This is a genomic window from Enterobacter cloacae complex sp. P47BA (assembly GCF_014930485.1).
Taxonomy (GTDB): Bacteria; Pseudomonadota; Gammaproteobacteria; order Enterobacterales; family Enterobacteriaceae; genus Enterobacter; species Enterobacter bugandensis.
In genome coordinates this window covers 1-113,149 of sequence record NZ_JADBRF010000016.1, presented here as the reverse complement: position 1 = coordinate 113,149, position 113,149 = coordinate 1, and the positions used below count along the sequence as shown (strand labels likewise).

Genomic DNA, 113,149 nt, shown 5'->3' with positions numbered 1-113,149 from the left:
GACTTCACCAAAGGGGTTTACGTGTCGATTCCGCTGGATCTCTTCTCATCCGGTCCGACCCGCAGCCGTGCGGCAGTGGGCTGGACACCGCTGACGCGTGACGGTGGTCAGCAGCTTGGGCGTAAGTTCCAGCTGTACGACATGACCAGCGATAAGAACATTAACTTCCGCTGATGCTTCACGCCGGGCGGCACTGCGTTTGCCCGGCCTACGGTTTTTGTAGGCCCGGTAAGCGCAGCGCCAGCGGGCGAATGCGCCAAACATAAACAAAAAATATAGATCCCCGTCACATTTTTGCGTTATACAGGAACCTCGCCCTGGAGAATGAGGTGCTGTATGACATCCCTGACTCGCCCGCGCGTTGAGTTCATCTCAACGATACTCCAGACCGTGCTGAACCTCGGTCTGCTGAGCCTTGGCCTGATCCTGGTCGTCTTTCTCGGCAAAGAGACGGTGCATCTGGCGGATGTGCTGTTCGCCCCTGAGCAAACCAGCAAATATGCGCTGGTGGAAGGTCTGGTGGTCTACTTTCTCTACTTTGAATTTATCGCCCTGATTGTGAAGTACTTCCAGTCCGGCTTTCACTTCCCGCTACGCTATTTTGTTTACATTGGCATCACCGCCATTGTGCGGCTGATCATCGTCGATCATAAATCCCCGCTCGACGTGCTGATCTACTCGGCGGCGATCCTGCTGCTGGTGATCACCCTCTGGCTGTGTAACTCGAAGCGGCTGAAACGGGAATAAAAAAATGGCGGCCCGGAGGCCGCCTAACAACAGTCACAAGTTGGGTCAATACAATACGTCTAAAGTTGAGGGTTGCAGTGGCATAACAAATGAAACTTAACCTTTCACGCCGCCCGCCGTCAGGCCATTCACCAGCCAGCGCTGGGCCAGCAGGAACACCACGGTAATCGGGATGGCGGACAGTACGGCCGCCGCGGCAAAGTCGCCCCACAGGTAGTTTTGCGGGTTGAGGTATTGCTGCATACCTACGGCCAGGGTGTAGCTGTTCACATCGCGCAGTAACAGTGAGGCGACCGGTACTTCGGTGATCGCCGCGATAAACGACAGGATAAACACCACCGCCAGAATCGGCACTGACAGCGGCAGCAGCACCAGACGGAACGCCTGCCACGGGGTAGCGCCATCCAGCGACGCCGCCTCTTCCAGCGAGCCGTCGATGGTTTCGAAATAGCCTTTAATGGTCCACACGTGCAGGGCAATACCGCCGAGATAGGCAAAGATCACGCCGCCGTGGGTATTCAGACCGATAAACGGCACGTACTGGCCCAGACGGTCAAACAGGGCATACAGCGCCACCAGCGACAGCACCGCCGGGAACATCTGGAAAATCAGCATGCCTTTCAGCAGCGTTGCTTTGCCCGGGAAACGCATGCGGGCGAAGGCATAAGCACAGGTGGTGGAGAGCGTCACGATGCCGATCGCGGTGATGGTTGCTACCTTCACCGAGTTCCACAGCCACAGCAGCACCGGGAACGGCGGCGGGGTGACGCGTCCATCGGCGTGCTCCACGCTGAAGCCCAGCGCGAGCTTCCAGTGCTCCCAGGAGATTTCATCCGGGATCAGGCTCCCGGTCGCAAAGTTACCCGAGCGCAGGGAGATGGCGATAACCATCAGCAGCGGGAACATGATGGCCGCGATGAAAATCAGCAGGCCTAAGTGCGTCGCGAGGAGGCGCAGCTTCTGAGATTTGGGTTGTACCATTGCCATGTTCAGTGCCCTCCTTAATCAAATTTCATACGTGTGGCTTTCAGGTTCACAATCGCCAGAGCGCCAACCAGCAGGAAGATCAGGGTGGCAATCGCCGCCGCCAGACCAAAGTCCTGGCCGCCGCCGCCTTCAAAGGCGATACGGTAGGTGTAGCTCACGAGCAGGTCGGTATAGCCTGCCGGCGTGGTGGTGCCGAGACGGTCCGGGCCGCCGTTGGTCAACAGTTGAATCAGCACGAAGTTGTTAAAGTTAAAGGCGAAGCTGGCAATCATCAGCGGCGTCAGCGGCTTAATAAGCAGCGGCAGCGTAATTTTAAAGAAGTTCTGGAACGGACCCGCGCCGTCCATCGCCGAGGCTTCATACAGATCGTCCGGAATCGCCTTCAGCAGCCCCATGCACAGGATCATCATGTACGGATAGCCCAGCCAGGTGTTGACGATGATAATCATCGAGCGGGCGGTGGTCGGGTCGCTGAACCATGCCGGTTTGATACCGAACAGCGCGCTCAGCATCATGTTGATTTCACCGAAGCTCTGGTTAAACAGCCCTTTGAAAATCAGAATCGAGATAAACGACGGTACGGCGTAAGGCAGAATCAGCAGCACGCGGTAAATCGCTTTGCCTTTCAGGGACTCCCACTGCACGAGGCAGGCCAGTACCATGCCTACGGCAACGGTCAGGATCACCGTCAGCACCGAGAAGACCACCGTCCAGACGAAGATGGCGAAGAACGGTTTCTGGATACCTTCGTCGGTAAACACGCGGGTAAAGTTGTCCCAGCCGATGGTGACGGTATAGCCAGGGCTGAGCTTGTCATCACCCCATTTGCCATCGGCCGTTATGGACTGATAGAAACCAATGTCGTTATTCGGACGGTACTTCACGCCGCTCTGGTTGTTGGTCAGCGTGCCGTCGTCCGCCAGGGTATATAGCGGCTGCGTGCCGGAAAACTGGCGCAGCGAGCTCATGGTCACTTTGCTTTCATCGGGCAGCACGGCGGTGAGCTGGGTCAGCGCCTGGCGATTCTGGGTAATGATACGCAGGTTCGCACGTTCACCCTCCGGCAGGGCCGCGGCCTCTTTTAAGACCAGCTTCTGCTCGCCGCCAAATTTGAACGCGTCGGAAAGATAGTTTTTGCCGCTCTCACCGTCAGTGAGCGCTAACTTCCACTCGTCACCTGCAGGATACAGACCGAAGTTGAAGGTTTTACCCGCCTGATAAGAGCGATCCAGAAGCACCTGAGTGGCGCGCTCCTGCGCGAGCTGGTTGGTGCTGCTGTAGTTGGTGAACGCAATGGCGATGGTGCAGATCAGCGGGAACAGGACAAACAGCCCCATCCCGGCCACGCCCGGGTAGACATAGCGCCAGGCATAGGCTTTACGGTTGGCGAAAATATACAGGCCAGCAGAGCTTAAGATCAGCGTCATGATGGCGAACAGATATTCCCCTTGTACGTACATTAAAACAACAAGGTAACCCACCAGCAGACACAGCAGACCGATCGCTGACCACTTCAGCGCGTCGCTTTGCCACCAGTGCTTCTTTTTAATGACATCCATGGGGTTCTTCCTCTACAACGGTGGAAACTTTTCGTCAGGTGACGCTGCGCTTACCTGACCTACGGATCGTGCCGTAGTCGTAGGGCGGGTAAGCGCACGCGCCACCCGCCGTTTTTCTTCTTACTTAGTAATACGACCCTGAGCATCCTTCAGCGCGGCATCGACAGTCTGGCGACCGCTTGCAGCGTTGATGACGGCGGTACGGGTGGCGTACCAGAACGCGGCCATCTGTGGGATGTTCGGCATGATTTCGCCTTTCTGAGCGTTATCCATGGTTGCCGCGATGCGTGGATCTTTTGCCAGCTGATCCTGGAAGGATTTCAGCGCCACGGCGCCCAGCGGTTTGTCCTTGTTCACTTCACCCAGACCCTGATCGGTCAGCAGGTAGTTTTCAAGGAACTCTTTCGCCAGCTCTTTGTTCGGGCTGGCGGCGTTGATGCCCGCGCTCAGCACGCCCACGAACGGTTTAGACGGCTTGCCGTTGAAGGTTGGCAGCAGGGTCACGCCGTAGTTGATTTTGCTCTTGTCGATATTGGTCCAGGCCCACGGACCGTTGATGGTCATCGCGGTTTCGCCTTTGTTGAACGCCGCTTCCGCGATGGAGTAGTCGGTATCCGCGTTCATGTGTTTGTTCTTAATCAGGTCAACCAGGAAGGTCAGGCCTTTTTTCGCGCCCGCGTTGTCCACGCCCACGTCTTTCACGTCATATTTGCCGTTTTCAAACTTGAACGCGTAGCCGCCGTCGGCAGCAATCAACGGCCAGGTGAAGTACGGCTCTTGCAGGTTGAACATCAGGGCGGATTTACCTTTCGCCTTCAGCTCTTTATCCAGTTTCGGGATCTCTTCCCAGGTTTTTGGTGGGTTTGGCACCAGGTCTTTGTTGTAAATCAGTGACAGGGCTTCAACCGCGATTGGGTAGGCGATCAGCTTGCCGTTATAGCGAACGGCGTCCCAGGTGAACGGGAACAGTTTGTCCTGGAAAGCTTTGTCTGGCGTGACTTCAGCCAGCAGGCCAGACTGCGCGTAACCGCCGAAACGGTCGTGTGCCCAGAAGATGATGTCCGGGCCGTCGCCGGTTGCTGCAACCTGCGGGAATTTCTCTTCCAGTTTGTCCGGGTGCTCTACGGTGACTTTGATACCGGTGTCTTTCTCGAATTTTTTGCCCACTTCGGCCAGGCCGTTATAGCCCTTGTCGCCGTTAATCCAGATAACCAGCTTGCCTTCTTCAATTTTGGCGAGCGCTGGGGCGGAAACCATCATTGCTGCAAGGGCGGACAATGCGAAAACGCGTGCGCCAGTCTTGATATTCATATCTGCCATCCTTTTTGGTGATGTGCTCGTGGATACATAAGGTGGTTCAACGTGACTCAGTCTCCTTATTTGACATCCTCTTTCCATCCTCCCAACCCCTACGCCCCACCCCCCGTTTGTGTGATCTCCGTTGCATAAATTTAAGTTATGAGTGCTGGCGCACATAAAAACCCACCGAATTTTGCAGGCGGCTTCACGAATTTCGCCTCAGCCCCCCGGCTGCGGTCGCAGAGCCTGTTCTCTCATCCTCCCGCCTCCTCCCCCATAAAAAAGGCGGGGGGTGGAGGATTCACGAAAGTAATGGATACCCCATAGTGAACTTATCTTGAATGTTTCTGTCGGTGACAGGTTGTAACGAAGGGAGAAGGGCATGGCGAGCGTACAGCTGCGTAATGTAACGAAAGCCTGGGGCGACGTAGTGGTGTCGAAAGACATCAATCTGGACATCACTGAAGGCGAGTTTGTGGTGTTTGTCGGCCCATCAGGCTGTGGTAAATCAACTCTGCTGCGTATGATTGCCGGTCTTGAAACTATCACCAGCGGCGACCTGTTGATCGGTGATACCCGAATGAACGACATCCCGCCAGCCGAACGCGGCGTAGGCATGGTGTTCCAGTCTTATGCGCTTTATCCCCATCTTTCCGTTGCCGAGAACATGTCCTTTGGCCTGAAGCTGGCCGGGGCGAAAAAAGAGGTCATTAACCAGCGCGTCACGCAGGTGGCTGAAGTGTTGCAGCTGGCGCACCTGCTGGAGCGTAAACCGAAAGCGCTTTCCGGCGGTCAGCGTCAGCGCGTGGCGATTGGCCGTACGCTGGTGGCCGAGCCGCGCGTGTTCCTGCTTGATGAACCTCTCTCTAACCTGGATGCCGCCCTGCGCGTCCAGATGCGTATTGAAATCTCCCGTCTGCATAAGCGCCTTGGCCGCACGATGATTTACGTCACCCACGATCAGGTCGAAGCGATGACCCTCGCCGACAAAATCGTGGTGCTGGACGCCGGTCGCGTGGCGCAGGTGGGCAAACCGCTGGAGCTGTATCACTACCCGGCAGACCGCTTTGTTGCGGGCTTCATTGGCTCGCCAAAGATGAACTTCCTGCCCGTCAAAGTGACGGCGACAGCCATTGAACAGGTACAGGTGGAGCTGCCAAACCGCCAGCAGGTCTGGCTGCCGGTCGACAGCGCCAACGTACAGGTCGGGGCAAATATGTCCCTCGGTATCCGTCCTGAGCATCTACTGCCAAGCCACATTGCGGATGTGACGCTGGAAGGTGAAGTTCAGGTCGTCGAACAGCTTGGTCACGAAACACAGATTCATATCCAGATCCCCGCCATCCGTCAGAACCTGGTCTACCGCCAGAATGACGTGGTGTTGGTAGAAGAGGGTGCCACATTCGCTATCGGCTTGCCGCCAGAGCGTTGCCATCTGTTCCGTGAGGATGGCACCGCATGTCGTCGGTTGCATAAAGAGCCAGGCGTTTAAGCAATCCCAAAAGAAGACACGAAACCGACAGGTGAAGTGTTCAAAGAAAAGCAATGATCTCAGGAGATAGAATGATGATTACTCTGCGCAAACTTCCTCTGGCAGTTGCCGTCGCAGCGGGCGTAATGTCTGCTCAGGCGCTGGCCGTGGATTTCCATGGTTATGCTCGTTCCGGTATCGGCTGGACGGGTAGTGGCGGCGAACAACAGTGCTTCCAGGCAACCGGTGCCCAAAGTAAATACCGTCTTGGTAACGAATGTGAAACCTATGCGGAACTGAAGCTGGGCCAGGAAGTGTGGAAAGAAGGCGACAAGAGCTTCTACTTCGACACCAACGTAGCGTACTCCGTGGCGCAGCAGAATGACTGGGAAGGTACTGACCCGGCGTTCCGCGAAGCTAACGTGCAGGGTAAAAACCTGATTGAATGGCTGCCAGGCTCTACCATCTGGGCCGGTAAGCGCTTCTATCAACGCCATGACGTACACATGATCGACTTCTACTACTGGGATATCTCTGGTCCTGGTGCGGGTCTGGAAAACATCGATGTCGGTTTTGGTAAGCTCTCTCTGGCAGCAACCCGTTCTTCCGAAGCAGGCGGTTCATCCTCTTTCGCCAGCAATAGTATTTATGATTACACCACTCGTACAGCGAACGATGTCTTTGACGTGCGCCTGGCACAGATGGAAATCAACCCAGGTGGCACTCTGGAACTGGGTGTTGATTACGGTCGTGCTAACCCGCGTGATGATTATCGCCTGGTTGATGGTGCTTCAAAAGATGGTTGGATGTTCACCGCTGAGCACACCCAGAGCATGCTGAAGGGCTATAACAAGTTTGTGGTTCAGTATGCCACTGACTCAATGACGTCTCAGGGTAAAGGCTTGTCTCAAGGTTCTGGTGTAGGCATCGATTCTAACTCGGGTTATGCCTACGACATTAACAACAACGGTAGCCTGCTGCGTATTCTCGACCACGGTGCAATCTCTCTGGGCGATCGCTGGGACCTGATGTATGTCGGTATGTACCAGGACATCGACTGGGATAACAACAACGGGACCAAGTGGTGGACCGTGGGTGTACGTCCGATGTTCAAATGGACGCCTATCATGAGCACCTTACTGGAAGTGGGTTACGACAACGTGAAATCACAAAGCGCTGACGAAACCAACAACCAGTACAAAATCACCCTGGCACAACAGTGGCAGGCAGGCGACAGCATTTGGTCTCGCCCGGCAATCCGTGTATTCGCAACCTACGCCAAGTGGGATGAGAAGTGGGGTTATGACTACAACGGTAACCCATCTAACAACGCTAACTACGGTAAAGCGTTCAAAGATGGTTTCAATGGAAGCTCCTTCGGTCGTGGCGACAACGACGAGTGGTCCTTCGGCGCCCAGATGGAAATCTGGTGGTAATCCCGTCTTAATCTGACGTAATGACCAAACTGAGGGGCGCAAGCCCCTCAATCCTTGGGACGGCGCGCTATTGCCTGGCTACCGCTGAACCTGTGCATTTTGAGGTGATAACAATGAAAATGAACAAAACTCTCCTTGCCCTTTGTTTATCCGCAGGGCTGCTGGCAAGCGCGCCTGCCGTGACGCTCGCTAACGTCAATTTCGTTCCGCAAAACACAACATCTGCACCAGCTATTCCGACAGCGGCACTGCAACAGCTTGTCTGGACGCCTGTCGATCAGTCTAAAACCCAGACCACCCAGCTCTCAACGGGCGGCCAGTCGCTTAATGTTCCGGGTATTACCGGCCCGGTCGCTGCGTATAGCGTACCCGCCAATATCGGTGAACTGGCCATTACCCTGACCAGTGAAGTCAACAAGCAGACGAGCGTATTTGCGCCTAACGTGCTGATTCTCGATCAGAACATGACGCCATCAGCCTTTTTCCCAAGCGAATACTTTACCTACCAGGAGCCTGGCGTGATGAGCGCCGATCGTCTGGAAGGCGTCATGCGCCTGACCCCTGCGCTGGGCCAGCAAAAACTCTACGTGCTGGTCTTTACCACCGAGCAGGATCTCCAGAAGACCACCACGCTGCTCGATCCGGCTAAAGCCTACGCAAAAGGCACCGGTAACGCGATTCCTGATATTCCGGACCCTATTGCTCGTCACGTCACCGACGGAACGTTAAAGCTGAAGGTGAAAACGAACAGCGGTTCCAGCGTGCTGGTCGGCCCGCTGTTTGGCTCCTCCGGTAACGGCCCTGTGACCGTGGGCAATACCGCAGCACCTGCTTACACCGCGCCTGCTGCCACGGCAGCCGCACCGGTCGCCGCAGCAGCGCCAGCCCCGGCGAAGAAAGCCGAGCCCGTACTGAACGACACCGAAGAGTACTTCAACAACGCCATTAAGCAGGCGGTGAAGCGCGGCGATGTCGATAAAGCGCTGAAACTGCTTGATGAAGCCGAACGTTTAGGTTCAACCACTGCCCGTTCCACCTTTATCAGCAGTGTAAAAGGCAAGGGGTAACTGTTCCCCACAGTGCTGATTTGTTAGTAGTTTAGTGCGCCTGAGTGGGCGCACTTTTTTTCGTATTCGCCAGGCTGTTGCGCCCATGTTGCGATAGTGATCGTTAAATAACGTTTGGCCCCCCCTCATTGCCCGTTTCTGCGATACAATGCCATTACGTTATGTATCGGAGAGTCTGGCATGTCACACCCCGCGCTAACGCAACTGCGTGCGCTGCGCTATTTCGACCAAATACCTGCGCTTGATCCGCAGCAGCTGGACTGGTTGCTGCTGGAAGATTCCATGACAAAACGTTTTGAGCAACAGGGTAAAACGGTCACGGTAACCCTGATACAGGAAGGGTTTGTCTCCGGCGATGAGATCGCCAGCGAGCTGCCGCTGTTGCCGCAAGAGGAACGCTACTGGCTGCGTGAAATTTTGCTCTGTGCCGATGGCGAACCCTGGCTTGCCGGGCGGACGGTGGTGCCTGAATCTACCCTATCCGGGCCTGAGCTGGCGCTGCAGCGGCTGGGGAAAACGCCGCTGGGACGTTATCTTTTCACCTCATCTGAGCTGACCAGGGATTTCATTGAAATTGGGCGTGATGCCGAACTGTGGGGGCGCCGTTCCCGCCTTCGCCTGAGCGGTAAGCCGTTAATCCTGACGGAGCTATTTTTACCGGCATCACCGTTGTACTAAGAGGAAGAAAAAATGGAGTGGACCCTGACGCAGAATAAGCTGTTGGCGTATCACCGCTTAATGCGTACCGATAAACCCATTGGCGCGTTGCTGCTGCTGTGGCCGACCTTATGGGCGCTGTGGGTGGCCACGCCGGGCATGCCGCCACTGTGGATCCTGGGCGTATTCGTTGCCGGCGTCTGGCTGATGCGCGCGGCGGGCTGCGTGGTGAATGACTATGCCGATCGTAAATTTGACGGCCACGTAAAGCGCACAGCCAACCGCCCGCTACCCAGCGGCCAGGTGACCGGGAAAGAAGCGCGCGTACTGTTCATCGTTCTGGTGCTGCTCTCTTTCCTGCTGGTATTAACCCTTAACACCATGACGATTCTGCTGTCCGTCGCGGCGCTCGCACTGGCCTGGGTTTATCCCTTTATGAAGCGCTACACCCATCTGCCTCAGGTGGTGCTGGGGGCGGCGTTTGGCTGGTCGATTCCGATGGCGTTTGCGGCGGTTAGTGAGTCCTTACCGCTTAGCTGCTGGCTGATGTTCCTGGCGAACATCCTCTGGGCCGTAGCGTATGACACGCAATATGCGATGGTTGACCGCGACGATGACCTGAAAATTGGCATTAAATCCACCGCCATTCTCTTTGGACGCCAGGACAAACTTATCATTGGCATTCTGCAGGTTGCGGTACTGGCGCTGATGGTCGCGATTGCGCGCCTGAACGGACTGAACTGGGAATTTTACTGGTCGATACTGGTAGCAGGGCTGCTGTTTGCCTACCAGCAGAAGCTGATTGCAAAACGCGAACGCGAAGCCTGCTTTAAAGCGTTTATGAACAATAACTATGTCGGTCTGGTGCTGTTTTTAGGCTTGGTCATGAGCTATTTTTCCTGATTGACGCGCGGTCATGCCCCGCAGGGTATGGCCGCATCGTTACCCGGCATTACCGCCCTCACAAATTTAAACCATCGTTTCATAAATTCGCGCTTTTGTGAGGCGCTTCACCTACGCTTCTCCCGGGCTAGTCTATTTTCTAAGCGTAAAAAAATAAAACACTGTTTTAACGCTGACATCGCTACCCTGGAGCTGACTCAATGAATACGACCCTCAAGCCGTTACTGGCCGCACTGTGCCTGTCTGCTTTTGCCTGCACCGTTTCTGCCCAAACCATCAAAGCCGCCGATGTGCATCCTGAAGGCTACCCGAACGTGGTCGCGGTACAGCACATGGGTGAAAAACTCAAACAACAAACCGACGGCAAGCTGGAGATTAAGGTCTTCCCCGGCGGCGTGCTGGGGGATGAAAAGCAGATGATTGAGCAGGCGCAGATGGGGGCGATTGACATGATCCGCGTCTCCATGGCGCCGGTTGCCGCCATCCTGCCGGATATCGAAGTCTTCACCCTGCCGTACGTTTTCCGCGATGAGGATCATATGCATAAAGTGATCGACGGGGATATCGGCAAGCAGATCGGCGACAAGCTGACCGCGAACCCGAAATCCCGCCTGGTGTTCCTCGGCTGGATGGATTCCGGCACCCGCAACCTGATCACCAAAGAGCCGATCGTCAAACCTGAAGATCTGAAAGGGAAGAAAATCCGCGTGCAGGGCAGCCCGGTGGCACTCGCCACGCTGAAGGACATGGGGGCGAACTCGGTGGCGATGGGCGTTAGCGAGGTTTACAGCGGCATGCAGACCGGCGTGATCGACGGCGCGGAGAATAACCCGCCCACCTTTATCGCCCACAACTACATGCCGGTTGCTAAAAACTACACCCTCAGCGGCCACTTTATCACCCCGGAAATGCTGCTCTATTCAAAAGTGAAATGGGACAAGCTGAGCGCTGATGAACAGCAAAAAATCCTGACCCTGGCCCGTGAAGCGCAGTTCGAACAGCGCAAGCTGTGGAATGCGTATAACGACCAGGCGCTGGCGAAAATGAAGGCGGGCGGCGTGCAGTTCCACGATATCGATAAGACGGTATTCATCAAGGCCACAGAGCCGGTGCGCGCCCAGTATGGCGACAAGCATCAGGATCTGATGAAAGCCATCGCTGACGTCCAGTAATACGGAGCACGTATGTCCGAACTCTACCTGAAGTGGATGGACCGTCTGTACCTGCTCGCCATGGCGGTGGCGGGTGTCTCGCTGCTGGTGATGACGATTGTCATCCCCATCGGCATCTTTTCACGCTACGTGCTCAACCGCGGTGAATCCTGGCCGGAGCCCGTCGCCATTATCTGCATGGTGACGTTCACCTTCATCGGCGCGGCGGTGAGCTACCGCGCCGGGTCGCACATTGCGGTCAATATGCTCACCGACCGTCTGCCCGCGTCGCTGCAAAAGCTGTGTGCACGTGTGGTTGATCTGCTGATGCTGCTGATTTCCGGTCTGATGTTCTGGTACAGCTACTGGCTGTGCGTCGAGCTCTGGGAGCAGCCGGTGGCGGAGTTCCCGATCCTGACTTCCGGCGAAAGCTACCTGCCGCTGCCGATCGGGTCGGCGATTTTGATTCTGTTCGTGCTTGAACGCCTGCTGTTTGGCGCGCAGGAAAACCGTCCGGTCGTGCTGATCGGCAATCACAGTTAAGGGGTGAACAATGGATGCTTTTGTTTTGTTATTCACCCTCGCCATTTTGCTGGCGCTGGGGATGCCGGTGGCCTTCGCCGTGGGGCTGAGCGCCGTGGCAGGTGCGCTGTGGATTGATTTACCGCTGGAGGCGCTGATGATCCAGATCACCAGTGGGGTGAACAAATTTACCCTGCTAGCGATCCCGTTCTTCATCCTCGCCGGAGCGATTATGGCGGAAGGGGGCATTGCCCGACGGCTGGTTAACTTCGCCTATGTGTTTGTCGGCTTTATCCGCGGCGGGCTGTCGCTGGTGAACATCGTCGCCTCGACGTTCTTCGGCGCGATTTCTGGCTCGTCGGTGGCGGATACAGCGTCCATCGGCAGCGTGATGATCCCGGAGATGGAGAAGAAGGGCTACCCGCGCGAATACGCGGCGGCGGTCACGGCGAGCGGGTCGGTGCAGGCGATTCTGATCCCGCCCAGCCACAACTCGGTGATTTATTCCCTGGCGGCGGGGGGAACGGTCTCCATCGCCACGCTGTTTATCGCGGGCGTTTTGCCGGGCCTGCTGCTGGGCGTGAGCCTGATGGTGCTCTGCCTGTGCTTCGCCCGCAAACGCGGCTACCCGAAGGGGGATAAAATCCCGTTCAGACAGGCGCTGAAAATCATGCTCGATGCCCTGTGGGGGCTGATGACGGTGGTGATTATCCTCGGCGGGATCTTGTCCGGGATTTTTACCGCCACCGAATCTGCCGCCGTGGCCTGCCTGTGGGCGTTTTTCGTCACCATGTTTATCTACCGCGACTACAAATGGAGCGAACTGCCGAAGCTGATGTGCCGCACGGTGAAAACCGTCACCATCGTGATGATTTTAATCGGCTTTGCCGCGGCGTTTGGCGCGGTGATGACTTACATGCAGCTGCCGATGCGCATCACCGAGTTCTTCACGTCGCTCTCTGATAATAAGTACGTGATCCTGATGTATCTCAACATCATGCTGCTGCTGATCGGCACGCTGATGGACATGGCGCCGATCATCCTGATCCTGACGCCGGTGCTGCTGCCGGTGACCAACGCGCTGGGGATCGACCCGGTGCACTTCGGGATGATCATGATGGTTAACCTGGGGATCGGGCTGATCACCCCGCCGGTCGGATCGGTGCTGTTTGTGGCGAGCGCGGTGAGTAAGCAGAAGATTGAAACCGTGGTGCGCGCGATGCTGCCATTTTACGGCATCCTGCTGGTGGTGCTGGGAATGGTGACGTATATCCCGGCGATATCATTGTGGCTGCCGAGGATGTTAGGTATGCAGTAACGCCGTTTTTTGCCGGGTGGCGGCTGCGCCTTACCCGGCCTACGGTTCAGAGTTGTTATCGGCCCGGTAAGGCGCAGCCGCTACCGGGCGTTTTTATTTCCGCCGTAATAATCTCAACGCGTTCGCCGTGACCAGCACTGTCGCCCCGGTGTCCGCCAGCACCGCCAGCCACAGTCCGGTCATGCCGAGCAGCGTGGTGACGAGAAATATCCCCTTCAGCCCCAGCGCAATGCCGATGTTCTGGCGAATATTGGCGCGCGTCGCCCGCGCCAGGCTAATCATCTGCGCCAGTCCGGTCAGACGGTTATGCGTCAGCGCCGCATCCGCCGTCTCCAGCGCTACGTCGGTGCCGCTGCCCATCGCAATGCCGAGGGTGGCGGCCTTCATCGCCGGGGCATCGTTAATTCCGTCACCGACCATCGCCAGCGGCGCGCGGCTGTTCAGTTCGGTTACCGCGCTGACCTTGTCCGCAGGCAGTAATCCGGCCTTAAACGCCAGCCCAAGCTCGCCAGCAATCGCGGCCGCCGCGCGCGGGTTATCGCCGGTGAGGATCACGCCCTGTACGCCCAACTGATGCAGCGCCGCCACGGCGTCTTTGGCGTCATCGCGCAGAGTGTCGCGTAGTGCCAGCATGCCCTTCGACACGCCGTCCTGCATCACGGCAACGACCGTCTGCCCGGCCTGCTCTAACGCCTCAACCTGTGGATGAGAGAACGCGCCCGCCGCAACAATCAGCACTTTTTTGCCGTCGACGACGGCCTCAATCCCTGACCCGACCAGCGCCCGTTGGGCGGTTGCCGAAGGGATAGCCAGCCCGCGTCTCTGCGCTTCACGCACTATCGCCTGCGCCAGCGGGTGAGTGGAGCCCTGCTCAACGGCGGCGGCTATTATCAGCAGTTCGTCTTCACTGATGCCCTGCGGATAGATGCCGGTGACCTGCGGCTTGCCAACCGTCAGCGTGCCGGTTTTATCGAAGGCGATGTGCTGAACCTGGCTCAGCTGTTCCAGCGCCGCGCCGCCCTTAATCAGCGCCCCGCGACGTGCCGCCGCCGCCAGCCCCGAGGTAATCGCCGCGGGCGTAGAGATCACCAGCGCGCACGGGCAGCCGATCAGCAGCAGGGTCAGCCCTTTATAAATCCAGCCCTCCCACGGCGCGCCGAAGAACAGCGGTGGAACGACGGTGACTAGCAGCGCCACCAGCATGATGGCGGGTGTGTAAATCCGGCTGAAGCGGTCAATAAAGCGTTCGACCGGCGCGCGGCGCTCCTCGGCTTCTTCAATCAGCTTCAGGATACGGTCGATGGCGCTGTCGCCCGGCTCGGACAGGACTTTGAGCTGCACCAGGCGGTCGACGCTGGTGGCACCGGCAGGGACTTTTTCTCCTGCCGCACGCTCCACCGGAATGGATTCCCCGGTCAGGGCGCTTTCGTCAAAACTCGCGGTGGCGGTAACGAGAGCCCCATCGGCAGGCAGACGCCCGCCCGCGGCGACTTCAATCACGTCGCCCGGGCGCAGCGTGTTGATGGCGACCGTTTCACGTTTGCCTTCATTAACCCGCGTGGCGGTTTCTGGCTTCAGCGCCATCAGCGCGCTCACCCCTTTGCGCGCCCGGCTCGCTGCCCAGCCCTCAAGCCGTTCGCCGATTAAGAACAGCAGCAGCACCATCGCCGCTTCCGCCGTCGCGCCAATGAACAGCGCGCCAATGGCCGCCACGCTCATCAACGTTTCAATGGCAAACCAGCTGCCGCTTCTCATCAGGCGCAGTGCCTGACGGGCAATCGGGAACAGCCCGACCAGGGTAGTGGCAATAAACGCCAGATTACCGAACGGGTGGTTAATCTGCTCCAGACCCCAGCTCAGGGCCATCATGATGATGAGGGTAATAAGCGGCAGGTTTTCTTTTAGCGGAGAGGTTTTTTCGGCAGGTGCCGTTTCGCTGCGCAGGGTATAGCCCGCCTTGCTGACGGCGGCTTCAACCTGCTTGCTGACGTCTTTTTCGGCGCTGATCAGCAGCTTTTCGGTGGCGAACAGGACCTGAACGTGGTTCACGCCCGGTACCTGCCTCACCGCGTTTTCCACTTTGCGGGCGCAGGCCGCGCAGTCCATGCCGTTGATGACCCAGCTGTAGCGGTTGCCGCTTTCAGGCAGCGCGTCGACCTGCGTTTCGCACGCGCCCTCGCAGCAGCAGTCGTCTTTCGGCGGAACCGGGCTGAGCTTAAGCGCCGAGAATTGTGGGACTTTTTTTGGAATTTCTGGAGTCGACATGGCAGTCTCCGGTAATGATAATTTTCTCATTAACCGCAGCATACACTCTGGAGTCGACTCCAGAGTCAAGCGTTATTTAGATATACAATGAACGCACGATCAGGAAATGCCCGGCAAAGTAACAGGCGGACGAAATCGCATTATCCGCGCGGAAGCGGCGGCGATAGTGGCTGCCCAGCCAGACGATATTGCCGATTAACAGCAGCGCCGCGCCGAAGAACGCGGACATCGCCTGAGATGTCGGGCGGAAGAACCACAGTTCACCGGCCAGCCACACCATCACCAGCGTCATGGCGATAAACGTGCATACCGGCAGACGCATCTCTTCCAGACGCGACCAGATCACCGCAATCAGCAGCGCGCCAATCACCAGCAGCACCAGCGGCAGCGGCCAGAAGAAGGAGAGCGTCATCTGGCTGGCAAAGTAGATGGTATACAGCAGATGGGAGAGGAAAAATGCCCCCACGGCATACAGCAGGCGCTGACGCGGCAGCAGGGTTAAGGCATCACCAATCAGGGAGGCACACAGCCCGGCGAGGACCAGATAGCTGATGGCGTTAAACATCGGAGCCTGCCAGGCGAGCAGCAGAAGCAACAGCAACGTGACGGGTTTAAACAACCAGCGCTGCCAGGCTGGACCGCGATAGGACGCATCGACATAAAGCCATGCGGAAAAACAGACAGCGATAAATGACCAAAGCATATTAACTCCCTGTAACTGTTGAGGCTGAATAATCAGTTTCTGATCCAGTGTAGTGACGCGAGCGGGCGTTTGGCAATGCCGGGGCAGGCGAGGTATCCTGAATTCCGCATAATCTGATGGGATTTTTCAATGAGCAAGATGCCGCTGTTTTTCATTATCGTGGTGGCGATTATCGTCATTGCCGCCTCGTTTCGCTTCGTGCAGCAGCGCCGCGAAAAGGCGGACAACGACGCCGCGCCGCTGATGCAAAAGCGCGTAGTGGTGGCGAACAAACGCGAGAAACCGCTTAACGACCGCCGCTCTCGCCAGCAGCAGGTGACGCCTGCGGGCACCGGCATGCGCTATGAAGCCAGCTTTAAACCGGAAACCGGCGGTCTGGAGATGACCTTCCGCCTGGAGGCGCAGCAATACCATCAGCTGACGGTGGGAGAGAAAGGCACGCTGAGCTATAAAGGGTCGCGGTTTGTAGGTTTTAGGGCTGAATAATGCGCGATCGGTCCCCTCTCCCAGTGGGAGAGGGTTAGGGTGAGGGCATCACACCGCACCTTACTTCTTCACCTGCGCCTTAAACTTCTTCATCCACACCAGCAGTTCAAACACGCCGAAAATAAACACCCGCAGCTGCTGCCAGCCGGTCATCGGCGGGCCATCTTTCGGCAGGCCGTTTTTCAGCATCACCATCTGCAGGGCGTGCATGAACGAGGTGAAAATCAGCGCCACGTTAACAAAGATGTTCAACGGGCGCGGGAACGGGTGCACCAGATTCAAAATCAAAAATGCCCAGACGCCCAGCATCAGCAAGCGTCCCAGGTTAATCAGTACCGGCATCGGATCCTCCTTGTGCCTGACGGTGATACAGACGATAAACCACCTGGCCTGCGACCTTTTCGCGGTGCAGATCCCAGTGAACGGGAACGGGTGGCAGGCCGTTTTCCACTTCGCTTTCTACATAAATCAGCGCGTCATCCGCCAGCCAGCCATTGTGCTCCAGCAGGGATAACGTCTCTTCCAGCAACCCCTTGCGGAACGGCGGGTCGACAAAGACCACGTTATGCGGCGTACCCTGCTGCGCGAGGAAGCTCAGCGTATTGGTGTTGACCACTTTCGCGTTCGTCGCCTTCAGCGTCGCCAGATTTTGCTGCAGCGTCTGCGCAACGCCGCGCTCCATCTCCAGCAGCGTGGCGCTGGCGGCGTAGCGCGACAGCGCCTCCAGCCCTAAGGCACCGCTTCCGGCGAAGCAGTCCAGGCAGTGGGCGTCTACCATTGATGGGGCAAGCCAGTTAAACAGCGTCTCGCGAACGCGGTCGGTTGTAGGGCGTAAACCGGGGCTGTCCGGCACCGGTAATTTCCGGCCTCGCCACTGACCGCCGATAATGCGAATTTGACCGGCCGGGGCGCGGGTGGGTTTCTTCATCTCTGGAAAGCTCTGTTAACCATAGCCCTGCGATTGCGGGCGGTGATGTCAATTAAGTAAAGTGTTAGACTATTTCATCATTTTTTTAGCTTCCCTGTATATAGCGCCGCGAGGAGTGTAGTCGCAGATGGCAAAACAAAAAAAACGTGGCTTCTTTTCCTGGTTGGGTTTCGGTGAAAAAGAGCAAGAAACAGAACAGAAAACCGAAGAGCAACAGGTTGTAGAAGAGCAGTCACAGCCTGAAACGCCTGTCGAAACCGCTGCGGTTGTCGAAGCGGAAGAACCAGCGCACAGCAAAGAAGAGATTGGATCCTTTGCTGAAGAGGTGGTTGAGGTCACTGAGCAGGTTCAGGAGAGCGAGAAGCCAGAGCCGGTTATCGTAGAAACCCTTACCGAAGCGCCGCAGGCCGCTATCGAACACGAAGCGCTGCCGCTGCCCGAAGAGGTTAAAGCTGAAGAGGTTTCTGCCGAAGAGTGGCAGGCTGAAGCGGAAACCGTTGAAATCGTTGAGGCGGTGGAAGAAGAGGCGGCACTTGAGCCAGAGCTGACCGACGAAGAGCTGGAAGCTCAGGCGCTGGCGGCGGAAGCGGCTGAAGAAGCGGTAATCGTCGTGCCGGTGGAAGAGCAGGCCGAAGAAGAGATCGTTCAGGAGCAGGAAAAACCGACCAAAGAAGGTTTCTTCGCGCGCCTGAAGCGCAGCCTGCTCAAAACCAAAGAAAACTTAGGTTCCGGATTTATCAGTCTTTTCCGCGGCAAGAAGATCGACGACGATCTGTTTGAAGAGCTGGAAGAGCAACTGCTGATTGCGGACGTGGGCGTGGAAACTACCCGTAAGATCATCGCCAACCTGACCGAAGGGGCGAGCCGCAAACAGCTGCGCGACGCCGAGGCGCTGTACGGCCTGCTGAAAGACGAGATGGGTGAAATTCTCGCAAAAGTTGACGAACCGCTTAATATTGAAGGCAAAACGCCATTTGTTATTCTGATGGTTGGCGTTAACGGCGTGGGTAAAACCACCACCATCGGCAAGCTGGCGCGCCAGTTTGAGCAGCAGGGCAAATCGGTGATGCTGGCGGCTGGCGATACCTTCCGTGCGGCAGCGGTTGAGCAGCTCCAGGTGTGGGGCCAGCGCAACAACATTCCGGTGATTGCCCAGCACACCGGCGCGGATTCCGCATCCGTGATTTTCGACGCCATCCAGGCGGCGAAGTCGCGCAACGTGGACGTGCTGATTGCTGACACCGCAGGGCGTTTGCAAAACAAATCGCACCTGATGGAAGAGCTGAAGAAAATCGTTCGCGTCATGAAGAAGCTGGACGAAGATGCACCGCATGAAATTATGCTGACTATCGACGCCAGCACCGGGCAGAACGCCATTAGCCAGGCGAAGCTGTTCCATGAAGCGGTAGGGCTGACGGGGATCACGCTGACCAAACTGGACGGCACCGCGAAAGGCGGGGTGATCTTCTCCGTGGCCGACCAGTTCGGCATTCCTATCCGCTACATCGGTGTGGGCGAGCGTATTGAGGATTTGCGTCCGTTTAAGGCGGACGACTTTATTGAGGCATTATTTGCCCGAGAGGACTAACAATGATTCGCTTTGAACACGTCAGCAAGGCCTATCTCGGTGGGAGACAAGCGCTGCAGGGGGTGACGTTCCACCTGCAGCCAGGCGAGATGGCATTCCTGACCGGCCATTCCGGCGCGGGGAAAAGTACCCTGCTCAAGCTTATCTGTGGGATCGAACGGCCAAGCGCCGGGAAAATCTGGTTCAGCGGCCACGAAATTAGCCGTCTGAAAAACCGTGAAGTGCCGTTTCTGCGTCGTCAGATCGGCATGATTTTCCAGGATCACCACCTGCTGATGGATCGCACCGTTTTCGATAACGTGGCGATCCCGCTGATTATTGCCGGCGCCAGCTATGACGATATCCGCCGTCGCGTCTCTGCGGCGCTGGACAAGGTCGGGCTGCTGGACAAAGCGAAGAACTTCCCGATCCAGCTTTCCGGCGGTGAACAGCAGCGCGTGGGCATCGCCCGCGCGGTGGTGAACAAGCCTGCCGTACTGCTGGCGGATGAACCGACCGGTAATCTGGACGATGCCCTGTCCGAAGGGATTTTGCGTCTGTTTGAGGAATTCAACCGCGTAGGGGTAACGGTACTGATGGCGACGCACGACATGGGGCTGATTTCCCGTCGTTCGTACCGCATGCTGACCCTGAGCGACGGGCATTTGCACGGAGGCCACGGTGAACAAGCGTGATGCAATGAACCAGATTCGGCAGTTCGGGAACCGGTTCGACCGTTTCCGTAAGCCGCAGGGCGGCGGTGACGGCAATCGTAATGCGCCTAAGCGCCAGAAAGCGGCGCCGAAACCGGCCTCCCGCAAGACCAACGTGTTTAACGAACAGGTGCGCTACGCCTTCCACGGCGCGCTGCAGGATCTGAAAAGCAAACCGCTGGCGACGTTCCTGACGGTGATGGTGATTGCCATCTCCCTGACGCTGCCAAGCGTCTGCTACATGGTCTATAAGAACGTCAACCAGGCGGCGTCGCAGTATTACCCGTCACCGCAGATCACCGTTTATCTGGATAAAGCGCTCGACGATAACGCGGCGGCGCAGGTGGTCGGGCAAATCCAGGCCGAGCAGGGCGTGGAGAAGGTGAATTATCTCTCCCGTGAAGAAGCATTGGGCGAGTTCCGTAACTGGTCAGGCTTTGGCGGCGCGCTGGACATGCTGGAAGAGAACCCGCTGCCCGCCGTGGCGGTGGTGATCCCGAAGCTGGATTTCCAGGGTACCGATTCGCTCAACACCCTGCGCGACCGCATCACACGCATCAACGGGATTGATGAAGTGCGCATGGACGACAGCTGGTTTGCCCGTCTTGCGGCGCTGACCGGGCTGGTGGGGCGCGTGTCGGCGATGATCGGCGTGCTGATGGTGGCGGCGGTGTTCCTCGTCATCGGTAACAGCGTGCGTCTGAGCATCTTTGCGCGTCGCGATACCATCAACGTGCAAAAACTGATTGGCGCAACGGATGGTTTCATCCTGCGTCCGTTCCTCTACGGTGGCGCACTGCTCGGTTTCTCCGGCGCATTTCTTTCACTGATATTGTCAGAAATTTTGGTGATGCGGCTTTCGTCTGCCGTCACAGAAGTGGCGCAGGTTTTCGGAACTAAGTTTGATATCAGTGGCTTAGGCTTCGATGAATGCCTTCTGTTGCTGCTGGTGTGCTCCATGATCGGCTGGATTGCCGCATGGCTGGCAACGGTTCAACATTTACGCCACTTTACTCCCGACTAATAAAAGCGTGATATAATCTTTCCCTGCACCGAGATGTTCGCTCTGCAGGGAAAGCGTCCCTGTTGTCTCTTCCCCTGTTATCATCTCCATGTCACATTTTGTGCGTAATTTATTCACCGTTGCACCTGGAACTTGTGGATAAAATCACTGTCTGATAAAAGAGTGAATGCTAATCTCGTTGCTCAAACGCTTTGGCATGGTTGTTGCCTGACGGGGACAGCCTGGACCAGAAGAAACATTGAGAGGAATGAATGACCAAAGAAATGCAAACTTTAGCTTTAGCCCCTGTTGGTAACCTGGAATCTTACATCCGGGCTGCGAACACCTGGCCGATGTTAACGGCCGAGGAAGAAAAGGAGCTTGCTGAAAAGCTGCATTACCAGGGCGATCTGGAAGCAGCGAAAAAGCTGATCCTGTCTCACCTGCGCTTTGTTGTTCACATTGCTCGTAACTATGCGGGCTATGGCCTGCCGCAGGCGGACTTGATTCAGGAAGGTAACATCGGCCTGATGAAGGCTGTACGTCGCTTTAACCCGGAAGTGGGCGTGCGACTGGTCTCCTTCGCCGTACACTGGATCAAAGCAGAAATTCATGAATACGTGCTGCGCAACTGGCGTATCGTGAAAGTCGCCACGACAAAAGCGCAACGTAAGCTGTTCTTCAACCTGCGTAAAACCAAGCAGCGTCTGGGCTGGTTCAATCAGGATGAAGTGGAAATGGTGGCGCGCGAGCTGGGTGTATCCAGCAAAGACGTCCGTGAGATGGAATCCCGTATGGCCGCGCAGGACATGACCTTTGATATGTCCTCCGACGACGACGCATCTGACAGCCAGCCGATGGCACCGGTTCTGTATCTGCAGGATAAAACCTCTAACTTTGCCGACGGCATTGAAGAGGACAACTGGGAAGATCAGGCCGCGAACAAGCTGACCCATGCGATGGAAGGCCTCGACGAGCGTAGCCAGGACATTATCCGCGCCCGCTGGCTGGACGAAGACAACAAGTCCACGCTGCAGGAGCTGGCCGACCGCTACGGCGTTTCTGCTGAACGTGTCCGTCAGCTTGAAAAGAACGCCATGAAAAAACTTCGCGCTGCTATCGAAGCGTAATTACCGCGAAGTACACCGAGAGCCCTCGAATGCAAATTCGGGGGTTTTGTTTTTTTAGCGCCCGCTCTGGCGAATTTCTCCCCCCTGGCAAACACTTACTGATGCGCTAAGCAGGCGATTTTCTCAGGGGGTCAGGGTGAAAAATAACGAACTGAACGACCGGCGTTTACAGGCAACGCCGCGCGGCATCGGCGTGATGTGTAACTTCTATGCTGATAAAGCCGAAAACGCCACGGTGTGGGACGTGGAAGGCAATGAGTACATCGATTTCGCCGCCGGGATCGCGGTGCTGAATACTGGCCATCGCCATCCCAAAGTTATCTCCGCTATCGAAAAACAACTCCACGCTTTTACCCACACGGCCTACCAGATTGTGCCGTATGAGGGCTATGTGGCGCTTGCCGAGCGCATAAACCAGCGCGTGCCGATTAACGGCCCGGCCAAAACCGCCTTCTTCTCGACGGGTGCTGAAGCGGTCGAAAACGCGGTCAAAATTGCCCGCGCGTATACCAGACGCCCCGGCCTTATCACCTTCGGCGGCGCGTTCCACGGGCGCACCTTTATGACCATGGCGCTGACCGGTAAGGTCGCGCCGTACAAGCTGGGTTTCGGCCCGTTCCCCGGTTCGGTATACCACGCTCAATTCCCTGACGATCTGCACGGCATCAGCACGGCGGAAGCATTAAAAAGCCTGGAGCGCATCTTTAAGGCGGATATCGCCCCAGACCAGGTGGCGGCCATTATTCTCGAACCGGTTCAGGGAGAGGGCGGGTTCAACATTGCGCCCGCTGATTTTATGCAGGCGCTGCGCGCCCTGTGCGATACCCACGGAATTTTGCTGATTGCCGACGAGGTGCAAAGCGGCTTCGCCCGCACCGGCAAGCTGTTCTCGATGGAACACCACTGCGTGAAGCCGGACCTGATCACCATGGCAAAAAGCCTCGCGGGCGGGATGCCGCTCTCAGCGGTATCGGGCCGCGCCGAGGTGATGGACGCGCCTGCACCTGGCGGTCTGGGCGGTACCTACGCAGGTAACCCGCTGGCGATTGCCGCGGCGCACGCGGTGCTGGACGTGATTGATGAGGAAGATCTCTGCACGCGCTCGGCGCACCTCGGCCATCATCTGGTAGAAGTGCTCAACAAAGCGAAGGAAAACTGTCCGTTCATCGCCGACATCCGTGCCCAGGGCTCGATGGTCGCGGTGGAGTTTAACGATCCGCAATCCGGGCAACCGTCGCCGGAATTCACCCGTCAGGTGCAGGAGCGCGCGTTGAACGAAGGGCTGCTGCTCCTGAGCTGCGGCGTTTACGGCAACGTGATCCGCTTCCTTTATCCGCTTACCATCCCCGAAGCGCAGTTCCGCAAAGCGCTGGACATTATCTCCGCGTCGCTGACACGTTAAAGCCACCAGCCCGGCGGTAAATCCTGTCGGGCTTATCATATATTCATTTCAAATTAGCTATTCCAAAATCATAAAAATGGGGTATGTTTTAGCAGAGTATGCTGAAAAAGCGCGAACAGCATACCAATAACTGAAATAAAGCGCTGCACAACAACATCACAACAATCGTAATAACCATAATAATGGGGAATCTCAGGATGAACATGAAGGGTAAAGCGTTACTGGCAGGATGTATCGCGTTGGCATTCAGCACCATGGCGCAGGCAGATATTAAAGTGGCCGTGGTGGGCGCAATGTCCGGTCCGGTAGCACAGTACGGCGACCAGGAATTTACGGGCGCAGAACAGGCAGTTGCAGACATTAATGCTAAGGGCGGCATCAAGGGCGAAAAACTGCAGATCGTAAAATACGACGATGCCTGTGACCCGAAGCAAGCGGTCGCGGTGGCGAACAAAGTGGTCAACGACGGCATCAAATACGTTATCGGTCACCTGTGTTCCTCTTCTACTCAGCCCGCGTCTGACATCTATGAAGACGAAGGTATCCTGATGATCACCCCGGCTGCGACCGCACCGGAGCTGACCGCGCGCGGCTACAAGCTGACCCTGCGTACCACCGGTCTGGACTCCGATCAGGGCCCAACGGCGGCTAAGTACATTCTGGAAAAAGTGAAGCCGCAGCGTATCGCGATTGTTCACGATAAACAGCAGTATGGTGAAGGTCTGGCCCGTGCGGTGCAGGACGGTCTGAAAAAAGGCAATGCCAACGTGGTCTTCTTTGACGGGATCACCGCTGGCGAGAAAGACTTCTCCACCCTGGTGGCGCGTCTGAAGAAAGAGAATATCGACTTCGTTTACTACGGCGGCTACCACCCGGAAATGGGCCAGATCCTGCGCCAGGCGCGCGCGGCGGGTCTGAAAACCCAGTTCATGGGCCCGGAAGGCGTGGCGAACGTTTCCCTGTCTAACATCGCGGGTGAATCTGCCGAAGGTCTGCTGGTGACCAAGCCTAAGAACTACGACCAGGTGCCAGCGAACAAACCTATCGTAGATGCCATCAAGGCGAAGAAGCAGGATCCAAGCGGCGCGTTCGTCTGGACCACCTATGCAGCGCTGCAGTCTCTGCAGGCAGGTCTGAATCATTCAGCCGATCCGGCTGAGATTGCCACCTGGCTGAAAGCCAACACGGTGGAAACCGTGATGGGGCCGCTCTCCTGGGACGCGAAGGGCGATCTGAAAGGCTTCGAGTTCGGCGTGTTTGACTGGCATGCCAATGGCACGGCGACAGACGCCAAATAATTTTCCCGTCGCCTTTCGCGCCGCAGGTGCGTTGGCTGCGTTATTCAACCCCGGTCACTTACTTATGTAAGCTCCCGGGGATTTCATAACTTGCCGCCTTCCTGCAACACGAAATGCTTGGGAAAATGCGGCAGATAATGAATGTAGGCCGGGTAAGGCGCAGCCGCCACCCGGCTTTCTTTTAGCGCTTCTCCCACCCGCTCTCCTGCGCCGTAAACCCTAACGCCTGCATAAACGCTGCCATCACGCCGCGGTCTTCCACGCCCACGTCGGCCATCCACCATGAGTTTACGTTCGGGTTTTCGCGGATCACTTCTTCAATTAAATACTGTCCCACACCGCGACGACGGGTCACGTCACGCACGCGCAGCGAGTCCAGCGCTCCCTCCGTGCCGCTCAGGGTCACGCGAACCGCGGCCAGCAGGCGCTCGTTGAAGCGCGCGGCATAAATGCGATGGTTCTCGTCGACATGCAGCGACGAAGGGGAATATTCCGGCCAGATCTTGCCCAGGTCGATATGATCCTGGTCGCTAAAGGTCACCAGACGCACGATAGTCAGTTTCATTAGCAGCTTGTCCAAAGCAAATTGAGTAGAGGCAGTGTACTCAATTTATTCACTCAGCGGCTTCCTCTTTTTATTCTCATTAACCAGGTGATTAGTTTTTTAGCAATGCAATGGGCAGTGTGAAAACACATGGATCGAAAAATAAGCAGAATTTTAACCTGAATGGCAGCGATTTATTCGGCGCTTTGTACCGTTATTTTATGCTGCAAACTGCACTTTTATTTGTTTATCTCTGCCTGATTTCAGAATATTATCTTTCCTTAATCGCCTGAAAAATAGAGATTTTAGTCTGGTTTTTGACAAAAAACTGCGCTAAACCATTAAAGGCACTGGTAAAAATAGCGTTGTTCATTAAAAGTACAGAATGCTTTTTAACCATAATAAAACAAAATATAAACACGACATCACGAATGGGGATTCTGAGATGAAAAGGAACGCGAAGACATTTATCGCGGGAATGGTTGCACTGGCGATCTCGCATGCGGCCATGGCGGAAGAGATTAAAGTTGCGGTAGTCGGTGCGATGTCCGGCCCTGTAGCCCAGTGGGGTGACATGGAGTTTAACGGCGCGCGTCAGGCCATCAAAGACATCAACGCCAAAGGCGGCATCAAGGGCGACAAGCTGGTAGGCGTGGAGTATGACGACGCCTGCGATCCGAAACAGGCCGTTGCAGTCGCCAACAAAATCGTCAACGACGGGATTCAGTACGTCATCGGCCACCTGTGCTCATCCTCCACCCAGCCCGCGTCCGACATCTACGAGGACGAAGGTATTCTGATGATCACTCCGGGCGCCACCAACCCTGAGCTGACGCAGCGCGGCTACCAGCACATCATGCGTACCGCCGGGCTGGACTCCTCCCAGGGGCCAACCGCGGCCAAATACATCCTCGAGACCGTTAAGCCACAGCGTATCGCCATCATTCATGACAAGCAGCAGTACGGCGAAGGTCTGGCGCGCTCCGTGCAGGACGGCCTGAAAAAAGGCGGCGCGAACATCGTCTTCTTCGACGGCATTACCGCAGGCGAAAAAGACTTCTCCGCGCTGATCGCCCGTCTGCAAAAAGAGAACATCGACTTCGTCTACTACGGTGGCTACTACCCGGAAATGGGCCAGATGCTGCGCCAGGCGCGCGCCACCGGTCTGAAAACCCAGTTTATGGGGCCAGAGGGCGTGGGCAACGCCTCTCTGTCAAACATCGCAGGGGATTCTGCCGAAGGCATGCTGGTGACGATGCCAAAACGCTATGACCAGGATCCGGCCAACAAGGCTATCGTGGATGCGCTCAAGGCGCAGAAGAAAGATCCGAGTGGTCCATACGTCTGGATCACTTACGCGGCTGTGCAGTCTCTGGCAACCGCGCTGGAGCGTACCGGCAGCAAAGAGCCGCTGGATCTGGTGAAAGATTTAAAAGCACACGGGGCGAACACCGTGATTGGGCCGCTGAACTGGGATGAGAAAGGCGATCTGAAGGGATTTGAGTTTGGTGTCTTTAAGTGGCACGCCGACGGTTCGTCCTCGGTCGCCAAATAATTATCCCACCGCCCGGCTCACCGGGCGGGTATAAAAAGGTTTGCATATGTCCGAGCAGTTTCTCTACTTTTTGCAGCAGATGTTTAACGGCGTCACGCTGGGAAGCACCTACGCGCTGATCGCCATCGGCTATACGATGGTTTACGGCATTATCGGCATGATCAACTTCGCCCACGGCGAGGTGTACATGATCGGTAGCTACGTCTCCTTTATGATTATCGCCGCGCTGATGATGATGGGCATCGACAGCAGCTGGCTGCTGGTCGCCGCCGGGTTTGTTGGCGCGATCGTGATCGCCAGCGCCTACGGCTGGAGCATTGAGCGCGTGGCCTACCGGCCGGTGCGCAGCTCCAAGCGTCTTATTGCGCTGATTTCCGCGATTGGGATGTCGATCTTCCTGCAAAACTACGTCAGCCTGACCGAAGGTTCGCGCGACGTGGCGCTGCCAAGCCTGTTTAACGGCCAGTGGATTGTGGGGGCCAGCGAAAACTTCTCAGCCTCTATTACCACGATGCAGCTGGTGATCTGGGTCGTGACCTTTGTCGCCATGCTCGCCCTGACCCTGTTCATCCGCTACTCCCGCATGGGACGCGCCTGCCGCGCGTGCGCGGAAGACCTGAAGATGGCGAGCCTGCTCGGCATCAACACCGACCGCGTGATCGCCCTGACCTTCGTGATTGGCGCGGCGATGGCGGCGGTGGCTGGCGTGCTGCTCGGCCAGTTCTACGGCGTAATTAACCCGTACATCGGCTTTATGGCCGGGATGAAAGCCTTCACCGCGGCGGTACTGGGCGGCATCGGCAGTATTCCTGGCGCGATGATTGGCGGCCTGATCCTGGGCGTGGCGGAAGCGCTCTCCTCGGCGTACCTGAGCACCGAATATAAAGACGTGGTGTCGTTTGCCCTGCTGATTCTGGTTCTGCTGGTGATGCCTACCGGTATTCTGGGCCGTCCGGAGGTAGAGAAAGTATGAAACCGATGCATTTTGCAATGGCGCTGCTCTCTGCCGCCATGTTCTTCGTGCTGGCCAGCGTCTTTATGGGCGTCCAGCTTGAGCTGAATGGCACCAAACTCGTTGTCGATACTGCAGCTGATATTCGCTGGCAGTGGGTCTTTATCGGCACCGCCGTGGTGTTCCTGTTCCAGCTGCTGCGCCCGCTGTTCCAGAAAACGCTGAAAAATGTCTCCGGACCGAAATTCGTCCTGCCGGCGATCGACGGTACAACGGTAAAACAGAAGCTGTTCCTCGTGGCGCTGCTGGTGGCTGCCGTGGCGTGGCCGTTTATGGTGTCGCGCGGCACGGTGGACATCGCCACCCTGACCATGATTTATGTGATCCTCGGCCTCGGTCTGAACGTGGTGGTCGGTCTCTCTGGTCTGCTGGTGCTGGGCTACGGCGGTTTCTACGCTATCGGCGCGTACACCTTTGCGCTGCTGAACCACTATTACGGCCTGGGCTTCTGGACCTGCCTGCCGCTGGCGGGGCTGGTCTCTGCCGCCGCAGGCTTCCTGCTCGGCTTCCCGGTGCTGCGCCTGCGCGGTGACTACCTGGCGATTGTGACCTTAGGCTTCGGTGAAATCGTCCGTATCCTGCTGCTCAACAACACCGAAGTGACCGGCGGCCCGAACGGCATCAGCCAGATCCCGAAGCCGACCTTCTTCGGCCTGGAGTTCAGCCGTACCGCCCGCGAAGGCGGCTGGGATACCTTCAGCAATTTCTTTGGCATCAAATATGACCCGTCCGACCGCGTGATCTGGCTCTATCTGGTGGCGCTGCTGCTGGTGGTCATCACCCTGTTCGTGATCAACCGCCTGCTGCGCATGCCGCTGGGCCGAGCGTGGGAAGCGCTGCGCGAAGATGAGATCGCCTGCCGCTCTCTGGGCCTGAACCCGACCCGCATCAAGCTGACCGCGTTCACCATCAGCGCCGCGTTTGCCGGTTTCGCCGGCACGCTGTTCGCCGCGCGCCAGGGCTTCGTCAGCCCCGAGTCGTTCACCTTTGCCGAATCGGCCTTTGTGCTGGCGATTGTGGTACTCGGCGGGATGGGCTCGCAGTTCGCCGTTATCCTCGCGGCCATCCTGCTGGTGGTCTCGCGCGAGCTGATGCGCGACTTTAACGAATACAGCATGCTGATGCTGGGTGGTTTGATGGTGCTGATGATGATCTGGCGTCCGCAGGGTCTGCTGCCGATGACGCGTCCACAGCTGAAGCTTAAGAATGTGGAAGCGAAAGGAGAGCAGGCATGAATCAGCCATTATTATCCGTAAACGGTCTGATGATGCGTTTTGGCGGCCTGCTGGCGGTCAACAACGTGAACCTGGACCTGCATAAAAAAGAGATCGTCTCCCTGATTGGCCCGAACGGCGCGGGGAAAACCACGGTCTTTAACTGCCTGACCGGTTTCTACAAGCCGACGGGCGGCACCATCATGCTGCGCGACCAGCACCTGGAAGGGCTGCCGGGCCAGCAGATTGCCCGCATGGGCGTGGTGCGTACCTTCCAGCACGTGCGCCTGTTCCGCGAGATGACGGTGATTGAGAACCTGCTGGTGGCACAGCATCAGCAGCTGAAAACCGGCCTGTTCTCCGGCCTGCTGAAAACCCCGGCCTTCCGCCGCGCGCAGGAGGAGGCGCTCGATCGTGCCGCCACCTGGCTCGACCGCATCGGCCTGCTGCAGCACGCCAACCGTCAGGCGAGCAACCTGGCCTACGGCGACCAGCGTCGACTGGAGATTGTGCGCTGCATGGTGACCCAGCCGGAGATCCTGATGCTCGACGAACCGGCGGCGGGCCTCAACCCGAAAGAGACCAAAGAGCTGGACGAGCTGATTGCCGAGCTGCGCGATCATCACGACACCACCATCCTGCTGATTGAGCACGACATGAAGCTGGTGATGGGCATTTCGGACCGTATCTACGTGGTAAACCAGGGCACGCCGCTGGCAAACGGCACGCCGGAAGAGATCCGCAACAACCCGGACGTGATCCGCGCATACCTTGGTGAGGCATAAGATGGAAAAAGCGATGTTAACGTTCGACAAGGTCAATGCGCACTACGGCAAGATCCAGGCGCTGCACGACGTCAGCCTGCACATCAATCAGGGTGAAATCGTCACCCTGATTGGCGCCAACGGCGCGGGCAAAACCACGCTGCTCGGCACCCTGTGCGGCGACCCGCGCGCCACCAGCGGGCGGATTGTGTTCGATGGTAAAGACATTACCGACTGGCAGACCGCCAGAATCATGCGTGAGGCGGTGGCGATTGTCCCGGAAGGGCGCCGCGTCTTCTCCCGCATGACGGTGGAAGAGAACCTGGCGATGGGCGGGTTCTTCGCTCACCGCGATGAATACCAGACCCGCATCAAGTGGGTGTACGAACTCTTCCCGCGTCTGTGGGAGCGCCGCATTCAGCGTGCGGGCACCATGTCCGGCGGTGAACAGCAGATGCTGGCGATTGGCCGCGCGCTGATGAGCCAGCCGCGCCTGCTGCTTCTGGACGAGCCGTCGCTCGGTCTGGCACCGATCATCATCCAGCAGATCTTCGACACCATTGAGCAACTGCGTAAAGAGGGGATGACCATCTTCCTCGTCGAGCAGAACGCCAACCAGGCGCTGAAGCTCGCTGACCGTGGCTACGTGCTGGAGAACGGCCGCGTGGTGCTGGAAGACACCGGCGACGCGCTGCTGGCGAACGAAGCGGTGCGGAGCGCGTATCTGGGCGGCTGAGCCGTCTGTATTGCCCGGTGGCGCTACGCTTACCGGGCCTACGGATACCATGTAGGCCGGGTAAGGCGCAGCCGCCACCCGGCTTTTTTTGCATTAACCCCTTCACACAACCATCATCCCCCTGTCCCTTTACTGTCACTTATCTGTAAACAAACAGTTATTTTTCTGTCATTCGAGCATGTCATGTTACCTCGCGAGCATAAAACGCGTGATATCGCGCATCCGGCACAATAAGAGAGATGACAATGACATCGTTACGACACACAGCTTTGGGGCTGGCACTGGGTCTGGCTTTTGCGACGAACGCAATGGCTGTGACCACCATTCCGTTCTGGCATTCCATGGAAGGGGAGTTGGGTAAAGAGGTTGACTCCCTGGCGCAGCGTTTCAACGACACCCACCCGGATTACAAAATTGTGCCGGTGTACAAAGGTAACTACGAGCAGAGCCTGAGCGCGGGCATTGCCGCCTTCCGTACCGGCAACGCGCCTGCACTGTTACAGGTTTATGAAGTGGGCACCGCGACCATGATGGCCTCGAAAGCCATCAAGCCGGTCTACGAAGTGTTCAAAGAGGCGGGTATCAACTTCGATGAATCCCGGTTCGTGCCGACCGTAGCGGGTTACTACACCGATTCTAAAACCGGTCACCTGCTGTCCCAGCCGTTTAACAGCTCCACGCCGGTGCTGTACTACAACAAAGACGCCTTCAAAAAAGCCGGTTTAGATCCGGAGCAGCCGCCAAAAACCTGGCAGGACCTGGCCGAATACACCGCGAAGCTGAAAGCAGCGGGGATGAAGTGCGGCTACGCCAGCGGCTGGCAGGGCTGGATCCAGATTGAAAACTTCAGCGCCTGGCACGGCCTGCCGGTGGCGACCAAAAATAACGGCTTCGACGGCACTGACGCGGTACTCGAGTTCAACAAGCCGGAGCAGGTGAAGCACATTGCGCTGCTTGCCGATCTGAACAAGAAGGGCGACTTCAGCTACTTCGGGCGTAAAGACGAATCCACCGAGAAGTTCTACAACGGCGACTGCGCCATTACCACCGCCTCGTCCGGCTCGCTGGCGGATATTCGTCACTACGCCAAATTTAACTACGGCGTGGGCATGATGCCGTACGACGCTGACGTGAAGGGTGCGCCGCAGAACGCCATCATCGGCGGGGCGAGCCTGTGGGTGATGCAGGGTAAAGATAAGGGCACCTATAAAGGCGTCGCCGAGTTCCTCGACTTCCTGGCCAAGCCGGAAAACGCCGCCGAGTGGCACCAGAAGACCGGCTACCTGCCGATCACCAAAGCCGCGTACGATCTGACCCGCGAGCAGGGCTTCTACAGCAAAAACCCGGGCGCGGACATCGCGACACGTCAGATGCTGAACAAGCCGCCGTTGCCGTTCACCAAAGGCCTGCGTCTGGGCAACATGCCGCAGATCCGCACCATCGTGGATGAAGAGCTGGAAAGCGTGTGGACCGGGAAGAAGACCCCGCAGCAGGCGCTGGATTCCGCAGTAGAGCGCGGGAATCAGCTGCTGCGCCGCTTTGAGCAGTCGACGAAATCGTAATTTGTGATTCGCCCGGTGGCGCTGCGCTTACCGGGCCTACGATGTGCCCCATCCAGGCCGGGTAAGGCGCAGCCGCCACCCGGCATTGTTCAGGAACCCAATCTCCATGTCCTCATCCCGTCCGGTGTTTCGCTCCCGCTGGCTGCCGTACCTGCTGGTCGCGCCGCAGCTGGTCATCACCGTTATTTTCTTTATCTGGCCTGCGGGCGAAGCGCTGTGGTACTCGGTACAAAGCGTCGATCCGTTCGGGCTCTCCAGCCAGTTCGTCGGGCTGGACAACTTTACCGCGCTATTCCATGACAGCTACTACCTGGACTCCTTCTGGACGACGATGAAATTCAGCGCGCTGGTCACCGTCAGCGGTCTTGTTGCCTCGCTGTTTTTCGCCGCGCTGGTGGACTACGTGGTGCGTGGCAGCCGCCTGTATCAGACCCTGATGCTGCTGCCTTACGCCGTGGCCCCCGCCGTCGCCGCTGTGCTGTGGATCTTCCTGTTTAACCCCGGACGCGGGCTGATTACTCACTTCCTGGCAGAGTTCGGCTACGACTGGAACCACGCCCAGAACAGCGGTCAGGCGATGTTCCTGGTGGTGTTCGCCTCGGTGTGGAAGCAGATCAGCTATAACTTCCTGTTTTTCTTTGCCGCGCTGCAGTCCATTCCGCGCTCGCTGGTGGAGGCCGCGGCAATTGACGGCGCAGGGCCGATTCGTCGCTTCTTCAGGCTTTCGCTGCCGCTGATCGCCCCGGTGAGCTTTTTCCTGCTGGTGGTTAACCTCGTGTACGCCTTCTTCGACACCTTCCCGGTGATCGACGCGGCCACCGCAGGCGGCCCGGTGCAGGCGACAACGACGCTTATTTATAAGATCTACCGCGAAGGGTTTGCCGGACTCGATCTCTCTGCTTCTGCCGCCCAGTCCGTCGTGCTGATGTTCCTCGTCATCATCCTCACGGTGGTGCAGTTCCGCTATGTTGAAAGTAAGGTGCGCTACCAATGATTGAGAACCGTCGCGGGCTGACGATTTTCAGCCATACCATGCTGATTTTAGGGATTATCGTCATCCTGTTCCCGCTGTACGTGGCCTTTGTCGCCGCCACGCTGGACACCAAAGCGGTGTTCGACACGCCGATGACGCTGATCCCGGGCGGGCATCTTTTCGAGAACATGAAAACCATCTGGACCCAGGGCGTGGGCGCCAACAGCGCGCCGTTCTGGCTGATGATGCTCAACAGCTTCATCATGGCGTTCGGCATTACGGTGGGCAAAATCACGGTGTCGATGCTCTCGGCCTTCGCCATCGTCTGGTTTCGCTTTCCGCTGCGTAACCTGTTCTTCTGGATGATTTTCATCACCCTGATGCTGCCGGTGGAGGTGCGTATCTTCCCGACGGTGGAGGTGAGTGCCAACCTGAAGATGCTGGACAGCTACGCGGGCTTAACCCTGCCGCTGATGGCCTCGGCGACAGCCACTTTCCTGTTCCGCCAGTTCTTTATGACCCTGCCGGACGAACTGATTGAGGCCGCGCGCATCGACGGCGCCTCGCCGATGCGCTTCTTCCGCGACATCGTGCTGCCGCTGTCGAAAACCAACCTTGCGGCGCTGTTTGTGATCACCTTTATCTACGGCTGGAACCAGTACCTGTGGCCGCTGCTGATTATTCAGGACGTCAGCCTCGGCACCGCCGTGGCGGGCATCAAAGGCATGATTGCCACCGGCGAAGGCACCACCCTCTGGAACCAGGTGATGGCGGCGATGCTGCTCACCCTAATCCCACCCGTAGTCATTGTTTTAGCCATGCAGCGCGCGTTTGTCCGCGGCCTGGTCGATAGCGAGAAATAAGATGGCAGGTTTAAAACTTCAGGCAGTTACCAAAAGCTGGGACGGTAAAACCCAGGTCATTCAGCCGCTGACGCTTGACGTGGCGGACGGCGAATTTATCGTGATGGTCGGCCCGTCCGGCTGCGGGAAGTCCACGCTGCTGCGCATGGTGGCGGGGCTGGAGCGCGTCACGTCCGGGGATATCTGGATTGACCGCCAGCGCGTCACCGAGATGGAGCCGAAAGACAGGGGCATCGCGATGGTGTTCCAGAACTACGCCCTCTATCCGCACATGAGCGTGGAAGAGAACATGGCCTGGGGGCTGAAAATCCGCGGCATGGGCAAAGGCCATATCGAGGAGCGCGTGAAAGAAGCCGCCCGCATTCTGGAACTCGACGGCCTGCTCAAGCGCCGCCCGCGCGAGCTCTCCGGCGGCCAGCGCCAGCGCGTGGCGATGGGGCGCGCCATCGTGCGTGACCCGGCGGTATTCCTGTTCGACGAGCCGCTTTCTAACCTCGACGCCAAGCTGCGCGTGCAGATGCGCCTCGAATTGCAGCAGCTGCACCGTCGTCTGAAAACCACGTCACTGTACGTGACCCACGATCAGGTCGAAGCCATGACTCTCGCCCAGCGCGTAATGGTGATGAACAAAGGCGTTGCCGAGCAGATTGGCACCCCGGTGGAAGTGTACGAAAAACCGGCCACCCGCTTTGTGGCGAGCTTTATCGGCAGCCCGGCGATGAACCTGCTGGAAGGGCGCATCAGCAGCGCGGGCACCCACTTTGAACTGGAAAGCGGGATGGCGCTGCCGATCAACTGGTACTATCGTGGCTACGCCGGGCGTAAGATGACGCTCGGTATCCGCCCCGAGCATATTGGTTTAACCTCTCAGGCGGACGGCGGCGTGCCGCTGGTGATGGACACGCTGGAGATGTTGGGTGCAGATAACCTGGCGCACGGGCGCTGGGGCGAGCAAAAAATGGTGGTGCGCCTGGCGCATCAGGAGCGCCCGAAAGCGGGCAGCACGCTGTGGCTCCACCTGCCGGAAAACCATCTGCACCTTTTTGACGGTGAAACAGGACAACGAGTATGAGCAACTGGCCTTACCCCCACATCGTCGCCCACCGTGGCGGCGGTAAGCTGGCCCCGGAAAACACCCTGGCGGCGATCGATGTCGGCGCGCGCTACGGCCACACGATGATCGAGTTCGACGCCAAGCTGTCGAAGGACGGCGAAATTTTCCTGCTGCATGACGACAATCTTGAACGCACCAGCAACGGCTGGGGCGTGGCGGGTGAACTGCCGTGGCGCGATCTGCTGAAGGTGGACGCCGGAAGCTGGTTCAGCGGGGAGTTCAAAGGCGAACCGCTGCCGCTGCTGGCGGAGGTGGCAGACCGGTGTCGTCAACATGGCATGATGGCGAACATCGAAATCAAACCGACCACCGGCACCGGGCCGCTGACGGGCAAAGTGATTGCCCTTGCCGCGCGCGAGCTGTGGGAAGGCATGACTGCGCCGCTGCTGTCGTCGTTTGACATCGACGCGCTGGAGGCCGCACAGGCAGCTGTACCTGAGCTGCCGCGCGGGCTGCTGCTGGACGAGTGGCGTGAGGACTGGCGTGAACTGACGGACCGCTTAGGCTGCGTCTCTATCCATCTGAACCACAAGCTGCTGGATGAGGCGCGGGTGAAAATGCTGAAAGACGCGGGTCTGCATATTCTGGTCTACACCGTTAACAAACCCCAGCGCGCAGCCGAGCTGCTGCGCTGGGGCGTGGACAGTATCTGTACCGATGCGATTGACCAGATCGGCCCGAAATTTATTTATTGAGCATACTGCCGTTCTGCTGGGTCGGCAGCATATGCTGCTGACCGCTGCTTTGCGACATCCCGCCCCCTAACATCCCGCCGTTTTTATTTGGCAGCGGCTGCTCGCGCACCTGTCCCTGCTGCACGCGCTGGGTGTTGGCGTTCATCTGGTTTTGCAGGCTCTGCTGCTGCATCTGGGTCTGCGTTCTCAGCTGCTGATTGAGCATCCCTTTCTGCTGCTGTTGCTGGCTCATCATCTCGGTCTGCATGCGCTGCTGGCTCGGGATAACGTAACCCTGCTGGTTTGGGTTGTTTAGGGTGTTGAGTGGCTGTGCGAGCGCGGCAAACGGGATCAGCGCCGCAATAATCATCAAGCGTTTCATTGTCATTTCCTCCTCTTGAGGCCTCTCTTAAGTTTACCCTGATTTCACCATGACGATGATTTTTTAGGAGTTGTGAACCAGGCTTAAGCGGGGAATATGGATCCCTTCACCTGGAGAACAATAATGATGAAACCAACCTTCTTGCGCTGGGTCGCCATCGCCGCGCTGATGGCAGGCGGCACATTTACCGTGGCGGCCAACCCGCCCGCCGCTCCTCCCGTCTCTTATGGCGTGGAGGAGGATGTTTTTCACCCCGTGCGGGCCACGCACGGCATGGTGGCCTCGGTTGACGCGCTGGCGACCCAAGTGGGCGTCGATATTCTTAAGCAGGGCGGTAACGCGGTGGATGCGGCGGTCGCCGTCGGCTATGCGCTGGCGGTAACGCATCCGCAGGCGGGGAATCTGGGCGGCGGCGGCTTTATGATGCTGCGCACCAAAGACGGCAAAACCACGGCCATCGACTTCCGCGAAATGGCGCCTTCTCAGGCGTCCCGCGATATGTTCCTCGACGACCAGGGCAACCCGGACAGCAAAAAATCCCTGACCTCGCACCTCGCCTCCGGTACGCCGGGCACCGTTGCGGGCTTCTCGCTGGCGCTGGAAAAATACGGCACGATGCCGCTGAACAAGGTGGTGCAGCCTGCCATCAGGCTGGCGCGGGAGGGCTTTGTGGTCAATGACGCCCTGGCGGACGACCTCAAGACCTACGGCAGTGAAGTCATTCCCAATCACGAAAACAGCAAGGCGATCTTCTGGAAAGACGGTGAACCGCTGAAGAAGGGCGATAAGCTGGTGCAGAAGAACCTCGCCAAAAGCCTGGAGCTGATTGCGGAGCACGGCCCGGACGCGTTCTACAAAGGGGCGATTGCCGATCAGATTGCCGATGAGATGCAGAAGAACGGCGGGCTTATCACCAAAGCGGACCTGGCGGAATACAGGGCGGTGGAGCGCGAGCCGATTAGCGGCACCTACCGCGGCTACGAGGTGTTCTCCATGCCGCCGCCGTCTTCCGGGGGCATTCACATCGTGCAGATCCTCAATATTCTTGAAAACTTTGATATGCACAAGTTCGGCTTCGGCAGCGCGGATGCCATGCAGGTGATGGCGGAGGCGGAAAAACGCGCCTACGCCGACCGCTCGGAATACCTCGGCGATCCGGACTTCGTGAAGGTGCCGTGGCAGGCGCTGACCAACAAGGCGTATGCAAAATCCATTGCCGATCAGATCGACATCAACAAGGCTAAGCCGTCGAGCGAGATCCGCCCCGGCAAGCTGGCGCCGTATGAAAGCAACCAGACCACGCACTTCTCGGTGGTGGATAAAGACGGCAATGCGGTGGCGGTAACCTATACGCTCAACACTACCTTTGGTACCGGGATTGTAGCGGGTAACAGCGGTATTCTGCTGAACAATGAGATGGATGACTTCTCCGCCAAGCCGGGCGTGCCAAACGTCTACGGGCTGGTCGGCGGCGATGCGAATGCGGTGGGGCCGAAGAAGCGTCCGCTGTCGTCCATGTCGCCAACCATCGTGGTGAAAGACGGGAAAACCTGGCTGGTGACCGGCAGCCCTGGCGGGAGCCGCATCATAACTACCGTGCTGCAGATGGTGGTGAACAGCATCGACTTTGGGATGAACGTCGCCGAAGCGACCAATGCGCCGCGTTTCCATCATCAGTGGCTGCCGGATGAACTGCGCGTGGAGAAGGGCTTTAGCCCGGACACCATCAAGCTTCTGGAGCAGCGCGGACAGAAGGTTGCGGTGAAAGAGGCGATGGGCAGCACCCAGAGCATTATGGTGGGGCCGGACGGCGCGCTGTTTGGCGCGTCGGATCCGCGTTCGGTGGATGATTTGACGGCGGGGTATTGATTATTCCCCTCACTCTAACCCTCTCCCCATAGGGGAGAGGGGAGTGTGTCACTTCATTCTCGCCATGAAGTACGCGTCCACATATTCGCCGTTGCGCAGGGCGTAGCGCTTGCCGGTGCCTTCAATTTCGAACCCGTGCTTTTTGTACACCGCGATTGCCGGTTCGTTATCAACAAATACCGTTAACTCAATGCGATCGACGCGCAGCCAGTTGTCGCACATATCAATCATGGTTCGCATCAGCGCGCTGGCAACGCCCCGATTTTGCCATTGCGCACCCACACAAATGCCGAAATCGGCAACGTGGCTGCGGCGCGGGCGTTGTGCGACGGCAATGCACAGGTGCCCGGCGACGGTCCCGTCGATACAAGCCACCAGCTGTTTAATGCCGGGCTGATCGGTTAGCCGGTCATGCCACATCTGCTCTGAGGGATGAGGAACCTGTAGCGTGTTGTGGTACACCTCCGGCTGGGCGTGGATCTGACGAATGGCATCGTAATCTCTCGGTTCAGCGTGGCGTATCACTATCTCACTCATTCCTTGTTCCTCAGTCGGTTAAAAGACCCCTCCAACATCAATGACTTTAAAATTTGAGTCAACCGCTATTTTTTGCAAAAAGTATTGGACAAGTGCGAATGAGAATGATTATTATTGCTTTGCATTCAGGAGGACCCCTACGGGAACCTGAAAGCACGACATTGCTCACATTGCTTCCAGTATTACTTTAGCCAGCTTCTCGCTGGCTTTTTTTTGTTATGGTTAGATTCAGTAACCTTCCAAAAGGACTGAGCCATGACACTACATTGCGCATTTATTGGATTTGGCAAAAGCACCACGCGTTACCACCTTCCGTATGTCCTCCACCGTAAAGACACCTGGCATGTGGCCCATATCTACCGCCGCCGCGCGAAGCCGGAAGAGCAATCCCCGCAGTACTCCCACATTCACTTCACCAACGATCTCGATGAAGTATTGAATGACCCGCAGGTAAAGCTGGTGGTTGTCTGCACCCATGCCGACAGCCATTTTGACTATGCGAAACGCGCGCTCGAAGCGGGCAAGAACGTGCTGGTGGAAAAGCCGTTCACCCCGACCATTGCCGAAGCAAAAGCGCTGTTTACGCTGGCGAAGAGCAAAGGGCTGACCGTCACACCGTATCAGAACCGTCGCTTTGACAGCTGTTTTCTGACGGCGAAAAAGGCGATTGAGAGCGGCAAGCTTGGCGACATTGTGGAAATCGAAAGCCACTTCGATTACTACCGCCCGGTGGCGGAAACCCAGCCCGGCCTGCCGCAGGACGGCTCGTTCTATGGTCTGGGCGTACACACCATGGACCAGATCATCTCCCTGTTTGGCCGCCCGGACCACGTGGCTTACGACATTCGCAGCCTGCGCAATAAAGCCAACCCGGACGATACCTTCGAGGCGCAGCTGTTCTACGGCGACCTTAAGGCTATCGTTAAAACCAGTCACCTGGTGAAAATCGACTACCCGAAATTTATCGTTCACGGTACCAAAGGTTCGTTCATTAAGTACGGCATTGACCAGCAGGAGACCAGCCTGAAGGCCAACATCATGCCAGGCGAACCGGGCTTTGCGGCGGACGATTCCGTGGGCGTGCTGGAGTATGTGAACGATGAGGGCGTAACGGTCAAAGAAGAGCTGAAACCGGAAACCGGCGACTATGGCCGCGTCTACGATGCACTGTATGAAACCCTCACCAGCGGCGCGCCGAATTACGTCAAGGAATCTGACGTTCTGACCAACCTTGAAATCCTTGAACGGGCCTTCGAGCAGGCTTCTCCTGCCACGGTAACCCTCGCGAAATAAGCAAAAACGGCTCCTCTGGGCTTGTTCATAATTTTTGAACAGAGGAGTCAATTTTCACCCTCTATGATCCCCGACCGTTTGAGTCCACACTTACTCCATCGAAACGAACTGAGGGTGAAAACAATGATCTACTTACGCAAAGCAAACGAACGCGGTCACGCAAATCATGGCTGGCTGGACTCATGGCATTCATTCTCGTTTGCCGACTACTACGACCCGAACTTCATGGGCTTCTCCGCGCTGCGCGTGATTAACGACGACGTGATTGATGCAGGCCAGGGCTTCGGTACCCACCCGCACAAAGACATGGAAATCCTGACTTATGTGCTGGAAGGGGCGGTTGAGCACCAGGACAGCATGGGCAACAAAGAGCAGGTGCCGGCGGGCGAGTTTCAGATTATGAGCGCGGGTACCGGGGTGCGTCACTCAGAGTACAACCCGAGCAAAACGGAAAAACTGCACCTGTATCAAATCTGGATCATTCCAGAAGAGACCGACATCACGCCACGCTACGAGCAGCGCCGCTTCGACGCGAAACAGGGCAAACAGCTGGTGCTGTCCCCGGACGCGCGTGAAGGTTCCCTGAAAGTGCATCAGGATATGGAGCTGTACCGCTGGGCGCTGGCGAAAGACGAGCAGTCCGTGCACCAGATTGCCGCCAACCGCCGCGTCTGGATCCAGGTGGTGAAAGGGGAAGTGTCTATCAACGGCACCAAAGCCACCACCGCCGATGGTCTGGCCGTCTGGGATGAGCAGGCGCTCTCCGTGCACGCCGACAGCGAAAGCGAAATCCTGCTGTTTGACCTGCCTCCGGTCTAAATAATTTCTCAACCTTCCCTTTAAACGGGGAAGGTTGAGCTTTGTCCGTGATAAACTGAGCAAATCTCTCACTTCAAGATTTCTCAGGACGATGAAAAAGAAACGCCCCGTACTTCAGGATGTCGCCGATCGCGTCGGTGTGACCAAAATGACGGTCAGTCGTTTTTTACGTAACCCGGAACAGGTTTCCGTGGCGTTGCGTGGCAAGATTGCCGCCGCCCTTGATGAACTGGGTTATATTCCCAACCGCGCACCCGATATTCTCTCCAATGCGACCAGCCGTGCGGTGGGCGTTCTGCTTCCTTCCCTGACCAACCAGGTTTTCGCTGAAGTTCTGCGCGGCATTGAAAGCGTTACCGATGCTTTTGGTTACCAGACCATGCTTGCTCACTATGGGTACAAGCCGGAACTGGAAGAGGAACGTCTTGAATCAATGCTTTCCTGGAACATTGACGGCCTGATTTTAACCGAACGTACCCACACGCCGCGCACGCTCAAAATGATTGAAGTCGCCGGTATTCCAGTGGTGGAGCTCATGGACAGCCAGTCGCCATGCCTCGACATCGCCGTTGGGTTCGATAACTTTGAAGCGGCTCGTCAGATGACAGCGGCGATCATCGCCCGCGGCCATCGTCATATTGCCTATCTGGGTGCGCGTCTTGATGAACGTACTATCATCAAACAGAAGGGATACGAGCAGGCGATGCTCGACGCAAATTTAACCCCGTACAGCGTGATGGTGGAGCAGTCCTCATCTTACACCTCGGGTATTGAGCTGATGCGTCAGGCACGACGCGAGTATCCGCAACTGGACGGTATTTTCTGTACCAACGATGACCTTGCGGTCGGTGCAGCGTTCGAATGCCAGCGTCTGGGGTTGAAGATCCCTGAGGATATGGCGATTGCCGGCTTCCACGGCCACGATATTGGTCAGGTGATGGAGCCGCGTCTGGCGAGCGTTCTGACACCGCGTGAACGCATGGGTCGCATTGGTGCAGAACGCCTGCTGGCGCGCATTCGTGGAGAGACGGTTACCCCTAAAATGTTAGATTTAGGTTTCACCTTGTCACCGGGTGGATCTATTTGAACTGACAAATTTGAAGTAGCTCACACTTATTCACTTCGCGCACGTTTGGATATTGCTTCTCTTTTGCCCCAGCAGGACAATGTTACCGATAACTGTTACCCGTAACAATTGACTGAGGGACACCCTTTGAGCACGACTAATCACGATCACCACGTTTACGTCCTGATGGGCGTGTCCGGTAGCGGTAAATCTGCCGTGGCGAGCGAAGTGGCACATCAACTTCAGGCTGCGTTTCTTGATGGTGACTTCCTCCATCCGCGCAGCAACATCATGAAAATGGCCTCCGGCGAACCGCTGAACGATGACGACCGCAAACCGTGGTTGCAGGCGCTGAATGACGCCGCGTTCGCGATGCAGCGCACCAACAAAGTTTCCCTGATCGTCTGCTCCGCGCTGAAAAAAAACTACCGCGACCTGCTGCGCGACGGCAATCCGAACCTCTCGTTCATCTACCTGAAAGGCGATTTCGGGGTGATTGAAAGCCGTCTGAAAGCGCGTAAAGGCCACTTCTTTAAAACCCAGATGCTGGTGACGCAGTTCGAAGCGCTTCAGGAGCCGGGTGAAGATGAAAAAGACGTCTTAGTGGTTGATATCGATCAGCCGCTGGAAGGTGTTGTAGCCAGCACCATCGAGGTCATTAACAAAAGGCAGTAAGTTTTGAGTACATTAACGCTAGTTTTGACAGCAGTGGGTTCCGTATTGCTGCTGCTGTTTTTAGTGATGAAGGCGCGTATGCACGCCTTCGTTGCTTTGATGGTGGTTTCTATTGGTGCAGGTCTCTTTTCCGGTATGCCGCTCGACAAGATCGCCGCGACGATGGAAAAAGGGATGGGAGGCACGCTGGGCTTCCTGGCGATTGTGGTCGCGCTGGGCGCGATGTTTGGCAAGATTCTGCATGAGACGGGCGCGGTCGACCAGATTGCCGTCAAAATGCTCAAATCCTTCGGGCACAGCCGCGCGCACTACGCGATTGGCCTGGCCGGTCTGATTTGCGCACTGCCGCTGTTCTTCGAAGTGGCGGTGGTGCTGCTCATCAGCGTCGCCTTCTCCATGGCGCGCCATACCGGCACTAACCTCGTGAAGCTGGTCATTCCGCTGTTTGCGGGCGTGGCGGCGGCTGCGGCGTTTCTGCTGCCAGGGCCGGCGCCGATGCTGCTGGCCTCCCAGATGCACGCCGATTTTGGCTGGATGATCCTGATTGGCCTGTGCGCGGCCATCCCGGGGATGATTATCGCCGGTCCGCTGTGGGGCAACTTCATCAGCCGTTACGTTGAGCTGCACATTCCGGACGACATTACCGAGCCGCACCTGGGCGAGGGCAACATGCCATCCTTTGGCTTCAGCCTGTCGCTGATCCTGCTGCCGCTGGTGCTGGTGGGCCTGAAAACCATCGCCGCGCGCTTTGTGCCGGTCGGTTCTACCGCGTACGAATGGTTTGAGTTCATCGGTCACCCGTTCACGGCGATTCTGGTGGCGTGTCTGGTGGCGATTTACGGCCTGGCGATGCGCCAGGGAATGCCAAAAGACCGCGTGATGGAGATCTGTGGTGCGGCGCTGCAGCCTGCGGGTATTATCCTGCTGGTGATCGGTGCCGGCGGCGTGTTCAAACAGGTGCTGGTGGATTCCGGCGTGGGCCCGGCTCTGGGTGAAGCACTGACCGGAATGGGCCTGCCGATTGCGGTAACCTGCTTCGTGCTGGCTGCGGCGGTGCGCATCATTCAGGGTTCCGCTACCGTGGCGTGTTTAACCGCCGTGGGTCTGGTGATGCCGGTAATTGAACAGCTGAACTACTCCGGTGCGCAGATGGCCGCGCTGTCTATCTGCATCGCGGGCGGGTCAATTGTGGTCTCGCACGTTAACGACGCCGGCTTCTGGCTGTTCGGCAAGTTTACTGGCGCCACCGAAGCGCAAACGCTGAAAACCTGGACGCTGATGGAAACCATCCTCGGCACCACCGGGGCCATTGTCGGGATGATTGCCTTTACGCTGCTGAGCTGAATGCGGTGATTTAACAAGGCTCAAAACTAAGGCCCGGTAGCGTTAGCGCTTACCGGGCCTTTTTTATTATCCAGGGCGTCAGGCCGGGCCATAACCCGGCATTGTGTTACTCGCCCTGCGTCGCGCTCTCAATCGTCAAGCGCACATCCGACGTAATCAGTTCAGCCAGCATCTGGTAAACCTTCAGCGTCTCTTCCGGCTCGGCATCGCCCGTATCGCTGATGAAGCCTTCGTCACGCAGCGTCAGCACCAGCGAGCTGAATACCGCCTTGTCGAAGAATTCCGGGGCGTTAATGCCGTGCAGAACGGACAGGCGCTGCGCCAGCGTCCGGCTCTCTTTCTCCAGCGTGCCGCGGTTGATGGACGGGTTCGCGCTCAGCAGCCAGAACGTAATGGCGTAGCGCTGCAGCGTTTCGCGCGCACCGGCCGCCAGCAGTTGCAGGGTACGGGAGCGTGACGGATTGATGTGCAGCTCGTCGTTCGCAACGGTGATCAGCCCCTGACGGCGCAGCTCTTCCGTCAGTTTATCCAGCTCAACGGCCAGCTCTTCCTTGCTCCAGCGCAGGAATAGCTCCGCTTTAAGCATCGGGTAGAGCGTCTCAACGTGGCGCAACAGCTCCTGACGTGAAATACGGCGATGCTGGGTGATAATGGCCGCCATGAGCGACGGCAGCATCAGCATATGAGCGATGTTGTTGCGGTAGTACGTCATCAGTACGGCCTGCTCGCGCGGCAGAATGATGATATCGCCGATCGTATCTTTCTCGACTTCGAACTTATTCATCTGCAGCGCGTGATCGATAAGCTCGCTGGCGGTAGCAGAAGGGGCTGTCGAATCAACCGAGTATGGCACGTTGCGCATCATGTCCAGATAACAGTCCAGCTGCTCCGTGAGCTGTTCACGGGTCAGGGAACGCTGACGTGAAGCCAGCAGCGCCGTACAGCACAGGTTCATCGCATTGGCCGCACCGGCGTTGTTAATGCGCACCATCAGCTCGGACGCGATACCGTTCACCGTTGGCGTCAGCCAGGCCGGACGCACCGCTTCGATAGGATCGATAGACTCGCGCCAATCCGGAACATGATGGTTCAGATACGTCATCAGCGGCATCGGCTCGCCAAAGTTTACGTAGCCCTGACCCAGGTTGCGTAACTTGCTCAGGCCGCGCAGCATCTGCGGCAGGCTCTCTTTCTCTTTGGTCGCGCCGCGCAGCTCTTTGGCGTACGTGCCCACTTCCATTACGTGCTCATAGCCAATGTAAATTGGCACGAGCGTGATTGGACGCGTACCGCCGCGCAGCATCGCCTGAATGGTCATTGACAGCGTGCCGGTCTTCGGATCGAGCAGACGACCGGTACGGGAGCGCCCGCCCTCCACGAAGTACTCTACGGAGTAGCCGCGGCTGAACAGCTCGCCCAGATACTCGCGGAACACGGTGGAGTAGAGCTTGTTGCCCTTGAAGGTACGACGAATAAAGAACGCACCCAGGCGGCGGAAAATCGGGCCTGCTGGCCAGAAGTTCAGGTTAATACCGGCGGCAATGTGCGGCGGTACCAGTCCCTGGTGATAGAGCACGTAGGAGAGAAGCAGGTAGTCCATGTGGCTGCGGTGGCAGGGGACATAGACAATCTCATGGCCATCGTGCGCCAGCTGACGTACACGCTCAGCGTTATGCACGTTGATGCCCTGATACAGGCGGTTCCAGGTAAAGCCGAGAATACGATCGGACAGGCGAATCATCTCGTAGGAGAAGTTCGCGGCAATCTCTTCCATCAGCGCAATGGCGTTCTGCTGGGCTTTCTCATGGGAAATTTTCTTGCTGCGCGCTTCGTCTTCAACGGCGCGGGCGATCGCTTTGGAGGCCAGCAGCTTGTTGAACAGGTCCTGACGCGCCGGAAGACGTGGCCCTACGGCCGCCAGGCGCTGACGGGCGAAGTGCATACGCGCCACGCGCGCCAGTTTTTGCGCGATGATCTTGTCAGTGCCGTGCTCGTCCGCCATTCGGCGAAGGGAGACGGAAGGGGAGAAGCGCACAAAGCTGTCGCGTCCCAGCCAGGAGACCGCGAAGAACTTCTGAATGCCGTTAAGCATGCGCAGCGGCGGGTTCTCTTCGCCTTTTTCGCGGCCCGGACGGCGACCAAACATCACCGATACCGGCACCATCTGCACATCCAGGTCAGGATTGCTGCGGTGCAGGTCGAGATAGTCGTGGAACAGCTTGATGGACTCTTCTTTCGGTGTGTAATAGGTAAACACGCGCGGCCCGCCGTGAATGAACACGTAGCGCGGCAGCAAAGTGCCGTCAACTTCCAGTGGTTCAAGCGGATCGGGTAAATCATGCGCCAGACACTGGGCACGGAGCGTTAGCAGGTCTGCCTTAGAGTTATAAGGCAAAACGTACATAATAGGGCGCGACGTATCGAGCCCCAGTTCCAGCGCGGGTTCTGCTGGGATAGACTTGCTTTTTACCAGTATGCTTAATGGTAAATTAAGTAATTTGTAGTAAATTCGTGGCCAGCCGGACATAAACGATGTAAAGCCTCTGGTTAATAATGCAATTGCGGCGCAAGGATAACAGAAAGCGCGCAAAATTTCTGTTGTTACCCGTCATACTTCAGGCGGCAGCGAAACGCGCTGCAGCTCCTGTTACTGACGCTCTTTTTTAAAAAAGGTTCTTTTAATGGCCAATAATACCACTGGGTTGACGCGTATCATCAAAGCCGCCGGCTATTCATGGAAAGGTTTCCGTGCCGCGTGGGTTAATGAAGCTGCTTTTCGCCAGGAAGGTGTCGCCGCTATCGTCGCGGTTATCATCGCCTGTTTCCTTGATGTAGATGCCATTACCCGCGTGCTTCTCATCGGTTCCGTACTTCTGGTGATGATAGTGGAAATTCTCAATAGCGCTATTGAGGCCGTGGTCGACAGGATCGGCTCTGATTTTCACGAGCTCTCTGGCCGCGCGAAAGATATGGGCTCCGCCGCTGTCCTGCTGGCGATTATCACCGCAGCCATTACCTGGGTCACGCTGCTTTGGTCACATTTCCGATGATGCTCGAGGAATAATTAAGTCCCTGGTTTTTTGTGCAGTTTTTGGTTCCAAAATCGCCTTTGACTGTATATACTCACAGCATAACTGTATATACACCCAGGGGGCGGAATGAAAGCATTAACGACCAGGCAGCAAGAGGTGTTTGATCTCATTCGGGATCATATCGGCCAGACGGGTATGCCACCCACGCGTGCGGAAATCGCGCAGCGTCTGGGTTTCCGTTCTCCGAATGCTGCCGAGGAACACCTGAAAGCGCTGGCGCGTAAGGGTGTGATTGAGATTGTGTCAGGCGCGTCGCGTGGTATCCGCCTGCTGGTGGAAGAAGAGACGGGCATTCCGCTGATAGGCCGCGTTGCAGCAGGTGAACCGCTGCTGGCACAACAGCATATTGAAGGTCACTACCAGGTCGATCCTGGTATGTTCAAGCCGAGCGCTGATTTTCTGCTGCGCGTTAGCGGGATGTCGATGAAAGACATCGGCATTCTTGATGGCGACCTTCTGGCCGTTCACAAAACGCAGGATGTGCGAAACGGCCAGGTGGTGGTTGCGCGCATTGATGACGAAGTGACCGTTAAGCGCCTGAAAAAACAGGGTAACACCGTTCAGCTGTTGCCCGAAAACAACGAGTTCACCCCGATTGTGGTCGACCTCCGCGAACAGAGTTTCTCTATTGAAGGTCTGGCTGTTGGCGTGATTCGTAACGGCGAATGGCTGTAATCTCTTCCTGACAGGCTACGCTTCCGCTGTAGCCTGTCTCATTTACCCTTCCCGGTATCTCTCATGTCACTGCTGACGGCATCTGATAAGGCATTATGGCGTCTTGCCCTGCCGATGATTTTCTCCAATATCACCGTGCCCTTGCTGGGTCTGGTCGATACGGCCGTTATTGGTCATCTCGATTCCCCTGTTTATCTTGGCGGCGTGGCGATTGGCGCGACGGCAACCAGCTTTCTGTTTATGCTGCTGCTCTTTTTGCGTATGAGCACCACCGGGCTCACCGCACAGGCGTATGGTGCGAAAGATCCGTTACGTCTGGCGCGTGCGCTGGTGCAGCCGCTGATCCTGGCGCTTGGCGCGGGGGTACTCATTGTTTTACTGCGCACGCCCCTGATAGACCTTGCGCTCCATGTTGTTGGTGGCAGCGAGGCGGTACTGGAGCAGGCGCGTCGCTTCCTGGAAATCCGCTGGCTCAGCGCGCCCGCTTCGCTGGCAAACCTGGTTCTGCTGGGTTGGTTACTGGGTGTGCAATACGCCCGTGCGCCAGTGATTTTGCTGGTCGTGGGAAACCTTCTCAACATTGTGCTCGATCTCTGGCTGGTGATGGGCCTGCATATGGACGTGCGCGGGGCGGCACTGGCGACGGCGATTGCCGAATACGGAACCTTACTCATTGGGCTGTGGATGGTCTGGCGCGTGCTGGCCTTGCGCGGAATATCCCTCGTAATGCTGAAAACCGCATGGCGCGGCAATATCCGTAAACTGCTGGCGCTCAACCGTGACATCATGCTGCGCTCGCTTCTGCTACAACTCTGTTTTGGCGCATTGACGGTTTTTGGTGCCCGTCTTGGGCCTGAGATCGTCGCGGTGAATGCGGTCCTGATGACATTGCTGACGTTTACCGCCTACGCGCTGGACGGCTTCGCCTACGCCGTTGAGGCGCATTCCGGGCAGGCGTACGGCGCACGGGAAAGTGGGCAGCTTAGGGATGTCTGGCGGGCAGCCTGTCGACAAGCGGGACTGGTCGCGCTGGCGTTTGCACTGATTTATGCCTGTTTTGGCCGTAACATTATTGCATTACTCACTTCGATCCCGGCTTTACGCGAACTGGCGGACCACTACATCGTCTGGCAGGTGATCTTGCCGGTGGTGGGAGTGTGGTGTTATCTGCTGGACGGCATGTTTATCGGTGCGACGCGCGGAGCGGAAATGCGCAACAGTATGGCGGTTGCGGCGGCGGGGTTTGGTTTGACGCTGCTGACGCTTCCGTGGCTGGGTAATCACGGTTTGTGGCTGGCGCTTGCGGTCTTTCTCTCCCTGCGCGGCCTCTCGCTTGCCTTTATCTGGCATCGCCACTGGCAAAATAATACCTGGCTTCCTTCCCGTCACGATATATCGTGACGGTTAAAGATTCCGAATATGAAATCAACTGCCGAATCCTCAACTACAATTTTTATCACGCCCAGCAGAAAAGAACGTAACGGACGTTACGACCCGACGCTTAACTAAGAGGACACGATGATGAATAAAGACGAAATCGGCGGCAACTGGAAGCAGTTCAAAGGTAAAGCGAAAGAACAGTGGGGTAAGCTGACTGATGACGATATGACCGTCATTGAAGGCAAGCGCGATCAGCTTGTCGGTAAAATTCAGGAACGTTACGGCTACGAGAAAGACCAGGCGGAAAATGAAGTTAAAGACTGGGAAACCCGTAACGACTACCGCTGGTAGCGCTGAATGACCCACAGAGGCGGCTTAAGAGCCGCCTTTCTTTTGCTGCTAACGCGGCTTTTTCTTTATCAGAATTGAGTGGTCGTGCTGACACGCATCCTGATGTCGACAGGCTTCCACCTCAACGCATGCAGAACACAGCCCGTGCGCTTCAATCACGTTATGACGCAGGGCAAAACCCATTTTTGCCGCCAGCGTGTGCATAATGTCCTCTACGCCTTCCGCTCCCTCTTCTTTCACTACGCCGCAACGATCGCAGATAAACATGGCCGATGTATGCGTTGGCTGATCGAAAAGATGGCACAGGACATAACTGTTTGTGGATTCGACTTTATGCACAAACCCTTGTTCCAGCAGGAAATCCAGCGCGCGATACACCGTGGGCGGTTTAGCCTGCGGCTCGCTTTCGCGGAGCAGGTCGAGTAGATCGTAGGCGCTGATCGCCCCCTGTTGCAGGCTCATCAGGCGCAAGACTTCAAGGCGCTGCGGGGTCAGGCGCACATTGCGTTGCGCGCACAGCTTTTCGGCCTGCGCTAACAGCTCTTTTGTGGACTTATCCATTTAGCACCTCGGATGTTCTGGGAGATAAAACCCTCACTTTATCATGTTCTGGCAAAAACACCGATATCCGCCAGGCTGTGCTATACCTGACGCATCGCAAACCGGGAATGTAACAATGAAAAAACCAGACTGTATCAAGCACTGGCGCGACGTAGAAGGGCCAGATGACGCCACCTACCCCGACAGTAACGAGCTTTTTTCCATCGGATCGCCGCTGGCGCGCAGCCTGGGCCTCAGGCGTATAGGCATTCATCATGAACGTTTACCGCCGGGGCGTCGGACGTCCTATCCCCATGCGGAAAGTGACGAAGAAGAGTTTATCTACGTGCTTGAGGGCTATCCTGAAGCCTGGATTAATGGCTATTTGTGGAAACTCGAACCCGGAGACAGCGTGGGCTTTCCCGCCGGAACGGGGGTGTGCCACACCTTTATCAACAACACAGAGGAAGAGGTTCGGCTACTGGTGGTGGGGGAGGCCAACAAGAAGCACAACCGCATCTACTATCCGTTCAATCCGGTTTATGCCGCCACGCGGGAAGATCGCTGGGTAGACCATCCGCCACAGTTTTTTGGGCCGCACGATGGAAAACCTGGGAAAAAATAATTTCCTCTTCTATAAATATTGAGGGCCGTCACAAATTACAACAGGCCGTAAGGAAGTTTTACTTAGGGAATGAATTAGCGGGTCTTTTTATCTTTATTCACAGCAATAGTTCGCGCCTGTTTGGGGGATAACAGACAGGGGTTATTTCATAACAGACTATAAGACGGGCATACTGTGAAAAAACATTTTAAATTTTCGGTGGTTAGCATCGCTGTCTCCTTGTTTATGGCAAATCAGGCGGGAGCAGCCAATACCTGGACAGAATCACGTAGCGACGCGATGGGGGGCACCGGCGTTGCTTCGGGCAATTATGGTAGCGGGGCGTTAATTAACCCTGCGCTGCTGGCAAAGGCAAAACCGGACGATGACGTGACGGTCATTTTGCCGTCCGTTGGGGTGCAGGTAACGGATGAGGACAATCTTCAGGATGAGATTGATACCATCAACGACAAAATCAATCACTATAAGGATGTGGTTGATAACCTTACGCCAATCGAGGTTATTACTAATCCGTTAGGCTCCATCAACCAGTTCCAGGGCGCGGCCAAAGATCTGGCCGATGAGCTGGACTATCTCAAGGGCAAAACCGCTCGCGCGACGGCAGGAGCAGGCCTTGCCGTGAGTATCCCTAACGATGTGCTTTCCGTGGCCTTTATGGCGAAAGGGTACGCCCATGGCCGGGTAAGTTCGTCTATCGACCAGCAGGATATTGATTATCTGCGCGGTATTCAAAGAAGCAATCTGGTGGCTGCCGGCGTTGCCCTGGACGCTGCGCTGAACGGTACGGACCAGATCACTAAAAACCTCAACTCAACGGCGTCCGGTCGGGCGGCGATTATCTCCGACTACGGTATTGCCGTTGCCCGCCAGTTTGACCTTGGCGGCGTTCCGGTTTCCGTGGGCGTGACGCCAAAACTGCAAAAAAGCTGGATCTATAACTACACCACCTCGATCTACGATTACGACAGTAATAAGTGGAACGATAGCCGCTACCGTACAGACGATACCGGCTTTAACGTCGATGCCGGTATTGCCGCTGATTTTGGCGAAAACTGGACGGTCGGCGTGAGCGGGCAAAACCTGATGTCGCGCGATATCGACACCAAAGATATCCGCATCCGCAACGGGAGTACGGGGGAAGTGGTGAGCTATAAAGACACCTACCAGATCCGTCCGCTGGTGACCGCGGGCGCTGCCTGGCACAACGATCTGGTGACCCTGACCGCCGATGGCGATCTGACCGAAACCAAAGGATTTAAGAGCGAAGATACGTCGCAGTATGTTGGGGTCGGTGCTGAAGTGACTCCGCTGAGCTGGCTGGCGGTGCGTGCCGGTTATCGTGCGGATATGAAAGGGAACGACAGCAACGTCTTTACCGGCGGTGTCGGTTTCGCGCCGTTCAATACCGTTCATGTTGACCTGATGGGTCTGTATGGCGAGGACGAAACCTGGGGCGCAGGGGCTCAGCTGAGCATGACGTTCTAAAGTACACCGGGGGCGCTGCGCCTCCGGCTTTTCTTTGTGCTATAGTAGCGCCCCTTTTCCACCAGATGCTTAAAACTTCGCCATGTCGTCAGAACACCAGACTGCTTTTCCTGCACACCGTTTCTCTATTGCGCCAATGCTCGACTGGACGGACAGACACTGCCGCTATTTCCTGCGCCAGCTCTCCCGCCATACGCTGCTGTACACCGAAATGGTGACCACGGGCGCAATTATTCACGGTAAGGGCGACTACCTGGCATACAGTGAAGAAGAGCATCCGGTTGCGCTGCAGTTGGGGGGCAGCGATCCGGTCGCGCTGGCCCAGTGTGCAAAGCTGGCGGAAGAACGCGGCTACGACGAGATCAACCTGAACGTCGGCTGCCCTTCCGACCGCGTGCAAAACGGCATGTTCGGCGCCTGTCTGATGGGCAACGCACAGCTGGTGGCTGACTGCATCAAAGCGATGCGCGATGTGGTCTCCATTCCGGTGACGGTCAAAACCCGTATCGGCATCGACGACCAGGACAGCTACGAATTCCTGTGTGATTTCATCAATACGGTGTCAGGGAAAGGCGAGTGTGAGATGTTTATCATCCACGCCCGCAAAGCCTGGCTTTCAGGCCTTAGCCCGAAAGAGAACCGTGAGATCCCGCCGCTGGACTACCCGCGCGTGTACCAGCTGAAACGTGATTTCCCGCACCTGACGATGTCAATCAACGGCGGTATTACGTCGCTGGAAGAGGCGAAAGCGCACCTTGAGCATATGGATGGCGTGATGGTCGGGCGCGAGGCGTATCAAAATCCGGGCATTCTGGCGACCGTCGACCGCGAAATCTTTGACGTTGCAGGCGCAGACACCGATCCGGTTACCGTCGTGCGTGCCATGTACCCTTACATTGAGCGCGAGTTGAGCAATGGCACCTATCTTGGCCACATCACCCGCCATATGCTTGGCCTGTTCCAGGGTATTCCGGGCGCGCGCCAGTGGCGTCGCTACCTCAGTGAGAACGCGCATAAAGCCGGTGCCGATATTGAGGTGCTTGAACATGCGCTGCGGCTGGTGGCGGATAAGCGATAATTTCGCTAAAAGATCGTCAAATTCACTACGCCCTGCGGATCCTCGCGGGGCGTTTTGCTTTAAGAACAATAGGTTAGCTTTGGCATGATTCTTGTAATGATTGCAGTATCATTCGGGAACTCGTGGGAGAGCACCATGCTTGAACTACTTTTTGTGATTGGCTTTTTTGTCATGCTGATGGTCACGGGCGTGTCGCTGCTCGGCATTCTGGCCGCGCTCGTTGTGGCCACGGTAGTTATGTTTATCGGCGGATTATTTGCCCTGACGATCAAACTGCTGCCGTGGCTGCTGCTGGCTATCGCCGTGGTGTGGGTAATACGGGCGATTAAAGCGCCAAAACTGCCGACTTATCAGCGCAATAACCGCTTCCGTTACTAAGGTATTGAGGGGTTCGTCACATACTTGTAACTTTCCCGGCAGCATGGCTTAGAACAGAATAGGATTTACTTATCGAATCTGTCACTATGGCTGCCGCTACAGAATTCATCGAGCTGTACCCTACATACAGCCGAACTAAAAAAAGAAAGGGCTTCCCACGGGAAGCCCAATTTCTTTTTGGGGGTCAGGGAATTAGCAAACTTGAACCCTGCGTCGCCCGGCTTTCCAGCACCTCATGCGCGCGCTGCGCATCGGTTAGCGGGTATTTCTGCGCATCCGCCACATCCACCTTAATCACGCCGCTGGCTATTAGCGAGAACAGCTCGTTGCTGGCTTCCTCCAGTTCTTCCCGGTTGGTGATGTAACCCTGCAAAGAAGGGCGCGTCACGTACAGCGACCCTTTCTGATTCAGAATGCCGAGATTGACGCCGGTGACAGCGCCTGAGGCGTTACCAAAGCTCACCATCAGCCCGCGACGCTGCAGGCAGTCCAGCGACGCTTCCCAGGTGTCTTTCCCCACCGAGTCATACACGACGCGTACTTTTTTGCCGCCGGTGATCTCTTTTAGCCGCTCGACGATGCTCTCTTCACGGTAGTTAATCACCTGCCAGGCGCCCGCCTGCAGCGCGCGCTGCGCTTTTTGGGCATTGCCCACGGTGCCGATCAGCTTTGCGCCCAGGGCTTTTGCCCACTGGCAGGCAATCAGCCCCACGCCACCGGCGGCAGCATGAAACAGGAACTGCTCGTCGGGTTTAATCTCGTAGGTTTTACGCAGCAGGTAGTAAACGGTTAAGCCTTTCAGGAAGGAGGCCGCCGCCTGCTCAAAGGAGATGGCGTTAGGCAGCAGGGCGGCTTTATCCGCCGGGACGTTGTGGACGGAGCTGTAAGCGCCCAGGGCAGACTGTGCATATACCACACGATCGCCTTCTTTAATGTGCTTAACCGCACTGCCCACTTTGCTGACGATGCCGGCCGCCTCAGTGCCCAGGCCGCTCGGCATTGACGGAGGTGGGTAGAGACCGCCTCGAATATAGGTATCAATGTAGTTAATGCCGATAGCTCTGTTTTCCACCTGAATTTCGTTCTCGCGAGGCGCAGCGGGGGTAAACTCCACCGCTTTCAGCACTTCAGGACCGCCGTGTTTCTGGAACTCAATGCGCGTTGCCATGCTCCCTCCGTAAGAAAAATATGGTAATCTTTCGACCCACTCTTTATCTCGGTAACTCCATTCACTATGGCAGGAAACAAACCCTTCAACAAACAGACTGAACCTCGCGAGCGTGATTTCCAGGTCGCAGGGTTAAAAGTCCCGCCGCACTCGATTGAAGCGGAACAGTCGGTGTTGGGCGGTTTAATGCTGGATAACGAACGCTGGGACGACGTCGCCGAGCGCGTAGTGTCTGAAGATTTCTACACCCGTCCGCACCGCCATATCTTTACCGAAATGGCGCGCCTGCAGGAGTCGGGTAGCCCGATTGACCTGATCACACTCGCGGAATCGCTGGAGCGTCAGGGGCAGCTGGACAGCGTTGGCGGCTTTGCCTACCTGGCAGAACTGTCAAAAAACACGCCAAGTGCGGCGAACATCAGCGCTTACGCCGACATCGTGCGCGAACGTGCCGTCGTCCGCGAGATGATCTCGGTAGCGAACGAAATCGCCGAAGCCGGATTCGACCCGCAGGGCCGCACCAGCGAAGACCTGCTCGACCTTGCCGAGTCCCGCGTCTTTAAAATCGCCGAAAGCCGTGCCAACAAAGATGAAGGCCCGAAAAACATCGCCGACGTGCTCGACGCCACCGTTGCGCGTATAGAGCAGCTTTTCCAGCAGCCGCACGACGGTGTGACCGGGGTAAACACCGGCTATGACGATCTGAACAAAAAAACTGCCGGTTTACAGCCGTCGGATTTAATTATCGTCGCGGCGCGTCCGTCGATGGGTAAAACGACATTTGCGATGAACCTCGTCGAAAACGCGGCGATGTTGCAGGATAAGCCGGTGCTTATTTTCAGTCTCGAGATGCCCTCGGAGCAGATTATGATGCGTTCTCTGGCATCCCTGTCGCGCGTGGATCAGACCCGCATCCGTACCGGCCAGCTCGACGACGAGGACTGGGCGCGCATCTCCGGCACCATGGGCATTCTGCTGGAAAAACGGAACATCTACATCGATGACTCCTCCGGCCTGACGCCGACGGAAGTGCGCTCCCGCGCGCGCCGCATCGCCCGTGAACACGGCGGCATCGGCCTTATCATGATCGACTACCTTCAGCTGATGCGCGTCCCGTCGCTCTCCGACAACCGTACGCTGGAAATTGCAGAGATTTCCCGCTCGCTCAAGGCGTTAGCTAAAGAGCTGCACGTGCCGGTAGTGGCGCTGTCGCAGCTTAACCGCTCCCTGGAACAGCGTGCAGACAAACGCCCGGTCAACTCCGACCTGCGTGAATCCGGCTCCATTGAGCAGGATGCCGACTTAATCATGTTCATCTACCGTGATGAGGTCTATCACGAGAACAGCGACCTGAAAGGGATCGCCGAAATTATTATTGGTAAGCAACGTAACGGCCCCATCGGTACGGTACGTCTGACCTTTAACGGACAGTGGTCGCGTTTCGACAACTATGCCGGTCCTCAATATGATGATGAGTAATTTCTAAGGAATTCAAATGCAAGCGGCAACTGTTGTGATTAACCGCCGCGCTCTGCGACACAACCTGCAACGTCTGCGTGAACTGGCGCCCGCCAGCAGGCTCGTTGCAGTCGTGAAAGCGAACGCTTACGGACACGGTCTTCTTGAGACCGCGCGAACGCTCCCCGATGCCGACGCCTTTGGCGTCGCCCGTCTCGAAGAAGCTCTCCGCCTGCGCGCAGGCGGCATTACGCAACCGATTCTGCTCCTTGAAGGCTTTTTTGAAGCGTCGGATCTGCCGACCATTGCAGACCAGCAGCTGCACACGGCGGTACACAACGAAGAACAACTGGCCGCGCTGGAAACGGCTGAACTGAGCGAGCAGGTCACCGTCTGGATGAAGCTCGACACGGGCATGCACAGGCTGGGCGTGCGTCCGGAAAACGCGGAGGCGTTTTATCAGCGTTTGTGCCAGTGCAAAAATGTGCGTCAGCCGGTCAATATCGTCAGCCACTTTGCCCGTGCCGATGAGCCCGAATGTGGCGCAACCGAGCAGCAGCTTGATATCTTCAACACCTTCTGCGAAGGCAAGCCGGGAATGCGCTCCATTGCGGCATCCGGCGGCATTCTGCTGTGGCCGCAGTCCCACTTCGACTGGGCGCGTCCGGGGATTATTCTGTATGGCGTTTCCCCACTAGAGAATAAACCCTGGGGGCCGGACTTAGGCTTTAAGCCGGTGATGTCGCTGGTATCAAAGCTGATTGCCGTGCGGGAGCACAAAGCGGGCGAGCCGGTGGGTTACGGCGGTACCTGGACCAGCGAGCGCGACACGCGGCTTGGCGTGGTGGCGATGGGCTACGGCGACGGCTATCCGCGCGCGGCACCAACGGGCACGCCGGTGCTGGTCAATGGTCGTGAAGTGAAAATTGTCGGCCGCGTGGCGATGGACATGATTTGCGTGGATCTTGGGCCCGGCGCGCAGGATAAAGCGGGCGACGATGCGGTGATGTGGGGTGAAGGTCTGCCCGTTGAACGCATTGCTGAGATTACAAAAGTAAGTGCTTACGAACTTATTACGCGTCTGACGTCGCGGGTGGCGATGAAATACATCGACTAAGCTTTAACGGGATGCGATGCATCCCGCTTCTGTTAACATCCCCTCGATCTTATTCCGCTTCCGGTTTATTGTTGAAAACCCTGCCTCATAATAATCCGGAGAACATCGCGTGTTTCAGAAAGTAGACGCCTACGCCGGCGACCCTATTCTCTCCTTGATGGAGCGTTTCAAAGAAGATCCTCGCAGCGATAAAGTGAATCTCAGCATTGGTCTTTATTACAACGAGGACGGCATCATTCCTCAACTGAAAGCCGTTGCCGAAGCCGAAGCACGTCTTAACGCAACCCCGCACGGTGCTTCGCTTTATTTGCCGATGGAAGGGTTAAACACCTACCGTAATACGATTGCGCCGCTGCTGTTTGGTGCGGACCACGCGGTGCTCGCACAAAAGCGCGTGGCGACTATCCAGACGCTGGGCGGCTCGGGTGCGCTGAAGGTAGGCGCAGATTTCCTGAAAAAATATTTCCCGGATTCCGGCGTGTGGGTCAGCGACCCGACGTGGGAAAACCACGTGGCCATCTTTGAAGGTGCGGGCTTTAAGGTCGAGACCTATCCGTGGTTCGACAGCGAAACCAACGGCGTGCGCGTCGAAGCGCTGCTGGAAAAACTGAACACCCTGCCGGCGCGCAGCATCGTGCTGCTGCACCCATGCTGCCATAACCCGACCGGGGCGGACCTCACCAATGCCCAGTGGGATGCGGTGATCGAGGTGCTGAAGGCACGTAATTTGATCCCGTTCCTCGACATCGCCTATCAGGGCTTTGGCGCGGGCATGGAAGAAGATGCTTACGCCATCCGCGCCGTTGCCAGCGCCGGGCTGCCAGCGCTGGTCAGCAACTCCTTCTCAAAAATCTTCTCTCTCTACGGTGAGCGTGTTGGCGGTCTGTCCGTGGTGTGTGAAGACGCCGAAGCCGCGGGGCGCGTTCTCGGCCAACTGAAAGCGACGGTCCGCCGTATTTACTCCAGCCCGCCGAACTTTGGTGCGCAGGTGGTGGCGACCGTTCTGGGCGACGAACAGCTGAAAGCCACCTGGCTTGCGGAAGTGGAAGCGATGCGCAAGCGCATTCTGTCGATGCGTCAGGAACTTGTTAACGTGCTGAAAGAGGCGGTGCCGGGGCATAACTTCGACTATCTGCTCAAGCAGCGCGGGATGTTCAGCTATACCGGACTGAGCGCGGCACAGGTCGATCGCCTGCGTGACGAGTTCGGCGTCTACCTGATCGCCAGCGGCCGTATGTGCGTGGCGGGCCTGAATGCCGGCAACGTCCAGCGCGTGGCGCAGGCGTTTGCTGCTGTAATGTAAATGCTCACTAACCCAGCCCTCTCCCCGTGGGAGAGGGCTGGGGTGAGGGCATCAGACCGCATAAACACGTCCCCCGGCACTTTGTGATCGTCTTCTTTTTATTCATCTTTATAAGTAAAAACTCCTTTCCTTCCCCTCCCGCCGGGGTTATGGTCGGATAGATTTTTGACCATCCACTCAAAATATAAAGATAACAAACTGAATATTCAGGGGAAAATATGCGCAAGATCACACTGGCGCTCAGCGCCGCCTGCTTATTGTTCTCGCTTAATAGCGCCGTCGTCGCGCGAGCTTCCGCACCGACGCCGCTTTACACCGGCACCACCGCCGCCATCCTTGCCGAGCAGGCACCCATTCACTGGGTTTCCGTGGCCCAAATCGAAAACAGCCTGATGGGCCGCCCGCCAATGGCCGTGGGCTTCGACATTGACGATACCGTGCTGTTTTCAAGCCCTGGCTTCTGGCGTGGCAAGAAAACGTATTCTCCGGACAGCGAAGCGTATCTGAAGAACCCGGAGTTCTGGGAAAAAATGAATAACGGCTGGGATGAGTTCAGCATTCCGAAAGAGGTGGCCCGCGCGCTGATCGCCATGCACGTTAAGCGCGGCGACAGCATTTACTTTGTCACCGGCCGTAGCCAGACCAAAACGGAGACCGTCTCCAAAACCCTGCAGGACGATTTTCAGATCCCGGCAGCCAGCATGAATCCGGTCATTTTTGCCGGTGATAAAGAGGGACAAAACACCAAAACCCAGTGGCTGGAGCAGAAAAACATCAAAGTGTTCTACGGTGATTCGGATAACGACATTACCGCGGCGCAGGATGTGGGAGCCAGAGCGATCCGGGTGCTGCGTGCCTCTAACTCGACCTATCGACCGCTGCCGATGGCAGGCAAGTTTGGCGAGGAGGTGATTGTTAACTCCGAGTATTAGTTCTTGAGCGGCGGGTTTGATTCTTTTTTGAACAAATCCGCCGCTGCGGGTTTTACCTTTCGCCTTCTTGCTGCACACTTAGAAAGATTCATCTTTCAGAACGGAGCAGCTCATGTGGTATCAACAGACCCTGACCTTAAGCGCTAAACCCCGCGGGTTTCACCTTGTGACGGACGAAGTCATCGGGCAACTCCGCGACCTGTCGCGCGTCAAAACGGGTTTACTGCATCTGCTGCTTCAGCACACGTCAGCCTCCCTCACGCTTAATGAAAATTGCGACCCTACCGTCCGGTCTGATATGGAACACCATTTCCTGAAGACGGTTCCGGACAACGCCCCCTACGAGCACGATTATGAAGGCGCAGATGACATGCCTTCGCATATCAAATCTTCTCTGCTGGGCGTATCGCTGATGCTGCCGGTTCATAACGGGCGGCTAATGCTGGGAACGTGGCAAGGGATCTGGCTGGGAGAACATCGCATTCACGGTGGTTCGCGTAAAATTATCGCAACGCTACAAGGGGAATAAAGATGACAATTTCGGAGATACTTCAGTATTGCATGAACAAGCCTGGCGCGGAACAAAGCGTTCACAGCGACTGGAAAGCCACGCAGATCAAAGTGGGAGACGTGCTGTTTGCGATGGTGAAAGAGGTTGAAGGGCGCCCGGCGGCGTCGCTGAAAACCAGCCCGGAACTGGCGGATCTATTACGTCAGCAGCATGATGATGTGAGGCCGAGCCAGCACCTCAATAAGGCGCACTGGAGTACCGTTTATCTGGACGGCTCGCTGCCCGGCTCGCAAATTTACTATCTGGTGGATGCGTCCTACAAGCAGGCGGTTGAACTGCTGCCGGAAGCGACCCGACAGCAGCTCTCCGTGTAACAATTACAGCAACGGTTTAAGGAAGCGCGCGGTGTGCGAGGCCTCGCACTCTGCAACGGTCTCTGGCGTACCGGAGACGAGGATTTCACCCCCGCCGCTGCCGCCTTCCGGGCCGAGATCGACAATCCAGTCCGCAGTTTTAATCACGTCCAGATTATGTTCGATGACCACAATCGTGTTGCCCTGATCGCGCAGCTGATGCAGCACCTCAAGCAACTGCTGGATATCCGCAAAGTGCAGGCCGGTGGTCGGCTCATCCAGAATGTAGAGCGTCTGGCCGGTACCACGCTTGGACAGCTCGCGCGCCAGCTTCACGCGCTGCGCCTCACCGCCGGACAGGGTTGTTGCTGACTGCCCCAGGCGAATGTAGGTCAGGCCTACGTCCATCAGCGTCTGCAGCTTACGCGCCAGCGCAGGGACGGCGTCAAAGAACTCGCGCGCCTCTTCGATGGTCATGTCCAGCACTTCGTGGATGGTCTTGCCTTTGTACTTAATCTCCAGCGTTTCGCGGTTATAGCGCTTGCCTTTGCACTGGTCGCACGGCACGTAGATATCCGGCAGGAAGTGCATCTCAACCTTGATCACGCCGTCGCCCTGACACGCTTCACAGCGGCCGCCGCGCACGTTAAAGCTGAAACGTCCTGGCGTATACCCTCGCGAACGCGCTTCCGGCACGCCGGCGAAGAGTTCACGTACGGGCGTGAAAACGCCGGTATAGGTCGCCGGGTTGGAACGCGGCGTACGGCCAATCGGGCTCTGGTCGATGTCGATAACCTTGTCGAAATGCTCCAGCCCCTGAATATCGCGGTACGGTGCAGGCTCGGCCAGCGTCGCGCCGTTCAGCGCCGTCTGCGCAATCGGGAACAGCGTATCGTTGATCAGCGTCGATTTACCGGAACCGGACACGCCGGTAATGCAGGTAAACAGGCCAACCGGCAGCGTCAGGGTGACGTCCTTCAGGTTGTTGCCGCGCGCTCCTGTGAGCTTCAGCACTTTTTCCGGGTTCGCCGCGACGCGCTGTTTTGGCACTTCAATTTTGCGCTTGCCGCTCATGTACTGGCCGGTCAGCGACTCGGGCACCGCCATAATGTCCTTCAGCGTACCTTCCGCCACCACCTGGCCGCCGTGCACGCCCGCGCCCGGGCCGATGTCGATCACGTGGTCTGCGGCGCGAATTGCGTCTTCGTCGTGCTCCACCACGATTACCGTGTTGCCGAGATTGCGCAGGTGGATCAGTGTGCCGAGCAGACGCTCGTTGTCGCGCTGGTGCAGGCCGATGGACGGTTCATCCAGCACGTACATCACGCCGACTAAGCCCGCGCCAATCTGGCTCGCCAGACGGATACGCTGGGCTTCACCGCCGGAGAGCGTTTCCGCCGAGCGGGAAAGCGTCAGGTAGTTCAGGCCAACGTTCACGAGGAACTTGAGGCGATCGCCGATCTCTTTCAGCACTTTTTCGGCGATTTTCGCACGCTGGCCGGAAAGCTTCAGGTTGTTGAAGAAGTCCATTGCGTGGCCGATGCTCATGTCTGAGATGGTCGGCAGCGCCGTGTTTTCCACAAACACGTGGCGCGCTTCGCGACGCAGACGCGTGCCCTCGCAGGTGGCGCAGGAGCGGTTGCTGATGAACTTCGCCAGCTCCTCGCGCACCGCGCTGGATTCGGTCTCTTTGTAGCGGCGCTCCATATTGTGCAGCACCCCTTCGAACGGGTGGCGACGCACAGAGGTATCGCCGCGATCGTTCATATATTTGAACTCGATGTTCTCTTTGCCGGAACCGAACAGGATCACTTTGTGCACGTTCGGGCTCAGGCTCGCCCACGGCGCTTCAACGTCGAATTTGTAGTGCTCCGCCAGGGACTTCAGCATCTGGAAGTAGTAGAAGTTACGCTTATCCCAGCCGCGAATCGCACCGCCCGCGAGCGACAGCTCGGGGTTCTGGATCACGCGATCCGGATCGAAATACTGCTGCACGCCCAGACCGTCACAGGTCGGGCACGCGCCCGCCGGGTTGTTGAACGAGAACAGGCGCGGTTCCAGCTCGCGCATGCTGTAGCCGCAAATCGGGCAGGCGAAGTTGGCGGAGAAGAGCAGCTCTTCCGCTTTCGGGTCGTCCATGTCGGAGACCACGGCCGTGCCGCCAGAGAGTTCCAGCGCGGTTTCAAAGGATTCAGCCAGACGCGTGGCGAGATCGTCACGCACCTTAAAGCGGTCAATCACCACTTCGATGGTGTGCTTCTTTTGCAGCTCAAGCTTTGGCGGATCGGACAGGTCACACACTTCGCCGTCGATACGGGCGCGGATATAGCCCTGGCTTGCCAGGTTCTCCAGCGTTTTGGTGTGCTCGCCTTTACGCTCTTTGATGATCGGTGCCAGCAGCATCAGGCGTTTGCCTTCCGGCTGCGACAGCACGTTATCCACCATCTGGCTCACGGTCTGTGCCGCCAGCGGGACATCGTGGTCCGGGCAGCGCGGCTCACCCACGCGGGCATACAGCAGACGCAGGTAGTCATGGATTTCGGTAATGGTACCGACCGTTGAACGCGGGTTATGCGAGGTAGACTTCTGCTCAATAGAGATAGCAGGCGATAACCCTTCAATATGATCGACATCCGGTTTTTCCATCAGCGACAGGAACTGACGCGCGTACGCAGAAAGTGATTCGACGTAACGACGCTGTCCTTCGGCATACAAAGTGTCGAAAGCCAGTGAGGATTTGCCAGACCCCGAAAGCCCGGTCACGACGATGAGTTTGTCGCGAGGGATTATGAGGTTGATATTCTTGAGATTATGGGTGCGGGCGCCCCGAACTTCGATCTTATCCATTCACCTTTCCCGGTTGGAACACGGATTGCCTGGTTTGTTTGAAGGACAAACGGCTGTCAGAAACGGCTAATTATGACACAATTTGACCTGTTTGAATATACAGTATTGGAATGCATTTTCTGATTCGCTGTGTAACAATGTCGAGTTCGCGGGATATTTCTGAACCGACCACGCAACTATGCAAATTGCCGCGTGGAAATGGTACACTCGCGCGTTTACACTATTAAGAAACGTATTCAGGAGACACGAACATGGCCAGCAGAGGCGTAAACAAGGTGATTCTCGTCGGTAATCTGGGCCAGGACCCGGAAGTACGCTACATGCCGAGTGGTGGCGCAGTTGCCAACATTACGCTGGCTACTTCCGAATCCTGGCGTGATAAAGCGACCGGTGAAATGAAAGAGCAGACCGAATGGCACCGCGTTGTGCTGTTTGGCAAACTGGCAGAAGTAGCCGGTGAGTATCTGCGTAAAGGTTCTCAGGTCTATATCGAAGGCCAGTTGCGTACCCGCAAATGGACCGATCAGTCCGGCGCTGAGAAGTACACCACGGAAGTGGTGGTGAACGTTGGCGGCACCATGCAGATGCTGGGTGGCCGTCAGGGCGGCGGCGCACCAGCCGGTGGCAGCCAGCAGCAGGGCGGTTGGGGTCAGCCTCAGCAGCCACAGGGCGGCAACCAGTTCAGCGGCGGCGCGCAGTCTCGTCCGCAGCAGCAGTCTGCTCCTGCCCCGTCTAACGAACCGCCAATGGACTTCGACGACGACATCCCGTTCTGATCAACGGATGCTAAAACAAAAAACCCAGACATCGTCTGGGTTTTTTGTTGCTGAAGGGATCAGGTAATGACCATCGGCCAGTCTGGTGGCGTGTGGCTCATCGCCTCAACCATCACTACTTTAATATTTTCCCAGACGGCGGCCATATCCAGCAGGGTGATGCCCAGCAGGCCCGTTGCGAACCAGCAAGCCGCGCCAAGCCCTAGCAGGGTACTGATGACGGCAAGACCCGCGTAGTCGGATTTACGAAACTGAATGTTCAGCGTGCTGGCTAAAAACATCAAAAACGCACTCAACAAGGGCCAGCGCAGGAGAACCATGCTGGTAGTAATGGTTGCCATAAAACCCATCCTCTACAAAACAGACGAACTGAATGAAACAGTGTTTCTCGTTACACAATATGTGTGAAATATATCACATTTGTTGATTTATTCGCCAGTGTCTGCGTAGCCAAAAAAGGGGATTTTATTACCCGAAAAAAAGAGCATGCGGTTCGGGACCGCCTTCGCACAGGGGGAGGCGGATCCACAACGCGCTGAGGTAATCCCGTCGGGTAAGTGGGGAAGAGCATCTGGAGGCAGAGAGACGGCCAGCCGTGCCGTTTTTAGGGGGCGCATTATTTTCTGATAATATTGTGGTGATGTCTGATTATTTATAAAACAACGAACAAAATATACCCGCAGAAATAGGATGAAACCTCACGTTGGTGTTGTACTTTTTTCATGCCGCCAGAAGTTTTGCTTAATCAGCGATCCTCTGTTGTGTTCTCTTCAAACCTCCCGTACGCGATGGATAATTATTTTCCTTAATTAAAACGGAACGAATACTTACAGTTTAGCTTACGGGAAAATATTATCGTCATAACGAAATTTAAGATTTTTAATACTAAAAGTCAGTTGCTAACTTCGCATGATTCATGCAACGTAATCACCTGTTTAACAAAGCATCCGGCCTTCATTACTACAGGCGTACAACATGCAGGGATATAGGGCGGGAAATGAATCGTAGCGCGCGGCGCAAAATGCTCAGAGTGGTAGGGATCATCATGGTAGTTATGCTGCCGGTGATGCTTGCTCTATGGTTTGCCCAGCTACGAGCCGAGTCGGAAACGAGCGCTCAGCTACGGACATTTGCTGAACTGGCTTTAGACAAAACAGAACTGGTAATTCAACAAGTTGAACTGGCCAGGGGCGAGGCAGAAAAATATCAGGGTGAACGTTGTACGCCGGAACATCGTCAATATATGTTGAACGTTGTTCGTGGCCGCCTGTTTGTCGCCGATTTAATTTATGCTGAAGGTCAGAATTTTCTTTGTTCGACCGTTTTTACACCGGATCAACCCTACGTCATTCCGGTCGCTAATTACACGCGTAAACCTGACGTTGCTATCTATTATTTTCGCGATACGCCATTTTATACTGGCTATAAAATGACATATATGCAGCGCGGAAATTATGTCGTGGTTGTCAATCCGCTTTCTTACAGTGAAGTGATGTCTACCGATCATTCCCTCGCATGGGGGGTATACGACACGGTAACTAATGCCTTCTTTTCCGTCAGCCAGAAAGCCAATGCGACTTTATTAAATTCGATGATTCGGGATAAGGAATCGGTATTTCAAAAAGATAACCGTTTCTATACCGTCGTGAAATCGACAAATCGGCCTATTGCCGCCATCGTGTCGACGTCAGATAAACGTTTTTATGAAACGCTCTATCACCAGGCGACGTTGACGCTACCGCTGGGAATGATCTGCAGCATTATTATTTTGCTGGTGTGGTCCCGCACCCATCGTGAGCTTAATTCGCCGGGGCGCTTACTGCACCGGGCGCTGAACAAGCGCCAGCTTTGTGTGCACTATCAGCCGATTATTGATATCAAGAACAACCAGTGTGTGGGGGCAGAGGCGCTGTTGCGCTGGCCTGGTTTCAATGGGCAGGTAATGAGCCCGGCTGACTTTATTCCGCTTGCGGAAAAAGAGGGAATGAGCGAGCGGATCACGGATTATGTCGTTGAGGAGGTGTTCAGCGATCTGGGCCATTTCCTGGCGGCGCATCCGCATCTCTATATTTCGATCAACCTGTCGGCCACGGACTTCCACTCCTCGCGGCTGATCGCCATGATTTCTGACAAGGCCCGGCACTACGCCGTACGCGCCCAGCAAATTAAAATTGAAGTGACGGAACGCGGCTTTATCGATGTGCCAAAAACCACGCCGGTGATTCAGGCCTTCCGTCAGGCGGGCTATGAAGTGGCGATCGATGATTTCGGGACCGGTTATTCCAACCTGCACAACCTCTACTCGTTGAACGTGGATATTCTGAAAATCGATAAATCGTTTATCGACACCTTAACCACCAACAGTACCAGCCACCTGATCGCCGAGCATATTATCGAGATGGCGCAAAGCCTGCGGCTTAAAACCATTGCGGAAGGGGTTGAGACGGCTGAGCAGGTGAGCTGGCTGTTGAAGCGCGGCGTTGAGTTCTGTCAGGGATGGCACTTCGCGAAAGCGATGCCGCCCCAGGAGTTTATGACCTGGCAGCAGCAACCTTTGCACTGATATGCATTAATTCAACTGGTGGCGATAATCGCTCGGCGTACGGTCAAACTCGCGGCGAAACACGCGGGAAAAGGTTTGTTGCGAAACATAGCCAAGATCCATCGCGATATCAAAAATCGGCCGCTGCGTTGAGCGTAACGCCTGCGCCGCCAGCAGGAGCCTGCGCTGGCGAATGTATTCCCCCAGCGTCTGGTGCATGACCGTGCGGAACATTCTCTGTAAATACCATTTCGAATAGCCCGATTTTTTTGCGACCACATCAATGTTCAACGGTTGGTCGATATGATCGTCAATCCATTCAATAAGTGTCTGAATAATTTGCTGATGCGACATAAGGTTGCCCCTCTGTAGATACAACTTTCTCGGTTGATTCGTCGTTTTCTCTGCGGGGGAGTATAATTCCTCAAGTTAACTTGAGGTAAAGAGGTTTTATGGAAAAGAGATTGCCGCGCATTAAAGCGCTGTTAACCCCCGGCGAAGTGGCAAAGCGAAGCGGTGTTGCGGTATCGGCGCTCCACTTTTATGAAAGCAAAGGGTTAATTAAAAGCATCCGTAACGGTGGAAACCAGCGCCGCTATACCCGCGACGTGCTCCGCTACGTGGCGATTATCAAAATTGCGCAACGCATCGGTATTCCCCTGGCGACGATCGGTGAGGCATTCGGCGTGTTGCCGGAAGGGCACACGCTTAGCCCGAAAGAGTGGAAAGAGCTTTCGTCCCAGTGGCGTGAAGAGCTGGACAGGCGTATCCACACGCTGGTGGCGCTGCGTGACGAGCTGGACGGCTGTATCGGCTGCGGCTGCCTGTCCCGTAGCGACTGCCCGCTACGTAACCCTGGCGACAGGCTGGGCGAGCAGGGGACCGGGGCGCGGCTGCTGGAGGAGGATTAAGTTCTTGCGGCAAAAAGCATAATAAAGAACTAAAGCGCCACTAAGGGCGCTTTAGTTTTTCCCGGTCTTTGTCTTTCTCTCTATCCCGCTGGTTCACGGGAGGGTTTCCCCCGACATCAGCACCCCTCGTGTCGAGCTGGTTGGGGAGGTTCCGGATTGTGCTGACACTTTAATTCTATGCAAGACCCGTATTTTCGCCAGCCGCGCTAGCCGTTTTTTAGACGAAATTTTTTCGCGGTGTTGTTCGATTTTCTATAGTTAAAAAGTATGAATAACAGGAGAAAAATCATGCTCACGGTACATCACCTTAACCAGTCGCGCTCGCACCGCGTGATCTGGGCGCTGGAAGAGCTCGCCCTGCCTTATGAGATTGTTCACTACCAGCGCGAAAAGAACATGCTGGCACCCGAGTCCCTCAAAAAGGTGCATCCGTTGGGCAAATCGCCGGTCATTGAAGATAACGGGCTGATCCTTGCGGAGTCAGGCGCCATTCTGGAGTATCTGCAGGAAACCTATGATGCCGAATCGCGGCTGAAGCCTTTAGACCCCGCGCATAAGGTGCAATACCGCTTCTGGCTGCATTACGCAGAAGGGTCGCTGATGCCGCTGCTGCTCATGAAGCTGGTCTTCAGCAGCCTGGGAAAGCCGCCCGTGCCGTTTGGCATCCGAACGCTGGGCAAGGCGCTGGGGCAGGGGGTACAGAAAGCGTATCTCAACCCCCAGTTGGAGACCCATGCGCGCTTTATTGACTCACATCTTGCTAAAAACAGCTGGTTTGCCGGAGAGACGTTAAGCATGGCCGACATTCAGATGAGCTTCCCCCTCTTTGCCCTTCTGGCGCGCGGCGGCATTGCTAATCTGCCGCATATTCAGGCATGGAAGCAAAAAGTGGAAACTAGTCCTGGCTGGCAAAGAACCCTGCAACAAGGTGGCCCGTTAACGATCCCGGGCGAGGATTGAAATGTAAACAAATTGCGCATAGACGATAACGTTTGCGCATCCTCTGTTTATTTCTTCATCGTCATAAGTGAATTTTAGCGAAAAACGACAAAGTTCAGTTGAAAAGGGCGGGTATTAGGCTGGATAATCGTTTGCCTTAATTTGACCACCCGTTTTATAAGCGCGGAGCTAAACGTTTGCTTTTTTTGTGACGCCCTTTCGTCGCAAACGCAACACACGGATTTGACGTTTTAGCTGGCAGCGGTGTCTCCACCACGCTTATGGACGTTCTATAAAAACTCTCAGGGGATGTTTTCTATGTCTACGCCATCTGCGCGTACCGGCGGTTCACTTGACGCCATGTTTAAAATTTCGGCTCGTGGCAGCACCGTGCGCCAGGAAGTCGTTGCCGGTCTGACCACGTTTCTGGCGATGGTGTACTCCGTCATCGTGGTGCCGGGCATGCTGGGCAAGGCGGGCTTCCCGCCTGCGGCTGTCTTTGTCGCCACCTGCCTGGTGGCCGGCGTGGGCTCCATCGTAATGGGCCTGTGGGCGAACCTGCCGCTGGCGATTGGTTGCGCCATCTCTTTGACCGCCTTTACCGCGTTCAGTCTGGTGCTGGGCCAGCAGATCAGCGTACCGGTTGCCCTCGGCGCCGTGTTCCTGATGGGCGTACTGTTTACCGTTATTTCTGCCACCGGCATCCGTAGCTGGATTTTGCGCAACCTGCCGCAGGGCGTGGCGCACGGCACCGGTATCGGTATCGGCCTGTTCCTGCTGCTGATCGCTGCCAACGGCGTGGGTCTGGTCATCAAGAACCCGCTGGACGGCCTGCCGGTAGCGCTCGGTCATTTCGCGAGCTTCCCGGTCATTATGTCGCTCATCGGTCTGGCGGTGATTATCGGCCTGGAAAAACTGAAGGTGCCGGGCGGCATTTTGCTGACCATTATTGGCATTTCCATCGTCGGCCTGATTTTCGATCCGACCGTTCACTTCTCCGGTATTTTCGCCATGCCGTCGCTGAGCGATGACAAAGGCAACTCCCTGATCGGCAGCCTGGATATCGTCGGCGCGCTGAACCCGGTGATCCTGCCAAGCGTGCTGGCGCTGGTGATGACCGCGGTATTTGACGCCACCGGTACCATTCGCGCGGTGGCCGGTCAGGCCAACCTGCTGGATAAAGACGGTCAGATTATTGATGGCGGCAAAGCGCTGACCACCGACTCCCTGAGCAGCGTCTTCTCTGGTCTGGTGGGTGCGGCGCCTGCGGCGGTGTATATCGAATCTGCAGCGGGTACGGCGGCAGGCGGTAAAACCGGCCTGACGGCCATCACCGTTGGCGTGCTGTTCCTGCTGATCCTGTTCCTCTCTCCGCTCTCTTACCTGGTGCCTGCGTATGCGACCGCGCCAGCGCTGATGTACGTCGGCCTGCTGATGCTGAGCAACGTGGCGAAAATCGATTTTGCGGACTTCGTGGATGCGATGTCCGGCCTGATTACCGCAGTGTTTATCGTCCTGACCTGTAACATCGTGACTGGCATCATGATCGGCTTTGCCTCGCTGGTGATTGGCCGCCTGGTCTCCGGTGAGTGGCGCAAGCTGAACATCGGCACCGTGGTGATCGCCGTTGCGTTGGTCGCCTTCTACGCGGGCGGCTGGGCAATCTAAATTATCCATTGATGCGAAAACGGGTGGCTCAGGCCGCCCGTTTTTATTTTCAGGACTCATCCCGTTGCCTTTTGCGTTACTCTGGAGAGGATAGAATAAGAGGCACGACGCCTCAGGTTTGGCTTAAAAAGAAACACAGCAAACAGGGAACGCATGGAAATTTTCTTCACAATACTCATCATGACCCTTGTGGTCTCGTTATCCGGGGTGGTTACACGCGTACTGCCCTTCCAGGTCCCCCTGCCTTTAATGCAAATAGCCATCGGCGCGCTGCTGGCGTGGCCGACGTTCGGTCTGCACGTGGAGTTCGATCCGGAACTGTTCCTCGTGCTGTTTATCCCGCCGCTGCTGTTTGCCGATGGGTGGAAAACGCCGACGCGCGAATTTCTTGAGCATGGGCGAGAGATCTTCGGCCTGGCGCTGGCGCTGGTGGTCGTTACCGTGGTCGGGATTGGTTTCCTGATCTACTGGGCCGTACCGGGTATCCCGTTAATTCCCGCCTTTGCGCTGGCCGCCGTGCTGTCGCCGACCGACGCCGTGGCCCTTTCCGGCATTGTGGGTGAAGGGCGCATTCCGAAGAAAATAATGGGCATTTTGCAGGGCGAGGCGTTGATGAACGACGCTTCCGGCCTGGTGGCCCTGAAGTTTGCCGTGGCGGTAGCCATGGGCACCATGGTCTTTACCATTGGTGGCGCGACCCTGGAATTCTTCAAAGTGGCGATTGGCGGTATTCTCGCGGGCTTCGTGGTGAGCTGGCTGTACGGTCGTTCGCTGCGCTTCCTCAGCCGCTGGGGCGGCGATGAACCGGCGACGCAAATCGTTCTGCTGTTCCTGCTGCCGTTTGCCTCTTACCTTATCGCTGAACATATCGGCGTCTCGGGCATTCTGGCGGCGGTAGCGGCGGGGATGACCATCACCCGCTCCGGCGTGATGCGCCGCGCGCCGCTGGCGATGCGCCTGCGCGCCAACAGCACCTGGGCGATGCTGGAGTTTGTCTTTAACGGCATGGTCTTCCTGCTGCTGGGCCTGCAGCTGCCGGGCATCATGGAATCCTCGCTGATCGCGGCGGAGGCGGATCCAAACGTTGAAGTCTGGATGCTGTTTACCGATATCGTGCTGATCTACATGGCATTAATGCTGGTGCGTTTCGGCTGGCTGTGGACGATGAAAAAGTTCAGCGTCCGCTTCCTGACCAAAAAGCCGATGGAGTTCGGCTCCTGGACCACGCGCGAGCTGCTGATTGCCTCTTTCGCCGGCGTACGCGGGGCGATAACCCTCGCCGGTGTGCTCTCTATTCCGCTGCTGCTACCGACGGGCGACGTCTTCCCGGCGCGCTACGAGCTGGTGTTCCTGGCGGCGGGCGTGATTCTCTTCTCGCTGTTTGTCGGCGTGATTATGCTGCCGATTTTACTCCAGCACATTGATGCCGGTGACTCGACCCAACAGCACAAAGAGGAGCGGATAGCCCGTGCGGCGACGGCGGAAGTCGCGATTGTCGCCATTGAGAAGATGGAGGAGCGTCTGGCTGCCGATGCCGAAGAGAACATTGATAACCAGCTGCTGAAGGAAGTCAGTTCACGCGTGATTGGTAATTTGCGACGTCGTGCTGACGGACGTAACGACGTGGAAAGCTCGCTGCAGGAAGAGAACCTGGAGCGTCGTTTCCGCCTGGCGGCGCTGCGCTCCGAGCGTGCCGAGCTGTATCACCTGCGCGCCACGCGCCAGATCAGCAACGAGACGCTGCAAAAGCTGCTGCACGATCTGGACCTGTTAGAAGCGCTGTTAATAGAGAATCAGTAGCGCTTTGTTGCCCGGTGGCGCTACGCTTACCGGGCCTACATTTGAACCGTAGGCCGGGTAAGGCGAAGCCGCCACCCGGCACTATTCAGACCGCACCCAAAACCCCTCACAACATTGCAGCCACGCCTGTGCGCTGTGCGACAGATACACCCCTTCACGCCAAATCATCCCCAACTGCCAGTGCAGGTCACTCTCCAGCGGGATCCAGCGCAGCGTGTTTTTATCAAGCCGCTCGCAGATCGGTTGCGGCAGAATGGCAATTCCCACGCCCGCCTGCACCATTGCCGCCAGGAAATCCCACTGGCCGCTGCGCACCGCAATGCGCGGCTTCACGTTATGGTGGTTAAACAGGGTCATCAGCTGGCGGCTTAAGGCGAAGTCTTCGTTGTAGATTAGCAGCGGGTGTTCGCCGAGCAGATCGGGCTTCACTGAGTCTATCTTCAGCCAGTCGCCGGAGCGGGGTACCAGCACGCACAGCGGATGGCTGAACAGCGGCAGCGTTGCCAGCCCGCTCTCTTCCTCCACGGGAAGGGCCGTCATCGCCACGTCCAGCTCGCCGTTGATCACCGCCTGCTGCACGGTCAGGCCGCCAAATTCAGAAATTTTGAGCTCAACGCCGGGGTAGCGCTGGCGGAACAGGCTTATCGGCCCGGCCATCATCATGCCAACCATCGGCGGAATGCCGAGCCGCAGCAGACCTTTCGTCAGGTGGTTGATGTCCGCAAGCTCGGCCTCAAGCTGGCGGAACTCCGCCAGGATCGCCAGCCCGCGCTCGAACACCACGCGTCCGGTATCGGTCAGCAGCAGCTTGCGTCCGTCGCGGATCAGCAGGGTACAGTTCAGCTCGTCTTCGAGGTTTTTCAGCATTTTGCTGATGGTTGGCTGGGTAACGAACAACTTCTCCGCTGCGCGGGTAAAACTTTGCTGGCGAACCACCTCGACAAAATAGCGCAGCGTTCTTATGTCCATGATTATTCCTCGAAACTATACCTTCGATGATTTTAATTCATTTCAGTCGATGACGTACGCTCACTATACTGGCGCCTCGTCTCATTTCTGAGGAAAACCCCCATGGCCGTGGCGTTAAACCGTGTTACGCCTGCCGTTGTGCAACGACTCCAGGTCCCGGTTCAGGTACTGCTCTACGCGGGACTGTTTATTTTTGCGGAATACCTTGTCGACTGGCTGCATCTGCCTTTACCCGCCAACCTGGTGGGGATGGTGCTGATGCTGGTGCTGATCCTCTGCCGCGCGTTGCCCCTCAGCTGGGTGCGCGCCGGCGCGCGCTGGCTGCTGGCGGAGATGCTGCTGTTCTTCGTTCCGGCCGTGGTGGCGGTGGTGAACTATGCGCAGCTGCTGATGGTCGACGGCTGGCGCATCTTCGCGGTTATTGCCCTGAGCACGCTGATGGTGCTGGGTGCCACCGCCTGGGTGGTGGATAAGGTGTACCGGTTCGAAATCAGCAGGCAAAAGCATGACTAACTTTCAGATAAGCGTGCTGTGCCTGATCGTGACGGTCGCCATCTACTTTGCCAACAAGCGCCTGTATCGCCGCTTTCGCACGCTGCCGCTGATGCCGCTGGTCTTTACGCCGATTCTGCTGGTGCTGATGCTGGTCTTCGGCCATATCTCCTGGCAGAACTACATTGGTGAATCCCACTGGCTGCTGTGGCTGCTCGGCCCGGCAACCATCGCTTTTGCCGTACCCGTTTATGACAACCTCGCCATTATCAAACGCCACTGGATGTCGCTCAGCGCGGGCGTCGTCACCGCCACGGTGGTGGCGGTCTGTAGCTCCGTCTGGCTGGCGCGGCTGTTTACCCTCTCCGATGAAATTCAGCGCAGCCTTGCCGTACGCTCGGTGACCACGCCGTTTGCGCTGGCAGCGGCTAAACCGCTCGGCGGGCAGCCGGATCTGGTGGCGCTGTTTGTGGTCGTCACCGGCGTATTCGGCATGGCGGTGGGGGATGTGCTGTTTCTGCGGCTGTCCATTCGGGAAGGGATGGCGAAAGGAGCAGGGTTTGGCGCGGCATCTCACGGGGCAGGCACGGCGCGTTCGTATGAGCTGGGTCAGCAGGAAGGGGTCGTTGCAAGCCTGGTGATGATGCTCTCGGGCGTGACGATGGTGTTAATCGCGCCGCTGGTGGCGTGGGTGATGTTTTAAGCTCCCCGGCCAGAGCAACCGGGGAGAAAGGCTTAGTGTGCGCGGCCCTGCTCAACGCCGAGGCCGGTTTGTGAGCGGATAAACTGGGCGCGGAATTTCTCACGCTCCAGGTTACCCTCCGGCGAGTTGTCGGTAGCCGAGAAGACCCAGATACCGATAAACGCCACGGCAATGGAGAACAGCGCCGGGTACTCGTACGGGAAGATAGCGCTTTCGTGACCGAGGATCTGCACCCAGATGGTCGGGCCGAGGATCATCAGAATTACCGCCGTCAGCAGGCCGAGCCAGCCGCCTATCATCGCCCCACGGGTGGTCAGTTTGGACCAGTACATGGAGAGCAGAATGATTGGGAAGTTACAGCTTGCCGCAATTGAGAAGGCCAGTCCCACCATAAAGGCGATGTTCTGCTTCTCAAACAGGATCCCCAGCAGAATAGCGACTACGCCCAGCACCAGCACGGTGATTTTGGAAACCTTCAGCTCGTCGCGCTCGCTCGCGCCTTTACGGAAGACGTTGGCGTAGAGGTCGTGCGATACCGCAGACGCGCCCGCCAGCGTCAGCCCGGCGACCACCGCAAGGATGGTGGCGAAGGCCACGGCGGAGATAAAGCCGAGGAACAGGTTGCCGCCCACCGCATCGGCCAGGTGCACCGCCGCCATGTTGTTACCGCCAATCAGCGCGCCCGCCGCGTCTTTAAACGCCGGGTTCGCGCCCACCAGCATGATCGCGCCGAAGCCGATGATAAAGGTCAGGATGTAGAAGTAACCCATAAAGCCGGTGGCGTAGAAGACGCTCTTACGCGCTTCACGCGCGTCTGACACCGTGAAGAAACGCATCAGAATGTGCGGCAGGCCAGCGGTACCAAACATCAGGCCGAGACCGAGAGAGAGCGCGGAGATCGGATCTTTCACCAGCCCGCCTGGGCTCATGATCGCTTCTCCTTTCGGGTGGACAGCCATCGCTTCGGTGAACAGGTTATTGAAGCTGAAGCCGACGTGTTTCATCACCATAAAGGCCATAAAGCTCGCGCCGAACAGCAGCAGTACGGCTTTGATGATCTGCACCCAGGTGGTGGCCAGCATGCCGCCGAACAGAACGTACATCACCATCAGCACGCCCACCAGCACCACCGCGACGTGGTAGTTCAGGCCAAACAGCAGTTCGATAAGCTTGCCCGCGCCCACCATCTGGGCGATCAGATACAGCGCCACCACCACCAGCGAGCCGCAGGCGGAGAGGGTACGAATCGGCCCCTGCTTCAGGCGATAGGATGCCACGTCAGCGAAGGTGTAACGTCCCAGGTTGCGCAAGCGTTCGGCAATCAGGAACAGAATGATCGGCCAGCCGACGAGGAAGCCGAGGGAGTAGATCAGGCCGTCATAGCCGGAGGTGTACACCAGCGCGGAGATCCCGAGGAACGAGGCGGCGGACATAAAGTCACCCGCAATCGCCAGGCCGTTCTGGAAGCCGGTAATGTTGCCGCCCGCAGTGTAGTAATCGTTACGGGAGCGAACGCGTTTCGATGCCCAGTACGTAATGTACAGCGTCAGCACCACGAAAATCAGGAACATGATAATCGCCTGCCAGTTGGTTGGCTGGCGCTGTACCTCGCCGGTAATGGCATCCGCCGCGTGGGTGGCAAAGGGAAGTGTGGCGGCTAGCGCCGTCAGGACTCGCTTCATGATGCTTTTACCTCTTGCAGTACCGCTTTATTAAGGCGATCGAACTCACCGTTCGCGCGCCAGACGTAGACGCCGGTCAGCACAAACGAAATCACGATCACGCCAATGCCAATGGGGATACCGCGCGTCACGCTGGTGCCCTCATGTAACGGGGTGCCCAGCCAGTGCGGCGCAAAGGCGATCAGCAGAATAAAGCCGACATAGATAATCAGCATGATGATGGAAAGGGTGAAGGCAAACCGTTGCCGCTTATCGACGAGCTCCCTGTAGTGCGCACTATTCTCTATCTGCTGACAAATATCGTTATTCATCACAGAAATCTCCAGAGGTAAGGTTGGTTTGTTTTATCCCCTCTCCCCTATGGGGAGAGGGTTAGGGTGAGGGGAGGAAGGTGCGGTCTGATGCCCTCACCCCGGCCCTCTCCCACGGGGAGAGGGAGAAAACATTACGATGGCATCGCGATGGCCTGCTTCTCTTCGAGCAGTTTGTCCACCACGCCAGGATCGGCAAGCGTTGAGGTATCGCCGAGGTTGCTGGTATCGCCTGCCGCGATTTTGCGCAGGATACGGCGCATAATCTTGCCGGAACGGGTTTTCGGCAGCGAGTCTGTCCAGTGCAGTACGTCCGGCGTGGCAAGCGGGCCAATCTCTTTACGTACCCAGTTGCGCACCTCGGTATACAGCTCCGGCGACGGCTCTTCACCGTGGTTCAGGGTGACGTAGGCGTAGATCGCCTGGCCCTTGATGTTGTGAGGAATGCCGACCACCGCCGCTTCGGCAATCTTCGGATGCGACACCAGCGCAGATTCAATCTCCGCGGTGCCCAGACGGTGGCCGGAGACGTTCAGCACGTCGTCCACGCGTCCGGTGATCCAGTAATAACCGTCTTCATCACGACGCGCGCCGTCACCGCTGAAGTACATGTTTTTAAAGGTCGAGAAGTAGGTCTGCTCGAAGCGCTCGTGGTCGCCAAACAGGGTGCGTGCCTGACCCGGCCAGGAGTCGACGATCACCAGGTTGCCTTCGGTGGCCCCTTCCTGCGGATTGCCTTCGTTATCCACCAGCGCAGGCTGCACGCCAAAGAACGGACGGGTTGCAGAACCCGCCTTCAGCTGCGTGGCGCCCGGCATAGGGGTGATCATAAAGCCGCCGGTTTCGGTCTGCCACCAGGTGTCCATCACCGGGCACTTCTCGTTACCGATTTTCTTCCAGTACCACTCCCAGGCTTCCGGGTTGATGGGCTCGCCCACGGAGCCGAGGATGCGCAATGAGGAGCGGTCGGTGCCCTCGATGGCCTTATCACCTTCCGCCATTAACGCGCGGATCGCCGTTGGCGCGGTGTAAAGAATGTTGACCTGGTGCTTATCGACCACCTGACACATGCGCGCCGGGGTCGGCCAGTTCGGTACGCCCTCAAACATCAGCGTCGTTGCGCCGCAGGCCAGCGGGCCGTACAGCAGGTAGCTGTGTCCGGTGACCCAGCCCACGTCGGCGGTACACCAGTAGATGTCGCCCGGATGGTAGTCGAAGACGTATTTAAAGGTGGTGGCCGCATAGACCAGATAGCCGCCGGTGGTGTGCAGTACGCCTTTCGGTTTACCGGTTGAGCCGGAGGTGTAAAGAATAAACAGCGGATCTTCCGCGTTCATCTCTTCCGGCTGATGCTGGTCGCTCGCTTTTTCAATCAGGTCGCTCCACCACAGGTCACGCCCCTCGTGCCAGTCGATCTTGCCGCCGGTACGCTTGAGGACAATGACGTTATTGATGGATTTGACGTTCGGGTTTTTCAGCGCTTCATCGACGTTTTTCTTCAGCGGAATACCGCGCCCGGCGCGTACGCCCTCGTCGGCGGTGATCACCAGCTTCGAGTTCGAGTCAACGATGCGCCCGGCAACCGCTTCAGGGGAGAAGCCGCCGAAGATGACGGAGTGGATCGCGCCGATACGCGCGCAGGCGAGCATAGCTACCGCCGCTTCCGGTACCATCGGCATGTAGATCGCCACCACGTCGCCTTTTTTAATCCCCTGGCCCAGCAGCACGTTAGCGAAGCGGCAGACGTCGCGGTGCAGCTCTTTATAAGAGATGTGTTTGCTCTGAGAGGCATCGTCGCCTTCCCAGATAATGGCCGTTTCGTTGCCGCGTTCGGCAAGATGGCGGTCCAGGCAGTTCGCCGCCAGGTTCAGCGTGCCGTCTTCATACCATTTGATGGAGACGTTGCCTGGCGCGAAAGAGGTATTCTTCACCTTCTGATAAGGTTTGATCCAGTCAAGGATGTGACCCTGCTCGCCCCAGAAGGCGTCCGGGTTGGTAACAGATTGCTGATATTTCTCGTGGTACTGCTCCGGGGTGATCAGGCAACGGTCCGCAATGTTTGCGGGAATGTCGTGTTTGTGTATTTGGCTCATGGCTTTTTTTCTCCTTGTAAGATGTTAATAATATGTCGCAAAAACGTTAATAGTAGGGGCTTTACAAGCTTTGTTTAGTATTTGGGCGACAGATCACGCATTGTTTGAACAGGTTGAAAATTGAGCGAATGAAACTTTGAAGGGAAATAATTCACGATGCCGATTATTCACAATTCTTTATAAAAAAGCGTTTTTATAACAAAAGGTTATTTATCAGAATTATGACAAACTCGCGTCATAACCGCTTTTGATAGTGAAATGCGTCGTTCTTTAAGGCTTGCGCAACAGGTCGTGCAAATGATACTCATACGCCGCGTTAAAAAATCCCATAAACCAACGCAACACAATTCATACCCTTTCAGTATGTCTCCATATTCATGCAGTTTTGCTGGTGCGGAGATTTCATTGAGGAAGTCAGTTTCTATGAAAAATTTGAAAGTCAGCCTGGCCTGGCAGATCCTGCTGGCCCTTGTGCTGGGCATCTTGCTGGGCAGTTATCTTCATTATCATAGCGACAGCCGCGAGTGGCTGATTGCGAACCTGCTCTCTCCGGCAGGCGATATTTTTATTCATCTGATTAAGATGATTGTGGTGCCCATTGTGATCTCGACGCTGGTTGTCGGTATCGCGGGCGTCGGCGATGCGAAGCAGTTAGGTCGCATTGGCGCGAAAACTATTCTCTATTTCGAAGTGATCACCACGGTTGCGATTATCCTCGGCATAACGCTGGCGAACGTATTCCAGCCAGGCTCCGGGATCGATATGTCGCAGCTGGCGACGGTGGATATTTCGAAATACCAAAGCACCACCGCTGACGTGCAGAGCCATTCCCACGGTCTGATGGGGACTATCCTGTCGCTGGTGCCGACCAACATCATTGCTTCCATGGCGAAAGGCGAGATGCTGCCGATCATCTTCTTCTCGGTGCTGTTTGGTCTGGGGCTCTCCTCGTTGCCAGCGACGCACCGCGAGCCGCTGGTGACCGTGTTCCGCTCTATCTCCGAAACCATGTTCAAAGTGACCCACATGGTGATGCGCTACGCGCCGGTTGGGGTGTTCGCGCTTATCGCAGTGACCGTGGCGAACTTTGGTTTTGCCTCCCTGTGGCCGCTGGCGAAGCTGGTGATCCTGGTGCACTTCGCCATTCTGTTCTTCGCGCTGGTGGTGCTGGGGATTGTGGCGCGCCTGTGCGGGCTGAGTATCTGGATCCTGATCCGTATCCTGAAGGATGAACTGATTCTGGCGTACTCCACCGCAAGCTCTGAGAGCGTGCTGCCGCGCATTATTGAGAAGATGGAAGCGTACGGTGCGCCAGCGTCGATAACGAGCTTCGTGGTGCCGACCGGCTACTCCTTTAACCTGGATGGCTCGACGCTGTACCAGAGTATTGCGGCGATCTTTATCGCGCAGCTGTACGGCATTGACCTGTCGCTGTGGCAGGAGATCGTACTGGTTCTGACGCTGATGGTGACCTCAAAGGGCATCGCAGGCGTGCCGGGCGTCTCCTTCGTGGTGCTGCTGGCGACGCTGGGCAGCGTCGGTATTCCGCTGGAAGGCCTGGCGTTTATCGCCGGTGTGGACCGTATCCTCGATATGGCGCGTACGGCGCTGAACGTGGTGGGTAACGCGCTGGCGGTGCTGGTTATCGCCAAGTGGGAACACAAATTCGACCGTAAAAAAGCGCTGGCGTATGAACGCGAAGTGCTGGGTCGTTTTGATAAGACGGCTGACCAGTAACATCCTAAGCCCGGTGGCGCTGCGCTTACCGGGCCTACGGGTTTTGTAGGCCCGGTAAGGCGAAGCCGCCACCCGGCACGTTATTCTCCGCTCAACGCATCAAACTCCTCACACCCCGTATCAAACCCTTCGGTACAGCTCAGGTTTAGCCAGTAGAGCGCTTTCTGCTTATTCGGCGTGATAAAGCCTTTCTCACCCTGCTGGAACAGCATCCCTGCCCAGTACTCCGCATAGCCCGTACGTGACAGGGACGAGCTGCGCTTAAACCATGACGCCGCCTGTACGTCATCCTGCGGCACCTCTACACCGTTGGCATAAATCAGCCCCAGCAGCAGTTGCGCATCGACCGCCGAGTCGTTGTCGATATCTTCGGCCGCCGTTTGCAGGAGCTTGATGGCCTGAGGATAGTCGGTTTTACCCGCCTGCGTGTTCACCATAATACGCGCCAGCATAATCGTGCCGCGCTTGCTGCCGGCGATGGTGGCCTGCTGCGCCAGCGCTTTAGCCTGAGCGTAATCCCCCTGCGTAAAGAGGATCTGCGAGAGTAACCCCATGGCGTCGACATCACCGCCTTTCGCGGCTTTCTCGGCCCACAACGCTGCCTGCTTTCTGTCACCGGAGCTGAACCAGGTATCGGCGAGATAATACTGGGCGCGGGCATCGCCGGCTTCCGCCTGCTTCTGATACTGGCTGCCTATCTCATCCGCGCGGGCGAACGACGTAAAAAATAACAACAACAGAAAAATGGCTTTCATGGATTCTTATCATCTGGGTACACGCCGCGCAGTATAATCGCGGTAGCAAAAGAAAAAAATGGGTGCATTAAGACCTCAGCATCCCACAAGCCGGGCGAAACCGTGGTTTCGCCCGTAGAGGTTAGCCTGCCACGCAGGCTAATTTCGCCGCCACCTCCTGATGTTCACTCTTTATTGAAAACTCGCACAGTCTACCGCGAGTAATAAAGGTAAATATCACTATCGTCAGGCAGATAATAAAGACGATGCCTAACGCAGTTTTTAATGGCGTCATGCCTTTTACTCCTTGTCAAAAAAAGAATAAGAGGCTACTCTCAACCTGTTGGTAGTTGAGGGGTAGCCTCGGGTGAATGAAAATTTCCCGGGGCTTTCCACTTTCTGTCCCTCAACAATGCTCAAGACAGAAAGTCTTAAGCACCCGCCACACATCTTATCCTTCTGAATTAAAATGCAAAGATGTAATTCTGTTCTGCGCGAATTACATTATTTTGCGAGCCGCTTTCCAGAATAATAATTTATATTTTTAATGTTTTAAGCGGAAATAAAAAGGGAGTGAATAACTCACTCCCTTTATTCAACGATTAATTAACGGCTTCAACCTATTGCGCTTTCACGCAGCCGTGCTTTCAGCTTGTTATATTCGTCGATCACATACTGTTCCGCCGCGTGCTGATCCGCAATTGGCTCCACGTTGACGGCGCAGTATTTGTACTCCGGCGTTTTGGTTATCGGGCTGAGGTTCTCCGTCACCAGCTCGTTACAGGCACCAATCCACCACTGGTAGGTCATATAGACCGCCCCTTTGTTGGGACGGTCGCTGACCTGCGCGCGGGTAATGATGCGGCCTTTGCGCGAATTCACCCACACCAGCGCTTCATCCTCAATGCCGAGGCGCTCCGCATCGGCGGTGTTGATCTGCGCGTAGCCCGGTTCGTCCGCCAGCGCCGCCAGCGCGGCGCAGTTGCCGGTCATTGAACGACAGGAGTAGTGGCCTACTTCACGCACGGTAGAGAGCACCATCGGGTACTCCTCTGTGAGTTTATCGATCGGCGCAACCCAGTCGCAGGTGAAGAACTGCGCCAGCCCGTTCGGGGTGTCAAATTTCTCTTTAAAGAGATACGACGTCCCCTGGTCGGCCTCCGACTCGTCCCGGCACGGCCACTGGATGTAGCCCAGCTCACCCATTTTTTCATAGGTTGCCCCATAAAAGTCCGGGCACAGATGCCGCAGCTCGTCCCAGATCTCCTGGGTGTTGTTGTAGTGCATCGGGTAGCCCATGCGGGTGGCGATTTCGCTGATGATCTGCCAGTCCGTTTTCAAATCCCACTTCGGCTCGACCGCCTTAAAGAAGCGCTGGAAGCCGCGGTCCGCCGCCGTATAGACGCCTTCATGCTCGCCCCAGGAGGTCGACGGGAGAATCACATCCGCCGCCGCCGCGGTTTTGGTCATGAAGATATCCTGGACAATCACCAGCTCCAGATCCTCAAAGCCTTTGCGCACCGCAGACAGCTCGGCGTCGGTCTGGAGCGGATCTTCACCCATGATGTAGGCCGCACGCACTTCGCCGTGCGCGGCGCGGTGCGGCAGCTCGCTGATGCGATATCCGGTGTGTGCCGGCAGGCTCTCCACGCCCCAGGCCTTCGCGAACTTCTCGCGGTTTTCCGGGAATTTGACGTACTGGTACCCTGGATACGTGTCCGGCAGCGCGCCCATGTCGCAGGCACCCTGGACGTTATTCTGGCCGCGAACCGGGTTAACGCCGACGTGCGCTTTGCCCAGATTCCCGGTCAGCATCGCGAGGCTGGTCAGGGAGCGCACGGTTTCCACGCCCTGGTAGAACTGGGTCACGCCCATGCCCCACAGGATGGCGGCGGTTTTCGCTCCGGCATACATCCGTGCCGCCTGGCGGATCTCCTGCGCGCTTACGCCGGTTATCGCCTCTACCGACTCCGGCGTGTAGCCTTCGACAATTTTCCGGTATTCTTCAAACCCTTCCGTACGCGTGGCGACAAACGCCTGGTCGTACAGGTTTTCCTCAATAATGACGTGCCCCATCGCATTCAACAGCGCGATATTCGAGCCGTTTTTCAGCGCAATGTGCATATCCGCAATGCGCGCGGTTTCGATTTTGCGCGGATCGCAGACGATAATTTTTGCCCCGTTCTGTTTAGCGCGAATCACGTGGTTCGCGACGATAGGGTGAGAATCCGCCGGGTTATAACCGAAGATAAACACCAGATCGGTGTTATCTATCTCGTTGATAGCATTACTCATTGCGCCGTTACCGACCGACTGGTGCAGACCTGCAACCGATGGGCCGTGTCAGACGCGAGCGCAGCAGTCGACGTTATTGGTACCAATAACGGCGCGCGCGAATTTTTGCATCACGTAGTTGGTTTCATTCCCGGTCCCGCGTGAGGAGCCGGTGGTCTGAATGGCATCCGGGCCATACTTGGCCTTAATGGCACTCAGGCGCGTGGCGACGTAATCCAGCGCCTCGTTCCAGGAGACGGCTTCCAGCTTGCCGCCGCGCTCGCGGCGGATCATAGGGTTTTTCAGGCGCGGGGTGAGGATTTGTGTATCGTTAATAAAATCCCAGCCGTAATACCCCTTCAGGCACAGCGTGCCCTGGTTGGTTTTCCCCTGAGCGGCCTCCGCCCGGACGATTTTGCCGTTATCGACCACCAGGTGGATCTTGCAACCTGAGGCACAATAAGGGCAAACCGTGACGACTTTTTTCATCAGTCTGCTCCAGTTAATCAAATCTTTCGCACCGACTAATGCAGCTTCTATGCCATGTTTTTAGTGGGGTTACTCACCGGCTTTACGGTGCATTCCCGGCGAAATCCCTGACGAAAAGCAGACAATCGTCAAAATTGACGTGTCGAATGAGCGGCGGATGTGACATGGGTTGAATTTCCGTCACGGAAAAATTCATTTCACTGGAGCCGACGGCAGAATGGTTCAGACTTAACATAATCCCCTGACGGAAGCATATGATGAAACCGGCGATTCTGGTGGTTGATGACGATATGGCAGTGTGTGAACTGCTGCAGGATGTGCTGAGCGAGCATGTCTTTAGCGTACTTGTCTGCCACAACGGCCAGGATGCGCTGCGGCAGGTCCAACAGGAGCCGGCTATCGCCCTTGTTCTGCTGGATATGATGCTGCCGGACATCAACGGCCTGCAGGTTTTGCTGCAGCTGCAAAAGCAGCGCCCGGCGCTACCGGTGATCATGTTAACCGGGCTGGGCAGTGAATCAGACGTGGTGGTGGGGCTGGAGATGGGGGCTGACGATTATATTGGCAAACCGTTTAATCCACGCGTGGTGGTGGCCCGCGTTAAGGCCGTGCTGCGTCGTACCGGAGCGCTGGCAGCCGAAGCGCCGATGCCACGTGCGGCGGGGATAACCTTCAACGACTGGACGCTGGACACCGCCCGCTGTGAACTGATTGATCCGCAGCGTAACGCCGTGCCACTGACTCAGGGTGAATATGGCCTGCTGCTGGCGCTAACGCAAAATGCCCGCCGGGTACTGAGCCGCGAGCAGCTGCTTGAGCTCACCCACAGCGAAAGTACTGAGGTATACGACCGCACGATTGACGTGTTGATCATGCGCCTGCGGCGAAAAATCGAGGTCAACCCGCATCAGCCTAAGCTCATCAAAACCATGCGCGGTCTGGGCTACGTTTTTGCCGCCGATGTGTCTCATAGCGAGAAAGCGGCCTAAGTATTCTCTTTAATAAACAGCTGCAGCTCGGCCAGCGTTTTCGCGCCGTCAATCGCATTGGCCGCCAGCAGGCTTGCCCGCGCGCAGGCGTGCGCCAGATAAATACTTTCTGTCAGCGGCAGCGATTCATGGCAGCCGTATAAAAAGCCCGCGCAAAACGCGTCGCCCGCGCCGACGCTGCCGATAATCTCGTTCTGCTCCAGCTTCCAGGACGGAACCCATCGGCCTGCCTCTCCCGGTGTTTCACCCCATGCCCCTTCCGGGCAGTGGATTACCACCCGCTGACGAACGCCTGCCGCCAGCAGCTGCGCCGCGGCATCGGCGATATGGGCGACGTTCAGCGCATCGTCGGCGTCGCGCATCTCCAGCCCGCTAAACTCACCGGCCTCGAGCTCGTTAATCACCAGATAATCCAGATGGCGCAGGGCAGGGAGTACCAGCGGCTGATAGCGCGGGTCGCCCTTGCGGGACACCAGGTCAAGGGAGGTTTCATACCCCTGCTCGCGCATCTGCGCCAGCAGCCGCGCGCTGCGGGTGCCAAATTCGTCATCCGGCATATCCAGGCTGTCGAGCAGCAGCAGGTAGCCGAGATGGAAGATCTTCATCGATCCATCGAGACGATCGAAGGCGGGAAGATCCAGCAGACGGTTGGCGCCCGGCGAGTGGAAAAAGGTGCGCTGCCCGCTGGGATCGGTCATCACCTGCGACATGGAGGTTGGCGCAAAGGTGGTGCGCTGTACGCGCTGGCGGTTGACGTGGTACTGGTCGAGCATTGCCAGAATGTAGTCCCCGTCGCCGTCTTCGCCAATCAGCCCCACCGCCTGCAGCGGCAGGCCAACGTGCATTTTTGCCAGCGTCAGCAGGACGTTGAGCGGCGCGCCGCCGGTTGAGCGTTCGCTGTGGGTGATTTCCGCCAGCCAGCCGCGCTCCGGCCACTGCACGATCTGGTGGACGTGGTCCACCAGCATATTGCCTGCGGCGATGATACCTTTGCGTTCCATCATGCCTGCCCCGCGCTGCCGAAGATGCGCATCTGTTCGGCGACCGTATCGGTTATCGCCTCTTCTATCCCCAGCAGCAGTTCGGCAAACTCATCGTACAGCGGCTGGCGGTTCGCCATACGCTGCTCAACGGCGGCGAGCGCGGCCTGCGACATGCCGGTGTAGAAGTTGATTTTATGAATGCCCAGCTCGATGGCGCGGCGGAAGTCGGCATCGCTAATCCCGGAGCCGCCGTGCAGCACCAGCGGCAGCCCCGTCTGCTGACGAATGGCGTCCAGGCGCGGGAAATCGAGCTTCGGCTCGCCTTTGTATTTGCCGTGCGCGTTGCCGATGGCGACCGCCAGCGCGTCGATGCCGGTCTTATCGACAAACTCCCGCGCCAGCTGCGGGTCGGTAAAGAACGCTTCATCCGCATGTCCGTACAGCGCGCCGCCTTCATCCCCGCCGACCGCGCCCAGCTCCGCCTCCACCGAGACGCCCACCGCGTGGCACATCTTCACCACTTCCCGGGTCTGACGAATGTTCTCCTCGTAGCTCAGCGTCGAGCCGTCGAACATCACCGAGCTAAACCCCAGGCGCAGGGCGCGCACGACGGCCTCGAAATGCAGACCGTGGTCGAGATTCAGCACCACGGGAATATCGTGGCGGGCGGCTTCGAACTTAACCGCTTCGACCAGCGAATCCAGGGACACATACTTAAAGTGCACTTCGGCGATGTTGATGATAAACGGCGAGCGTTCCTGCTTTGCGGCGGCAAACAGCGCGCGCAGGAAATGGGAGTCGAGCACGTTGAACGCGCCCAGCGCGTAGCGGTGTTTCCTGGCGTGCTCAAGACCGTCGGCAAGAGAAATCAGTGGCATCATTCACTCCTTATCTCCGAAACAGGTTGTACTCGTTGCACAGCACCAGCACCGCCGGTTCGTCTTCTTCGATGTTGTTATAGCGGGCAACGGGCTGCAAAAAGTGGTTGTCGTGCTCGTCGTCATTCACCGACGACACTTCGCCCACCAGCACGTCGCCAAAGCCGCGTTCGCCCCAGAAGCTGTGATACAGACCGGGCGTGAGACAGATGCTTTCCCCTGGTGTGAGGCGCAGCTGGCTGCCGGGAGCATGGGTTTGCCGACAGCCGTCAATCGTGACGGTCACGTCGGTGTTTTCTGTCTCTTCATGCGCCCCGGCATTCCATAACTCAATAATCAGGTTCCCGCCGCCCCGGTTAATGATGTCTTCCCGCTTGCGCCAGTGAAAATGCATCGGCGTCACCTGGCCGTCGCGCACGTGCATGATTTTTTCGGCGTAGCATTTCTTATACGGCACGCCGTTGGGGGAGCCGTTGCGCAGGGTAAACAGCGTCAGACCCTGTGCGGCAAAGCTGTTGCCGCCGAAAGCGGTCACGTCCCAGCCGAGCTTGAGGTCAAACACTTCCTGCCACGCGGCCCGATCAAGCTGCTGCCATTTTGTGGGTGGAAAGCTGGCAAACGGCGGGAGATGCACGTCGTGCATGGAAAAAAATTGCCGCGTGTGGCCGAGGATTTCGTTAATGTCGGAGCGTTTCATGGGGACTCCTTGAAAACAGTTCCCTCTCCCTGTGGGAGAGGGAAAAGGATCATTTAACCGTCCACCCCTTATACGTGCCGACGTTCTTTTTATCGATCATCGTCACCGGGATCAGCACAGGCTCTTTCGGCGCAGGTTTGCCCTGCAGAATGTCATAGCCGATCTCCACCGCCTTCGCCGCCATCACCTGCGGATCCTGCGCCGGGGTCGCCACAAACAGGGAGTTTTCGCGCTTCAGCGCCTCTTCACCGTCCGGGGAACCGTCCACGCCGACGATAAAGAACTCGTTGCGCTGGGCCTGTTTCGCCGCCAGATCGGCGCCGATCGCGGTCGGATCGTTAATCGCGAATACGCCGTCGATCTTCGGATTGGCCGCCAGCAGAGAGGTCATCACTTCCAGCCCGCCTTCACGACTGCCTTTGGCATTCTGGTTGTCCGAGAGCACCTTGATATCCGGATGTTTTTTGAATTCCGTCTGGCAGCCTTCCACGCGGTTCTGCACCGCGGAGACCGGCGGTCCATTGATGATCACCACGTTGCCTTTGCCTTTCAGGCGGTCGGTAATGTACTTACAGGCCATTTCCCCCGCCTGGGTATTATCGGAGGTGATGGTCGCATCGGCCCCTTCCGCCGCCACGTCCACCGCCACGACCACGATCCCCGCTTCTTTGGCTCGCTTCACCGCCGGGCCGATCCCTTTGGAGTCCGCAGCGTTGAGGATGATCATGTCCACCTTCGCGGCGATGAAGTTATCGATCTGCGACACCTGCTGGCCCAGATCGTACCCGCTGGAAACCAGCGTCACCTTGACGTTATCGCCAGCCAGCTTGCGTGCTTCCAGCTCGGCACCTTTGGTGATCTGCACGAAGAACGGGTTAGCCAGGTCGCCCACCGTCACGCCGATGGACTTCAGATCTTTTGCCTGCGCAAACGGCGTTGCGGCCAGCAGGGCACCAGCACAGAGCGCGGTCACTAAGGGTTTCAAACGCATCTTGTCTTCCTCGCTTGTAGGGTATTGTTGTTATGCACTTTGATGATGTCGGGTACGGTATTTGTCGATCAGCACCGCTATGATGATCACCGCCCCTTTGATCACCAGCTGCCAGAAGTAGGAGACACCCATCAGCGTCATGCCGTTGTTGAGGGTGGCGATGATCAGCGCCCCCACCAGCGTGCCGGTGATCGTGCCGATCCCGCCGACGAAGCTGGTGCCGCCGAGGATCACCGCCGCAATCGCATCCAACTCGTAACCCGTGCCGAGGTTGCCGTTGGCGCTGTAGAGGCGCGAGGCGCTCATCACCCCGCCGAGGCCGGAGAGCAGGCCGCTCATGCCGTAGACAAAAAGCAGCACCAGCCAGACTTTGATGCCGGTTAAGCGCGCCGCCTGCATGTTGCCGCCGACCGCGTAGATATGAACGCCGAGCGTGGTGCGGCGCAGGATGAACCAGCAGATAGCGATGACCGCCAGGGCAATGACTACGAGCCACGGAATCGGGCCGAGGTAGTTATTGCCGATCCACTCGAAGCTGATGTTGGAGTTAATCACCGTGGTGCCGTCCGCCAGCAGATACGCCGCGCCTCGCAGCGCCGTATAGGTGCCGAGCGTGACGATAAACGGCGGCAGCCCGGCGAAGGCCACCAGCGCGCCGTTGAACAGCCCCAGCACCATGCCGAGCATCAGCGCCGCCGGAATGGAGAGCATCGCGAATTCAGGAATAAGCGAGACCACCATCGCCGCCACCGCCGTGGTGCCGAGAATCGAGCCCACGGAGAGGTCAATCCCGCCTGTCAGGATGATGAAGGTCATCCCCGCCGCCAGCACGATGTTGATCGACGCCTGACGGGTAATGTTGAGCAGGTTACTTTCGGTAAAGAAGTTCGGGGCGATAAACCCAAACACCGCCACAATCAGGATTAAAATCGGCAAAATGCCGACCGTTTGCATCAGATCGCTCATCAGCATTTTTTTGGCGGAGGCGGATTTCGCCACCTGCTGCGGATGGGTTGGAGTTGTCATGATTGCACCGCCTGATGATGTGTGTCGTTCACGCCGGTTGCCAGCGTCATAATATTTTCCTGAGAGATGTCGCGCCCGTGCAGTTCACCCGCAATGCTGCCTTCCCGCATTACGTACACCCGGTCGCTCATGCCTACCACTTCCGGCAGCTCGCTGGAGATCATCAGAATCGCCACCCCCTTGCGCGCCATCTGGTTCATGATGCGGTAGATCTCGCTTTTGGCACCGACGTCCACCCCGCGCGTGGGTTCGTCGAGAATCAGAATGCGCGGGCCAATCGCCACCCAGCGGGAGATCAGCAGCTTTTGCTGGTTGCCGCCGGAGAGCCCGCCCGCGCGCACCTGAGAATGGGGCACGCGGATGTTAAGCAGGGCGATAGCGTCATCGGAAATGGACTGGGCTTTTTTGCGGTTAAGCATGCCGAAGGTGGCGTCGCGCTCCAGCGTCGCCATGGTGATGTTCTCCTGCGCCGCCAGCTCCAGAAACAGCCCCTGCTCCTTGCGGTTCTCGGTGAGAAAACCAATCCCGTTTTCAATGGCCGCGCGCGGGGAGTGGATCACCACCGGCTCGCCGTCCACCTCAATCATCCCGCCGGTGGCCTTGCGCACGCCGAAAATCAACTGCGCCAGCTCGGAGCGTCCGGCCCCGACCAGCCCCGCCAGCCCGACGATTTCACCGGAGCGCACCTGCAGGCTGCATGGCTGCACTTTTTTACCGTCGGTGAGGTGGTGCACGTTGAGACGCGGGCTGCCGAGAGGGATATCGCGCTCTTTGTTGAACAGATCGCTGAGCGGGCGGCCCACCATCATTTTTACCAGCTCGGAGGCGTTGAGCTTGTCGCGCGTCAGGCTGCCGACGTACTGCCCGTCGCGCAGAACGCTCACGCGGTCAGAGAGTTCATACACTTCCGCCATGCGGTGGCTGATATAGATAATCGCCATGCCTTCATCGCGCAGGCGCAAAATCAGTTCAAACAGGCGGTGGGTTTCGCGGGAGGAGAGGGCGGCGGTGGGTTCGTCCATCACCAGGATGCGGCTGTTGCGGTGCAGCGCGCGGGCGATTTCCACCTGCTGCTGCTCGGCGATGGTCAGCTTCATCACCAGGTCGGTGGCGCTGAACTGCGCGCCGAGACGGTCAATCACCGCCTGCGCCTGGGCGGCCATCTCCTTGCGCTGCACCAGCCCGCCGCGCGACAACTCGCTGCCGAGGAAGATATTTTCCGCGACGGTCAGATTGGGGGCGAGCTGCATCTCCTGGTAAATCAGGGTAATGCCAGCGGCCAGCGCGTCCTTCGGCCCTTTGATGTGAAACGGCTGGCCGTCGATCAGGATCTCGCCGCCGGTGGCGGTATAGGCCCCCGCGAGGATCTTCATCAGCGTGCTTTTTCCCGCGCCGTTTTCCCCCATCAGCGCGTGGATCTCACCGGGGAAGACCGTCAAATCTACGCCCTTGAGCGCGTGGAAATTGCCAAAGGTTTTGGCAATGTGGCGCATCTCTAAAACCGGGGTTCTGCTCATGGCGGATCTCCTGTGAATGTCGATATCTGCACTTCATCACAGGTGCGTAAATGCAAAATGTCAGAAGCTGTTCATATTTGTCATAGTTATGAATAGCGAATGTGGATCACAGTTACGGAGTCAACATGTCTTCACGCCCCCCGTTCTTCTCCAGCGCCCGCGGTCGCCTGCTGATATTTAACCTGCTGGTGGTTGCCGTCACGCTGATGGTGAGCGGCGTGGCGGTGCTCGGCTTTCGTCATGCCAGCCAGATCCAGGAGCAGGTCCAACAGCAAACGCTGGACGACATGACCGGGAGCATGAACCTCGCGCGCGACACGGCCAACGTGGCAACGGCGGCGGTGCGGCTTTCGCAGGTAGTGGGGGCGCTGGAGTACAAAGGCGAGGCCGAGCGGCTGAAGCAGATGCAAACGGCGCTGCGCCGCTCGCTGGAACAGCTGGCGGATGCCCCGCTGGCGCAGCAGGAGCCGGCGCTGGTGGCGCGGATTATTCGCAGAAGCAATGAATTACAGCAAAGCGTAACGGGGATGCTGGAGCGTGGGCAAAAGCGGCATCTTGAGCGTAACGCGCTGCTGAGCTCGCTCTATCAAAGCCAGAGCTATTTACGCCATCTTCAGGACATCAATCGCCGCTTCGGCAGCAACGTGCCGGACGCGCGGCAGCTGATGGAGATGGATCGGCTGATCGCGGCCGCGATTGATACACCTTCGCCGCGTGCTACCGTTCAGCAGCTGGACGCCGTGACCGCCACGCTGCCCCGAAGCGCCATACAGCCGGTCGTGGAGGGCGTTCTGCCCGATTTTAACGCCGAGCTGCGCAAGCTTGCCCCGCTGTCGAAGCAGCTGGAGGAGAGCGATCTGTCCATCAGCTGGTATATGTTCCACATTAAGGCGCTGGTGGCGATCCTTAATAGCGATATTAATCAGTACGTTGAGCAGGTGGCGCAGGCTTCCCGGCTTCGCACGGCCCAGAGCCATCACGAGTTGCAATCCATCAGCGTGTTTATCAGCATCTTCGCCGTGCTGGCGCTGATCATCACCGGCTGCGCCTGCTGGTATATCTACCGCAATCTGGGCTCCAACCTGACGGCCATCTCCCGGGCGATGTCGCGACTTGCCCACGGTGAACAGGATGTTTCTGTTCCTGCGCTGCAGCGGCGCGACGAGCTGGGCGAGCTGGCGCGCGCGTTTAACGTTTTTGCCCGCAACACCGCCTCGCTTGAGCACACCACGCGTCTGCTGAAAGAGAAAACCACGCAGATGGAGATCGACCGCGTCGAGCGTCAGGGGCTGGAAGAGGCGCTGCTGCATAGCCAGAAGATGAAGGCGGTTGGGCAGCTGACCGGCGGGCTGGCGCATGATTTTAATAACCTGCTGGCGGTGATCATCGGCAGCCTTGAGCTCACCGACACCGAATCAAAAGACGCGCCGCGCATTACCCGGGCGCTAAAGGCCGCCGAACGCGGCGCGCTGCTGACCCAGCGCCTGCTGGCGTTTTCCCGCAAGCAATCCCTGACGCCGCATGCGGTAGAGATGCTGCCGCTGCTGGAGAACCTCCGGGAACTGATGCGCCACTCTCTGCCTGCCACCCTGACCCTGGAGATTGAAGCGCAGTCCCCGGCGTGGCCCGCGTGGATAGACGTCAGCCAGCTGGAAAACGCCATTATCAACCTGGTGATGAACGCGCGTGATGCGATGGAGGGGCAAAGCGGAGTGATCAAAATTCGCACCTGGAACCAGCGCGTGACCCGCAGCGACGGGCGCAGGCAGGATATGGTGGCGCTGGAGGTCATTGACCACGGCAGCGGCATGTCGCAGGAGGTTAAATCCCGGGTCTTTGAACCGTTCTTCACCACCAAGCAGACAGGAAGCGGGAGCGGGTTAGGCCTGTCGATGGTATACGGTTTTGTGCGTCAGTCCGGTGGTCGCGTGGAGATTGAAAGCGCACCGGGACAGGGCACCACCGTGCGGCTTCACCTCCCGCGCTCGATGCTGCCCGTCGCTGCAGTTGATGAAGCGCTGTCTGCCACCGCCTCCGTCGATAGCGAGCGCCTGGTGCTGGTGCTGGAGGACGAAGCGGATGTCCGTCAGACCCTGTGCGAACAGCTGCATCAGCTTGGCTACCTGACGCTCGAAGCGGACAGCGGCGAACAGGCCCTGAACATGCTGGCGGCGTCGCCGGATATTGGCATGTTTATCAGCGATCTGATGCTGCCCGGAAGCCTGAGCGGAGCCGAGGTGATTAACCATGTGCGCAGCCATTATCCGCAGCTTCCGGTGCTGCTGATCAGCGGGCAGGATTTGCGCCCGGCGCATAACCCGCAACTGCCGGACGTTCCGTTACTGCGTAAGCCGTTTACCCGCCAGCAGCTGGCGCAGGCGCTGCGGAAGGTGATGGTAATTTGAGAATCCTCCGCTACCCCGGTTCCCAGCCATTCATTACCGTAAGGCCAGTTCCCCTGCGAGTCTGGCCTTATGAAACGTTACTCTACCGTCCTGTTATTTGGTCTGCTGACTTTAACCAGCCAACTGGCGCATGCCGATGTGATTGATGACGCCATTGGCAACATTCAGCAGGCGATCAACGATGCCTACAACCCCAGCAGCAGCCGTAATGACGATGACGACGATCGTTACGACCGCAGCCGTCAAATCGACAGCCGACAGTACGACGATCGTCGTCGGCAGCTCGAAGACAGACGCCGCCGCTTAGACGAGCGTCAGCGCCAGCTGGACGACGACAGGCGTCGGTTAGAAGAAGATGAGCGCAGGTTGGAAGACGATTACGATCGCGGCTAAGTGCGGCCTGTTGCCCTCATCCCAACCCTCTCCCACGGGAGAGGGAGAAAACCTAATCCAGCACCAGTACCATCCCGTCATATCCCGCTTCAATGCCGTCCGGCAGCGGGTTATCCATCATCCATGCGTCAAACTGGTGGCTAATGTGCGTCAGGATCACCTGCGGACAGCCAATCACCTCGTTCAGGGCAATCACCGTATTTAAATCACTGTGATTGCGCGGCGTCTCCGGACGCGGTTCATGGCTGCAGTCGATGATTATCGCCTGTGGCTGATTGTTGAGCAGAAACGTCACCGTTTTATCCGGCAGCCCGGAGGTATCAGAAAGCCACGCCACGCGGCTATGGGCCGATTCCAGCAGATACCCGAAGGTCAGTTTTGAATGGTTGAGCGGCAGCGGCGTGACCCGCAGCCCCTGCAGCTCAAACATCACGAACGGCTCGACCGTGTGGCTGAAATCCAGAATGCCGGGATGTTTAAACAGGTCGTCACAGCCCGCTTCATCCGGCGGGCCGTAGACCGGGATGGTTGCGCCCACGCCCCAGCGCAGGGGGAACAGCCCCTGGACGTGATCCATATGATAGTGCGTGAGCAAAAACTGCTGGAAGCTTCCCGCCGGCCAGTCGTCCATCAGGTGCGGAATACCCGCATCCAGCAGGGTGACTGCATCGTTGAATTTGACCACCGCGCTACAGGGGCGACGGCGATAGTTGTCCTGCAAACGCGCCCTGCGACACGCCGCGCAGTCGCAGCCAAAGACCGGGACCAGCTGTGCGCTTCCGGTTCCCGTTAACGTGATGGTCAGACTCATAACGCACCTCTACAGCGGTTTGGTGAAGCGAAAATGGCTCTGAGTATATCCCTCACGAACGTAAAAGCGGTGGGCGTCCGTGCGCTTCACGCTGGTGGAGAGCTCCGTTAGCTCGGCACCGGCCTGCCTCGCAACGTCTTCTGCCCAGGCGAGCAGCTGGCTGCCAATCTTTAACCCGCGCGCCTGCGGCATCACCACCAGCTCTTGGATCTCGCCGATCCAGCGGGCGTGATGCAGGTGAAACTGCATGTGCAGGCCGATCATGCCGACGACATGTCCGTCCAGCTCGGCAAGCTGGTAGCGCATGTTGTGATCCTGAAGGTTGGCCAGAAATCCGGCGTGAAACGCCTGGTGATCGAACTCTGCCTGCTTCAGTTCACAGATCAGGGCGTAAACAATTTGCGCATCGTCGGCGATGGCGGGGCGAAGCTGGCAGTCAGGCATGCTGTCTCTCCTTCTGGCGAATAAGCGATAAAAAGGTCTCGACTGACTGTAGCAAACTTCCGTCGTTATTGAGGACGTGACAGCCCGACGGGGTGTAGCGCGCCGCACGTTCCAGCCGCTGGTCGATCTCACGCGCATTTTCGCGTCCCCGGCTTTGCAGGCGGCTGCGCAGAATATCCGGAGAAACCTGCAAACAGACCGGCAGCAGCGCCGCTTCGTACCGGGCTTTGGCCTGCGGCAGATGCGCGCGCGAGCCGTTAACCAGCACGTCGAAGCCCGCGTGCAGCCAGAGGTCGATCTCGATGCCGACGCCGTAATAAAAGCCGTTCGCGTGCCAGCTCAGCGCCAGCAGATTTTGCCCGGCACGGGTAAAAAACTCCTGCTCGCTCAGGGCGATATGGTTTTCACTGCCAGCGTTCGCCGCGCGGGTAATGTAGCGGTGCGCCACCAGCAGCTGTGAATGTTCACGCTGCCGTAACGCCGACAGCAGGCTGTCTTTTCCCGAGCCGGACGGGCCCATTAACCAGATGAGTCTTCCCATCAGAACACCCTTTTTCCCTGACGCCAGACGTGGTCGATATGAACGTGCTCGCCCTTGCGGTGCGCCAGCACCAGGTCTGCCCGTTTGCCTTCGGCAATCTCACCGCGGTCGTGAAGGTTGAGCGCGCTGGCTGGGTTTTTCGTCACCAGTCGAATCGCCTGCGGCAGCGTAAAGCGGTTGTCCTCGTCGTCTGCAACGCGGAAGGCCGCGTCCAGCAGGCTGGCGGGGTAGTAGTCAGACGAGAGGATATCCAGCAGGCCGAGGGAAGCGAGTTTGCTTGCCGCCACGTTTCCGGAGTGCGATCCGCCGCGCACGATGTTCGGCGCGCCCATCAGCACGTTCATGCCGTGTTTGCGGGAGGCTTCAGCCGCTTCGAACGTGGTGGGAAATTCGGCGATCACGCTGCCAAGCTGGTGGGATTCGCGCACGTGATCGTGCGTGGCGTCGTCATGGCTGGCCAGCGCAATGTTGCGGTCGCGGCACATCGCGGCAATGGAGAGGCGGTTCGGCTGCGACCATTGTGCCGCAAGCGCCAGTTGCTCTTCTTCATAGCGCGCCATCTCCGCATCGCTGAGTGAATACTTGCCCTGATAGTATTCACGGTACTTTTCAATGTTGGCGAACTGGCGCTGTCCCGGGGAGTGATCCATCAGGGAGACCAGCGAGACCGGCTCGCGCCCAACCAGCTTTTCAAACAGCGGCAGGGTGGTGTGATGCGGCAGCTCGCAGCGCAGGTGCAGGCGGTGCTCGGCGCGGTTGAGGCCGCGCTTTTGCGTCTCCTCCACGGCGTTGATCATCTTTTCCAGATTTTCCAGACGATCGCCGCCGTCGCGCACGTCGCCGATCGCCACCGCGTCCAGCACCGTGGTGATGCCGCTGGCGACCATCAGCGCGTCGTGGCTGCTCATCGCCGAATGGGCGGGCCAGTCCACCTTCGGGCGCGGGGTGAAGAATTTATCCAGATTATCGGTATGCAGCTCAATCAGCCCCGGCAGCAGCCAGCCGCCTTCGCCGTCCATCGCCTCCGGGGAGCGGCTTTGGGTTTCGGCAAAGGCGCGGATGACGCCGTCCTGGATTTCAACCGAACCCTTCACGACCTCATTTTCCAGCACCAGCCTGACATTATTGATAATCATGCGTTTGTCCCCATCGGGTGCAGCCTGTCCGCCACGCGGGTGCGGACGGCGTCGTCGTGGAAGATCCCGACGATCGCCGCCCCGCGCGCTTTGGCCTGTTCGATCAGCGCTATCACCGCTGCGCTGTTTTTAGCGTCGAGCGAGGCGGTGGGTTCATCCAGCAGTAAAATCGGATAGTCGACGATAAACCCGCGCGCGATATTCACACGCTGCTGCTCGCCGCCGGAAAAGGTCGACGGGGCGAGGTGCCACAGGCGCTCCGGCACGTTGAGGCGCGTCAGCAGGCTGGCGGCCCTGGCGGCGCAGGTTTCGCGCGGTACGCCGAGATCCAGCAGGGGCTGCATCACCACGTCCAGGGCGGAGATCCGCGGGATCACCCGCAGGAACTGGCTGACCCAGCCGATCGTTGAGCGGCGCACTTCCAGCACCTTGCGCGCCGGGGCCTGAACCAGATCGATCCACTCTTCGTTATGGCGAATATGGATGTGGCCTTCGTCCGGTAAATAGTTGGCGTACAGGGAGCGCAGCAGGGTCGATTTACCGCTGCCGGAGTGGCCGTGCAGCACCACGCATTCACCCTGACTCACCTCTAGCGAGGCGTTTTGCAGCACCGGCAGGCGCACGCCATTTTGCTGGTGGAGCACAAAGGTCTTACTGACACTTTCAACGTGGATCATGTTGGCCTCTTAATTCTGTAATACCGACGACACCAGCAGCTGGGTGTACGGATGATGTGGATCGTCAAGCACGCGGTCGGTCAGCCCACTTTCCACCACCTGACCCTGCTTCATCACCAGCAGGCGATCCGCCAGCAGGCGCGCAACGCCCAGATCGTGGGTGACAATCACCACCGCCAGGTTCAGCTCTACCACCAGGCTGCGCAGCAGGTCGAGCAGGCGGGCCTGCACGGAGACGTCCAGCCCGCCGGTGGGTTCATCCATAAACACCAGCTTTGGATGGGTGACCAGATTGCGGGCAATTTGCAAACGCTGCTGCATACCGCCGGAAAAGGTGGTTGGCAGGTCGTCAATGCGCGAGGCGGGGATCTCCACCTCCTCCAGCCAGTGCTGTGCGGTGGCGCGGATGTTGCCGTAGTGGCGCGCGCCGGTGGCCATCAGCCGTTCGCCGATATTGCCTCCCGCCGACACCTGACGGCGCAGGCCGTCCATCGGGTGCTGATGCACCACGCCCCATTCGGTGCGCAGCAGGCGACGGCGCTCGGCCTCGCTTATGTCGTAGAGGGAGCGTCCCTGATACAGGATCTCGCCGTGTTGCGGCGTCAGGCGCGCGGAGATGGACTTCAGCAGGGTGGTTTTGCCGGAGCCGGACTCGCCGACAATGCCCAGCACTTCGCCCGGCCACAGCTCGAACGACACGTCGCTGAAGCCTTTTCCCGGCGCATAAAGGTGGGTCAGGTTATTAACCGAAAGCAGCGGTTTCATTGGCCGTTCGCCTCGCTCTGTTGGCGGCAGTAATCGGTGTCGGAGCAGACAAACATCCGTTTGCCCGTATCGTCCAGCACCACTTCATCGAGATAGCTGTGTTTGGATCCGCAGATGGCGCACGGCTCGTCCCACTCCTGCACCGTAAACGGGTGATCGTCGAAATCCAGGCTTTCGACACGCGTATACGGCGGTACCGCGTAGATGCGTTTTTCACGTCCGGCACCAAAGAGCTGCAGGGCAGGCATCATGTCCATCTTCGGGTTATCGAATTTTGGGATCGGCGACGGGTCCATGACGTAGCGCCCGTTGACCTTCACCGGGTAGGCGTAGGTGGTAGCGATATGGCCGAAGCGGGCGATGTCTTCATACAGTTTGACCTGCATGATCCCGTACTCTTCCAGCGCGTGCATGGTGCGGGTCTCGGTTTCGCGCGGCTCGATAAAGCGCAGCGGCTCCGGGATCGGCACCTGGAAAATCAGAATCTGATCTTCCGTCAGCGGAGTCTCCGGAATGCGGTGGCGGGTCTGGATCAGCGTCGCGTCTTCGGTTTTTTCGGTGGTGTTGACGCCCGTCACGCGCTTAAAGAAGTTGCGGATCGACACGGCGTTGGTGGTATCGTCCGCGCCCTGGTCGATAACCTTCAGCACGTCCGCTTCGCCAATCACGCTGGCGGTGATCTGAATGCCGCCCGTGCCCCAGCCGTACGGCATCGGCATTTCACGGCCACCAAACGGCACCTGATAGCCCGGAATAGCCACCGCTTTTAAAATGGCGCGGCGGATCATGCGTTTAGTTTGCTCATCCAGATAGGCAAAGTTGTAGCCGCTTAAGTTAGCCATTGGCGCGCTCCCGTTGCAGGCGTTTCAGCAGTTCCAGTTCGGCCTGGAAATCGACGTAGTGCGGCAGCTTGAGGTGCGAGACAAAGCCTGCGGCCTCGACGTTGTCCGCGTGGGCCAGCACGAACTCTTCGTCCTGCGCCGGGCCGGCAATGTGCTCGCCGTAGTCCGGCGCCTGCAGGGCGCGGTCAACCAGCGCCATCGCCATCGCTTTGCGCTCGCCGAGGCCAAACACCAGCCCGTAGCCGCGGGTAAAATGCGGGTCTTCATTCTCTGGCGCGACGAAACCGTTGACCATTTCGCACTCGGTCATCAGCAGTTCGCCGACGTTCACCGCAAAACCCAGCTCTTCCGGCACGATTTCGACGTCGAGATAGCCGCTGCGGATCTCTGCCGCGAACGGGTGGTTGCGCCCGTAGCCGCGCTGTGTGGAGTAGGCCAGCGCCAGCAGATACCCTTCGTCGCCGCGCATCAGCTGTTGCAGGCGGGACGAGCGTGAGCACGGGTAGACCGGCGGCGTGCGGGTGACGTCGTCCGGCGTGGCGCCAGTGTCTTCTTCCGCTTTCGCCAGCCCCTGGTTTGCCAGCAGGCTGAAGACGTGCGGAGACGGTTCCTGTTCGACGTCTGAAGTGCTGAGCGTGGGGGCTTCGCCGTTCGCCAGCAGCGTGAAGTCCAACAGACGATGGGTGTAGTCGTAAGTCGGGCCAAGCAGCTGGCCGCCGGGAATGTCTTTGTACACCGCTGAAATACGGCGCTCTAAACGCATTTCCGCCGTGTTCACCGGCTCGCTGACTGCCAGACGGGGAACGGTGGTGCGCCAGGCGCGCAGCAGGAAGATGGCTTCCACGTTATCGCCGCTGGCCTGCTTCAGCGCCAGCGCTGCAAGCTCGCGGTCAGCAACGCCGCCCTCGGTCATCACACGGTCAACCGCGAGGTTAAGCTGTTGCTCAATCTGGGCGACGCTCAGCTCGGGAAGCTGTTCATCGCCCCGGCGTCTGTGCTCCTGTAAGGCATGAGCGGCGGCGATCGCCTTTTCGCCTCCTTTGACGGCAACGTACATCAGCATACCTCCACGTGGGTAGTCCGCGGGATTGCCAGCAGGCGCTCGCCGCAGGTCAGGATCAGGTCAATGCCGAGCGGGAACGGGTGCGGGCGCTCGGTCAGCTCATGGATGATGCACTCCGGTAGCTGGGGCGCGACCATCCGCTCGTCGGCGATGCCTGCGCCCGTCAGGCGAAGCATGCGGCCACCGCTCAGGCTGGAGACCTGCAAAATCAGCGTGGCGCTGGTTTCCGGTGCGACGGCGCTGCCTTCGCTCAGGGCGTTAAGCTGTTCATGGCTGATCTGTTCGTCGGCCACGGCAAAGACCGCCTGCTGGGGCTGATCGACCAGCGGCGCGCTGGTGTGAAAGCGCAGGTTCTGGCTGGCGATATCGTTCAGCAATGCGCCTGACAGCCATACCGGGGTGTCGTTGTCCGCCAGCGTCAGCAGCACGCTGGTGGAGGCGAGGTTCAGCGGCAGCCAGCCCTGCGAGAGCTGGTGCAAGGAGACAATCACCCCCGGCTCGCTCATGGCCTTCAGCAGGCGACGGAAACTCTGTTGGGCATCCTGGACGGCCAGGGTAAAAGCAGGTTGAAGCGTCATGCGTTGTCTCCGCGAACGAGCGTAAAGAAGTCGACCCGGCTGGTGTTCACTTCGGCCTGACGCGCGGCAAGGCGTGCGGCGCGGTCGGCTTCCAGCGGGGCAATAAGGGTTTCCATTAACGTCTGGAAATGCGGGTGTTCCTGTAAAAGCGCGTCGATCACCGCGCAGCGCTCGGCGTGCGTTTTGTCTCGCCCAAGTACGTAGCTATAACCCAGCGTGCCGCTGTTAAGGCGGATAGCCGCGCGGGTGAGGGTGGCATCGCCGGCGAAGAAGCGCTCGCCGGTGCCGCCCATGCGTGCCTGGATCTGCACCAGGCCGATCTCCGGCGCGCGGATCGTGTCGTAGTCCGGCGTCAGGCCGAGTGCGTTCATGCGGGCGGCCAGCGCAGCAGGCTGGCTATGGGCCAGCACGCGCATCCAGCGCTGTCGGGTGGAGGTGTCGAAGTGCATTCAGTGCTCCATGGTGAATTCAATCATGTCGGCGCGGGTCAGGCTGACGGAGTATTCCGTCGCGTTGATCTCGCCGTCACGGTGGTTGAGGGTGCGCACGCAGAGCAGCGGGGCCATGTTGGGGATCTCCAGCACCTTGCTCTCTTTCGCCTGCGCGCGGCGGGCGCTGATGCGCGTCTGGGTGCGTTTGAGCGCGATACCCGTCGCGTCCTGAAGGAAATCATGCAGGGAACCGCTGGCGAAATTTTGCAGCACTGGCCAGAGGGTGAGGTCCGCGAAGTAGTGGTCGATCTGGCAGACCGCCACGCCGTTGACCCGGCGCAACGTACGCAGATGTACGACGTTGTCACCCTCCTGAATCCCGAGCGCGTCCGCCACGTGGTGGGAGGCCGGGCGCAGAACCGAGAGCAGCTTTTCGCTGGTTGGATGGCTACCCTGATCCAGCAGGTTCTGGCTAAAACGCGCCTGGGCGTTGAGCGGGTAGTCAAACGGGCGCATCAGCACCAGCACGCCGACGCCCTGACGGCGCTGCACCCAGCCGCGCTCCACCAGCTGGTCAATGGCGCGGCGCAGGGTGTGGCGGTTCACTTCGTAGCGGTCGGCAAGCTGCTGCTCGGCGGGCAGGTAGTCACCGCAGCGGTAATGCGTGCGCAGCTCCACTTCGAGCCTGGCCGCAATTTCTTGCCAGCGGGTAGGGTAACTGGTCGGATGTCTGGATAAGTGCATACCAATCAAAGCCTCGCTAATCAGATGAAGTGCTTACGCAAGCGTTGAGAGAGGAAATCCAGCAGGCTGACGGTGACGATGATGAGCACCATCAGGGCGCAGGTTTGCTGGAACTGGAAACCGCGAATCGCTTCCCACAGGGTGACGCCAATCCCGCCTGCGCCCACCATACCGACCACGGTGGCGGAACGAACGTTGGACTCGAAGCGGTACAGCGAGTAGGAGATCAGCAGCGGCATCACCTGCGGCAGGACGCCGTAGAGGATCTCTTCGATTTTGTTGGCGCCGGTTGCGCGAATACCTTCCACCGGGCCGGGCTCGATGGCTTCAACCGCTTCCGAGAGCAGCTTGGAGAGCACGCCGGTGGTGTGGATGAACAGCGCCATCACGCCGGCGAACGGACCCAGGCCAACGGCGACCACGAACAGCATCGCAAAGACCATTTCGTTGATGGCGCGACAGGCGTCCATCAGGCGACGCATCGGCTGGTAAACCCACCACGGTACGATGTTTTCGGCGCTCATCAGGCCGAACGGAATGGAGAGAACGACGGCGAGGGCGGTGCCCCAGACGGCGATTTGCAGGGTGATGGCCATTTCGCTGAGGTAGTCCTGCCACTGGCTGAAATCCGGCGGGAAGAAGTCGGCGGCGAAGGTCGCCATGTTGCCGGAATCTTTGAAGAGCAGCAGCGGATCCATCTCCGCGCCCTTCCAGGAGATAACGAGTACCGCCAGCAGGATGGCCCAGCTTATGAGCGAGAACCAGCTGCGCTTCGGCGGCGGGAGGGTGATGGTTTGCATGTTTGACTCCGTGGGTTTAGTCCCCTCTCCCTTGAGGGAGAGGGTTAGGGTGAGGGGGAAATGTGCGCGCTGATGCCCTCACCCCGGCCCTCTCCCACAGGGAGAGGGAGAAAAGATCTACTGCACCGCTTTATTCACGCTCGTCATCGCACCCAGCGCGGCGGTCAGGCGGTCGAGGTCTTCCAGCTGGGCCTGGATTTCAGAGACTTTGCTGGTCTTCTCCTCTTCCTTCAGCCCTTTGTTGTCCTTCACGGCCTGCATCTGCTTAAACAGCGCCAGCTGGCGAATCGGGACCAGCTGCAGATCGCTGGACGCGCGGAACGGTGCCCAGCCCAGACGTTCCAGAACCGCTTTCTCTTCCGGCGTTTTGCCGTAGTTCATAAAGAAGTCGTAGACCTTGTCCTTGGTGCTTTCGGAGAGGTTTTTGCGCCAGACGATCGGGTCGCCGGGGATCAGCGGGGATTTCCAGATGACCTTTAGCTCTTTCAGCTTGTCCGGCGCGGAGGTTTTCAGCTTGTCGAGGTTTTCGGTGTTGTTGGTGGCAACGTCCACCTGCTTGTTCGCCACGGCCAGCGCGTTGGTTTCGTGGCTGGCGTTGACGGTGCGCTTAAAGTCGCTGGCGGAGATGTTGTTTTTCGCGAAGACGTAGTAGCCAGGGACGAGGAAGCCGGAAGTGGAGTTCGGATCGCCGTTACCAAAGGTCAGATCTTTGCGTTTGGCGATCATGTCGTTGAGGTTGTTGATCGGGCTGTCTTTGTTGACGATCAGCACGCTCCAGTATCCTGGAGAACCATCTGCCGCAACGGTCTGGGCAAAGACCTGACCGTTGGCGCGGTCCACCGCTTCCATGGCGGAAAGGTTGCCGTACCAGGCGATGTCCACTTTGTTAAAGCGCATCCCCTGGATGATGCCCGCGTAGTCCGGGGCGAAGAAGGCGTTCACTTTGATCCCCAGTTTGGTTTCCATATCTTTCAGGAACGGTTCCCACTGCGGCTTCAGGTTTTGCTGTGATTCCGTTGAAATGATGCCAAAGTTCAACGCTTTTTCCTGCTCTTCGGCGTACGCCGGGCTTAACAGGGTGCTGATGCTGAACATGCTGGTGAAGGCCAGCGCGGCAACGGCTTTGTAGTTCATTTCCATTCCTCGTTATCGGGGCGTTAAGCAGCCTGCGCGCGTTCTTCGACGCGGTTTACGCTGCGGTAGAGATGGTCAAAACGTTCGTTATCAAACTGGTGGCTGGCGCCATCGAAGAACACGTGTCCCTGACGCAGGGCGTAATCCACCTGATGCAGCGTCACCACCACGGTGATGCCGTCGTTCTGGTTGATGTCGCGCAGGGTTTCCATCACGATGCGGGCCGACTCCGGATCCAACGAGGCGATGGGCTCATCGGCCAGAATGATTTTGGCTTTCTGCATCAGGGCGCGGGCGATAGCGACGCGCTGCTGCTGCCCGCCGGACAGCGTGGACACGCGCTGGTGGGCGAAGTGCGCCATGCCGACGCGGGTCAGCGCCTGTAAGGCTTCCTGCTTCTGTGATGGGGAGAACCAGCGCAGGCAGGTGCGCCAGAACGGGGTGCTGCCGAGCGCGCCAATCAGCACGTTCTCCAGCACCGACAGGCGGTTCACCAGGTTGAACTGCTGAAAGATGTAGCCCGTCCGGGCGCGGCTTTTGCGAATATCGCTCGCCAGACGGCCCGCATGCTGCACGGTGTTACCCAGCAGCTCGACGCGGCTTTCCGGCGTTTTATCGCAGGTAATAAGGCCGCTTAAGTGACGCAGAAGGGTGGATTTTCCTGAACCGGACGGCCCCAGCAGCGCCACCATTTCGCCCTGCTGGACGGTCAGATCAACGGCATGCAGCGCCTTGTTGTGATTGAAGGTCTTGCTCAGTTTCTCGACGCGGATGACAGTGTGCATGTGCTGGGCCTCACGATAAATGTGGCCTCATGCTGGCGCATCAATATGACATTTGGGTTAAGTGCAGGTTGCGGGAGTTTGAAGAGTTGAGGGGAGTTTGATGACAGGCGGAGGCAGACCGCCCACCGCCCGAAAATTAGTGCTGCTGCTTAACGACGTTAATCATCCACGGCACGCCGTATTTGTCGGTGACCTTACCGAAGCCGTGCGCCCAGAAGGTTTCCTGCCAGGCCATGTCGATATTCCCGCCATCGGCAAGGTTGTCGAACCAGCGCTTGCCTTCTGACACATCCTGCGTGTCGAGCACCAGCGTGAAGCCCGCGTACTGTGCGCTGCTGCCCGGCGGCAGCCCGTCGCTCATCATGATATCGCTGCCCGCAATGCGAACGTTGGAGTGAGCGATAGCCGAATCCGGAAACTGCATGCCGGACGGACAGCCTTCTTCGCTGTTATCGCTTTTTGGCATTTCGCCGAAGGTGATTTTATAGAGGAGTTCTGCGCCGACGGCCTGCTGATAGAAGGCGGTAGCCTCTGCACAGTTGCCGGCAAAAGAGATGTAGGGACTTAACGGCATAATCTTTACCTCACGTAAGAAAAGCCCGTTAAGTGTAGTTCCCGAAAGCCCGGTAAGCGAAGCGCTACCGGGCGGGTAAATCAGTTCTTTTTCACGAACTCGGATTTCAGTTTCATCGGACCGAAGCCGTCAATTTTACAATCGATATTATGATCGCCTTCCACCAGACGGATATTCTTCACTTTGGTGCCGATCTTCAGCATGGAAGAGCTGCCTTTCACCTTAAGATCTTTCACCACGGTGACGCTGTCGCCATCCGCCAGCAGATTACCGTTGGCATCTTTGACGATCAGTGCATCAGCGTCCTGCGCTGGCTCGGCATCATTCCATTCGTGTGCACATTCCGGGCAGATGAACATGCCATTATCTTCGTATGTGTATTCAGAATTGCATTTTGGGCAGTGTGGGAGTTGCATGTCGGTATCCTCAAAAGTGTTAACGCGCTGGAAAGTGCCAGCTAAATGACGGCAGAGTGCCGAAAAAGGCGGCAAGTATAACGCAAATCCACACTTTTGTCGGTGCTATTGTGAATTTAAAAAACGCAGAAAATGTGTTGCGAGTGACACTTACTGTCAGTCAGCTAAGCGATGCTAACGTCATTAACACGGTGGAAAGAGAAGTCGCTAAATATATCGAATATTTTATTGCGGCAAATTGCTACGCACCTTCATTTCGGATAAGGTGAAGCAACGCATTGTTATTTATCTTCGAACTTTACTGCCATGCATTTCTTATGTTGGCGGCCTATCCCTCTCTTTTTAGGTGGGTAAATAATGATGATATATCCTGAAGCTTCTTAAAATGGGCCAGGCTTTTTATCTTTTGGCTTTCAGGCCTTGAGGAGAGCTTTACACGCCATGCAGGGATAGCCATTTATTTCTGATTATCTTCAATTAGTTATATTTTGGTGAACATGTTTTCCACACGTGATCATATAAGCCTGAACATCATAATTAATACAAGTGGCTTAATAAAAGTAATAAATTTGCGTTAAGGAAAGGCTTTTATCATGCACACACAGACCATTTTTGAATTAAGTCAGGAAGCTGAGCGTTTGTTACAGCTTGCCCTGCAAAATCTCGATACTCTGAAAACAATGCCGACAGCGAAGCTGGAGAGCACGACGGCTGCTATTACAGGTGAAAAGAACAACGTGCTGCCTTTGCATTTTAGTGCGCGAGGCGTCGAAGCGCAGCAGGCAACGCTGAATAATGAATTACGCAAAATAACACGTCTGGAAATGGTTCTGGCTATCGTTGGCACGATGAAAGCGGGGAAATCGACCACCATTAATGCCATTGTGGGTACCGAAGTGTTGCCGAACCGCAACCGCCCAATGACGGCGCTGCCTACGCTGATCCGTCATACGCCAGGCCAAAAAGAGCCGGTGCTCCACTTCTCACATGTCTCTCCTATTGATGATTTGATTCACCTGCTGCAGAAAAAGCTTGGCGATTACGATCGCGGCAAGCTGGCTCTGCAACTGGAAATTGATAAGGACATGAATACGCTGCTGGAGCGTATTGAGAAAGGCGAGGCCTTTGAAAAGCATCATCTCGGGGCGCAGCCAATATTTCATTGCCTGAAAAGTCTCAATGACCTGGTGAGGCTCTCCCAGGCGCTGGGCGTGGCGTTTCCGTTCTCCGAATACGCGGCCATCGAACATATTCCGGTGATTGAAGTGGAGTTCGTGCATCTTGCGGGTTTGGATGCGCACCTCGGGCAGCTGACGCTGCTCGATACCCCCGGCCCCAATGAGGCCGGACAACCGCATCTGCAAAAAATGCTTAGCGAACAGCTAGCCCGCGCGTCGGCGGTGCTGGCGGTGATGGATTATACCCAGCTTAAATCTATTTCTGATGAAGAGGTCCGTCAGGCTATTTCGGTTGCGGGGAAATCAGTGCCTCTGTATGCGCTGGTGAATAAATTCGACCAGAAGGATCGCAATAGCGACGATGAAGAGCAGGTCAGGGCGATGATCTCCGGTACCTTAATGAAAGGCACTATTTCGCCTGGCCAGATCTACCCTGTTTCCTCTATGTGGGCGTATCTGGCAAACCGCGCCCGCAACGAGATGAATGCCCGTGGACGCCTGCCGGATCATCAGGAGCAGCCCTGGGTGCAGGATTTTGCCGAAGCCGCACTCGGACGCCGCTGGCGTTCGGCGGACCTGGACGATATAAACCATATCCGTCACGCAGCCGATTTGCTCTGGGAAGATTCGCTGTTTGAACAGCCGATACGCAAACTGATTTACGCCGCCTATGCCAATGCCTCGCTATTCGCGCTGCGCTCGGCCTCGCATAAGCTGCTCAACTACGCGCAAAATGCCCGGGAGTATCTCGACTTCCGCTATCAGGGGCTGACGGTGGCCTTTGAGGGGCTGGAACTGAACATCGCGCGTCTTGAAGAGGATATGGCGCTGCTGCAGACGCGCCAGAGCGCGGTGAGCGATGAGGTGAAACATGAAGTTGACCAGGCGCTGAACGCGACCGCGGACTTTATGGAGGCCGAAAAATCGGCGCTTCACCAGGCAGTGGGCCATGTGTTCAGCACTCAAAATATTCTTGATTTGGCAGGTATTGAGCGGCTGAATCCCCGCAGTGACAAACTGCAAGAGCGGGAACCACTGGTTCTGGATGATGAAGGTCAGGCGCAGATCGTCCTGAGTAAAATTCGCTCCTCCTGTGAACTCATCATGCTGGATGCGCAGGCAAAAATTGCCCGGGAGCTGGCGTTACGCTTCGATCAGCTGGAATCTACGCTGGCGCGCTCGCTGAATGACGCTATCCGCCCCATTGAAACGCGTATAAAAGAGCATCTGAGCCATGCTGGCTTCCGGGCGCGGATCAGCTTCCCGGCTTTTCAGGCAAACCAGCTTGACTTCAATACGCGGGCACTGTTTAACGATGCCATTGCACAGGATAACCGCCCGGCAGGTCAACTTTCCGCCGGGAGCAGTATGCGTGAAACCGTTTCGCGTTGGCTCAATAATCCAGGCTGGGGCTGGGATGAGTACGTGGTCACGCGCACGCACTATGTTATCGACATTGCGCAACTGCATGACAAATTTAAGCAACATATTGATCAGTTTTGTGAACAAATACGTAAAGCTTTGTCCGCGCAGGTCGATGTCTCTGTTACGGCCGGAATGGCGACGTTCTTTGCAGAATTTTCGTTATGCCTGACCGGGTTACAGGAAAGCTTGCGTGATAGCCTCGCAGTGCGTCAACAAAATGAGCATTCAACCCGAGCGCTCAGCCAGCTGTTGAAGCAAAGCATTACGACTGCGACGTGGATTCAGGAAGACACCCGACTGTTACGCGATGACATTCAAACTCTATTCGCAGCAGAGCAACCATGACAACACAGCTACTGGACGGTCCCGGGCGGACGCTGGAGTGTATTCATCCCAGGTTTATGGTCGATCTTGTGCAGGGCGTGGACGCGGCGCGCCATCCCCATCTGGGGCCGCAGCAGCTGCAGTTTCGTGAACGTTTGACTCAGGAGATCATGACGCATACCCGGCTACGGCCCTGGGCGATGGCGGGAATGCTTAACGAGAACGCGGCCCTGCGTCTGGGGCTGGCGGAAAAACTCGCCGGCATGTTGGATCCAGGCCATCTTGCGCTGACGCTGATGGCCGATAAACTGACTGCACTGTGCCAGCAGGCTCACCTGCGCGCTCAGCCATCTCCCGGCCTGCTTGAACAGTATGCGGAGCTCTCCTCTCATTTTACCCAACGTGCCGCCTATAAAGAAAAGGCGCTGACCCAGCGTGGACTGACGGTACAGGCGGGCGAGCACAGTGAACAAATTTTCACCCGCTGGCGAGCCGGTCACTATGATGGCTGGTCTTTGGCCGGGCGCTGCTTCATTGTTCTGGAAGAGCTGCGCTGGGGAGCATTTGGCGATGCCTGCCGTCTGGCGAACAATGATGTGTCGGCAATGCTCAAGGATAATTTACGCAGCATGGCCGCCAACTACCTCGCGCAGGGCATCAATGCGTCTCCCACAACGCGCCATTTCTATCATCAATGGCTGACCACACCCGCTTCGGCGGGTTTAATCGATCACAAAGACATGCTGGGCTGGCTGGGCGACTGGTGTCAGGCGGATATACACCCGGTGAGTTGGTCAGTGACGCAAAACTGGCAGACCGTCGCGCTGGGTATGCCGAGGCTGTGTTCGGCAAAACGGCTGGTGGATGCAATGGTGGAAGAGATTTTTGGTTGAACCCCTCATCCTGACCCTCTCCCCCCAGGGGAGAGAGGATGGCTGGCGCGGTGTGTTAGTGATTCATTTCTATCGGTTTCGGTTCAGGCGGGATCTCTTGCACATTTCCGTAGCGTTTCGCGTATAGCGCCGTGATGATGGGCACCAGGATTGCGGTGACAATTACGCTGGCGGCAACCAGTGCCGTCGCGGACGCGGCCACCGGTTCGAAGGCCGGGTTAATCTGGGCGATAATCACCGGGTTTGCAACGGCAGCGCCTGCGGCTGAAGAGGCGGCGACGCCCGCCGTGCCGTTTCCTCCCCCGATTACGCGGTCAGCAATGATCAGCGGAATACCGGTGATGATGATAACCGCGACACCCAGCACAATCCCCAGCAGTCCCGTATCCAGAATCACGTTCAGGTTGATGGTGTTACCCAGCGCAAAGCCAAAGAATGGGATCAGCACCGGCGTGGCTTTGCTGAAGAAATCACGCAGATCGTGATCCAGATTGCCCAGCGCGAAGCCGATCAGGAATGGCAGGATCGCGCCGACAAAATGATGGGGCTCAAAAGAAGCCAGGCCAGCGGACCCCAGGATCAGCATCGTCATGAGCGGGCCGGACTCCAGAGACATCAAAACAAACGCGCCGGACTCCTCTTTGGTTCCGTACTGGTTCATCAGGCTGGCATACAGCCCGCCGTTGGTCATGTCCATCGCCGAGACAATCGCCAGGACGGATAACCCGGCGAAGAAACCGGTCTGAATTCCATTTTCAGGAATGAACATCGCGCATATCATTGCGACCACCCAGGCAACCGCTATTTTGGTTATCACCAGCGTTCCGGATTTGCGTAATACGGTACCGGTTGCCCGCAAATTAATGGATGCGCCGATACAAAAGAACCAGACCGCCAGGATGGGAACGGTACCCGTAATCATCCCCTTTGTGAAACCACCAAAATAAGCCCCGGTTTCAGGTGCTAATGTATTCAGAATAGCACCGAGTACCAGCGGCACCAGCATCATACCCCCCGGTATGCGTTCTATCGTGGCTTTAATCTTCATCTCTAACCCTCACAATTTCGCCTCTCATGGTGAGCGGCAGGTGCGAATAAAAAAATCAATAAATTCAATTTGATGAAGGGTGCTCTTGATGATTGGTTTGTGATAACCCTGCACCGAAATTCAGTTAGCGCTCTCGTTTCCTCTCGTCAGAAAACATGCGTCGCTATGTTTCAGGAATTATCATGCGATCGATGGAATATTGATTCAATGAAAATAAAACGGTGTTTTAGTTATCTTCATCACATATTGAATGTAAACTTTACGGCGCGTTGTGAGAGCTGAAAATTTATGTAAATCTCTTGTAAAAAATATGGCTTTTTATTCTGTTGGGAAAAGAAAAAGGATGAGGGCGAAAATGGGGGCTCTGGAAGGTTGAGAAAGTACTTATTTGCGGTAGTTGACAAAAAACTGTCTTCACCTGACGCAGTATAAATATATGTGTGAAGTTGATCACAAATATAAACGCTGGTAGGGTAAAAAGGTCATTAACTGCCCAGACAGGCGTCAACAGGTTCGGTTGTATCGACGGAAAACGTCAATGTAAGTAAACCTGCTACGCTTGAAGATGGAGGTTCGCACGGAGCGGATCTCGGGTTCACAGAGTGCGAGTTGGCTGTGGAACGGACAGGGCTAAGTCTACGAGGAAAGCTATGCTAAGAAGGAAAAAGGTTAAACCCATTACGCTTCGCGACGTCACCATTATTGATGACGCTAAACTGCGTAAAGCGATCACCGCCGCCTCGCTCGGTAATGCGATGGAATGGTTCGATTTCGGTGTCTACGGCTTTGTTGCCTATGCATTAGGTAAAGTGTTCTTCCCCGGTGCTGACCCAAGCCTGCAGATGATTGCCGCGCTGGGTACATTCTCCGTTCCTTTCCTGATCCGCCCGCTGGGTGGTCTGTTCTTCGGTATGCTCGGTGACAAATACGGTCGCCAGAAAATACTCGCTATCACCATTGTCATTATGTCGATCAGTACGTTCTGTATCGGCCTAATACCGTCCTATGCCACGATCGGCATCTGGGCACCTATTCTGCTGTTGCTCTGTAAGATGGCGCAGGGCTTCTCCGTCGGGGGCGAGTATACCGGGGCGTCGATCTTCGTCGCGGAGTATTCCCCTGACCGTAAGCGCGGCTTCATGGGTAGCTGGCTGGACTTCGGTTCGATTGCCGGGTTTGTGATGGGCGCGGGCGTCGTGGTTCTGATTTCAACCGTGGTCGGTGAGGAGAACTTCCTCGACTGGGGCTGGCGTATCCCGTTCTTTATCGCGCTCCCGCTGGGTATTATCGGTCTTTACCTGCGACATGCGCTGGAAGAGACACCTGCGTTCCAGCAGCACGTTGAGAAACTGGAGCAGGGCGACCGCGAAGGGTTGCAGGACGGCCCGAAAGTGTCCTTTAAAGAGATTGCGACAAAGCACTGGCGCAGCCTGCTGACCTGTATTGGTCTGGTGATTTCCACCAACGTCACTTACTACATGCTGCTGACCTACATGCCGAGCTATCTGTCGCATAACCTGCACTACTCGGAAGATCACGGCGTACTGATTATTATCGCCATCATGGTGGGTATGCTGTTTGTACAGCCGATTATGGGTCTGCTGAGCGACCGCTTTGGCCGTCGACCGTTTATCATCCTGGGTAGCGTAGCGCTGTTCGCGCTGGCGATCCCGGCGTTTATTCTGATCAACAGTAACGTGCTGGGTCTGATTTTCGCGGGTCTGCTGATGCTGGCGGTGATCCTGAACTGCTTTATCGGGGTGATGGCATCCACATTACCTGCGATGTTCCCGACGCACATTCGTTATAGTGCGCTGGCGGCGGCGTTCAACATCTCCGTTCTGATTGCCGGCCTGACGCCTACGCTTGCCGCCTCTCTGGTGGAAAGCACGCAGAACCTGATGATGCCTGCCTACTACCTGATGGTTATTGCGGTAGTCGGCCTGGCGACCGGCCTGACCATGAAGGAGACGGCGAACCGTCCTCTGAAAGGGGCGACGCCTGCGGCATCTGATATTCAGGAAGCGAAAGAAATCCTGCGCGAGCATTACGATAACGTTGAGCAGAAAATTGAGGATATCGACGCAGAGATTGAAGAGCTGCAGAAGAAACGCTCCCGTCTTGTTGATCAACATCCACGCATTAACGAGTAATAAAGAAACCCGCCAACGGCGGGTTTTCTTTTATTAGCATCCGGCGGCGATGTAGTCGCCGTTGGCGCTAATGGGGATGACGGTCAGGAACAGGACGGTCGCGAACAGGATCAGGATGATACCTCCGGCAATTTTAACTGCCGGTACCAGCCATCTGAACGCGCTATCTCCCCCGAACCATGCCACCGTGCGTTCACGGGCATAACGAACCGCCAGTGATAGCCCCATAATAGAGAGTGCCGTTCCTAAAGACATGGTCATAACGGCCGCCATTCCCCAGGTGACAATGCCCAGCGCGTTCGAAAACATCAGAATCATGATTGCACCGCTGCACGGACGTGCGCCAATCGCCAGAATAACGCCCAGACGCGTTTTCCAGTCACCTTGTGTCAGATCTGCGCCCACGCCGTGATGACCACAGCCACAGTGTTCATCGTGCTGATGAAGGGGAGTGATGGCTGAGATCCTCATTCTTTGAGGCCGCAGGCTTTTCAGCGCCTGGTAAATGATGAAAGCACCAAACGCGCCAATCAGCACGGCGCTTATCTTCTCGACATACCAGCGGCTGGTGCTGATATCCCCTGACGCGAGGTTAAATCCTACTGCCAGAATAAAGACAAACAGAATGGCGCTGACGCCCTGCATCAGGCTGCCAAGAAAGGGAACGGTGCGTGCGGCCAGTTCGCTCTCCTTATTTGTGCTCAGGTAGGTTGTCACGATGAACTTCCCGTGCCCCGGCCCGATGGCGTGAAGGACGCCATAAAAGAAAGCGCCTGTTAAGAGCCATAATCCACCGCTGTACTGGTTGTTATTAAGCTGCAGTAGATACATCACCAGATAACGGTGCAGCGTAATCTGCGTGGCAAGGCACCACTGGATAAAGGCGTTCCAGTGCGTATGCAGCGTAAAAGCGGTGAAGAGGATGGTCAGCAGCATCAATCCGGCCGTAGGGAGGCGCCAGTCGCGAGGCAGGCGTTGTGTATTCATCAGGGGGAGCTCTGCGGAGAAGAATATTTGCCGCTAGTATAGTTGATCTTCTCTTTCAGTTCGCAGGATCGCATCAGGATCTTGCTGTAATTGTGGATAAGTCTGTGCGTAAAAGGGTATAAGGCGGGGTTTTGCTGGGGAATGCATCAGTCAGTCATTTTTTTGCAACTTTTCTGTTGCGGGCTGCGGAGAACTCCCTATAATGCGCCTCCATCGACACGGCGGATGTGAATCACTTCACAGTTAACCCGGTCGGTTGAAGAGAAAAAATCCTGAAATAACGGGTTGACTCTGAAAGAGGAAAGCGTAATATACGCCACCTCGCAACGGTGAGCGAAAGCCGCGTTGCACTGCTCTTTAACAATTTATCAGACAATCTGTGTGGGCACTCAAAGTGACATGGATTCTTAATGTCTTCGGACAATAAATGAATACCAAGTCTCTGAGTGAACATACGTAATTCATTACGAAGTTTAATTCACGAGCATCAAACTTAAATT

109 protein-coding genes (1 of these 109 cut by a window edge) are annotated in these 113,149 nt (G+C 57.2%); 62 read left to right on the top strand and 47 right to left on the bottom strand.

Annotated features, from left to right (window positions below; translation table 11 throughout):
• A protein-coding gene (locus IM299_RS16745; protein ID WP_028015126.1) for a YjbH domain-containing protein crosses the window boundary here: on the top strand, window positions 1–174 show its 3' end. It extends 1,923 nt beyond the left edge of the window; only the last 174 of its 2,097 coding nucleotides appear in the window; its start codon lies beyond the left edge, outside the window; it ends in the stop codon at window positions 172–174.
• A gap of 162 nt (window positions 175–336) precedes the next feature.
• Window positions 337–747, top strand: a complete 411-nt coding sequence (gene psiE / locus IM299_RS16740; RefSeq protein WP_000202963.1) for a phosphate-starvation-inducible protein PsiE — start codon at window positions 337–339, stop codon at window positions 745–747.
• A 96-nt stretch (window positions 748–843) separates the two neighbouring features.
• Here psiE and malG read toward each other — a convergent pair whose 3' ends face one another.
• The 3 genes from malG to malE all read right to left on the bottom strand — a co-directional run bounded on the left by malG (window position 844) and on the right by malE (window position 4,604).
• A complete protein-coding gene (gene malG, locus IM299_RS16735; protein WP_006810496.1) occupies window positions 844–1,734 on the bottom strand; it encodes a maltose ABC transporter permease MalG in 891 nt (296 codons plus the stop codon).
• 14 nt (window positions 1,735–1,748) lie between these two features.
• The gene (malF, locus tag IM299_RS16730; RefSeq protein ID WP_028015128.1) at window positions 1,749–3,293 is read right to left on the bottom strand and encodes a maltose ABC transporter permease MalF; all 1,545 of its coding nucleotides are present in this window, start codon (window positions 3,291–3,293) and stop codon (window positions 1,749–1,751) included.
• 120 nt (window positions 3,294–3,413) lie between these two features.
• The gene (gene malE / locus IM299_RS16725) at window positions 3,414–4,604 is read right to left on the bottom strand and encodes a maltose/maltodextrin ABC transporter substrate-binding protein MalE (protein ID WP_032644952.1); all 1,191 of its coding nucleotides are present in this window, start codon (window positions 4,602–4,604) and stop codon (window positions 3,414–3,416) included.
• Window positions 4,605–4,974: 370 nt separating this feature from the next.
• On the opposite strand from malE, the gene malK reads away from it, so the two are divergent.
• The 8 genes from malK to IM299_RS16685 all read left to right on the top strand — a co-directional run bounded on the left by malK (window position 4,975) and on the right by IM299_RS16685 (window position 13,117).
• Entirely contained in the window at window positions 4,975–6,084 is a 1,110-nt protein-coding gene (gene malK / locus IM299_RS16720) for a maltose/maltodextrin ABC transporter ATP-binding protein MalK (protein WP_028015130.1), read from the top strand.
• Between the two features lie 71 nt (window positions 6,085–6,155).
• Complete coding sequence (locus IM299_RS16715; protein WP_048957455.1) at window positions 6,156–7,499, top strand: maltoporin; 1,344 nt, start codon at window positions 6,156–6,158, stop codon at window positions 7,497–7,499.
• 113 nt (window positions 7,500–7,612) lie between these two features.
• Window positions 7,613–8,566 (top strand): maltose operon protein MalM, encoded by a 954-nt coding sequence (malM, locus tag IM299_RS16710; protein ID WP_045631390.1) that lies wholly within the window; start codon window positions 7,613–7,615, stop codon window positions 8,564–8,566.
• Window positions 8,567–8,746: 180 nt separating this feature from the next.
• On the top strand, window positions 8,747–9,244 hold the full coding sequence (ubiC, locus tag IM299_RS16705) for a chorismate lyase (protein WP_014882105.1): 498 nt from the start codon (window positions 8,747–8,749) through the stop codon (window positions 9,242–9,244).
• A gap of 12 nt (window positions 9,245–9,256) precedes the next feature.
• Window positions 9,257–10,126, top strand: coding sequence for a 4-hydroxybenzoate octaprenyltransferase (ubiA, locus tag IM299_RS16700; protein WP_028015133.1), 870 nt, complete (start codon window positions 9,257–9,259; stop codon window positions 10,124–10,126).
• Between the two features lie 200 nt (window positions 10,127–10,326).
• Window positions 10,327–11,298, top strand: coding sequence for a TRAP transporter substrate-binding protein (locus IM299_RS16695; protein WP_028015134.1), 972 nt, complete (start codon window positions 10,327–10,329; stop codon window positions 11,296–11,298).
• Window positions 11,299–11,310: 12 nt separating this feature from the next.
• On the top strand, window positions 11,311–11,820 hold the full coding sequence (locus IM299_RS16690) for a TRAP transporter small permease (RefSeq protein WP_041911563.1): 510 nt from the start codon (window positions 11,311–11,313) through the stop codon (window positions 11,818–11,820).
• Window positions 11,821–11,830: 10 nt separating this feature from the next.
• On the top strand, window positions 11,831–13,117 hold the full coding sequence (locus IM299_RS16685; protein ID WP_045260960.1) for a TRAP transporter large permease: 1,287 nt from the start codon (window positions 11,831–11,833) through the stop codon (window positions 13,115–13,117).
• Window positions 13,118–13,210: 93 nt separating this feature from the next.
• Here IM299_RS16685 and zntA read toward each other — a convergent pair whose 3' ends face one another.
• The gene (zntA, locus tag IM299_RS16680; RefSeq protein ID WP_193357832.1) at window positions 13,211–15,382 is read right to left on the bottom strand and encodes a Zn(II)/Cd(II)/Pb(II) translocating P-type ATPase ZntA; all 2,172 of its coding nucleotides are present in this window, start codon (window positions 15,380–15,382) and stop codon (window positions 13,211–13,213) included.
• A gap of 76 nt (window positions 15,383–15,458) precedes the next feature.
• The gene (locus tag IM299_RS16675; protein ID WP_028015138.1) at window positions 15,459–16,085 is read right to left on the bottom strand and encodes a lysoplasmalogenase; all 627 of its coding nucleotides are present in this window, start codon (window positions 16,083–16,085) and stop codon (window positions 15,459–15,461) included.
• Window positions 16,086–16,214: 129 nt separating this feature from the next.
• Here IM299_RS16675 and IM299_RS16670 point away from each other — a divergent pair, with 129 nt between their 5' ends.
• Window positions 16,215–16,571, top strand: a complete 357-nt coding sequence (locus tag IM299_RS16670) for a DUF2500 domain-containing protein (protein WP_028015139.1) — start codon at window positions 16,215–16,217, stop codon at window positions 16,569–16,571.
• Window positions 16,572–16,631: 60 nt separating this feature from the next.
• Here IM299_RS16670 and IM299_RS16665 read toward each other — a convergent pair whose 3' ends face one another.
• Both IM299_RS16665 and rsmD read right to left on the bottom strand, forming a co-directional pair.
• On the bottom strand, window positions 16,632–16,913 hold the full coding sequence (locus tag IM299_RS16665; RefSeq protein ID WP_014882110.1) for a DUF1145 family protein: 282 nt from the start codon (window positions 16,911–16,913) through the stop codon (window positions 16,632–16,634).
• Entirely contained in the window at window positions 16,897–17,499 is a 603-nt protein-coding gene (gene rsmD / locus IM299_RS16660; protein ID WP_193357831.1) for a 16S rRNA (guanine(966)-N(2))-methyltransferase, read from the bottom strand. The genes IM299_RS16665 and rsmD overlap by 17 nt, the downstream gene beginning before the upstream one ends.
• Window positions 17,500–17,626: 127 nt before the next feature.
• Here rsmD and ftsY point away from each other — a divergent pair, with 127 nt between their 5' ends.
• The 6 genes from ftsY (at window position 17,627) to livJ (ending at window position 24,612) form a co-directional block, all read left to right on the top strand.
• Window positions 17,627–19,087: a signal recognition particle-docking protein FtsY gene (gene ftsY / locus IM299_RS16655; protein ID WP_193357830.1), complete on the top strand. Its 1,461-nt coding sequence runs from the start codon at window positions 17,627–17,629 to the stop codon at window positions 19,085–19,087.
• 2 nt (window positions 19,088–19,089) lie between these two features.
• On the top strand, window positions 19,090–19,761 hold the full coding sequence (ftsE, locus tag IM299_RS16650) for a cell division ATP-binding protein FtsE (RefSeq protein WP_003861525.1): 672 nt from the start codon (window positions 19,090–19,092) through the stop codon (window positions 19,759–19,761).
• Entirely contained in the window at window positions 19,748–20,803 is a 1,056-nt protein-coding gene (gene ftsX / locus IM299_RS16645) for a permease-like cell division protein FtsX (RefSeq protein ID WP_028015142.1), read from the top strand. The genes ftsE and ftsX overlap by 14 nt, the downstream gene beginning before the upstream one ends.
• A 251-nt stretch (window positions 20,804–21,054) precedes the next feature.
• Complete coding sequence (gene rpoH, locus IM299_RS16640; RefSeq protein ID WP_028015143.1) at window positions 21,055–21,912, top strand: RNA polymerase sigma factor RpoH; 858 nt, start codon at window positions 21,055–21,057, stop codon at window positions 21,910–21,912.
• 136 nt (window positions 21,913–22,048) lie between these two features.
• Window positions 22,049–23,314 (top strand): 4-aminobutyrate--2-oxoglutarate transaminase, encoded by a 1,266-nt coding sequence (locus IM299_RS16635; protein ID WP_045260955.1) that lies wholly within the window; start codon window positions 22,049–22,051, stop codon window positions 23,312–23,314.
• A gap of 197 nt (window positions 23,315–23,511) precedes the next feature.
• Window positions 23,512–24,612: a branched chain amino acid ABC transporter substrate-binding protein LivJ gene (gene livJ, locus IM299_RS16630; protein ID WP_155963374.1), complete on the top strand. Its 1,101-nt coding sequence runs from the start codon at window positions 23,512–23,514 to the stop codon at window positions 24,610–24,612.
• A gap of 181 nt (window positions 24,613–24,793) precedes the next feature.
• On the opposite strand, the gene panM is transcribed toward livJ, so the two are convergent.
• Window positions 24,794–25,177: an aspartate 1-decarboxylase autocleavage activator PanM gene (gene panM / locus IM299_RS16625; RefSeq protein WP_045631384.1), complete on the bottom strand. Its 384-nt coding sequence runs from the start codon at window positions 25,175–25,177 to the stop codon at window positions 24,794–24,796.
• A gap of 424 nt (window positions 25,178–25,601) precedes the next feature.
• Here panM and livK point away from each other — a divergent pair, with 424 nt between their 5' ends.
• The 10 genes from livK (at window position 25,602) to ugpQ (ending at window position 35,644) form a co-directional block, all read left to right on the top strand.
• The gene (gene livK, locus IM299_RS16620; RefSeq protein WP_028015146.1) at window positions 25,602–26,711 is read left to right on the top strand and encodes a high-affinity branched-chain amino acid ABC transporter substrate-binding protein LivK; all 1,110 of its coding nucleotides are present in this window, start codon (window positions 25,602–25,604) and stop codon (window positions 26,709–26,711) included.
• A gap of 46 nt (window positions 26,712–26,757) precedes the next feature.
• Window positions 26,758–27,684 (top strand): high-affinity branched-chain amino acid ABC transporter permease LivH, encoded by a 927-nt coding sequence (gene livH / locus IM299_RS16615; protein ID WP_028015147.1) that lies wholly within the window; start codon window positions 26,758–26,760, stop codon window positions 27,682–27,684.
• A complete protein-coding gene (locus IM299_RS16610) occupies window positions 27,681–28,958 on the top strand; it encodes a high-affinity branched-chain amino acid ABC transporter permease LivM (RefSeq protein ID WP_045631383.1) in 1,278 nt (425 codons plus the stop codon). The genes livH and IM299_RS16610 overlap by 4 nt, the downstream gene beginning before the upstream one ends.
• Window positions 28,955–29,722 carry a high-affinity branched-chain amino acid ABC transporter ATP-binding protein LivG gene (livG, locus tag IM299_RS16605; protein WP_193357829.1) on the top strand — a complete coding sequence of 256 codons (768 nt, stop codon included), beginning with the start codon at window positions 28,955–28,957 and terminating at the stop codon, window positions 29,720–29,722. The genes IM299_RS16610 and livG overlap by 4 nt, the downstream gene beginning before the upstream one ends.
• Before the next feature lies 1 nt (window position 29,723).
• On the top strand, window positions 29,724–30,437 hold the full coding sequence (gene livF / locus IM299_RS16600; protein ID WP_008500102.1) for a high-affinity branched-chain amino acid ABC transporter ATP-binding protein LivF: 714 nt from the start codon (window positions 29,724–29,726) through the stop codon (window positions 30,435–30,437).
• 245 nt (window positions 30,438–30,682) lie between these two features.
• The gene (gene ugpB / locus IM299_RS16595) at window positions 30,683–31,999 is read left to right on the top strand and encodes a sn-glycerol-3-phosphate ABC transporter substrate-binding protein UgpB (RefSeq protein ID WP_041911554.1); all 1,317 of its coding nucleotides are present in this window, start codon (window positions 30,683–30,685) and stop codon (window positions 31,997–31,999) included.
• Window positions 32,000–32,105: 106 nt separating this feature from the next.
• On the top strand, window positions 32,106–32,993 hold the full coding sequence (gene ugpA / locus IM299_RS16590; RefSeq protein WP_023618241.1) for a sn-glycerol-3-phosphate ABC transporter permease UgpA: 888 nt from the start codon (window positions 32,106–32,108) through the stop codon (window positions 32,991–32,993).
• Complete coding sequence (gene ugpE / locus IM299_RS16585; RefSeq protein ID WP_193357828.1) at window positions 32,990–33,835, top strand: sn-glycerol-3-phosphate ABC transporter permease UgpE; 846 nt, start codon at window positions 32,990–32,992, stop codon at window positions 33,833–33,835. Before ugpA ends, ugpE begins: the two co-directional genes overlap by 4 nt.
• A 1-nt stretch (window position 33,836) precedes the next feature.
• Window positions 33,837–34,907 (top strand): sn-glycerol-3-phosphate import ATP-binding protein UgpC, encoded by a 1,071-nt coding sequence (locus IM299_RS16580; protein ID WP_028015154.1) that lies wholly within the window; start codon window positions 33,837–33,839, stop codon window positions 34,905–34,907.
• Window positions 34,904–35,644 carry a glycerophosphodiester phosphodiesterase gene (gene ugpQ, locus IM299_RS16575; RefSeq protein ID WP_193357827.1) on the top strand — a complete coding sequence of 247 codons (741 nt, stop codon included), beginning with the start codon at window positions 34,904–34,906 and terminating at the stop codon, window positions 35,642–35,644. Before IM299_RS16580 ends, ugpQ begins: the two co-directional genes overlap by 4 nt.
• Here the strand turns inward: ugpQ and IM299_RS16570 are convergent.
• Window positions 35,634–36,005, bottom strand: coding sequence for a DUF2756 family protein (locus IM299_RS16570; protein WP_041911550.1), 372 nt, complete (start codon window positions 36,003–36,005; stop codon window positions 35,634–35,636). The genes ugpQ and IM299_RS16570 overlap by 11 nt on opposite strands.
• Window positions 36,006–36,128: 123 nt before the next feature.
• Here IM299_RS16570 and ggt point away from each other — a divergent pair, with 123 nt between their 5' ends.
• A complete protein-coding gene (gene ggt, locus IM299_RS16565; RefSeq protein ID WP_193357826.1) occupies window positions 36,129–37,874 on the top strand; it encodes a gamma-glutamyltransferase in 1,746 nt (581 codons plus the stop codon).
• Window positions 37,875–37,922: 48 nt separating this feature from the next.
• On the opposite strand, the gene yhhY is transcribed toward ggt, so the two are convergent.
• Window positions 37,923–38,411: an N-acetyltransferase gene (yhhY, locus tag IM299_RS16560; protein ID WP_028015158.1), complete on the bottom strand. Its 489-nt coding sequence runs from the start codon at window positions 38,409–38,411 to the stop codon at window positions 37,923–37,925.
• A gap of 255 nt (window positions 38,412–38,666) precedes the next feature.
• On the opposite strand from yhhY, the gene IM299_RS16555 reads away from it, so the two are divergent.
• From IM299_RS16555 to gntU, 5 genes are all read left to right on the top strand, one after another.
• Window positions 38,667–39,704 carry an oxidoreductase gene (locus tag IM299_RS16555; RefSeq protein ID WP_193357825.1) on the top strand — a complete coding sequence of 346 codons (1,038 nt, stop codon included), beginning with the start codon at window positions 38,667–38,669 and terminating at the stop codon, window positions 39,702–39,704.
• Window positions 39,705–39,827: 123 nt separating this feature from the next.
• Window positions 39,828–40,523, top strand: a complete 696-nt coding sequence (locus tag IM299_RS16550) for a pirin family protein (RefSeq protein WP_193357824.1) — start codon at window positions 39,828–39,830, stop codon at window positions 40,521–40,523.
• A gap of 91 nt (window positions 40,524–40,614) precedes the next feature.
• Window positions 40,615–41,610, top strand: a complete 996-nt coding sequence (gene gntR, locus IM299_RS16545; protein WP_041911546.1) for a gluconate operon transcriptional repressor GntR — start codon at window positions 40,615–40,617, stop codon at window positions 41,608–41,610.
• Between the two features lie 126 nt (window positions 41,611–41,736).
• Window positions 41,737–42,264, top strand: a complete 528-nt coding sequence (gene gntK / locus IM299_RS16540; RefSeq protein WP_028015160.1) for a gluconokinase — start codon at window positions 41,737–41,739, stop codon at window positions 42,262–42,264.
• Between the two features lie 3 nt (window positions 42,265–42,267).
• Window positions 42,268–43,608 (top strand): gluconate transporter, encoded by a 1,341-nt coding sequence (gene gntU / locus IM299_RS16535; RefSeq protein ID WP_193357823.1) that lies wholly within the window; start codon window positions 42,268–42,270, stop codon window positions 43,606–43,608.
• A 106-nt stretch (window positions 43,609–43,714) separates the two neighbouring features.
• Here gntU and plsB read toward each other — a convergent pair whose 3' ends face one another.
• Entirely contained in the window at window positions 43,715–46,135 is a 2,421-nt protein-coding gene (plsB, locus tag IM299_RS16530; protein ID WP_028015161.1) for a glycerol-3-phosphate 1-O-acyltransferase PlsB, read from the bottom strand.
• Window positions 46,136–46,289: 154 nt separating this feature from the next.
• On the opposite strand from plsB, the gene IM299_RS16525 reads away from it, so the two are divergent.
• From IM299_RS16525 to IM299_RS16510, 4 genes are all read left to right on the top strand, one after another.
• On the top strand, window positions 46,290–46,658 hold the full coding sequence (locus IM299_RS16525) for a diacylglycerol kinase (RefSeq protein ID WP_014830281.1): 369 nt from the start codon (window positions 46,290–46,292) through the stop codon (window positions 46,656–46,658).
• Between the two features lie 108 nt (window positions 46,659–46,766).
• Complete coding sequence (gene lexA / locus IM299_RS16520; RefSeq protein WP_028015162.1) at window positions 46,767–47,375, top strand: transcriptional repressor LexA; 609 nt, start codon at window positions 46,767–46,769, stop codon at window positions 47,373–47,375.
• Window positions 47,376–47,438: 63 nt separating this feature from the next.
• Window positions 47,439–48,776 carry an MATE family efflux transporter DinF gene (gene dinF / locus IM299_RS16515; RefSeq protein WP_193357822.1) on the top strand — a complete coding sequence of 446 codons (1,338 nt, stop codon included), beginning with the start codon at window positions 47,439–47,441 and terminating at the stop codon, window positions 48,774–48,776.
• Window positions 48,777–48,896: 120 nt separating this feature from the next.
• Window positions 48,897–49,106, top strand: a complete 210-nt coding sequence (locus tag IM299_RS16510; protein WP_003860314.1) for a CsbD family protein — start codon at window positions 48,897–48,899, stop codon at window positions 49,104–49,106.
• A 48-nt stretch (window positions 49,107–49,154) separates the two neighbouring features.
• Here IM299_RS16510 and zur read toward each other — a convergent pair whose 3' ends face one another.
• Window positions 49,155–49,667: a zinc uptake transcriptional repressor Zur gene (zur, locus tag IM299_RS16505; RefSeq protein ID WP_028015164.1), complete on the bottom strand. Its 513-nt coding sequence runs from the start codon at window positions 49,665–49,667 to the stop codon at window positions 49,155–49,157.
• Window positions 49,668–49,782: 115 nt separating this feature from the next.
• Between zur and IM299_RS16500 the strand changes: the two genes are divergently transcribed.
• The 4 genes from IM299_RS16500 to pspG all read left to right on the top strand — a co-directional run bounded on the left by IM299_RS16500 (window position 49,783) and on the right by pspG (window position 53,212).
• Entirely contained in the window at window positions 49,783–50,271 is a 489-nt protein-coding gene (locus IM299_RS16500) for a cupin domain-containing protein (protein ID WP_069733683.1), read from the top strand.
• A 225-nt stretch (window positions 50,272–50,496) separates the two neighbouring features.
• Window positions 50,497–51,756, top strand: coding sequence for a conjugal transfer protein TraF (gene traF / locus IM299_RS16495; protein WP_227013142.1), 1,260 nt, complete (start codon window positions 50,497–50,499; stop codon window positions 51,754–51,756).
• A gap of 82 nt (window positions 51,757–51,838) precedes the next feature.
• Window positions 51,839–52,834 (top strand): tRNA dihydrouridine(20/20a) synthase DusA, encoded by a 996-nt coding sequence (dusA, locus tag IM299_RS16490; RefSeq protein WP_048957468.1) that lies wholly within the window; start codon window positions 51,839–51,841, stop codon window positions 52,832–52,834.
• A 135-nt stretch (window positions 52,835–52,969) separates the two neighbouring features.
• Window positions 52,970–53,212, top strand: a complete 243-nt coding sequence (gene pspG / locus IM299_RS16485; protein ID WP_028015168.1) for an envelope stress response protein PspG — start codon at window positions 52,970–52,972, stop codon at window positions 53,210–53,212.
• Between the two features lie 184 nt (window positions 53,213–53,396).
• On the opposite strand, the gene IM299_RS16480 is transcribed toward pspG, so the two are convergent.
• Window positions 53,397–54,380 (bottom strand): quinone oxidoreductase, encoded by a 984-nt coding sequence (locus IM299_RS16480; RefSeq protein WP_193357820.1) that lies wholly within the window; start codon window positions 54,378–54,380, stop codon window positions 53,397–53,399.
• 66 nt (window positions 54,381–54,446) lie between these two features.
• Here IM299_RS16480 and dnaB point away from each other — a divergent pair, with 66 nt between their 5' ends.
• The 6 genes from dnaB (at window position 54,447) to IM299_RS16450 (ending at window position 60,075) form a co-directional block, all read left to right on the top strand.
• Window positions 54,447–55,859: a replicative DNA helicase gene (gene dnaB, locus IM299_RS16475; RefSeq protein ID WP_008503375.1), complete on the top strand. Its 1,413-nt coding sequence runs from the start codon at window positions 54,447–54,449 to the stop codon at window positions 55,857–55,859.
• Between the two features lie 16 nt (window positions 55,860–55,875).
• Window positions 55,876–56,955: an alanine racemase gene (alr, locus tag IM299_RS16470; RefSeq protein WP_045260941.1), complete on the top strand. Its 1,080-nt coding sequence runs from the start codon at window positions 55,876–55,878 to the stop codon at window positions 56,953–56,955.
• 109 nt (window positions 56,956–57,064) lie between these two features.
• Window positions 57,065–58,258, top strand: a complete 1,194-nt coding sequence (gene tyrB, locus IM299_RS16465) for an aromatic amino acid transaminase (protein ID WP_045260940.1) — start codon at window positions 57,065–57,067, stop codon at window positions 58,256–58,258.
• A 218-nt stretch (window positions 58,259–58,476) separates the two neighbouring features.
• Entirely contained in the window at window positions 58,477–59,190 is a 714-nt protein-coding gene (gene aphA / locus IM299_RS16460) for an acid phosphatase AphA (RefSeq protein ID WP_041911537.1), read from the top strand.
• Between the two features lie 112 nt (window positions 59,191–59,302).
• Window positions 59,303–59,719 (top strand): secondary thiamine-phosphate synthase enzyme YjbQ, encoded by a 417-nt coding sequence (locus tag IM299_RS16455; protein ID WP_041911536.1) that lies wholly within the window; start codon window positions 59,303–59,305, stop codon window positions 59,717–59,719.
• Between the two features lie 2 nt (window positions 59,720–59,721).
• On the top strand, window positions 59,722–60,075 hold the full coding sequence (locus tag IM299_RS16450) for an MmcQ/YjbR family DNA-binding protein (RefSeq protein ID WP_048957471.1): 354 nt from the start codon (window positions 59,722–59,724) through the stop codon (window positions 60,073–60,075).
• 3 nt (window positions 60,076–60,078) lie between these two features.
• On the opposite strand, the gene uvrA is transcribed toward IM299_RS16450, so the two are convergent.
• Window positions 60,079–62,901 carry an excinuclease ABC subunit UvrA gene (gene uvrA / locus IM299_RS16445; protein WP_041911534.1) on the bottom strand — a complete coding sequence of 941 codons (2,823 nt, stop codon included), beginning with the start codon at window positions 62,899–62,901 and terminating at the stop codon, window positions 60,079–60,081.
• Between the two features lie 251 nt (window positions 62,902–63,152).
• Here uvrA and ssb1 point away from each other — a divergent pair, with 251 nt between their 5' ends.
• Window positions 63,153–63,677 (top strand): single-stranded DNA-binding protein SSB1, encoded by a 525-nt coding sequence (ssb1, locus tag IM299_RS16440; protein ID WP_048957472.1) that lies wholly within the window; start codon window positions 63,153–63,155, stop codon window positions 63,675–63,677.
• Between the two features lie 59 nt (window positions 63,678–63,736).
• Here ssb1 and IM299_RS16435 read toward each other — a convergent pair whose 3' ends face one another.
• On the bottom strand, window positions 63,737–64,018 hold the full coding sequence (locus IM299_RS16435; RefSeq protein WP_048957473.1) for a YjcB family protein: 282 nt from the start codon (window positions 64,016–64,018) through the stop codon (window positions 63,737–63,739).
• A 656-nt stretch (window positions 64,019–64,674) separates the two neighbouring features.
• On the opposite strand from IM299_RS16435, the gene IM299_RS16430 reads away from it, so the two are divergent.
• The gene (locus IM299_RS16430; RefSeq protein WP_041911532.1) at window positions 64,675–66,240 is read left to right on the top strand and encodes an EAL domain-containing protein; all 1,566 of its coding nucleotides are present in this window, start codon (window positions 64,675–64,677) and stop codon (window positions 66,238–66,240) included.
• Between the two features lie 6 nt (window positions 66,241–66,246).
• Here the strand turns inward: IM299_RS16430 and soxS are convergent, their stop codons facing one another.
• Complete coding sequence (gene soxS / locus IM299_RS16425) at window positions 66,247–66,573, bottom strand: superoxide response transcriptional regulator SoxS (RefSeq protein WP_008503387.1); 327 nt, start codon at window positions 66,571–66,573, stop codon at window positions 66,247–66,249.
• Window positions 66,574–66,671: 98 nt separating this feature from the next.
• On the opposite strand from soxS, the gene soxR reads away from it, so the two are divergent.
• From soxR to IM299_RS16405, 4 genes are all read left to right on the top strand, one after another.
• The gene (gene soxR, locus IM299_RS16420) at window positions 66,672–67,130 is read left to right on the top strand and encodes a redox-sensitive transcriptional activator SoxR (RefSeq protein ID WP_023331806.1); all 459 of its coding nucleotides are present in this window, start codon (window positions 66,672–66,674) and stop codon (window positions 67,128–67,130) included.
• 288 nt (window positions 67,131–67,418) lie between these two features.
• On the top strand, window positions 67,419–68,090 hold the full coding sequence (locus IM299_RS16415; RefSeq protein WP_028015178.1) for a glutathione S-transferase family protein: 672 nt from the start codon (window positions 67,419–67,421) through the stop codon (window positions 68,088–68,090).
• 297 nt (window positions 68,091–68,387) lie between these two features.
• Window positions 68,388–69,737: a guanine/hypoxanthine transporter GhxP gene (gene ghxP, locus IM299_RS16410; RefSeq protein ID WP_028015179.1), complete on the top strand. Its 1,350-nt coding sequence runs from the start codon at window positions 68,388–68,390 to the stop codon at window positions 69,735–69,737.
• 153 nt (window positions 69,738–69,890) lie between these two features.
• Window positions 69,891–71,537: a Na+/H+ antiporter gene (locus IM299_RS16405; RefSeq protein ID WP_028015180.1), complete on the top strand. Its 1,647-nt coding sequence runs from the start codon at window positions 69,891–69,893 to the stop codon at window positions 71,535–71,537.
• 81 nt (window positions 71,538–71,618) lie between these two features.
• Here the strand turns inward: IM299_RS16405 and IM299_RS16400 are convergent, their stop codons facing one another.
• Window positions 71,619–72,506 carry a LysR family transcriptional regulator gene (locus tag IM299_RS16400; RefSeq protein WP_041911529.1) on the bottom strand — a complete coding sequence of 296 codons (888 nt, stop codon included), beginning with the start codon at window positions 72,504–72,506 and terminating at the stop codon, window positions 71,619–71,621.
• A gap of 102 nt (window positions 72,507–72,608) precedes the next feature.
• On the opposite strand from IM299_RS16400, the gene IM299_RS16395 reads away from it, so the two are divergent.
• Window positions 72,609–73,019: a CidA/LrgA family protein gene (locus tag IM299_RS16395; protein WP_193357819.1), complete on the top strand. Its 411-nt coding sequence runs from the start codon at window positions 72,609–72,611 to the stop codon at window positions 73,017–73,019.
• Window positions 73,012–73,701 (top strand): LrgB family protein, encoded by a 690-nt coding sequence (locus tag IM299_RS16390; protein WP_045630755.1) that lies wholly within the window; start codon window positions 73,012–73,014, stop codon window positions 73,699–73,701. The genes IM299_RS16395 and IM299_RS16390 overlap by 8 nt, the downstream gene beginning before the upstream one ends.
• Window positions 73,702–73,733: 32 nt before the next feature.
• Here the strand turns inward: IM299_RS16390 and actP are convergent, their stop codons facing one another.
• The 3 genes from actP to acs form a co-directional block, all read right to left on the bottom strand.
• Window positions 73,734–75,383 (bottom strand): cation/acetate symporter ActP, encoded by a 1,650-nt coding sequence (actP, locus tag IM299_RS16385; RefSeq protein ID WP_193357818.1) that lies wholly within the window; start codon window positions 75,381–75,383, stop codon window positions 73,734–73,736.
• Entirely contained in the window at window positions 75,380–75,694 is a 315-nt protein-coding gene (locus tag IM299_RS16380) for a DUF485 domain-containing protein (RefSeq protein ID WP_028015185.1), read from the bottom strand. The genes actP and IM299_RS16380 overlap by 4 nt, the downstream gene beginning before the upstream one ends.
• Before the next feature lie 134 nt (window positions 75,695–75,828).
• Entirely contained in the window at window positions 75,829–77,787 is a 1,959-nt protein-coding gene (gene acs, locus IM299_RS16375) for an acetate--CoA ligase (protein WP_193357817.1), read from the bottom strand.
• Window positions 77,788–78,210: 423 nt separating this feature from the next.
• On the opposite strand from acs, the gene gltP reads away from it, so the two are divergent.
• Window positions 78,211–79,524: a glutamate/aspartate:proton symporter GltP gene (gene gltP / locus IM299_RS16370; protein WP_028015187.1), complete on the top strand. Its 1,314-nt coding sequence runs from the start codon at window positions 78,211–78,213 to the stop codon at window positions 79,522–79,524.
• 80 nt (window positions 79,525–79,604) lie between these two features.
• Here the strand turns inward: gltP and IM299_RS16365 are convergent, their stop codons facing one another.
• The 3 genes from IM299_RS16365 to fdhF form a co-directional block, all read right to left on the bottom strand.
• Complete coding sequence (locus tag IM299_RS16365; RefSeq protein ID WP_028015188.1) at window positions 79,605–80,279, bottom strand: tetratricopeptide repeat protein; 675 nt, start codon at window positions 80,277–80,279, stop codon at window positions 79,605–79,607.
• A gap of 121 nt (window positions 80,280–80,400) precedes the next feature.
• Window positions 80,401–80,553 carry a Hok/Gef family protein gene (locus tag IM299_RS16360; RefSeq protein ID WP_028015189.1) on the bottom strand — a complete coding sequence of 51 codons (153 nt, stop codon included), beginning with the start codon at window positions 80,551–80,553 and terminating at the stop codon, window positions 80,401–80,403.
• Window positions 80,554–80,873: 320 nt separating this feature from the next.
• Complete coding sequence (gene fdhF, locus IM299_RS16355) at window positions 80,874–83,021, bottom strand: formate dehydrogenase subunit alpha (protein ID WP_193357816.1); 2,148 nt, start codon at window positions 83,019–83,021, stop codon at window positions 80,874–80,876.
• Between the two features lie 257 nt (window positions 83,022–83,278).
• Here fdhF and IM299_RS16350 point away from each other — a divergent pair, with 257 nt between their 5' ends.
• Window positions 83,279–84,010, top strand: coding sequence for a response regulator (locus tag IM299_RS16350; protein ID WP_193357836.1), 732 nt, complete (start codon window positions 83,279–83,281; stop codon window positions 84,008–84,010).
• Here the strand turns inward: IM299_RS16350 and IM299_RS16345 are convergent.
• Genes IM299_RS16345 through IM299_RS16320 form a run of 6 tightly spaced genes read right to left on the bottom strand, consistent with a single transcriptional unit; the run spans window position 84,007 to window position 90,102 of the window.
• Entirely contained in the window at window positions 84,007–85,014 is a 1,008-nt protein-coding gene (locus IM299_RS16345; RefSeq protein ID WP_127336332.1) for a carbohydrate kinase family protein, read from the bottom strand. The genes IM299_RS16350 and IM299_RS16345 overlap by 4 nt on opposite strands.
• On the bottom strand, window positions 85,011–85,871 hold the full coding sequence (locus IM299_RS16340) for a ketose 1,6-bisphosphate aldolase (RefSeq protein WP_028015195.1): 861 nt from the start codon (window positions 85,869–85,871) through the stop codon (window positions 85,011–85,013). Before IM299_RS16340 ends, IM299_RS16345 begins: the two co-directional genes overlap by 4 nt.
• Window positions 85,872–85,881: 10 nt before the next feature.
• The gene (locus tag IM299_RS16335) at window positions 85,882–86,568 is read right to left on the bottom strand and encodes a D-lyxose/D-mannose family sugar isomerase (protein WP_047362631.1); all 687 of its coding nucleotides are present in this window, start codon (window positions 86,566–86,568) and stop codon (window positions 85,882–85,884) included.
• Between the two features lie 49 nt (window positions 86,569–86,617).
• On the bottom strand, window positions 86,618–87,559 hold the full coding sequence (locus tag IM299_RS16330; protein ID WP_028015197.1) for an ABC transporter substrate-binding protein: 942 nt from the start codon (window positions 87,557–87,559) through the stop codon (window positions 86,618–86,620).
• 30 nt (window positions 87,560–87,589) lie between these two features.
• On the bottom strand, window positions 87,590–88,585 hold the full coding sequence (locus IM299_RS16325) for a ribose ABC transporter permease (protein ID WP_032662554.1): 996 nt from the start codon (window positions 88,583–88,585) through the stop codon (window positions 87,590–87,592).
• Entirely contained in the window at window positions 88,582–90,102 is a 1,521-nt protein-coding gene (locus tag IM299_RS16320; RefSeq protein ID WP_028015199.1) for a sugar ABC transporter ATP-binding protein, read from the bottom strand. The genes IM299_RS16325 and IM299_RS16320 overlap by 4 nt, the downstream gene beginning before the upstream one ends.
• Before the next feature lie 125 nt (window positions 90,103–90,227).
• Here IM299_RS16320 and IM299_RS16315 point away from each other — a divergent pair, with 125 nt between their 5' ends.
• Together IM299_RS16315 and yjdP are read left to right on the top strand one after the other, a co-directional pair.
• Window positions 90,228–92,507, top strand: coding sequence for an ATP-binding protein (locus tag IM299_RS16315; RefSeq protein ID WP_193357815.1), 2,280 nt, complete (start codon window positions 90,228–90,230; stop codon window positions 92,505–92,507).
• A gap of 69 nt (window positions 92,508–92,576) precedes the next feature.
• A complete protein-coding gene (yjdP, locus tag IM299_RS16310) occupies window positions 92,577–92,900 on the top strand; it encodes a DDRRRQL repeat protein YjdP (RefSeq protein WP_028015201.1) in 324 nt (107 codons plus the stop codon).
• Between the two features lie 52 nt (window positions 92,901–92,952).
• Here the strand turns inward: yjdP and phnP are convergent, their stop codons facing one another.
• The 16 genes from phnP to IM299_RS16230 all read right to left on the bottom strand — a co-directional run bounded on the left by phnP (window position 92,953) and on the right by IM299_RS16230 (window position 104,641).
• Window positions 92,953–93,711, bottom strand: a complete 759-nt coding sequence (phnP, locus tag IM299_RS16305) for a phosphonate metabolism protein PhnP (protein ID WP_193357814.1) — start codon at window positions 93,709–93,711, stop codon at window positions 92,953–92,955.
• Window positions 93,712–93,720: 9 nt separating this feature from the next.
• Window positions 93,721–94,155 (bottom strand): aminoalkylphosphonate N-acetyltransferase, encoded by a 435-nt coding sequence (gene phnO / locus IM299_RS16300; protein WP_193357813.1) that lies wholly within the window; start codon window positions 94,153–94,155, stop codon window positions 93,721–93,723.
• Window positions 94,148–94,699, bottom strand: a complete 552-nt coding sequence (gene phnN, locus IM299_RS16295; protein ID WP_028015204.1) for a ribose 1,5-bisphosphokinase — start codon at window positions 94,697–94,699, stop codon at window positions 94,148–94,150. The genes phnO and phnN overlap by 8 nt, the downstream gene beginning before the upstream one ends.
• Complete coding sequence (gene phnM / locus IM299_RS16290; protein ID WP_193357812.1) at window positions 94,696–95,832, bottom strand: alpha-D-ribose 1-methylphosphonate 5-triphosphate diphosphatase; 1,137 nt, start codon at window positions 95,830–95,832, stop codon at window positions 94,696–94,698. Before phnM ends, phnN begins: the two co-directional genes overlap by 4 nt.
• Window positions 95,829–96,509 (bottom strand): phosphonate C-P lyase system protein PhnL, encoded by a 681-nt coding sequence (gene phnL / locus IM299_RS16285; protein WP_193357811.1) that lies wholly within the window; start codon window positions 96,507–96,509, stop codon window positions 95,829–95,831. The genes phnM and phnL overlap by 4 nt, the downstream gene beginning before the upstream one ends.
• Window positions 96,510–96,518: 9 nt before the next feature.
• Window positions 96,519–97,274, bottom strand: a complete 756-nt coding sequence (gene phnK / locus IM299_RS16280; RefSeq protein WP_041911513.1) for a phosphonate C-P lyase system protein PhnK — start codon at window positions 97,272–97,274, stop codon at window positions 96,519–96,521.
• A complete protein-coding gene (gene phnJ / locus IM299_RS16275; RefSeq protein WP_041911512.1) occupies window positions 97,271–98,116 on the bottom strand; it encodes an alpha-D-ribose 1-methylphosphonate 5-phosphate C-P-lyase PhnJ in 846 nt (281 codons plus the stop codon). The genes phnK and phnJ overlap by 4 nt, the downstream gene beginning before the upstream one ends.
• Window positions 98,109–99,173, bottom strand: a complete 1,065-nt coding sequence (locus tag IM299_RS16270) for a carbon-phosphorus lyase complex subunit PhnI (RefSeq protein WP_028015209.1) — start codon at window positions 99,171–99,173, stop codon at window positions 98,109–98,111. The genes phnJ and IM299_RS16270 overlap by 8 nt, the downstream gene beginning before the upstream one ends.
• The gene (gene phnH / locus IM299_RS16265; RefSeq protein WP_045630769.1) at window positions 99,173–99,757 is read right to left on the bottom strand and encodes a phosphonate C-P lyase system protein PhnH; all 585 of its coding nucleotides are present in this window, start codon (window positions 99,755–99,757) and stop codon (window positions 99,173–99,175) included. The genes IM299_RS16270 and phnH overlap by 1 nt, the downstream gene beginning before the upstream one ends.
• Window positions 99,754–100,206, bottom strand: a complete 453-nt coding sequence (gene phnG, locus IM299_RS16260) for a phosphonate C-P lyase system protein PhnG (protein ID WP_028015211.1) — start codon at window positions 100,204–100,206, stop codon at window positions 99,754–99,756. The genes phnH and phnG overlap by 4 nt, the downstream gene beginning before the upstream one ends.
• Window positions 100,207–100,932, bottom strand: a complete 726-nt coding sequence (gene phnF / locus IM299_RS16255; protein ID WP_193357810.1) for a phosphonate metabolism transcriptional regulator PhnF — start codon at window positions 100,930–100,932, stop codon at window positions 100,207–100,209.
• 20 nt (window positions 100,933–100,952) lie between these two features.
• A complete protein-coding gene (phnE, locus tag IM299_RS16250; protein ID WP_028015213.1) occupies window positions 100,953–101,732 on the bottom strand; it encodes a phosphonate ABC transporter, permease protein PhnE in 780 nt (259 codons plus the stop codon).
• A gap of 117 nt (window positions 101,733–101,849) precedes the next feature.
• On the bottom strand, window positions 101,850–102,866 hold the full coding sequence (gene phnD, locus IM299_RS16245; RefSeq protein ID WP_028015214.1) for a phosphonate ABC transporter substrate-binding protein: 1,017 nt from the start codon (window positions 102,864–102,866) through the stop codon (window positions 101,850–101,852).
• 23 nt (window positions 102,867–102,889) lie between these two features.
• The gene (phnC, locus tag IM299_RS16240; protein ID WP_193357809.1) at window positions 102,890–103,651 is read right to left on the bottom strand and encodes a phosphonate ABC transporter ATP-binding protein; all 762 of its coding nucleotides are present in this window, start codon (window positions 103,649–103,651) and stop codon (window positions 102,890–102,892) included.
• A 136-nt stretch (window positions 103,652–103,787) separates the two neighbouring features.
• Entirely contained in the window at window positions 103,788–104,225 is a 438-nt protein-coding gene (yjdN, locus tag IM299_RS16235) for a VOC family metalloprotein YjdN (RefSeq protein ID WP_028015216.1), read from the bottom strand.
• Window positions 104,226–104,305: 80 nt separating this feature from the next.
• Entirely contained in the window at window positions 104,306–104,641 is a 336-nt protein-coding gene (locus IM299_RS16230) for a zinc ribbon domain-containing protein YjdM (RefSeq protein WP_047366881.1), read from the bottom strand.
• Between the two features lie 593 nt (window positions 104,642–105,234).
• Between IM299_RS16230 and crfC the strand changes: the two genes are divergently transcribed.
• Window positions 105,235–107,589, top strand: a complete 2,355-nt coding sequence (gene crfC / locus IM299_RS16225) for a clamp-binding protein CrfC (protein ID WP_193357808.1) — start codon at window positions 105,235–105,237, stop codon at window positions 107,587–107,589.
• On the top strand, window positions 107,586–108,461 hold the full coding sequence (locus tag IM299_RS16220; RefSeq protein ID WP_028015219.1) for a diguanylate cyclase regulator RdcB family protein: 876 nt from the start codon (window positions 107,586–107,588) through the stop codon (window positions 108,459–108,461). Before crfC ends, IM299_RS16220 begins: the two co-directional genes overlap by 4 nt.
• Before the next feature lie 55 nt (window positions 108,462–108,516).
• Here the strand turns inward: IM299_RS16220 and kdgT are convergent, their stop codons facing one another.
• Window positions 108,517–109,509 (bottom strand): 2-keto-3-deoxygluconate transporter, encoded by a 993-nt coding sequence (gene kdgT / locus IM299_RS16215; RefSeq protein WP_028015220.1) that lies wholly within the window; start codon window positions 109,507–109,509, stop codon window positions 108,517–108,519.
• A gap of 650 nt (window positions 109,510–110,159) precedes the next feature.
• Between kdgT and proP the strand changes: the two genes are divergently transcribed.
• Window positions 110,160–111,662, top strand: a complete 1,503-nt coding sequence (gene proP / locus IM299_RS16210) for a glycine betaine/L-proline transporter ProP (protein ID WP_041911505.1) — start codon at window positions 110,160–110,162, stop codon at window positions 111,660–111,662.
• A 33-nt stretch (window positions 111,663–111,695) separates the two neighbouring features.
• Here the strand turns inward: proP and IM299_RS16205 are convergent, their stop codons facing one another.
• Complete coding sequence (locus IM299_RS16205; protein ID WP_193357807.1) at window positions 111,696–112,649, bottom strand: nickel/cobalt transporter; 954 nt, start codon at window positions 112,647–112,649, stop codon at window positions 111,696–111,698.
• Window positions 112,650–113,149: the final 500 nt, after the last annotated feature.

What these genes read in the sequence shown, in the direction of transcription:
- psiE (WP_000202963.1), top strand. Translation starts at nt 337, where the DNA reads ATGACATCCCTGACTCGCCCGCGCGTTGAGTTCATCTCAACGATACTC.
- malG (WP_006810496.1), bottom strand. Translation starts at nt 1,734, where the DNA reads ATGGCAATGGTACAACCCAAATCTCAGAAGCTGCGCCTCCTCGCGACG.
- malF (WP_028015128.1), bottom strand. Translation starts at nt 3,293, where the DNA reads ATGGATGTCATTAAAAAGAAGCACTGGTGGCAAAGCGACGCGCTGAAG.
- malE (WP_032644952.1), bottom strand. Translation starts at nt 4,604, where the DNA reads ATGAATATCAAGACTGGCGCACGCGTTTTCGCATTGTCCGCCCTTGCA.
- malK (WP_028015130.1), top strand. Translation starts at nt 4,975, where the DNA reads ATGGCGAGCGTACAGCTGCGTAATGTAACGAAAGCCTGGGGCGACGTA.
- IM299_RS16715 (WP_048957455.1), top strand. Translation starts at nt 6,156, where the DNA reads ATGATGATTACTCTGCGCAAACTTCCTCTGGCAGTTGCCGTCGCAGCG.
- malM (WP_045631390.1), top strand. Translation starts at nt 7,613, where the DNA reads ATGAAAATGAACAAAACTCTCCTTGCCCTTTGTTTATCCGCAGGGCTG.
- ubiC (WP_014882105.1), top strand. Translation starts at nt 8,747, where the DNA reads ATGTCACACCCCGCGCTAACGCAACTGCGTGCGCTGCGCTATTTCGAC.
- ubiA (WP_028015133.1), top strand. Translation starts at nt 9,257, where the DNA reads ATGGAGTGGACCCTGACGCAGAATAAGCTGTTGGCGTATCACCGCTTA.
- IM299_RS16695 (WP_028015134.1), top strand. Translation starts at nt 10,327, where the DNA reads ATGAATACGACCCTCAAGCCGTTACTGGCCGCACTGTGCCTGTCTGCT.
- IM299_RS16690 (WP_041911563.1), top strand. Translation starts at nt 11,311, where the DNA reads ATGTCCGAACTCTACCTGAAGTGGATGGACCGTCTGTACCTGCTCGCC.
- IM299_RS16685 (WP_045260960.1), top strand. Translation starts at nt 11,831, where the DNA reads ATGGATGCTTTTGTTTTGTTATTCACCCTCGCCATTTTGCTGGCGCTG.
- zntA (WP_193357832.1), bottom strand. Translation starts at nt 15,382, where the DNA reads ATGTCGACTCCAGAAATTCCAAAAAAAGTCCCACAATTCTCGGCGCTT.
- IM299_RS16675 (WP_028015138.1), bottom strand. Translation starts at nt 16,085, where the DNA reads ATGCTTTGGTCATTTATCGCTGTCTGTTTTTCCGCATGGCTTTATGTC.
- IM299_RS16670 (WP_028015139.1), top strand. Translation starts at nt 16,215, where the DNA reads ATGAGCAAGATGCCGCTGTTTTTCATTATCGTGGTGGCGATTATCGTC.
- IM299_RS16665 (WP_014882110.1), bottom strand. Translation starts at nt 16,913, where the DNA reads ATGCCGGTACTGATTAACCTGGGACGCTTGCTGATGCTGGGCGTCTGG.
- rsmD (WP_193357831.1), bottom strand. Translation starts at nt 17,499, where the DNA reads ATGAAGAAACCCACCCGCGCCCCGGCCGGTCAAATTCGCATTATCGGC.
- ftsY (WP_193357830.1), top strand. Translation starts at nt 17,627, where the DNA reads ATGGCAAAACAAAAAAAACGTGGCTTCTTTTCCTGGTTGGGTTTCGGT.
- ftsE (WP_003861525.1), top strand. Translation starts at nt 19,090, where the DNA reads ATGATTCGCTTTGAACACGTCAGCAAGGCCTATCTCGGTGGGAGACAA.
- rpoH (WP_028015143.1), top strand. Translation starts at nt 21,055, where the DNA reads ATGACCAAAGAAATGCAAACTTTAGCTTTAGCCCCTGTTGGTAACCTG.
- livJ (WP_155963374.1), top strand. Translation starts at nt 23,512, where the DNA reads ATGAACATGAAGGGTAAAGCGTTACTGGCAGGATGTATCGCGTTGGCA.
- panM (WP_045631384.1), bottom strand. Translation starts at nt 25,177, where the DNA reads ATGAAACTGACTATCGTGCGTCTGGTGACCTTTAGCGACCAGGATCAT.
- livK (WP_028015146.1), top strand. Translation starts at nt 25,602, where the DNA reads ATGAAAAGGAACGCGAAGACATTTATCGCGGGAATGGTTGCACTGGCG.
- livH (WP_028015147.1), top strand. Translation starts at nt 26,758, where the DNA reads ATGTCCGAGCAGTTTCTCTACTTTTTGCAGCAGATGTTTAACGGCGTC.
- IM299_RS16610 (WP_045631383.1), top strand. Translation starts at nt 27,681, where the DNA reads ATGAAACCGATGCATTTTGCAATGGCGCTGCTCTCTGCCGCCATGTTC.
- livG (WP_193357829.1), top strand. Translation starts at nt 28,955, where the DNA reads ATGAATCAGCCATTATTATCCGTAAACGGTCTGATGATGCGTTTTGGC.
- livF (WP_008500102.1), top strand. Translation starts at nt 29,724, where the DNA reads ATGGAAAAAGCGATGTTAACGTTCGACAAGGTCAATGCGCACTACGGC.
- ugpB (WP_041911554.1), top strand. Translation starts at nt 30,683, where the DNA reads ATGACATCGTTACGACACACAGCTTTGGGGCTGGCACTGGGTCTGGCT.
- ugpA (WP_023618241.1), top strand. Translation starts at nt 32,106, where the DNA reads ATGTCCTCATCCCGTCCGGTGTTTCGCTCCCGCTGGCTGCCGTACCTG.
- ugpE (WP_193357828.1), top strand. Translation starts at nt 32,990, where the DNA reads ATGATTGAGAACCGTCGCGGGCTGACGATTTTCAGCCATACCATGCTG.
- IM299_RS16580 (WP_028015154.1), top strand. Translation starts at nt 33,837, where the DNA reads ATGGCAGGTTTAAAACTTCAGGCAGTTACCAAAAGCTGGGACGGTAAA.
- ugpQ (WP_193357827.1), top strand. Translation starts at nt 34,904, where the DNA reads ATGAGCAACTGGCCTTACCCCCACATCGTCGCCCACCGTGGCGGCGGT.
- IM299_RS16570 (WP_041911550.1), bottom strand. Translation starts at nt 36,005, where the DNA reads ATGAAACGCTTGATGATTATTGCGGCGCTGATCCCGTTTGCCGCGCTC.
- ggt (WP_193357826.1), top strand. Translation starts at nt 36,129, where the DNA reads ATGATGAAACCAACCTTCTTGCGCTGGGTCGCCATCGCCGCGCTGATG.
- yhhY (WP_028015158.1), bottom strand. Translation starts at nt 38,411, where the DNA reads ATGAGTGAGATAGTGATACGCCACGCTGAACCGAGAGATTACGATGCC.
- IM299_RS16555 (WP_193357825.1), top strand. Translation starts at nt 38,667, where the DNA reads ATGACACTACATTGCGCATTTATTGGATTTGGCAAAAGCACCACGCGT.
- IM299_RS16550 (WP_193357824.1), top strand. Translation starts at nt 39,828, where the DNA reads ATGATCTACTTACGCAAAGCAAACGAACGCGGTCACGCAAATCATGGC.
- gntR (WP_041911546.1), top strand. Translation starts at nt 40,615, where the DNA reads ATGAAAAAGAAACGCCCCGTACTTCAGGATGTCGCCGATCGCGTCGGT.
- plsB (WP_028015161.1), bottom strand. Translation starts at nt 46,135, where the DNA reads ATGTCCGGCTGGCCACGAATTTACTACAAATTACTTAATTTACCATTA.
- IM299_RS16525 (WP_014830281.1), top strand. Translation starts at nt 46,290, where the DNA reads ATGGCCAATAATACCACTGGGTTGACGCGTATCATCAAAGCCGCCGGC.
- lexA (WP_028015162.1), top strand. Translation starts at nt 46,767, where the DNA reads ATGAAAGCATTAACGACCAGGCAGCAAGAGGTGTTTGATCTCATTCGG.
- dinF (WP_193357822.1), top strand. Translation starts at nt 47,439, where the DNA reads ATGTCACTGCTGACGGCATCTGATAAGGCATTATGGCGTCTTGCCCTG.
- IM299_RS16510 (WP_003860314.1), top strand. Translation starts at nt 48,897, where the DNA reads ATGAATAAAGACGAAATCGGCGGCAACTGGAAGCAGTTCAAAGGTAAA.
- zur (WP_028015164.1), bottom strand. Translation starts at nt 49,667, where the DNA reads ATGGATAAGTCCACAAAAGAGCTGTTAGCGCAGGCCGAAAAGCTGTGC.
- IM299_RS16500 (WP_069733683.1), top strand. Translation starts at nt 49,783, where the DNA reads ATGAAAAAACCAGACTGTATCAAGCACTGGCGCGACGTAGAAGGGCCA.
- traF (WP_227013142.1), top strand. Translation starts at nt 50,497, where the DNA reads ATGGCAAATCAGGCGGGAGCAGCCAATACCTGGACAGAATCACGTAGC.
- dusA (WP_048957468.1), top strand. Translation starts at nt 51,839, where the DNA reads ATGTCGTCAGAACACCAGACTGCTTTTCCTGCACACCGTTTCTCTATT.
- pspG (WP_028015168.1), top strand. Translation starts at nt 52,970, where the DNA reads ATGCTTGAACTACTTTTTGTGATTGGCTTTTTTGTCATGCTGATGGTC.
- IM299_RS16480 (WP_193357820.1), bottom strand. Translation starts at nt 54,380, where the DNA reads ATGGCAACGCGCATTGAGTTCCAGAAACACGGCGGTCCTGAAGTGCTG.
- dnaB (WP_008503375.1), top strand. Translation starts at nt 54,447, where the DNA reads ATGGCAGGAAACAAACCCTTCAACAAACAGACTGAACCTCGCGAGCGT.
- alr (WP_045260941.1), top strand. Translation starts at nt 55,876, where the DNA reads ATGCAAGCGGCAACTGTTGTGATTAACCGCCGCGCTCTGCGACACAAC.
- aphA (WP_041911537.1), top strand. Translation starts at nt 58,477, where the DNA reads ATGCGCAAGATCACACTGGCGCTCAGCGCCGCCTGCTTATTGTTCTCG.
- IM299_RS16455 (WP_041911536.1), top strand. Translation starts at nt 59,303, where the DNA reads ATGTGGTATCAACAGACCCTGACCTTAAGCGCTAAACCCCGCGGGTTT.
- IM299_RS16450 (WP_048957471.1), top strand. Translation starts at nt 59,722, where the DNA reads ATGACAATTTCGGAGATACTTCAGTATTGCATGAACAAGCCTGGCGCG.
- uvrA (WP_041911534.1), bottom strand. Translation starts at nt 62,901, where the DNA reads ATGGATAAGATCGAAGTTCGGGGCGCCCGCACCCATAATCTCAAGAAT.
- ssb1 (WP_048957472.1), top strand. Translation starts at nt 63,153, where the DNA reads ATGGCCAGCAGAGGCGTAAACAAGGTGATTCTCGTCGGTAATCTGGGC.
- IM299_RS16435 (WP_048957473.1), bottom strand. Translation starts at nt 64,018, where the DNA reads ATGGCAACCATTACTACCAGCATGGTTCTCCTGCGCTGGCCCTTGTTG.
- IM299_RS16430 (WP_041911532.1), top strand. Translation starts at nt 64,675, where the DNA reads ATGAATCGTAGCGCGCGGCGCAAAATGCTCAGAGTGGTAGGGATCATC.
- soxS (WP_008503387.1), bottom strand. Translation starts at nt 66,573, where the DNA reads ATGTCGCATCAGCAAATTATTCAGACACTTATTGAATGGATTGACGAT.
- soxR (WP_023331806.1), top strand. Translation starts at nt 66,672, where the DNA reads ATGGAAAAGAGATTGCCGCGCATTAAAGCGCTGTTAACCCCCGGCGAA.
- IM299_RS16415 (WP_028015178.1), top strand. Translation starts at nt 67,419, where the DNA reads ATGCTCACGGTACATCACCTTAACCAGTCGCGCTCGCACCGCGTGATC.
- ghxP (WP_028015179.1), top strand. Translation starts at nt 68,388, where the DNA reads ATGTCTACGCCATCTGCGCGTACCGGCGGTTCACTTGACGCCATGTTT.
- IM299_RS16405 (WP_028015180.1), top strand. Translation starts at nt 69,891, where the DNA reads ATGGAAATTTTCTTCACAATACTCATCATGACCCTTGTGGTCTCGTTA.
- IM299_RS16400 (WP_041911529.1), bottom strand. Translation starts at nt 72,506, where the DNA reads ATGGACATAAGAACGCTGCGCTATTTTGTCGAGGTGGTTCGCCAGCAA.
- IM299_RS16395 (WP_193357819.1), top strand. Translation starts at nt 72,609, where the DNA reads ATGGCCGTGGCGTTAAACCGTGTTACGCCTGCCGTTGTGCAACGACTC.
- IM299_RS16390 (WP_045630755.1), top strand. Translation starts at nt 73,012, where the DNA reads ATGACTAACTTTCAGATAAGCGTGCTGTGCCTGATCGTGACGGTCGCC.
- actP (WP_193357818.1), bottom strand. Translation starts at nt 75,383, where the DNA reads ATGAAGCGAGTCCTGACGGCGCTAGCCGCCACACTTCCCTTTGCCACC.
- IM299_RS16380 (WP_028015185.1), bottom strand. Translation starts at nt 75,694, where the DNA reads ATGAATAACGATATTTGTCAGCAGATAGAGAATAGTGCGCACTACAGG.
- acs (WP_193357817.1), bottom strand. Translation starts at nt 77,787, where the DNA reads ATGAGCCAAATACACAAACACGACATTCCCGCAAACATTGCGGACCGT.
- gltP (WP_028015187.1), top strand. Translation starts at nt 78,211, where the DNA reads ATGAAAAATTTGAAAGTCAGCCTGGCCTGGCAGATCCTGCTGGCCCTT.
- IM299_RS16365 (WP_028015188.1), bottom strand. Translation starts at nt 80,279, where the DNA reads ATGAAAGCCATTTTTCTGTTGTTGTTATTTTTTACGTCGTTCGCCCGC.
- IM299_RS16360 (WP_028015189.1), bottom strand. Translation starts at nt 80,553, where the DNA reads ATGACGCCATTAAAAACTGCGTTAGGCATCGTCTTTATTATCTGCCTG.
- IM299_RS16350 (WP_193357836.1), top strand. Translation starts at nt 83,279, where the DNA reads ATGAAACCGGCGATTCTGGTGGTTGATGACGATATGGCAGTGTGTGAA.
- IM299_RS16345 (WP_127336332.1), bottom strand. Translation starts at nt 85,014, where the DNA reads ATGATGGAACGCAAAGGTATCATCGCCGCAGGCAATATGCTGGTGGAC.
- IM299_RS16340 (WP_028015195.1), bottom strand. Translation starts at nt 85,871, where the DNA reads ATGCCACTGATTTCTCTTGCCGACGGTCTTGAGCACGCCAGGAAACAC.
- IM299_RS16335 (WP_047362631.1), bottom strand. Translation starts at nt 86,568, where the DNA reads ATGAAACGCTCCGACATTAACGAAATCCTCGGCCACACGCGGCAATTT.
- IM299_RS16330 (WP_028015197.1), bottom strand. Translation starts at nt 87,559, where the DNA reads ATGCGTTTGAAACCCTTAGTGACCGCGCTCTGTGCTGGTGCCCTGCTG.
- IM299_RS16325 (WP_032662554.1), bottom strand. Translation starts at nt 88,585, where the DNA reads ATGACAACTCCAACCCATCCGCAGCAGGTGGCGAAATCCGCCTCCGCC.
- IM299_RS16320 (WP_028015199.1), bottom strand. Translation starts at nt 90,102, where the DNA reads ATGAGCAGAACCCCGGTTTTAGAGATGCGCCACATTGCCAAAACCTTT.
- IM299_RS16315 (WP_193357815.1), top strand. Translation starts at nt 90,228, where the DNA reads ATGTCTTCACGCCCCCCGTTCTTCTCCAGCGCCCGCGGTCGCCTGCTG.
- yjdP (WP_028015201.1), top strand. Translation starts at nt 92,577, where the DNA reads ATGAAACGTTACTCTACCGTCCTGTTATTTGGTCTGCTGACTTTAACC.
- phnP (WP_193357814.1), bottom strand. Translation starts at nt 93,711, where the DNA reads ATGAGTCTGACCATCACGTTAACGGGAACCGGAAGCGCACAGCTGGTC.
- phnO (WP_193357813.1), bottom strand. Translation starts at nt 94,155, where the DNA reads ATGCCTGACTGCCAGCTTCGCCCCGCCATCGCCGACGATGCGCAAATT.
- phnM (WP_193357812.1), bottom strand. Translation starts at nt 95,832, where the DNA reads ATGATTATCAATAATGTCAGGCTGGTGCTGGAAAATGAGGTCGTGAAG.
- phnL (WP_193357811.1), bottom strand. Translation starts at nt 96,509, where the DNA reads ATGATCCACGTTGAAAGTGTCAGTAAGACCTTTGTGCTCCACCAGCAA.
- phnK (WP_041911513.1), bottom strand. Translation starts at nt 97,274, where the DNA reads ATGAAACCGCTGCTTTCGGTTAATAACCTGACCCACCTTTATGCGCCG.
- phnJ (WP_041911512.1), bottom strand. Translation starts at nt 98,116, where the DNA reads ATGGCTAACTTAAGCGGCTACAACTTTGCCTATCTGGATGAGCAAACT.
- IM299_RS16270 (WP_028015209.1), bottom strand. Translation starts at nt 99,173, where the DNA reads ATGTACGTTGCCGTCAAAGGAGGCGAAAAGGCGATCGCCGCCGCTCAT.
- phnH (WP_045630769.1), bottom strand. Translation starts at nt 99,757, where the DNA reads ATGACGCTTCAACCTGCTTTTACCCTGGCCGTCCAGGATGCCCAACAG.
- phnG (WP_028015211.1), bottom strand. Translation starts at nt 100,206, where the DNA reads ATGCACTTCGACACCTCCACCCGACAGCGCTGGATGCGCGTGCTGGCC.
- phnF (WP_193357810.1), bottom strand. Translation starts at nt 100,932, where the DNA reads ATGCACTTATCCAGACATCCGACCAGTTACCCTACCCGCTGGCAAGAA.
- phnE (WP_028015213.1), bottom strand. Translation starts at nt 101,732, where the DNA reads ATGCAAACCATCACCCTCCCGCCGCCGAAGCGCAGCTGGTTCTCGCTC.
- phnD (WP_028015214.1), bottom strand. Translation starts at nt 102,866, where the DNA reads ATGAACTACAAAGCCGTTGCCGCGCTGGCCTTCACCAGCATGTTCAGC.
- phnC (WP_193357809.1), bottom strand. Translation starts at nt 103,651, where the DNA reads ATGCACACTGTCATCCGCGTCGAGAAACTGAGCAAGACCTTCAATCAC.
- yjdN (WP_028015216.1), bottom strand. Translation starts at nt 104,225, where the DNA reads ATGCCGTTAAGTCCCTACATCTCTTTTGCCGGCAACTGTGCAGAGGCT.
- IM299_RS16230 (WP_047366881.1), bottom strand. Translation starts at nt 104,641, where the DNA reads ATGCAACTCCCACACTGCCCAAAATGCAATTCTGAATACACATACGAA.
- crfC (WP_193357808.1), top strand. Translation starts at nt 105,235, where the DNA reads ATGCACACACAGACCATTTTTGAATTAAGTCAGGAAGCTGAGCGTTTG.
- IM299_RS16220 (WP_028015219.1), top strand. Translation starts at nt 107,586, where the DNA reads ATGACAACACAGCTACTGGACGGTCCCGGGCGGACGCTGGAGTGTATT.
- kdgT (WP_028015220.1), bottom strand. Translation starts at nt 109,509, where the DNA reads ATGAAGATTAAAGCCACGATAGAACGCATACCGGGGGGTATGATGCTG.
- proP (WP_041911505.1), top strand. Translation starts at nt 110,160, where the DNA reads ATGCTAAGAAGGAAAAAGGTTAAACCCATTACGCTTCGCGACGTCACC.
- IM299_RS16205 (WP_193357807.1), bottom strand. Translation starts at nt 112,649, where the DNA reads ATGAATACACAACGCCTGCCTCGCGACTGGCGCCTCCCTACGGCCGGA.